Source organism: Streptomyces sp. DG2A-72 (assembly GCF_030499575.1).
In the GTDB taxonomy this organism is placed as follows: Bacteria; Actinomycetota; Actinomycetes; order Streptomycetales; family Streptomycetaceae; genus Streptomyces.
This window is the reverse complement of sequence record NZ_JASTLC010000003.1, coordinates 1-115343: the sequence shown is the minus strand read 5'-3', so window position 1 is coordinate 115343 and position 115343 is coordinate 1. Positions and strand designations below refer to the sequence as shown.

81 protein-coding genes and 8 pseudogenes (1 of these 89 running past the window's edge) are annotated in these 115343 nt (G+C 69.5%); 35 read left to right on the top strand and 54 right to left on the bottom strand.

Annotated elements, in window-relative coordinates; genetic code table 11:
* The 14 genes from QQY66_RS49700 to QQY66_RS49635 all read right to left on the bottom strand — a co-directional run.
* On the bottom strand, window positions 1–795 hold the 5' portion of the coding sequence (locus QQY66_RS49700) for an FAD-dependent oxidoreductase (RefSeq protein WP_301987944.1). The gene continues 459 nt to the left of window position 1, outside the view; 795 of the gene's 1254 nt are visible here — the first part of the coding sequence; its start codon is at window positions 793–795; the stop codon falls past the left edge of the window.
* Window positions 792–986 carry a ferredoxin gene (locus tag QQY66_RS49695; protein WP_301987943.1) on the bottom strand — a complete coding sequence of 65 codons (195 nt, stop codon included), beginning with the start codon at window positions 984–986 and terminating at the stop codon, window positions 792–794. The genes QQY66_RS49700 and QQY66_RS49695 overlap by 4 nt, the downstream gene beginning before the upstream one ends.
* 53 nt (window positions 987–1039) lie before the next feature.
* A complete protein-coding gene (locus tag QQY66_RS49690; RefSeq protein ID WP_301987942.1) occupies window positions 1040–2257 on the bottom strand; it encodes a cytochrome P450 in 1218 nt (405 codons plus the stop codon).
* Window positions 2258–2338: 81 nt separating this feature from the next.
* Window positions 2339–3553, bottom strand: a complete 1215-nt coding sequence (locus QQY66_RS49685; protein ID WP_301987941.1) for an acyltransferase — start codon at window positions 3551–3553, stop codon at window positions 2339–2341.
* Window positions 3554–3600: 47 nt separating this feature from the next.
* Window positions 3601–4491: a fumarylacetoacetate (FAA) hydrolase gene (locus QQY66_RS49680; RefSeq protein ID WP_301987940.1), complete on the bottom strand. Its 891-nt coding sequence runs from the start codon at window positions 4489–4491 to the stop codon at window positions 3601–3603.
* A 113-nt stretch (window positions 4492–4604) separates the two neighbouring features.
* Window positions 4605–5900, bottom strand: coding sequence for a pyridoxal phosphate-dependent aminotransferase (locus tag QQY66_RS49675; protein ID WP_301988021.1), 1296 nt, complete (start codon window positions 5898–5900; stop codon window positions 4605–4607).
* A 29-nt stretch (window positions 5901–5929) separates the two neighbouring features.
* Window positions 5930–7702, bottom strand: a complete 1773-nt coding sequence (locus QQY66_RS49670; RefSeq protein WP_301987939.1) for an AMP-binding protein — start codon at window positions 7700–7702, stop codon at window positions 5930–5932.
* Complete coding sequence (locus QQY66_RS49665; protein WP_301987938.1) at window positions 7699–8856, bottom strand: Glu/Leu/Phe/Val dehydrogenase dimerization domain-containing protein; 1158 nt, start codon at window positions 8854–8856, stop codon at window positions 7699–7701. Before QQY66_RS49665 ends, QQY66_RS49670 begins: the two co-directional genes overlap by 4 nt.
* A 109-nt stretch (window positions 8857–8965) precedes the next feature.
* Window positions 8966–9529 (bottom strand): type 1 glutamine amidotransferase, encoded by a 564-nt coding sequence (locus tag QQY66_RS49660; RefSeq protein ID WP_301987937.1) that lies wholly within the window; start codon window positions 9527–9529, stop codon window positions 8966–8968.
* A gap of 28 nt (window positions 9530–9557) precedes the next feature.
* A complete protein-coding gene (locus QQY66_RS49655) occupies window positions 9558–10388 on the bottom strand; it encodes an acetylglutamate kinase (RefSeq protein WP_301988020.1) in 831 nt (276 codons plus the stop codon).
* A 77-nt stretch (window positions 10389–10465) separates the two neighbouring features.
* Window positions 10466–11521 carry an N-acetyl-gamma-glutamyl-phosphate reductase gene (argC, locus tag QQY66_RS49650; protein ID WP_301987936.1) on the bottom strand — a complete coding sequence of 352 codons (1056 nt, stop codon included), beginning with the start codon at window positions 11519–11521 and terminating at the stop codon, window positions 10466–10468.
* Complete coding sequence (locus QQY66_RS49645) at window positions 11518–12369, bottom strand: RimK family alpha-L-glutamate ligase (RefSeq protein WP_301987935.1); 852 nt, start codon at window positions 12367–12369, stop codon at window positions 11518–11520. The genes argC and QQY66_RS49645 overlap by 4 nt, the downstream gene beginning before the upstream one ends.
* A gap of 27 nt (window positions 12370–12396) precedes the next feature.
* A complete protein-coding gene (locus tag QQY66_RS49640; protein ID WP_301987934.1) occupies window positions 12397–12585 on the bottom strand; it encodes a lysine biosynthesis protein LysW in 189 nt (62 codons plus the stop codon).
* An 86-nt stretch (window positions 12586–12671) separates the two neighbouring features.
* On the bottom strand, window positions 12672–13829 hold the full coding sequence (locus QQY66_RS49635; protein ID WP_301987933.1) for a LeuA family protein: 1158 nt from the start codon (window positions 13827–13829) through the stop codon (window positions 12672–12674).
* Window positions 13830–14242: 413 nt separating this feature from the next.
* Here QQY66_RS49635 and QQY66_RS50780 point away from each other — a divergent pair, with 413 nt between their 5' ends.
* Complete coding sequence (locus QQY66_RS50780; protein WP_367667109.1) at window positions 14243–15358, top strand: nuclear transport factor 2 family protein; 1116 nt, start codon at window positions 14243–14245, stop codon at window positions 15356–15358.
* Between the two features lie 148 nt (window positions 15359–15506).
* On the opposite strand, the gene QQY66_RS49620 is transcribed toward QQY66_RS50780, so the two are convergent.
* Window positions 15507–16109 (bottom strand): TetR/AcrR family transcriptional regulator, encoded by a 603-nt coding sequence (locus tag QQY66_RS49620; protein WP_301987932.1) that lies wholly within the window; start codon window positions 16107–16109, stop codon window positions 15507–15509.
* A 518-nt stretch (window positions 16110–16627) separates the two neighbouring features.
* Between QQY66_RS49620 and QQY66_RS49615 the strand changes: the two genes are divergently transcribed.
* From QQY66_RS49615 to QQY66_RS49580, 8 genes are all read left to right on the top strand, one after another.
* Window positions 16628–17812 carry a transposase gene (locus QQY66_RS49615; RefSeq protein ID WP_301987931.1) on the top strand — a complete coding sequence of 395 codons (1185 nt, stop codon included), beginning with the start codon at window positions 16628–16630 and terminating at the stop codon, window positions 17810–17812.
* 52 nt (window positions 17813–17864) lie between these two features.
* Window positions 17865–18632 carry a response regulator transcription factor gene (locus tag QQY66_RS49610; RefSeq protein WP_301987930.1) on the top strand — a complete coding sequence of 256 codons (768 nt, stop codon included), beginning with the start codon at window positions 17865–17867 and terminating at the stop codon, window positions 18630–18632.
* A gap of 210 nt (window positions 18633–18842) precedes the next feature.
* On the top strand, window positions 18843–19448 hold the full coding sequence (locus QQY66_RS49605; RefSeq protein ID WP_301987929.1) for a sigma-70 family RNA polymerase sigma factor: 606 nt from the start codon (window positions 18843–18845) through the stop codon (window positions 19446–19448).
* Window positions 19449–19461: 13 nt separating this feature from the next.
* On the top strand, window positions 19462–20673 hold the full coding sequence (locus QQY66_RS49600; RefSeq protein ID WP_301987928.1) for an MFS transporter: 1212 nt from the start codon (window positions 19462–19464) through the stop codon (window positions 20671–20673).
* Window positions 20674–20705: 32 nt separating this feature from the next.
* Window positions 20706–22598: a 2-oxoacid:acceptor oxidoreductase subunit alpha gene (locus QQY66_RS49595; protein ID WP_301987927.1), complete on the top strand. Its 1893-nt coding sequence runs from the start codon at window positions 20706–20708 to the stop codon at window positions 22596–22598.
* Window positions 22588–23640 carry a 2-oxoacid:ferredoxin oxidoreductase subunit beta gene (locus QQY66_RS49590; RefSeq protein WP_301987926.1) on the top strand — a complete coding sequence of 351 codons (1053 nt, stop codon included), beginning with the start codon at window positions 22588–22590 and terminating at the stop codon, window positions 23638–23640. The genes QQY66_RS49595 and QQY66_RS49590 overlap by 11 nt, the downstream gene beginning before the upstream one ends.
* Before the next feature lie 37 nt (window positions 23641–23677).
* Window positions 23678–24004, top strand: a complete 327-nt coding sequence (fdxA, locus tag QQY66_RS49585; protein WP_301987925.1) for a ferredoxin — start codon at window positions 23678–23680, stop codon at window positions 24002–24004.
* A gap of 655 nt (window positions 24005–24659) precedes the next feature.
* Window positions 24660–26990, top strand: coding sequence for a BTAD domain-containing putative transcriptional regulator (locus QQY66_RS49580; protein ID WP_301987924.1), 2331 nt, complete (start codon window positions 24660–24662; stop codon window positions 26988–26990).
* Window positions 26991–27032: 42 nt separating this feature from the next.
* Here the strand turns inward: QQY66_RS49580 and QQY66_RS49575 are convergent, their stop codons facing one another.
* Window positions 27033–27791: a thioesterase II family protein gene (locus tag QQY66_RS49575; protein ID WP_367667108.1), complete on the bottom strand. Its 759-nt coding sequence runs from the start codon at window positions 27789–27791 to the stop codon at window positions 27033–27035.
* A gap of 408 nt (window positions 27792–28199) precedes the next feature.
* Between QQY66_RS49575 and QQY66_RS49570 the strand changes: the two genes are divergently transcribed.
* The 3 genes from QQY66_RS49570 to QQY66_RS49560 are packed head-to-tail and all read left to right on the top strand — an operon-like array spanning window position 28200 to window position 31601.
* Entirely contained in the window at window positions 28200–29786 is a 1587-nt protein-coding gene (locus QQY66_RS49570; RefSeq protein ID WP_301987923.1) for an aspartate aminotransferase family protein, read from the top strand.
* Window positions 29787–29801: 15 nt separating this feature from the next.
* Window positions 29802–31388, top strand: coding sequence for an acyl-CoA carboxylase subunit beta (locus tag QQY66_RS49565; protein WP_301987922.1), 1587 nt, complete (start codon window positions 29802–29804; stop codon window positions 31386–31388).
* 12 nt (window positions 31389–31400) lie between these two features.
* Complete coding sequence (locus QQY66_RS49560) at window positions 31401–31601, top strand: acyl-CoA carboxylase subunit epsilon (protein WP_301987921.1); 201 nt, start codon at window positions 31401–31403, stop codon at window positions 31599–31601.
* Window positions 31602–32175: 574 nt separating this feature from the next.
* Here QQY66_RS49560 and QQY66_RS49555 read toward each other — a convergent pair.
* The 5 genes from QQY66_RS49555 to QQY66_RS49535 form a co-directional block, all read right to left on the bottom strand.
* Entirely contained in the window at window positions 32176–32730 is a 555-nt protein-coding gene (locus QQY66_RS49555) for an SDR family oxidoreductase (protein ID WP_301987920.1), read from the bottom strand.
* A gap of 107 nt (window positions 32731–32837) precedes the next feature.
* Window positions 32838–39293 carry a type I polyketide synthase gene (locus QQY66_RS49550; protein WP_301987919.1) on the bottom strand — a complete coding sequence of 2152 codons (6456 nt, stop codon included), beginning with the start codon at window positions 39291–39293 and terminating at the stop codon, window positions 32838–32840.
* A 38-nt stretch (window positions 39294–39331) separates the two neighbouring features.
* A complete protein-coding gene (locus tag QQY66_RS49545) occupies window positions 39332–44737 on the bottom strand; it encodes a type I polyketide synthase (RefSeq protein ID WP_301987918.1) in 5406 nt (1801 codons plus the stop codon).
* Window positions 44738–44926: 189 nt separating this feature from the next.
* Window positions 44927–58624, bottom strand: coding sequence for a type I polyketide synthase (locus QQY66_RS49540; RefSeq protein WP_301988017.1), 13698 nt, complete (start codon window positions 58622–58624; stop codon window positions 44927–44929).
* A 150-nt stretch (window positions 58625–58774) separates the two neighbouring features.
* The gene (locus tag QQY66_RS49535; protein ID WP_301987917.1) at window positions 58775–59317 is read right to left on the bottom strand and encodes a flavin reductase family protein; all 543 of its coding nucleotides are present in this window, start codon (window positions 59315–59317) and stop codon (window positions 58775–58777) included.
* Between the two features lie 331 nt (window positions 59318–59648).
* Here QQY66_RS49535 and QQY66_RS49530 point away from each other — a divergent pair, with 331 nt between their 5' ends.
* The 4 genes from QQY66_RS49530 to QQY66_RS49515 all read left to right on the top strand — a co-directional run bounded on the left by QQY66_RS49530 (window position 59649) and on the right by QQY66_RS49515 (window position 64456).
* Entirely contained in the window at window positions 59649–61409 is a 1761-nt protein-coding gene (locus QQY66_RS49530) for a biotin carboxylase N-terminal domain-containing protein (protein WP_301987916.1), read from the top strand.
* Complete coding sequence (locus QQY66_RS49525; protein WP_301987915.1) at window positions 61406–62296, top strand: metallophosphoesterase; 891 nt, start codon at window positions 61406–61408, stop codon at window positions 62294–62296. The genes QQY66_RS49530 and QQY66_RS49525 overlap by 4 nt, the downstream gene beginning before the upstream one ends.
* Window positions 62293–63000, top strand: coding sequence for a 4'-phosphopantetheinyl transferase (locus tag QQY66_RS49520; RefSeq protein ID WP_301987914.1), 708 nt, complete (start codon window positions 62293–62295; stop codon window positions 62998–63000). Before QQY66_RS49525 ends, QQY66_RS49520 begins: the two co-directional genes overlap by 4 nt.
* A gap of 364 nt (window positions 63001–63364) precedes the next feature.
* Window positions 63365–64456 (top strand): acyltransferase, encoded by a 1092-nt coding sequence (locus QQY66_RS49515; protein WP_301987913.1) that lies wholly within the window; start codon window positions 63365–63367, stop codon window positions 64454–64456.
* 73 nt (window positions 64457–64529) lie between these two features.
* On the opposite strand, the gene QQY66_RS49510 is transcribed toward QQY66_RS49515, so the two are convergent.
* Window positions 64530–65795: a cytochrome P450 gene (locus tag QQY66_RS49510; protein WP_301987912.1), complete on the bottom strand. Its 1266-nt coding sequence runs from the start codon at window positions 65793–65795 to the stop codon at window positions 64530–64532.
* Between the two features lie 450 nt (window positions 65796–66245).
* Here QQY66_RS49510 and QQY66_RS49505 point away from each other — a divergent pair, with 450 nt between their 5' ends.
* Both QQY66_RS49505 and QQY66_RS49500 read left to right on the top strand, forming a co-directional pair.
* Window positions 66246–66638, top strand: coding sequence for a nuclear transport factor 2 family protein (locus QQY66_RS49505; protein ID WP_301987911.1), 393 nt, complete (start codon window positions 66246–66248; stop codon window positions 66636–66638).
* Window positions 66639–66737: 99 nt separating this feature from the next.
* Window positions 66738–68240 carry an MFS transporter gene (locus QQY66_RS49500; RefSeq protein ID WP_301988016.1) on the top strand — a complete coding sequence of 501 codons (1503 nt, stop codon included), beginning with the start codon at window positions 66738–66740 and terminating at the stop codon, window positions 68238–68240.
* A 107-nt stretch (window positions 68241–68347) separates the two neighbouring features.
* Here QQY66_RS49500 and QQY66_RS49495 read toward each other — a convergent pair whose 3' ends face one another.
* From QQY66_RS49495 to QQY66_RS49445, 11 genes are all read right to left on the bottom strand, one after another.
* Window positions 68348–69307 (bottom strand): Gfo/Idh/MocA family protein, encoded by a 960-nt coding sequence (locus QQY66_RS49495; RefSeq protein WP_301987910.1) that lies wholly within the window; start codon window positions 69305–69307, stop codon window positions 68348–68350.
* Complete coding sequence (locus QQY66_RS49490) at window positions 69304–70686, bottom strand: NDP-hexose 2,3-dehydratase family protein (protein ID WP_301987909.1); 1383 nt, start codon at window positions 70684–70686, stop codon at window positions 69304–69306. Before QQY66_RS49490 ends, QQY66_RS49495 begins: the two co-directional genes overlap by 4 nt.
* On the bottom strand, window positions 70683–71999 hold the full coding sequence (gene rfbH, locus QQY66_RS49485; protein ID WP_301987908.1) for a lipopolysaccharide biosynthesis protein RfbH: 1317 nt from the start codon (window positions 71997–71999) through the stop codon (window positions 70683–70685). The genes QQY66_RS49490 and rfbH overlap by 4 nt, the downstream gene beginning before the upstream one ends.
* Window positions 71996–72991: a dTDP-glucose 4,6-dehydratase gene (gene rfbB, locus QQY66_RS49480; RefSeq protein ID WP_301987907.1), complete on the bottom strand. Its 996-nt coding sequence runs from the start codon at window positions 72989–72991 to the stop codon at window positions 71996–71998. The genes rfbH and rfbB overlap by 4 nt, the downstream gene beginning before the upstream one ends.
* Window positions 72988–74055 (bottom strand): glucose-1-phosphate thymidylyltransferase, encoded by a 1068-nt coding sequence (locus QQY66_RS49475; protein WP_301987906.1) that lies wholly within the window; start codon window positions 74053–74055, stop codon window positions 72988–72990. Before QQY66_RS49475 ends, rfbB begins: the two co-directional genes overlap by 4 nt.
* An 11-nt stretch (window positions 74056–74066) precedes the next feature.
* Entirely contained in the window at window positions 74067–74663 is a 597-nt protein-coding gene (locus QQY66_RS49470) for a dTDP-4-dehydrorhamnose 3,5-epimerase family protein (protein WP_301987905.1), read from the bottom strand.
* Between the two features lie 27 nt (window positions 74664–74690).
* On the bottom strand, window positions 74691–75842 hold the full coding sequence (locus QQY66_RS49465; protein ID WP_301987904.1) for a DegT/DnrJ/EryC1/StrS aminotransferase family protein: 1152 nt from the start codon (window positions 75840–75842) through the stop codon (window positions 74691–74693).
* Between the two features lie 88 nt (window positions 75843–75930).
* Complete coding sequence (locus tag QQY66_RS49460) at window positions 75931–77268, bottom strand: nucleotide disphospho-sugar-binding domain-containing protein (protein WP_301987903.1); 1338 nt, start codon at window positions 77266–77268, stop codon at window positions 75931–75933.
* A 371-nt stretch (window positions 77269–77639) separates the two neighbouring features.
* Window positions 77640–79091 carry an NAD(P)/FAD-dependent oxidoreductase gene (locus QQY66_RS49455; RefSeq protein WP_301987902.1) on the bottom strand — a complete coding sequence of 484 codons (1452 nt, stop codon included), beginning with the start codon at window positions 79089–79091 and terminating at the stop codon, window positions 77640–77642.
* A 125-nt stretch (window positions 79092–79216) separates the two neighbouring features.
* On the bottom strand, window positions 79217–80101 hold the full coding sequence (locus tag QQY66_RS49450; protein WP_301987901.1) for an NAD(P)-dependent oxidoreductase: 885 nt from the start codon (window positions 80099–80101) through the stop codon (window positions 79217–79219).
* Complete coding sequence (locus tag QQY66_RS49445; RefSeq protein ID WP_301987900.1) at window positions 80101–80532, bottom strand: nuclear transport factor 2 family protein; 432 nt, start codon at window positions 80530–80532, stop codon at window positions 80101–80103. Before QQY66_RS49445 ends, QQY66_RS49450 begins: the two co-directional genes overlap by 1 nt.
* A gap of 229 nt (window positions 80533–80761) precedes the next feature.
* On the opposite strand from QQY66_RS49445, the gene QQY66_RS49440 reads away from it, so the two are divergent.
* The 3 genes from QQY66_RS49440 to QQY66_RS49430 all read left to right on the top strand — a co-directional run bounded on the left by QQY66_RS49440 (window position 80762) and on the right by QQY66_RS49430 (window position 83465).
* The gene (locus QQY66_RS49440) at window positions 80762–81940 is read left to right on the top strand and encodes an acyl-CoA dehydrogenase family protein (RefSeq protein WP_301987899.1); all 1179 of its coding nucleotides are present in this window, start codon (window positions 80762–80764) and stop codon (window positions 81938–81940) included.
* Window positions 81941–82021: 81 nt separating this feature from the next.
* Window positions 82022–83251 (top strand): cytochrome P450, encoded by a 1230-nt coding sequence (locus QQY66_RS49435; protein WP_301987898.1) that lies wholly within the window; start codon window positions 82022–82024, stop codon window positions 83249–83251.
* Between the two features lie 7 nt (window positions 83252–83258).
* Window positions 83259–83465 (top strand): ferredoxin, encoded by a 207-nt coding sequence (locus QQY66_RS49430; protein WP_301987897.1) that lies wholly within the window; start codon window positions 83259–83261, stop codon window positions 83463–83465.
* A 287-nt stretch (window positions 83466–83752) separates the two neighbouring features.
* On the opposite strand, the gene QQY66_RS49425 is transcribed toward QQY66_RS49430, so the two are convergent.
* On the bottom strand, window positions 83753–84322 hold the full coding sequence (locus QQY66_RS49425; RefSeq protein WP_301987896.1) for a maleylpyruvate isomerase N-terminal domain-containing protein: 570 nt from the start codon (window positions 84320–84322) through the stop codon (window positions 83753–83755).
* Window positions 84323–84376: 54 nt separating this feature from the next.
* A pseudogene (locus QQY66_RS49420) lies at window positions 84377–85498 on the bottom strand (IS630 family transposase).
* 268 nt (window positions 85499–85766) lie between these two features.
* Between QQY66_RS49420 and QQY66_RS49415 the strand changes: the two are divergent.
* Both QQY66_RS49415 and QQY66_RS49410 read left to right on the top strand, forming a co-directional pair.
* A complete protein-coding gene (locus QQY66_RS49415) occupies window positions 85767–86834 on the top strand; it encodes a serine/threonine-protein kinase (protein ID WP_301987895.1) in 1068 nt (355 codons plus the stop codon).
* Window positions 86835–87046: 212 nt separating this feature from the next.
* Entirely contained in the window at window positions 87047–87259 is a 213-nt protein-coding gene (locus tag QQY66_RS49410; protein WP_301987894.1) for a hypothetical protein, read from the top strand.
* Between the two features lie 70 nt (window positions 87260–87329).
* On the opposite strand, the gene QQY66_RS49405 is transcribed toward QQY66_RS49410, so the two are convergent.
* On the bottom strand, window positions 87330–87611 hold the full coding sequence (locus tag QQY66_RS49405) for a hypothetical protein (RefSeq protein ID WP_301988023.1): 282 nt from the start codon (window positions 87609–87611) through the stop codon (window positions 87330–87332).
* Window positions 87612–87752: 141 nt separating this feature from the next.
* Here QQY66_RS49405 and QQY66_RS49400 point away from each other — a divergent pair.
* Together QQY66_RS49400 and QQY66_RS49395 are read left to right on the top strand one after the other, a co-directional pair.
* A pseudogene (locus QQY66_RS49400) lies at window positions 87753–87914 on the top strand (dihydrofolate reductase); the annotation flags it as partial.
* A 274-nt stretch (window positions 87915–88188) separates the two neighbouring features.
* Window positions 88189–88776 (top strand): hypothetical protein, encoded by a 588-nt coding sequence (locus QQY66_RS49395; protein WP_301987893.1) that lies wholly within the window; start codon window positions 88189–88191, stop codon window positions 88774–88776.
* Here QQY66_RS49395 and QQY66_RS49390 read toward each other — a convergent pair.
* Window positions 88731–89000 (bottom strand): hypothetical protein, encoded by a 270-nt coding sequence (locus QQY66_RS49390; protein ID WP_301987892.1) that lies wholly within the window; start codon window positions 88998–89000, stop codon window positions 88731–88733. The two genes, QQY66_RS49395 and QQY66_RS49390, sit on opposite strands and share 46 nt — an antisense overlap.
* A gap of 159 nt (window positions 89001–89159) precedes the next feature.
* On the opposite strand from QQY66_RS49390, the pseudogene QQY66_RS49385 reads away from it, so the two are divergent.
* Window positions 89160–90346 (top strand): annotated as a pseudogene (locus QQY66_RS49385) (IS3 family transposase).
* Window positions 90347–90387: 41 nt separating this feature from the next.
* Window positions 90388–90711: pseudogene (locus QQY66_RS49380) on the top strand (transposase); the annotation flags it as partial.
* An 85-nt stretch (window positions 90712–90796) separates the two neighbouring features.
* Here the strand turns inward: QQY66_RS49380 and QQY66_RS49375 are convergent.
* Window positions 90797–91216, bottom strand: coding sequence for a VOC family protein (locus QQY66_RS49375; RefSeq protein WP_301987891.1), 420 nt, complete (start codon window positions 91214–91216; stop codon window positions 90797–90799).
* Between the two features lie 372 nt (window positions 91217–91588).
* Between QQY66_RS49375 and QQY66_RS49370 the strand changes: the two genes are divergently transcribed.
* Window positions 91589–92815, top strand: coding sequence for a hypothetical protein (locus QQY66_RS49370; RefSeq protein ID WP_301987890.1), 1227 nt, complete (start codon window positions 91589–91591; stop codon window positions 92813–92815).
* A 55-nt stretch (window positions 92816–92870) separates the two neighbouring features.
* Here the strand turns inward: QQY66_RS49370 and QQY66_RS49365 are convergent, their stop codons facing one another.
* Window positions 92871–93827, bottom strand: a complete 957-nt coding sequence (locus QQY66_RS49365) for a glycosyltransferase family 2 protein (RefSeq protein WP_301987889.1) — start codon at window positions 93825–93827, stop codon at window positions 92871–92873.
* A gap of 1028 nt (window positions 93828–94855) precedes the next feature.
* Here QQY66_RS49365 and QQY66_RS49360 point away from each other — a divergent pair.
* Both QQY66_RS49360 and QQY66_RS49355 read left to right on the top strand, forming a co-directional pair.
* Window positions 94856–95696: pseudogene (locus QQY66_RS49360) on the top strand (IS5 family transposase).
* A 34-nt stretch (window positions 95697–95730) separates the two neighbouring features.
* Window positions 95731–95826, top strand: a pseudogene (locus tag QQY66_RS49355) (IS5/IS1182 family transposase); the annotation flags it as partial.
* Window positions 95827–95861: 35 nt separating this feature from the next.
* Here the strand turns inward: QQY66_RS49355 and QQY66_RS49350 are convergent.
* Window positions 95862–96020, bottom strand: coding sequence for a hypothetical protein (locus QQY66_RS49350; RefSeq protein WP_301988015.1), 159 nt, complete (start codon window positions 96018–96020; stop codon window positions 95862–95864).
* A 781-nt stretch (window positions 96021–96801) separates the two neighbouring features.
* On the opposite strand from QQY66_RS49350, the gene QQY66_RS49345 reads away from it, so the two are divergent.
* The 3 genes from QQY66_RS49345 (at window position 96802) to QQY66_RS49335 (ending at window position 98853) form a co-directional block, all read left to right on the top strand.
* Complete coding sequence (locus QQY66_RS49345; RefSeq protein WP_301987888.1) at window positions 96802–97551, top strand: hypothetical protein; 750 nt, start codon at window positions 96802–96804, stop codon at window positions 97549–97551.
* A 133-nt stretch (window positions 97552–97684) separates the two neighbouring features.
* Window positions 97685–98479, top strand: coding sequence for a GtrA family protein (locus QQY66_RS49340; protein ID WP_301987887.1), 795 nt, complete (start codon window positions 97685–97687; stop codon window positions 98477–98479).
* Window positions 98476–98853 (top strand): transposase, encoded by a 378-nt coding sequence (locus tag QQY66_RS49335; RefSeq protein ID WP_301987886.1) that lies wholly within the window; start codon window positions 98476–98478, stop codon window positions 98851–98853. The genes QQY66_RS49340 and QQY66_RS49335 overlap by 4 nt, the downstream gene beginning before the upstream one ends.
* Window positions 98854–99054: 201 nt before the next feature.
* Here the strand turns inward: QQY66_RS49335 and QQY66_RS49330 are convergent, their stop codons facing one another.
* Complete coding sequence (locus QQY66_RS49330) at window positions 99055–99864, bottom strand: alpha/beta fold hydrolase (protein WP_301987885.1); 810 nt, start codon at window positions 99862–99864, stop codon at window positions 99055–99057.
* A 181-nt stretch (window positions 99865–100045) separates the two neighbouring features.
* Between QQY66_RS49330 and QQY66_RS49325 the strand changes: the two genes are divergently transcribed.
* Complete coding sequence (locus QQY66_RS49325) at window positions 100046–101533, top strand: FAD-binding oxidoreductase (RefSeq protein WP_301987884.1); 1488 nt, start codon at window positions 100046–100048, stop codon at window positions 101531–101533.
* Here the strand turns inward: QQY66_RS49325 and QQY66_RS49320 are convergent.
* Both QQY66_RS49320 and QQY66_RS49315 read right to left on the bottom strand, forming a co-directional pair.
* Complete coding sequence (locus QQY66_RS49320; protein WP_301987883.1) at window positions 101527–102087, bottom strand: transposase; 561 nt, start codon at window positions 102085–102087, stop codon at window positions 101527–101529. The genes QQY66_RS49325 and QQY66_RS49320 overlap by 7 nt on opposite strands.
* Entirely contained in the window at window positions 102084–102623 is a 540-nt protein-coding gene (locus tag QQY66_RS49315) for a winged helix-turn-helix domain-containing protein (RefSeq protein ID WP_301987882.1), read from the bottom strand. Before QQY66_RS49315 ends, QQY66_RS49320 begins: the two co-directional genes overlap by 4 nt.
* Before the next feature lie 96 nt (window positions 102624–102719).
* Between QQY66_RS49315 and QQY66_RS49310 the strand changes: the two genes are divergently transcribed.
* Window positions 102720–103310 carry a hypothetical protein gene (locus QQY66_RS49310; protein ID WP_301987881.1) on the top strand — a complete coding sequence of 197 codons (591 nt, stop codon included), beginning with the start codon at window positions 102720–102722 and terminating at the stop codon, window positions 103308–103310.
* Window positions 103311–103691: 381 nt separating this feature from the next.
* Here QQY66_RS49310 and QQY66_RS49305 read toward each other — a convergent pair whose 3' ends face one another.
* The 11 genes and pseudogenes from QQY66_RS49305 to QQY66_RS49255 all read right to left on the bottom strand — a co-directional run bounded on the left by QQY66_RS49305 (window position 103692) and on the right by QQY66_RS49255 (window position 114728).
* On the bottom strand, window positions 103692–103835 hold the full coding sequence (locus QQY66_RS49305) for a hypothetical protein (RefSeq protein WP_301987880.1): 144 nt from the start codon (window positions 103833–103835) through the stop codon (window positions 103692–103694).
* Window positions 103836–104413: 578 nt separating this feature from the next.
* Window positions 104414–105064 (bottom strand): hypothetical protein, encoded by a 651-nt coding sequence (locus QQY66_RS49300; RefSeq protein WP_301987879.1) that lies wholly within the window; start codon window positions 105062–105064, stop codon window positions 104414–104416.
* Between the two features lie 324 nt (window positions 105065–105388).
* Complete coding sequence (locus QQY66_RS49295; RefSeq protein WP_301987878.1) at window positions 105389–105547, bottom strand: hypothetical protein; 159 nt, start codon at window positions 105545–105547, stop codon at window positions 105389–105391.
* Window positions 105544–105798 (bottom strand): hypothetical protein, encoded by a 255-nt coding sequence (locus QQY66_RS49290; protein WP_301987877.1) that lies wholly within the window; start codon window positions 105796–105798, stop codon window positions 105544–105546. Before QQY66_RS49290 ends, QQY66_RS49295 begins: the two co-directional genes overlap by 4 nt.
* 154 nt (window positions 105799–105952) lie before the next feature.
* Window positions 105953–106343: pseudogene (locus QQY66_RS49285) on the bottom strand (VOC family protein).
* 577 nt (window positions 106344–106920) lie between these two features.
* A pseudogene (gene lexA, locus QQY66_RS49280) lies at window positions 106921–107236 on the bottom strand (transcriptional repressor LexA); the annotation flags it as partial.
* Window positions 107237–107294: 58 nt separating this feature from the next.
* The gene (locus tag QQY66_RS49275; protein WP_301987876.1) at window positions 107295–107678 is read right to left on the bottom strand and encodes a hypothetical protein; all 384 of its coding nucleotides are present in this window, start codon (window positions 107676–107678) and stop codon (window positions 107295–107297) included.
* 214 nt (window positions 107679–107892) lie between these two features.
* On the bottom strand, window positions 107893–108450 hold the full coding sequence (locus QQY66_RS49270; protein ID WP_301987875.1) for an XRE family transcriptional regulator: 558 nt from the start codon (window positions 108448–108450) through the stop codon (window positions 107893–107895).
* Window positions 108451–108541: 91 nt separating this feature from the next.
* Entirely contained in the window at window positions 108542–110641 is a 2100-nt protein-coding gene (locus QQY66_RS49265) for a DNA-binding transcriptional regulator (RefSeq protein WP_301987874.1), read from the bottom strand.
* A gap of 1319 nt (window positions 110642–111960) precedes the next feature.
* Window positions 111961–114342 (bottom strand): DEAD/DEAH box helicase, encoded by a 2382-nt coding sequence (locus QQY66_RS49260; protein ID WP_301987873.1) that lies wholly within the window; start codon window positions 114340–114342, stop codon window positions 111961–111963.
* Window positions 114339–114728, bottom strand: a complete 390-nt coding sequence (locus QQY66_RS49255) for an ankyrin repeat domain-containing protein (protein ID WP_301987872.1) — start codon at window positions 114726–114728, stop codon at window positions 114339–114341. The genes QQY66_RS49260 and QQY66_RS49255 overlap by 4 nt, the downstream gene beginning before the upstream one ends.
* Window positions 114729–115343 lie beyond the last annotated feature (615 nt).

The following is a 115343-nucleotide window of genomic DNA, read 5'->3' as shown; positions in this document are numbered from 1 at the left end:
TCCCTGCCCGGTGGCGTCCATCCGGTGCTCGATGCGCACCCCACGCTCGTAGGCCGGGTGGCGCCGGCGAGCCACGTCGGCCGCGTACAGGCCGGGCGCCGCCGCGCAGTACGCCTCGCAACCCAGGCCGTCCGTGAGGTCCAGGCCCTCGGTGCCCGCGAGCCACGCCGCCGCGGGTGTCGACCCGGCCGCCGTCAAGGCGAGGTCCGCGGGCAGCTCGGTGCCATCGCCGAGGTGCACCGAGCGCACGGTGTCGTCCACACCCGTGGTCGTGTGGACCGGGGCGGGCAGCGCGCCGGGACATGGCCCGAGCGTGCCCTCCACCGGCGTCCGAGCGGGTCCGGCGAGTGCCGCCTTGTGCCCCAACTCGCCGACGACCGCAGCAGGTTCACTGCCGAGGACGCCATTGCCGACCACGACCACCCGCTGCTGCAGCATGCGAAGCAGCTCCCGCAGCGCCATGGCGTCATCCATGCGGCGCAGGCTCCGTACGCCTGCCACGCACTCGGCGCCCGGGAACGCGCGGGCCGGCAGACCGGTCGCGGCGAGAACGCCCACGCCGAGCCGTACATCGAGGCCGAGGGCGTACAGCTGCTCGCGGGTGCGCAGCCGGGCGCGCTCGGGACTTGACGCGCCGGACAACAGCTGCTTCGACAACGGCGGCCGGTCGTGCGGCAGATGAGGCTCGGCCCCGATCCGGCTCAGCCCGCCCTGCCACCCGTGGCGGCGCAGCGCCTTTGCCGCCGCGAGTCCCGCGGCCGAGGCACCGACGACGGCGATACGGTCCCCACTCATCCCTCGACCTGTATCGCCGCCGCCGGGCAGATCGCCGCGGTCTCACGCACCGTGTCGTGCTGCGCCGCGGCAGGTTCGGCATCGAGGACGCCGGCGAGGCCGTCCTCGTCGCGCTGGTCGGACACATCGGGCGCCGGCATGACGTACTGGTCTGCGCCGACGCACCTGTCGTGATCCACGGTGACCTTCATGGGCAAGCTCCTGGGCGGAAGACGGGGCGGGGCGTGGCCGGCTCGTGCCCCGCTCAGCCGAACCGCAGCGGCAGCTCGTTGGGTCCTGTGATGCCGACGGCGGGGCGCCAGCTGACCTCTCCCGCGAGCAAGGGCGGCCCCAGCTTCGCGGCCAGGGCGGGCAGCGCCTCCGCCAGTTCCATCCGGGCCAGCGGAGCGCCCAGGCAGTAGTGCGGACCGCCGCCGAACTGCAGCACCCCGGCCTGCCGGGGCACCGTGATGTCGAAGGTCTCGCCGCCCGGGTAGGCCCGCGGATCGCGCTGGGTGGCCTGCACGCCGATCAGGAACATGGTGCCCGCGGGGAAGGTCTCGCCGCGGAACTCGAACTCCTCGACGGCGTTGCGGAAGACGGCGTTGGAGGACGGGCGCCAGCGCATGACCTCCTCGACCGCCTGCACGGCGAGATCGGGCCGCTCGCCGAGGATCCGCCACTGGTCCGGGTACTCGACGAAGGTCGCCATCGCGTTGGCCAGCTGCAGCCGGGTCGTGTCGTGGGCGGCGAACACCATGGTGACGACCAGGTTGCGCAGCTCCTCGGGGGTCACATCGCCCTCGGTGTTGCGCACCGCGACCAGGGCGGAGATCAGGTCGTCGCCCGGGTGCGCGGCCTTCTGTGCCATCAGTTCGTCGACGTAGCCGTACAGACCGGTCACGGCCGCCTCGACGCGCGCCGGGATGTCACCGCCGGCCGCCAGGCTGAAGACCAGACCGATGTCCGAGCTCCAGGTGCCGAACCTCGGGAAGTCCTTGGCCGGCACGCCGAGCAGCTCGGTCATCACCGTCAGCGGCAGCCGGTCGGCGAAGTCCGCGTAGAAGTCGCACGGTCCGGCGGCGGCGAGTTCATCGGCCAGGCGGTCGGCGCTCTCGCGGATGACGGGGCGCAGATCGTTCACCATGCGCGGCGTGAACGCCTTGTTCACCAGGGACTTGAGCCGGCGGTGGTGAGAGCCGTCCTGGTTGACGAGGGCCCCCACGAACCAGTCGTAGACCGGGCCTTCGGTGATGCCGTTGCTCTTCATGAAGCCCGGGCCGTCATGGGTGAGGCGGCTGTCCCGCACGAGGTCGTTGGCCTCCGCGTGCCGCAGCACGAGCTGCCCGAGCGCGGTGTTCGCGTACCAGTGCCGCTCCTGCGCCTCGGTCACCTCGGGGTTCTCGAAGCGGAACGCGGGATCGACGACGTCGAGGTACGGGACGTCGGTGGAGACCGGTGCGGAGTCGACAGCCGCTGACATCTTCGACCTTCCGTTCGGGGTGGTGAACAGCTCCAACTGGCGGGCGGGAAGGGTTCGGTCCCCGAATCGGAGTGATCTGGGTCACATAACGCGCGGGCGGTGGGCGGCCTTTCGGGGCCGCGACCATCGGCGGGTCACGGGGCGCTCCACCCACGCGTACATCGCCCAGGCGAGCAGAAGGGACACCGCGGCCTCCGCGATCAGCACCGCGATCCCCACAGGTGTGCTGAGCATCCGTTCGCCGAGCAACTCCCGTACGAGGGTCAGGACGGTGTAGTGCACCAGGTAGAACGCGAACGAGACCTCACCGAGCCAGGTGGCCACGCGCCGGCTGAACACGGTGCGCCGCCCTTGCGTGTCGGCGAGCGCCCCGGCTGCGATGAGCATCGCCGCCGGCACCACGCACATCACGCGCAGGCCGTAGAGCAGCGGTGTGAAGGAGGCCACGGCGTAGGAAACGGCGAGCAGCACCCCGGACCAGACCATGCCGATGTCGCGCCAGCGGCCGGTCATCACCGCACGCGCCACGAAGATGCCGAGCACGAAGTCGAGCAGCCGCGCGGGCGGGAAGATGTACGCGAACCAGAAGTAATTGGCCGAGTCCCCCGGCTCGTTGGGTACCACTTCGGTGCCGATCGGGATCAGCGTGTACGTCAGGAGCGGGGTGAGCGCGATGGCGGCGGTGGTCCCGGCGATCCAGAACTTCAGGCGCCGAGCCGGGATTCGCTTCGCCACGACGTACAGCGCCGGGAAGCACAGATAGAAGAACGCCTCCGTGGACAGCGACCAACCCGGGTTGTTCACGGCGAAATTGGTCGTGACGTCCGGGATCCACGACTGCACCATGAACAGCGTTGCCGCGCCCTGCCACACCTCGGTGGCCGACAGGTCGACAAGAAGCAGCGCGAGGAACCACGACACCAGATAGGCCGGCACGATCTTGGCGTAGCGCCGGCGCCAGAAGGCCCGCGCCAGATCACCCTCGCGGGCCGACCAGGTCAGGATGAACCCGCTGAGGATGAAGAAGAAGGTGACGCCCAGGCCGCCGGACTGCGCGGCCAGGACGTAGAACCGTCCCGCCAAACCGTCGTCGGCGAATACCCGCGTGTCGGAAAGCGGCAGCGCGGCGTGGAAGAGGAACACCAGCAGGGCCGCGGGGAAGCGCAGCCCGGTCAGCGTCGGAAGCCTGCCACCGCCCAGGGTGACGCCCTGGGCGGTTCCTGCCGCAGTTCCGGCCGTGGCACTGGCGCGTGGGGCGACGGCTTCGGAAGGCCTGGTCAAGTCCTCGGTGCTCATGGAACGTCACCCCTGCGGTAGTGCCCCCTGGAGCGGGGCTCCTTGAGTTACTGCGTGCCGGGCACGCCGCCGAAGCGGACCGGGTTCGACAGGGTCACGTCGTGGCTCTTCACATCGATGGTGATCCGGTCGCCGTCGGCGATCCGGAAGCCGTCGTGGAAGCTGGCCTCGTCGGCGCCGAGGAGGATGTAGTTGACGAGCCCCGGGCGGCGCACGGCCGGGTACTCCAAGAGGTTGTCCGCCATGTCACGGACCGTGAAGTACAGGGCGTCGGCACCACAGTCGAAGGGCCCCTCCCAGGCCGTGACGCCGGCGCGCTCGATGACGGTCGTGCCGGTCACCGTCTGCGGCGGCTCGCCCAGGAAGAGCCAGGGGGTGAGGGAGGTGTCGCACAGCTTGCAGTACGGGTTCCAGCCCGGGTTCTGCCGGTGCAGGCCGATGTCGCACAGGTCGTTGCCGAAGGTGTAGCCGGCGTAGTGCGGGGTGCCCTCGTCGTCGTTGACGTAGACGAGCGCGACCTCCGGCTCCTCGATCAGGGCGACGGCCTTCGCGGGCACCGTCAGTGTCTCGCCCGGCATGCGCAGCCAGTCGCCGAAGCCCTTGAAGAACCAGTTGGGCGCCACGAACTCGGTCTCGTTGGTGGGCTCGTCCTCGTACTTGGACTTGTGGGTCCGCATAAAGCCGCTCACCAGGGCGTTGTTGCTGCCGGTGGGCAGCAGCGGCGGGAGCAGGCGCAGCGGGGCCGCGCCGTCGACCGTGATCGCCTCGGTGTCACGGACCAGGGCCTCGACGGCTGCCTCGGCGCCGCCCGCGGCGATGATCGCCGCCTGCACCTGGCCGTCGGCCACCTTGTGCAGGGTCAGCTCCTGGCCGGGCACCGGCCGGGCGAAGCCCGCGTACCGCTCGCCCTCGTACTCGCACTCGAAGAGGATTGACATGGTGTACGGCCCTCCAACGGCCGTGTGCAGCAAGGTCTGTAAGGACAGCGGGAAGGGAACCGCATGCCGGGGACCGGGGGAAGGAACCCCGGCATGCGGTGGCTGACGGCCGGTCAGGCGGCGTTGGGGGTCCCCCCAGCCGTGGCTGGGGGAGCGACGAACGCCGGACCGGCCAGATCGGCGAGCACCTCCTCCACCCGGTCGAGCGAGGACCGGATCCACGGCAGGGCGGTGGGGTCGGCAGCCGCGAGGGCGGCGGTGCGCTCCTCGTCGGTGTCGCCGTAAAGGCGGCTGGTCGCCGCCCGCACCCGCAGCGCCGCCACGCTCTCGCCGAACGCGCTCGCCGCGATCACGCCCACGCCGTGCCGCTCGACCAGGAACCGGGCCAACTCGGGCCCTGTGTACACCCCGTGGGTCCGCACCAGCTGGGTGCGCAGCGGCCCGAAGTCGGGGTACAGATAGCAGGTCGCGCGCACGGGGGTGAGGACCGCGCCCGCCGCGGTGAACCGCTCGGCCATCGCCCGGGCGATGGCGCCGTGCAGCCGCCGGCTCGCCGCCACCCGCTCGACGATCTCCTCCGGCTCCCCGAAGGCGTACGCCGCCGCCTCTTGCACCGGCGCCACCGGGCTCGACCAGATCTGGCTGGCGATCTTGACGAGCCGGGAGTGCAGATCGCGCCCGAGGGCGCCGTCGGGCAGCCGGGCGACACCGAGCCGCCAGCCGCCGACGGCCAGGTTCTTGGTCAACCCGGTGGTCACGACGGTGCGTTCGGGAGCGATGCGCGCGGGCGAGAGGGCCTCGGTCGACGGGTCGAAGACCAGGTCGCAGTAGATCTCGTCGGAGATGATGACGAGATCCAGGTCCCTGGCCGCCTCGCCGAGACGTCGTACCGTCTCGGGCGAGGCGACCGTGCCGGTGGGGTTGTCCGGCAGGGTGACCACCACGGACCGTGGATCGTGTCCGGCGGCCCGCGCGGCGGTGACGGCCTCGCGCAGGAGCTCGGGGTCGGGCACGCCGCCCTCGCCCGGCACGATCGGCACCGACAGCGGCCGCACCCCGGCGAGCCGGGCGTGCGCCGCGTAACTGACCCAGCTGGGCGTCGGGATGACCACATCGCCGCCGACCGCCAGGACGAGCGCGAACAGAAGCGGCTTGCTGCCCGGACCGCACACCACAAGGTCCGGATCCGTGTCCAGGCCGCGGCGCCGCCAGTAGCCGGCGGCGGCCGTGCGCAGCGCGAGACTGCCGGCCACCGGGCCGTAGGAGGCCCCGTCAGCGGCCTGGGCGAGCCGGTCCCGCAGTGCGGGGTGGACGGGCAGGCCGATCTCGCCGCTCGTCATGGCGATCACCTGCCGGCCCTCGCGACGCCGGCGCGCGACGGCCTCGTCGGCGGCGAGCGTCGCGGACATGCTGACCGGTGCGGACGTGGACACCGCGCTCACCTCTCGCCGTACATCTGCCGCAGGGTGGCCTTGCGGACCTTGCCGGTCAGGGTCTTCGGCATCACGTCGATCACCTCGAGGCGCTCCGGCAGAAACCGCTCGTCCTGGTTGGCCTCGCGCAGGTGATCACGGATCTCGTCGAGGGTGGGGTGGACGTCGCCACTGGCCACGACCACCGCGATGATCGGGTCCTCAACCCGGCCCGAGGGCCCGACCAGGGTGGCCTCGGAGACCTTCGGGTGCCGGTTGATGATCGACTCGATCTCGGCAAGGGGCACGACCATGCCGTCCCGCTTGATGGCGTCGCCGGCGCGGCACAGGATGCGGATACCGCCGCGGCCGTCGTCGCGGGCCACGTCACCGGTGTCGAACCACGAGTCGTCGAGGAGCTTCTCGCGGTACTCCGCCTCCCGCCGGAAGTAGCCGAGCGCCTGCGACGCCCCGCGCACCCGAAGCCGGCCGACGGGGGCCCGCTCCGTGGGGTTGAGACACTTGTCGATCCGGATCTCCATCGCGTCGATCGGCCGGCCGTTGCTGTGCGCCGCCCAGTCCTGGTTGTAGTCGAGCTTGGTGATGGTCACCGGGCCGTTCTCCGACATGCCCCACAGCGAGTACGTCCGCGCGCCGAGAGTCGCCCGCAGGTCGTCCACCAGCGGCTGCAGGACCTGCGCCGAACCGGTCACCACATGGCGCAGCGTGGACACGTCGCGCGGCTCGGTGCGCTGCGACTGCGCGATGTCGGTGAGGGTCGGAGGCGGCCCGTACAGGAGCGTGGCGCCGTACTTCTGCACCAGGTCGAGCAGCGCCTCGTTCTTGCGGCGGTCCTGGAAGGCGATGGTGCCGCCCAGCATGACGCTGGCCAGGATGCCCTGCCCGAAGCCCGAGTAGTGCACCAGCGGGGTGGTCACGGCGGCCACCAGGTGCTCGTCGAGCAGGAAGGTGTCGACGTACCCGCGGATCGCCGAGTGGATGGTGTTCTGGCTGTGCAGCACGCCCTTGGACTCACCGGTGGTGCCGGAGGTGAACAGGACCGCGAACGGGTCGTCGGGCTTCAGCTCAAGACCGTCGAGGTCGTCGTTGTGCACGTCCTCCCAGAGCTGGTCGACGAAGTGGTCGCGGAAGCCGATGGCGCCCTCGGGCGTGTGGCCGTCGATGACCGCCACGTGCTCCAGGGAGTCAAGCTCCTCGCGCAGCGTGACGGCGCTCCTGGCGGGCGAGGTGCCCTCCCACTCCGAGATCGTGATCAGCACCCGGGCCTCGGTGAGGGAGAGCTGGTGGCGCAGGGCGTCCTCGGGAGTGGTCGGGCCGATCGGGCAGATCACCGCGCCGACGCGGATGCAGGCGTAGAGCAGCGGCACCATCTCCCAGCGGTTGGGCAGCTGCACGGCCACGAAGTCGCCGGGTTTGACGCCCAGTTCGACCAGGGCACCCGCGAACCGGTCGGTCAGCTGGCGCAGTTCGATGTAGTCGAGGGTGTCGGTACGGGCCTCCTTGAGGCGCCGCGCCGCCACCGCCAGCTTGTGCGGGCGGGTGCGGGCCTGGCGCCGCAGGTCGTCGAGGAAGGTCTCCGTGCGCCACCAGCCGCGCTGGTAGTACAGCGCCTCGCGGGCCGTGCGGTCGTCGGGCAGCGGCTTGGTGATCGGGATGGTCGGCATGTTCTGCCGGGTCATCATCACCCCGTCGACCACGGGCACGTCCTTGATCGGGCGGGCCTCGGTCACCACGGGGGACTTGGCGTAGATCTCTGCCTCGGCGGCGGTCGCAGTCATCGGCGGTCCTTCCTGCGGTCGGTGAGCAGGGACGGCAGCGGGTCCTGGCCCGTGGCCGTGGCGATCTCCAGGAGATCCTTGGTGTTCCGGCGCACCCGGGTGCCGACCCAGTCGAAGACCCAGTGCTTGCGCTGCTCCGAGGGCAGTTCGAAGGGCACGATCCGGGCCAGGGCGAGCCCCGCCGCCGCCGCGCCGCCGACATTGGCGACCACGTCGGGCACGAGGGTCGCGCCGGACACGGCCAGCTTCAGCCGGGCCTCGGGGCTGACGGTGATGTTGCCGCCCTCGACGATCAGGCCGGCCCGGAGCCGGTGCACATTCGCCGAGTTGAGGGCGTTGTGGTTGGCGGCGAGGATCAGCACGTCGGCCTCGACGTCCAGCCAGGCGTCCGGCGCGCTGGAGGCGGTCACATGGTCCGGAAGGCGGGACCGGTCGATCCGCCCGAACCCGTCGGTCAGGGCGAGCAGTTCGGCCACCGGAAGCCGCTCGGCGCTGATCGTGCCCTGCACATCGGCCACACCCACGATCGTGTGGCCGCGGTCCTCGAGGAACTGCGCGACCGAACGGCCCACGGTGCCGAAGCCCTGGATGACGACCCGGCGCGAGCCGCCCCGGCGGTGCAGCTCCTCAAGCGCGGTGACCGTGGCCACGCCCACGCCGTGCCCGGTGCAGTCCACCAGCGGCTCGTAGTAGGCGCGCCAGTCGTAGGGCATGTCCACGGCCCGGTTCTTGCGGCGCGGGTCGTAGCCGGCCTCGCCGAAGAACACGGCGCGGTCGGCCGGGGTCACCCCGAGGTCGCAGCCCAGGTGCAGACCGCCGTGCAGCAGCGGGGCGACGGTGCGCCCGAACGTGCGCAGCGTCTCCTCGCGGTCGCCGCCGTCGGAGACGATGCCCGCCTTCGCGCCGCCGATGGGCAGACCCACGAGCGTGAGTTTGTGCGTCATACCGCGGGCCAGGCCGCGCACCTCCTCCTCGGTGACGTCCGCGGTCATCCGGGTGCCGCCCATGGCGAGGGAGTCGACGAGGGTGTCGACCACCACCCAGCCCGTGAGAGGTCCGCCGCTGCCGTTCAACGACACCGTGAACGCGGGCTCGCCGGACGCGTCGGCACGGGGAGTGCACACCTCAGCGGGGTTTTCAGTCAGAACGCTCATCGCCAGGGGACCTCTTGATCCATCTCGATACGTGTTGATCCGTCGGTCGTGCACCGCTCGATCCGGCGGCCGTGCTCTGCGGCGGCTCCGCTCACCGGTCCGGCTCCGCTCACCGGTAGAGCTCCGCGAAGCCGCGCAGGATCTCCGCGCCGTCCGGGCGGAACTCCAGATGGGCCTGCGCGCCGTAGATCCGGCCGTCGTCCGAGCGCAGGAACTCCACCGGAGCGAGCTCGGACCGGCCGATCGTGCGAAAGCCCTCCGGGGCCTCCTGCAGATAGAGGGTGTGCCGCTGGAAGACCGTCACGGTCGGCTTCACATAGGCGAACAGCGGGTCCTCCGTGTCGACCTGCGCCTCGTGGCCGCCGACCCGCTGGGGCCCCTCCTCGAGCCGGCCGCCGTGCGCGACGGCGATGATCTGCATACCGCCGCAGATGCCGAGGACCGGCACACCCGCCGTCGTCACGAGGTCGACGAGCGGCTTGTAGAACCCGCTGTCGTACGCACGTACCTTCGTGCCGCTCAGCACGATCGCCTGGTAGCGGGAGCCGACGCTCGCCGGTACCGAGGCCGCGTCGACGGTGTCGGTCTCGGAGCCCAGGTCCTCGAAGCGCTTGCACAGCTGCCTGAGGGACAGCGTCCCGTTGTTGACCACTAGAACCCTGGACGTCGCCACGAGTTCCGCTCCTCTCGCTGTACTTGGTTCACGTCCGGGCAGTGACGGTGTCGGTGCGTTCGCGGGTGATGACGGTGCCGGTGCGCGCGGCGAGCATGTGGGACACCGGGGCGCTGCCGATGTGCACCCGGCCGACTCCCCGGTCCAGGGCCTCGCCGGCCGCCCGCAGCTTCTTGCGCATCCCGCCGGTGGCACCGCGGTCGCGGAACTTGGCGGCCTCCGCCGCGCAGATCTGCCGCACCGGGGCTCCGTCGATCAGCAGATGCGGCACATCGGTGACCAGGGTCAGCGCGGTGGCCGCGGTGGCCGCAGCGAGCGCGGCGGCGGCCCGGTCGGCGTCGGTGTTCACCTCCTGGCCCGCGGTGTTGCGGGCCAGCGGGGTGACGATGCAGCAGTGCCCGGGCCTGAGGTTCGCCAACTGAGCGGCGTCCACACCGGTGATGGGGCCGACGAGGTTGTCAAGCTCCACCAACTCCTTGCCGCGCCACCACCAGCGCTCACCCTCGCCGGCCTGCACCAGGCCCTCGCTGCCGATGACGCGCTCCGCCGTCAGGCCGCGCCGCTCAAGGCGCCCGATGACGTCGTCGCCGAGCTTGGCGCTGACCGTTTTGATGTCGGCGATCACCTCGGGCGTCGTCCAGCGGCTCTGGTTGCCGTACCGGTCCCGCAGGATCGCCGAGGGCTCCGCGTAGCGGGTGTCCAGCCGCTTGAGCGGCTTGGACCAGCCGTGCACCAGGACGAGCGGACGCTCCTGGCCGTGCGCGACCAGGTCGTCCCACCAGGCGTCGGCCAAGTCGTCGAGGCAGCTGCCGCCCAGCTTGACCACCGTCGGTGTGTGGGTCTCCACGGCCGTCCCCATGTCCGTGCCCGGCGCTTCCACGAGCGACTCCGGGCAGGCGTACGCGAGCGAGTCCGTGAGCTTCTCCATGAAGGTCGTCATGCCGGCATCACCGGCTGCATCCCGATACCCGTCTCCTGCGGCAACCCGAAGCGCAGATTGAGCGCCTGGACGGCCTGGCCCGCCGAGCCCTTCACGAGGTTGTCGAGGGCGGCGAGCACGACGATGCGGTCCCCTTCGGCGTCGGGAAGCACCGTCACATCGCAGAAGTTGGAGCCGAGCACCGCCTGCGGGTCCGGCACCGGGATCAGCGTCTCGGTGTGCCGGCGCACCCGCACGAACCGATGCTGCTTGTAGAACCGCAGGTAGGCGCGCTGCAGTTCACGGGCGTCCACCGCGTCATCGGTGAACACATAGGTGCTGGCGAGCAGTCCGCGTACATGCGAGACGCCGTACGCCGACATCGTCATCGACCCGATCCGCCCCGGCTTGGAGCGCTCCAGGAAGTCGGAGACCTCGGCCGCGTGCCGGTGCCCGCTCGGGGCGTACGGCGCGATGGCGCCGTTGCGCAGCGGATGCAGATCGGCGGTGCGCAGCCGTAGCCCGCCGCCGCTCGATCCGCTCTTGCCGTCCACGAGCACGGTCTTGAGGTTCAGGCCGAGCGACAGGACCAGCGGTGCGAGCCCCAGGGTGATGGCGGTCGCGTAGCAGCCGGGCAGCGAGATCAGCGCCGCGTCGGCCAGCTGGTCCCCGATCAGCTCCGGTACGCCGTACACGAAGCGGTCGGCGAGCTCGGTCGAGCGCGCCACCTTCGGGTACCAGCGCTCGTGGACCTCGGGGGTACGGATACGGAAGGCGCCGCTCAGGTCGATGACACAGCCGACCCGGTCGGCGAGCAGGGCGGACAACTCGGCGGAGACCGGGGCGGGCGTGGCGAGGAACACCACATCGCACCGGTCGGCCACGTCCTCGGTGACGGGCTCGACGGCCAGGCCCAGGTCGAGCCGGAGTCCCGGGTGCAGTTGGGCCGGGCGCCGTCCGATGTTCGACGACCCGCCCAGGAAGGTCAGTTCCAGGTCGGGGTGCTGGGTGACGAGCCGGATCAGTTCGCCGCCGGCGAGCCCCGACGCGCCGGCTATTCCCACACGGATCATGCGAGGATCTCCTGCACATAGCGGGCGATGGAGGCCGGGACGTCCGCGCCGGTCGCCGAGGCGAGCGCCTTGAACGCCGGCGCGTGGTTGACCTCGTTGACGACCGGGCCCCGCGGGGTGCGGAACAGATCGATGCCGTAGATGCCCTCGCCGAGCTGGTCCACCACACCGTCGACGACCTTCACGACCTCCGGGTCGTGGGTGAGCGCCCGGCTCTGGTTGCCGAGGGCGGCGTTGCTGCGCCAGTCGCGGCCGTCGCTCTCGAACTCGGCGGCGGCCACCAGCTCACGGCCGACGACGAAGCAGCGCACCGAGGTGCCGCCGTCGAGATACGGCTCCACCAGGCAGGCCTGCTCGAAGCCGTGCCCGAGGTCCTCGACGTAGTCGTACACGGACTGTGCGACATCGGCGTCGCGGATCAGCGTGACCCGCTTGCCCATGCCGCCGAAGACCGGCTTGAGCACGAGCGGCACCGGCAGTTCGGCGAGCGCCCGCTCGAAGTCCCGGCGCGAGAGCACCAGACGGAAGTCCGCGACCGGGACGCCCGCATCCCGAAGGAGCGTGCGCAGTGCGAGCTTGTTCTCGCAGGCGTGGATGGCCCGGGCCGAGTTCAGGGTCTCGATGTTCGCCGACTCGGCCAGGGTGGCGAGCAGGCCGCCGCGGGTGTAGCTGCGGCTGCGGATCAGGACCGCGTCGTACACGCTGATCGATGGAGCGTCCTCGTGCCCGAGGCACAGGGATTCGTCGTTGGCCCACTCGACCTCCAGGCCGAACTCCGGCGCGGACTTGATCAGCCGTTGTTCCTCCCAGCCGAGCCGGTCCGCGACGATGGCAACTTTGCCGCCCATGAAGTGGTCCCTCCTACGCGTCCGTGGTCACTGGCCCCAGTCGCGTAGCTGCACTTCGACCATCTGCAGCGACAGGGTGCCCTCGGCCACGCCCTCGACGCGGAGGGTGAGCATGCACTCCGGACAGGACAGGGTCTCGCCGTTGACCATCGGCGGGGTGGTGAGGTCGGTCTCGCACTCCGGGCAGACGCCGGTGAGCGTGGCAGCGGTGATCATGTCTCTTCTCCGTTGGTGTGGTGGGGACTCGGTGGGGCGCCTGGACGGGGCGTACCGATGGGGCAACCCGGTGGGGCGGGGGCGTCTCAGTGGGACGGGAAGCCGACGGCGAGCTTGCGGATGGCGCTCCGGTCGAGCAGCGGCCACCCCTGCTCTTCCTGGTGCGGGGCGAGCCACTCGGTGAAGGCGTCCACGTCGATGTCGAGACCCGGGTCGTCGGCGAGCGCCCAGTTGACCAGGGCCGGGGTGAGGCGCGAACGCACGTGCAGCTTCCGGGAGTTGCCCACGACCTCCGGCGGCAGCGTCTCGTAGGCGTCCGGGTGGGTGAGCTGGCCCGGCAACTCGTAGGCGAAGGCGTGCTCGGTGGTGGGCCCGGACTGGAAGGCCTGGCCGAGCCCGGATCCCTTGAGAGCCGCCCGCGAGAGCTCGGTGAGGTGGGACAGGTCGAACCGGTTGTCGCCGTGGATCACGCGCAGCGACGTGAGCAGCTCCGCCAGCGGAGCGTTACCGCCGCGCTCACCGATGCCCGCCACGGTACAAGAGATCCATTCCGCGCCCGCCCGGTAGGCGGCCAGCGAGTTGGCCACGGCCATGCCCAGCATGTTGTGCGAGTGGATCTCGATCTGGGCGCCGTCGATAGCCGTCAGGTGCCCGATCTGCTCCTCCATCTGCCACGGCGACAGATAGGCGACGGTCTCGGCGACCCGGAACCGGTCGGCGCCGGCCGCAAACCCGGCCTCCACATACGGCACCAAGCGCTCCTTGGGCGTGCGGGCGCCGTCCTCGCCGCTGAACGTGACATGCAGGCCACGGTCCTTGGCCATCCCGATCGCGGCGCGCGCCACGGCCGTCAGGTACTTGGCGCTCGGCGAGCCCAGCTTCAGCAGTGCGTGCGCCTCGGAGGTCGGAATGGAGAACATCACCGACCTGACACCCAGGCGGACGGCCTCCTCCAGGGCCTTCTCGACCTGCTGGCGGTGCCTCACCACAACCAGGCTCATGCTGTGCTCAGGCCCCACCGACTGGTGCACGGCTTCGATCAGACCTGAGTCCTTGCACGAAGGCCCGGAGATCATGCCGACCTCGACCAGCTCGACGCCCGACTTCACCAGGAGGTCGGAAATGACCGCGGCGTCCCGCGCGCCGAACTCGACTCCGGCCATGTGCGCGGAGTCCCGCAGGGTCGCATCGGATATATGGGGCAGCGGCCGTGCAGGCCGGCCGTCGTTCTCTGATACCGCCATTACGTAAATCTCCTTCTGCCGGATCCTCAGTACCAGTTCTGTTTCCGACCCCGAAGAAATGGGTGCACAGTCGGTGGATCGTGCGGCGGAGCTGCGAACTCTCTTTTCTAGGCTCATCTTTCCGGCAAGAAGCGTCAAGGCGTTACTGTTCGTTCTGCGTCAAGTTTTGTGAAGTCGAAGTGAAGTAAGAGAGGGCGATGAAAGACAGGTCAGAACGGGTGCTTTTCGGGTGAACAGCCTTCCCGAGCAGGGGAGTTCTGGCTTACGGTTCCGAGTGGTCGGGAAGTTGCAGGTGGATGGAACAGGCAGGGGGCTTTGCCGTGGATCTGATCGAAGTGCCGAGGCTAGGAGTGATAGTTCCTCCGGAAAACCCTACGGTTGAACCGGAGTTCCATCGGCTTGTCGGGTCCCGTATGAACGTCTACGCATCCCGATTCCCGGGCGTTCAGGGAAAGGGCCTCAGGGAAACCCTGGAGGCCTGGAACGACGCGCTGCCCGACGCCCTGGCGGCCTTCTGCGGAATGCGCCTCGAGGCGGCGGTGGTCGCCTGCAGCGCCTCCCACTACCTCCTCGAACCGGAGGGTGACAGAAAGTTCTGCGAGGAGCTCAGCGGCCGCGTGGGCTATCCGGTGACCTCCTCGACCCAGGCCATCCTGGCCGCCTGCGAGACGCTCGGCCTCAGCCGCCTCACGCTCGTCTCCCCCTACGAGCCCTGGCTGACCGAGACCTCCCGCGCCTTCTGGGAGGCGGCCGGGCTCGAGGTCGACGAGGCGGTGATCGTGCCGGCCGGTGACGACCTGTTCGACCCCTACCGGGTGACGACCGACGCCATCCTCGGCCAGGTGCGCAGCCGTGAATTCCCCGATGACACCGCCCTGTTGTTCACCGGCACCGGTATGGCCACCCTCGCGGCCCTGGACAAACTGGTCCGCGACACCGACCGGGTGCTGCTCACCTCCAACCTGGCCGGCGCCTGGTGGGCGCTGCGCCAGGTGGGAGTGCGCTGCGACGGCTTCGAGGCGCACCCGCTGCTCCGCCGCCTGGAGCGAGCGGCCGCCGAGGCCGAGGCGGCCCGCGGTGAGGCCGCCACCCAGCCTCGCCAGGAGCTCACCGAGGCTGCGGTGCACCAGCTGGTCGAGTCCTGGTACGCGGCGCTCGACCGGCACGACCCGCTGGATGAGATGCAATCCATGCTTGCCTCCGATGGTTTGACGTTGCATCAGTACGAAGCCGCCTATGTCGGGCTCGACGGCTTCCGCGACTGGTACGAGCGGGCCACCCATCGTTTCTTCGACGAGCGGCGCGTTCTGACCGCGGTGGACGTCCGCCTGGCCGACGGCCCGAGTGCCGAGGTCGGTGTCCGGCTGAACTGGCAGGCCACGGAGTGGAATCCGCCGGCTCCCGCGAGCCGGCGGATCGGCTACGACGTGGCCCAGACGTTGACTGTGGCCGTCGAGGACGGGGTGCCGCTCCTTCGCACCCTCGCAGTCGACTCGCTTGCCCCGATGCCAGGTTCGGTATCGCTCTGAGACCGGCCGTCCCCCTCACCCACCCGGGGGGCGGCCGCCCATGGCCGCGACGCTGCGGGAGGCGTCGCGGCCATGGGCATACCCGGAGCCCGGCCGGTCCCTCTCTCCGCGGCAGCCAAGGAGCGGGGACCGGCCGGGCTCAACGGACTCAGATGACCGGGCAGGGCCCCTGGGAGATGCCGGGCAGAACCACCTGCCACACCCGGTACAGCTGGTCCTGTGCGCTTTCCCGTTGCTCCGGCGCGGAGGCGCAGCGGCGGATGTAGTTCTCCGTGCCGGTGATGAGGTGGGCGGTGAGGGTGAGGATCGTCTGGGGGTCGGCGCCCGGGCGCAGTTCGTCCTGCGAGGCCCGGTCGAGCAGGTCCCCGACGGCGGGCAGCCAGACGGAGGTCCAGGAAGGAGCGGCGTTCGGGCACTCCCGGGTGAGTCGGGCGGCCGCGCGCACGGACACGTCCTCGTCGAGCAGTCGTGCCACTTCGAGGGTCAGCTCGATCGCGGACCGCAAAGGCCGGTCCTGTTCGGTGGTGATCTTCTCCACCGCGGTGCGAGTGACGCAGGCGCCGCGCGCCTGGACCGCCGCCGCGAGCTGTTCCTTGGTAGGGAAGTGGAAGGTCAGCGCCCCCATGGAGATGCCGGCCGACTTACTCACCTGAGCGAGGGACGCTGCCTCGTAGCCGACGCAGTCGAACGCGGCGGCCGCCGCCTGAACGAGGGCTTCCCGTGTCCGAGCCGCTCGTTGTTGTTTCACCATGTGCTTCTCCGGGTGTACACCCGCTCAGGGGCGGGGTTAGGCCGATGAGGGCCATGTGGCACAGCGCCGGGCGCACAGCGCGCGAGCGGAACCGGACAGGTGTCACACGGCTTCGGATGACCTTCCCGCCCGCGCAGTCCGTTCCTGACCACCATTGTGCCGTGTGATGGGCCCTGTCCATTGCTGGAGCGAATTCTCGCCAGGGGTTGCGGAAGTGCGCGGTCGGATCCGACGGTTGGCCGCCGGGCGTCGTCTGTCCCCTGGCGTCGTCGCTGGACTGCAGAGTGCTCAAGGGGTGCCCCCTCACGCAAGGGCAACCTGCGATAGTGCGCCCGCCGTTCGCCGATCATGGTGGCACCGGGTCATCACATACCACGATTCACACCTAGCAAACCGCAACGTGGCGGCGGGACTTGGACAAGTTGAAGTCCTCCCATGAAAACAAAGCGATCGTTCGTTATTATCGTGGGAGTCATCGCGCCAGAAGCGGCAGCAGTTGCGTCGAGGGGGAGGCAGGAATGGCAGATCAAAGCAGGCCAGGGACGCTGGAGGCGGCCCGCTCCGTGCCGGTGTCCTCCTTTGCGCAGGCGATCTTCGGCCACATGGGGCGCGTGGATCAGCGCCGGTGGGCTCAGGCCTATCTGCAGGGGCTGTTGACCACGCCCGGGCGGAAGTCGGTGCGACGGCTCGCCGCGGCGGTCTCCGCGTCGCCGACGGCCGCCATGTCTCTTCAGCAGTTCGTCAACGCCAGCCCCTGGGACTGGGGTCCTGCCCGCCGTGAACTGACGCGCTTGGCCGAAAGACATACGAAGCCGCGCGCGTGGACCGTCGGCAACGCCATCCTGCCCAAGCGGGGCGACTACTCCTGCGGAGTGCACCGCCGCTTCGTGCCCGCCGTCGGCCGGACCATCAACTGCCAGGTCGGTATCGGGGTGTTCGTCGCTTCCGACGAGGAGAACATCCCTGTCGACTGGCGGCTGCTGCTGCCGCAGCAGTGGACCGACGACGACGGGATGCGAGCCCGGGCCCGTATACCCGAGTCCCTGGGCTGTCGCCCCATGTGGGCGCAGGTCCTCAATCTGGTGGACACGATGGCCTTGCGCACGTCCCGACCGCGCGTGCCGGTGGTCGCCGACATGAGTGAGTGCGCCGACGTCGAACCGCTCCTGCACGGCCTGAGCCGGCGGGGGCACGAGTTCCTCGTCGCCGCCCCCGCCAGTCTTCAGGTGGTCGGCGGCAGTGGCAGCCGCCCCGCCGTGGTGGGCGGAGCCGCCGCCGATGCAGCCCACCATGCGCGCGCCGCCCAGGACTTCGTACGTCACAACGGCGCGTACCAGCGTCTTGCCGGCGTGGAGCGGCCACGGCGACAGATGCAGTTCCTGTCCCAGCCGGTGCGCCTGCCGGGCATGGGCCACACCTACCGCCTCTTCACCGAGTGGCGACCGGGCGCCGCCTCGCCCCGGGTGTGGGCCACCAACCTCGTGGGTCACACCATCGACCACCTGGTGAGCCTGACCCGGCTGCACTCCGGCATGACCGCCGCGATCGACTCGCTCGAACGGGACTTCGGACTCCTCGACTTCGAGGGCCGCTCGTTCCCTGGATGGCACCACCACGTGACGCTGGCCTCCGCCGCCTACGCGTACACCCGTCTGAGCCGCTGTGCGGCCGGCGACAGCGGATGGCTCGACCTGAGCGCCTGATCACCCGGGCGCACCGGCTGTGCGACTTTCCTAGCCACCACGCGAGGAAGCGATGATGAAGGTACTTGTGGTAGAAGCCTCCGCTGCGCGCGCCGAGTCCACGGCCCGCGACCTGCGCAGGCAGGGGTACGACGCGCACAGCGTGGACTCCGGGGCGGAAGCCCTGCGGCTGCACGAGGACGCCCAGCTGGTTCTGCTCGACCTGGACCTGCCCGATGTCGACGGCCTGCAGGTGTGCCAGGCGATCAGGGCCGTCAGCGGCATCCCGATCATCACCTTCACCGAACGGGACACCGAGCTCGATCGCGTCCTCGCGCTGCAGGCGGGCGCGGACGACTGCGTGGTCAAGTCCTGCGGATCCCGCGAGGTCCTCGCCCGCATAGAGGCCCTCGTACGCCGCGCCTATCCGTGGCAGGAGGGGCCCTGCTCCATCTCGTTGCATCCGCTGTACATCGACGGCAGATCCCGCGAGATCCGCCTGGACGGTCGCCTGATAGACGCCACGGCCAAGGAGTTCGACCTGCTCTACACGCTGGCCACACACCCCGAGAAGGTCGTCTCCCGCAAGGAGCTGATGGTGAAGATCTGGGAGCGCAACGCCACGGAGTCGAGCCGCACCATAGACACCCACGTCAGCAGTCTGCGCGGGAAGCTCGGTGCCAGTGAGTGGATCGTCACGGTTCGGGGCGTCGGCTACCGCATCGGATACGGGCGCGAACTCGCACGTCCGCCTGAGCGGCGCAGGGAGCGCACAGCCGAGGCCATTCCTGGTCGAGCCGGCGAACGCGCCCCGCTCGGTCTGGTCACGCGCGCCCCCTGAACTACGGCCGCATTCCTGGAACTTGCCAATGTCGTCGCGGGCGGGCCGCCCGGACCATAAAACCGAACGGTTGCTATGTACCCTCGGTGCTGCGACTCATTCCATGCGTTCGGTCGCAAACACCTTCCCGAACGGGCCGATACGGCGAGGTTCCGAGCTCAGCTCCACTCCCCAACTCCCGCGACCGGCCCGACCACCGGAGCCGAACCGATGACGGACATGACCACAGCCCTCGCGACCGAGACGGAAGAGCAGCGCTCGGCCCGCTTCGTGCGGGACGCTCTCGTCCACCACTCTCAACTCCACGCACAGGCCCTGCGGCTGACACGTCACCCCGCGGATGCGGAGGATCTCGTCCAGGAGGCCTACATACGCGCGTTCCGCAGCTTCCAGCAGTTCAGCCCCGGCTCCAACCTGAAGGCCTGGCTGGCGCGGATCGTGCTCAACACCTACCTGACGTCGTACCGCAAGAAGCAGCTGGAGCCGCGCTGCGCACCCACCTCCGAGATCGCCGACTGGCAGCTGGTGAACGCCGCCTCGCACACCTCGGGTGGACTGCCCTCGGCCGAGGCCCAGGTCATGAAGTGGATCCCCGACCCGGCCGTGTGCCAGGCGATGCGCTCCATCCCCGACGACTTCCGCACCGTGGTCTACCTCGCCGACATCGAGGGCCTGCCCTACGAGGAGATCGCCAACCTGGTCGGAATCCCGCACGGCACGGTCAACTCCCGTCTGCACCGGGGCCGTCGGCGACTGCGCAGCCTCCTTGAGGGACACAACGGGCGACGCACCGCGGCCCACACACACGAAGGTTGAGTGAAACCCGGTCATGACCACAGACACCACCGAACTCGCCGGACAACGCGACCGGTCCGCGCTCGGGCGGCTACCCGTCTCGGCGCTGCTCGCGCTGGCCACGGCCGTGTTCATCACCAGCCTGACGGAGACCCTGCCTGCCGGGGTGCTGCCCGCCATGAGCGCCGATCTCGGTGTCAGCCAGTCCGCCACCGGACAGACGGTCACCGTCTACGCCCTCGGCACCGCCTTCACCGCAATCCCGCTGACCGCCGCCACTGCGGCCTGGCGCCGCAAGAAGCTGCTGCTCACTTCCATGGCAGGGTTCGCCGTCGCCAACACAGTCACGGCGGTGTCCACCAACTACCCGCTGACGATGGCGGCGCGCTTTCTTGCCGGCGTCGCGGCCGGCGTCGCCTGGGCGCTGCTCGCCGGTTACGCCCGCCGGATGGCACCCCCGCACCTGCAGGGCAAGGCCATCGCCATCGCCATGGCCGGCATCCCCGTGGCCCTCTCTGTGGGCGTGCCCGTCGGCACCTTCATCGGTAAGGCCTTCAGCTGGCAGATCGCCTTCTGGACCATGACGGCGCTCACCGTCGTACTCCTGGTGTGGATCCTCGCCGTCGTGCCCGATTACCCGGGCCGGCGCACCGAGGCCAAGACGCGGATGCTCTCCGCCCTGTCCGTACCAGGTGTCCGGCCCGTCCTGTTCGTCACCCTCGTCTTCGTCCTCGCCCACACCATCCTCTACACCTACGTCGCCACCTTCCTGGAACACGTCGGCATGGGCCGCTCGATCGACTTGGTCCTCCTGGTCTTCGGCGGTGCGTCGCTCATCAGCATCTGGGTCGTCGGTGCTCTCATCAACCGTCGCCTGCGCGGCCTGACCGTCGCCAGTACCCTCCTCGTCGGCGTCGCCGCCGCACTCCTCGCGCTCTGGGCCAACAGCCCGCCCCTGGTGTACGCGGCCGTGACGCTCTGGGGCCTCGGTTGGGGTGGAGTGCCGACGCTGCTGCAGACCGCCGCCGCAGACGCAGGCGGGGAAAGCGCGGCCGACACCGCCCAGGCCATGCTCGTCACCCTGTGGAACCTGGCGATGGCCGTCGGCGGCGTCGTCGGAGGCATCCTCCTCGGGGCCCTGGGCACGACCTCCTTCCCCTGGAGCGTGCTCCTCCTGATGGTCCCGGTGCTGCTCGTGGTGCTCGCGGCCCGCGTCCACGGCTTCCCCGCCGAGCGGCCCACCTGACCACCGCATACGCCCAAGACGATCGGAGAGCCATGGCTACCGCCCAAGCACCAGAAACTGCCCCCGACACACCGGTGCGCCGCCTGGACCGGGTGATCATCCGGTTCGCCGGTGACTCCGGTGACGGGATGCAGCTCACGGGAGACCGTTTCACTTCGGAGACGGCGTCGTTCGGCAACGACCTCTCCACGCTGCCGAACTTCCCCGCCGAGATCCGTGCTCCTGCCGGAACCCTGCCGGGTGTTTCGTCTTTCCAGCTGCACTTCGCGGACCACGACATCCTCACGCCGGGCGATGCGCCGGACGTGCTGGTGGCGATGAACCCGGCGGCACTGAAGGCGAATATCGGGGATGTGCCGCGCGGCGCGGAGATCATCGTCAACACGGATGAGTTCACCAAGCGCGCCATGGAGAAGGTCGGTTACGAGGCCTCGCCGCTGGAGGACCGGTCCCTTGACGGCTATCGGCTGCACGCGGTGCCGTTGACCACGCTGACGGTGGAGGCGCTGAAGGACTTCGAGCTGTCGCGCAAGGACGCGGGGCGCAGCAAGAACATGTTCGCCCTCGGATTGTTGTCGTGGATGTATCACCGGCCGACCGAGGGCACGGAAGCCTTCTTGAAGGCGAAGTTCGCGAAGAAGCCGGATATCGCGGCGGCGAACATCGCGGCGTTCCGTGCGGGCTGGAACTTCGGTGAGACCACCGAGGACTTCGCGGTCTCCTACGAGGTGAAGCCCGCGGCGCAGGCCTTCACGCCGGGGACGTACCGGAACATCTCCGGGAACCTGACGCTTTCCTACGGTCTGGTCGCCGCCTCGCGGCAGGCGGATCTGCCGCTGTTCCTGGGCTCGTACCCGATCACCCCGGCCTCGGACATCCTGCACGAGCTGTCCAAGCACAAGAACTTCGGTGTGCGCACCTTCCAGGCCGAGGACGAGATTTCCGCCATCGGCGCTGCGCTGGGCGCGGCCTTCGGCGGTTCGCTCGCGGTGACGACGACCTCGGGGCCCGGGGTCGCGCTCAAGTCCGAGACGATCGGGCTCGCGGTGTCGTTGGAGCTGCCGCTGCTGGTGCTCGACATTCAGCGGGGCGGTCCGTCGACGGGTCTGCCGACCAAGACCGAGCAGGCGGATCTGCTGCAGGCCATGTACGGGCGCAATGGTGAGGCGCCGGTGCCGATCGTGGCCCCCAAGACGCCGGCGGACTGTTTCGATGCGGCGCTGGAGGCGGCACGGATCGCGCTCACCTACCGCACGCCGGTGTTCCTGCTGAGTGACGGGTATCTGGCGAACGGCTCGGAGCCGTGGCGGATTCCGCAGATCGATGAACTCCCCGATCTGCGGGTGCAGTTCGCGCAAGGGCCGAACCACACGACCGGGGACGGCACGGAGGTCTTCTGGCCGTACAAGCGTGATCCGCACACCCTGGCCCGGCCGTGGGCGGTGCCGGGTACGCCGGGGCTGGAGCACCGGATCGGCGGGATCGAGAAGCAGGACGGTACGGGCAATATCTCCTACGACCCGGCCAACCACGACCTCATGGTCCGTACCCGACAGGCCAAGGTCGACGGGATCGAGGTGCCCGATGTGGAGGTCGACGACCCCATCGGCGAGGCCGAGTTGCTGGTCCTGGGCTGGGGCTCCACCTACGGGCCGATCACCGCGGCCATCCGCCGGGTCAGACGCGAGGGCGTCGCCGTGGCCCAGGCCCATCTGCGTCACCTCAACCCTCTCCCGCGGAATCTGGGCGAGGTCCTGCGCCGCTACGAGCACGTCCTGATACCGGAGATGAACCTCGGCCAGCTCGCCACGCTCGTCCGCGCCAAGTACCTGGTGGACGCCTGCAGTTACGACCAGGTCACCGGTATGCCGTTCAAAGCGGGCCAGCTCGCCACCGCGATCCGGGAGGTCCTCAATGTCATATGAAGCCCTGACCCACGTGCCGAAGTCCGAGGCCAAGCAGTCCATGAAGGACTTCAGGTCCGATCAGGAAGTGCGCTGGTGCCCCGGCTGCGGTGACTACGCGATCCTGGCGGCCGTGCAGGGCTTCATGCCGGAGCTGGGCCTGGCCAAGGAGAACATCGTCTTCGTCTCCGGCATCGGCTGCAGCTCCCGCTTCCCGTACTACATGAACACCTACGGCATGCACTCCATCCACGGCCGCGCCCCCGCCATCGCGACCGGCCTGGCATCCTCCCGCCGCGACCTGTCCGTGTGGGTCGTCACCGGCGACGGCGACGCGCTGTCCATCGGCGGCAACCACCTCATCCACGCCCTGCGCCGCAATGTGAACCTCAAGATCCTGCTCTTCAACAACCGGATCTACGGCCTCACCAAGGGCCAGTACTCCCCGACGTCGGAAGTCGGCAAGATCACCAAGTCGACGCCGATGGGCTCCCTCGACGCACCCTTCAACCCGGTCTCGCTGGCCATCGGCGCCGAGGCGTCCTTCGTGGCCCGGACGGTGGACTCCGACCGCAAGCACCTCACCGAAGTGCTGCGCCAGGCCGCCGCCCACCCGGGCACCGCCCTCGTCGAGATCTACCAGAACTGCAACATCTTCAACGACGGCGCCTTCGACGCGATCAAGGACAAGCAGCAGGCCGAAGAGGCCGTGATCCGCCTGGAACACGGGCAGCCGATCCGCTTCGGCGCCGACCAGAGCAAGGGCGTCGTACGCGATGCTGCCACCGGCGACCTGAAAGTCGTCACAGTCACCGAGGCCAACCAGAGCGACATCGTGATCCACGACGCCTGCACGACATCACCGACCACCGCCTTCGCCCTCTCCCGCCTCGCCGACCCCGACACCCTCCACCACACCCCCATCGGCGTCTTCCGCAACATCGACCGGCCCGTCTACGACACCCAGATGTCCGACCAACTCGACGCCGCCATCGAGCAGAACGGCAAGGGCGACCTCGCCGCCCTCCTCACCGGCAACGACACCTGGACCGTCGCCCGCTGAGGCCCGGGTCCACCGCATCCGATCATGAGGAGTCCCCATGACCTACGTAATCGCGCAGCCCTGCATAGACGTCAAGGACAAGGCGTGCATCGACGAGTGTCCCGTGGACTGCATCTACGAGGGCCCGCGCATGCTCTACATCCACCCCGACGAATGCGTGGACTGCGGCGCCTGCGAGCCCGTCTGCCCGGCCGAGTCGATCTTCTACGAGGAGGATCTCCCGGCGGAGTGGAGCGCGTTCGGGCGCGCAGGCGCCGAGGTCTTCCAAGAGCTCGGCTCGCCGGGCGGCGCAAGGGCGGTGGGCCGGCTGGAGCGCGACCACGCAGTGGTCGACGGTGCGGCAGCCGTTGCGGGGCAGGCCTGAGACGGAGCCCACTCACCGCGATCCCCGCGACCGCGATGTGCTGGTCCGCTTCTGCCCGACTTCCCAGAACCCCGTTCGGCCGGTGCCACACGTTTCCCCGCGCCGGCACCGGCCGAACGGACCCCTCACGATCCAGTTCCCAGGTGGTCCTTGTGGTCATCAGTCGGTCATCGGCTTTCCGGAAGCACCGATTGACGTGTCCAGATACCTTGCTGTTGCGACTTATTGAGGTTCCGATGGCCTGCCGCGCCGAGGTGCCCGCAGTATTGAAGCGTGAGAAGTCAAGGACCGGCCGAAGAGCGCAAGCGGGGCGGCCAGGACTCTCCCTGTATGTGTCGCCGTCCGGTCTGACACTCGTTGCGGCACCGCACTTTCCACTCTGCTTGAACTGGTGTGCGATTGCCGCCGTTTGGCCGCCTCTCTCCCGTGAAATCCGCGGCGAAGCCGAGACGGGACGCCGGACAGAACCGAGCCACAGGGCAGGCCGAGCAGATGAGCAAGCCGGCTCCCCACCTTTGACGCCCGCACCCTCCGACAGCAGTTCCGCCACCTGCATGCCACGGCGGAGCGGCCGACCAACCTGCAGTTCACAGTGATGGGCGCGGTGACGCGCCCACGTCAGCCCCGTCTCTCCTGGGAGGAGCGAGGAACCACGATGAAGTTCCATGTTCTTGGGCCGCTGGAACTCACCGACAACGGTGAGAGCATCCCGATACAGGGCATAAAGCAGCGCGCCGTGCTGGGTTTTCTCCTGCTCAACGCCAACCGGGTGGTCTCCACCAGCGCGCTGATGGATGCCCTTTGGCCGATCGACGAAGTGCCCAACTCCGCACGCAAGATCCTGCACAACGCCATCTGGGGCCTGCGCGGTGCCCTCAACTCCGGCCAAGCCGACCAGGACAGGCCGTCGCTGCTCACCCGCCCGCCCGGATATGTGCTGCAACTGGACCCCGAGGACGTGGATGTGTTCGAGTTCCAGCGGCTCGCCAAGGAAGGACAGGCACAGCTCTCGGGCGGCTCTGCGCTGAGCGCCGCGCAGACCCTGCAGCAGGCCGTGGGCCTGTGGCGCGGTGCCGTCCTCGCCGATCTCGTCGAGGCAGGCTTCACCTGGCCGGAGCTGGTGGGCCTGGAGAGCACCCGGGTCGACGTTCTGGAGGACTACTTCGAGGCGGAGCTCGCCCTCGGCCGCCACCACGCCGTACTGCGCGAGATCGAGACGGCCATGGAAGCGGGGACACTGCGGGAGCGGCTGTGCGGCCAGCTGATGCTTGCGCTCTACCGGTGCGGACGGCACACCGACGCGCTCAGCGCGTACAACCGCATGCGCAAGCAGCTGGTGGAGCAGCTCGGTCTGGAGCCCGGCCGAGGACTGCAGTGGCTGCAGCAGGCCATACTGCGCCACGACGACTCTCTGCTGGCACCGGGCCGAATCCGGGAGCACGCTGAGGAACACACCCGATCGGTGCCCACCTCACCCCCGCCTGCCATGCCGGAACACCCCGTACCCGCCGAACCGTCATCGGTCGCACCGGATCCGGAGCTTGCTCTCACCGCCCTCAAGACGTCTGTGCAGGCGGGGGTTGCACAGACGTCCTGCAGTGTGGTGATGGTGCAGGTCGCCGTCGACGGCCACGCCCCCCACAACGACCGGAGCGTGGAGCGCGGGCTGACTGCGGTCGCGGATGCTCTGCGGCACACGACGGACTACTTCGGTGGCACCGCCGCGGCGCCGGCGGGTCCCGCGTTGCTTGCCGTGTTCACCGGAGATGAGGCACCGAAGCGGGCGGTCTCCACGGCCCTTGCCATGCTGGAGCCGCGCACGCACGGAATGGTACCGGTGAACGTCCGGGCAACCGTGGTGACCGGCGAAGCGCAGCTGCACAACCTGGTCGAGGCCGCGGACCGGTATGCGCCGCCGATGGTCACCGGCCCCGTACTGGACACCTGCCGCACCCTCATGGCCTACACGGCCGCGGGAACGGCACGGGCCTGTGAACGGACACGGACGCATACCGCCGGGACCGCCGGTGTCAGCTACACCGACTCCGGAGGGCCGGCGGCAGGCTGGCGGGCGCGCTCCGTCCAGTGGCGTTCCCTCGCCCACCCCTCGATCCCGGTGGTCGACCGCGACCACGAACTCGACGTGCTGTGCGGCCTGCTCGGCCGGACACGTCACCGGTCCGTCTCACAACTCGTCACCGTCCTCGGCGAAGGAGGTGTGGGCAAGACGCGGCTGGTACTCGAATTCGAGCGCCGCGCCATGGCCCGCTGGGACGACGCCCAGTTCCTGGTGAGCGGCCCCGAAGGCGCCCGCCGGCCCCTCGGGCTGCTCCGGAACCTCCTGGTCGCGCTGTGCGACGCCGCACCCGCTGCCGACGCCGCTGCCTGCGCCGATCTGGTGCGACAGGTCGCTTACGCCTGCATCGTGGACCAGGCTGAGGCCACCGAAGTAGGTGCCTGTGTCGCCGAGTTGATCACAGCAGGCGACGGCGGGCCAAAGCCGCACCGGCGGGAGGCACTGCTGGCGGCCGGCGTCAGGCTCCTGCACGCCGTGGCTCTCGACCATCCGCTCGTGGTCTTCGTCGACGACGGGCACGAACTGGACGCCACGAGCCTGGACTTCCTGGAGCAGTTCGTCGGCGCCGCCGGCCCGTCGCCCCTCATGGTCATCCTGGCGGCTCGCCCGAACCTGCTGCGCAGCAGGCCTACATGGGGCTGCGGACAAGCCCAGGGGTCCACGCTGACGCTGCCGCATCTGACAGACGCCACCGTGGACCGGCTGTCCGACATCCTGCTCTCGAGGGTGCGCCAGGGACAGCTCGCCCTGCCCACGCCTTGGATACACGAAGCGCTCGGTGACGAGGCACCGCACGGCCGGCGACGACACCTGCTGCGCACGCTGATGCGTCTGGACACCTCCCCCCTGCCGCAGCTCAACCTCGGCGCCGTACGGGTGGAGCGGGTGCCGGTGCGCAGCCGCGACTGACGCGTGCCGCACCACTGCGGCTCCCGCAGTGGTGCGGCAACGTCACGGTGCGACCGCGGTCGCGTCGGTCAGCAGACCGTTCGTGATCGCCGTGGCGACGCCGGTCAGCTGATCGTCCAGGTAGAAGTGGCCCCCGGGAAACACCTCCAAGGAGAAGGCGCCGCGCGTGTGCTCCCGCCACTCCACCGCCTCTTGGACCGTCACTACCGGGTCGCTGTTCCCGATCAGCGCGGTCACCGGCACGGTCAGTGCAGGGCCGTCCATCCAGGTGTACGAGCCGAGCGCCCGGTAGTCGGCGCGCAGCACGGGCAGCACCAGTTCCAGCAGCTCCGGGTCGTCGAGCACGGTCTGCTCGGTGCCACCGAGTCTGCGGACGGCGGCCAGCACATCGGCGTCCGTAGCGAGCCGGTCGTGCACATTCGGCCGCGGACCCGGCGCGCCACGCCCGGACACAAAGAGCCTTTGCGGGCCGGGCAGTCGACGCTCGGCGAGCAGCCGGGCCGTCTCGTAGGCGACGACCGCGCCCATGCTGTGACCGAAGAACGCGTACGGCCGATCGGCGAAGGGGGCCAGTTCGCCCGCAACGGCCTTGGCGAGAGCGGTGAGGCTGGTGAACGGCCGCTCCTGGCGCCGGTCCTGTCGCCCCGGATACTGCACGGACAGGACGTCCAGGCCCTCGGGAAGAGTCCGGGACAGGCGCAGATACGCGGTCGCAGAGGCACCCGCGTGCGGGAAGCACACAAGCCTGAGCCCGCCGTCCGAAGCCCCTCCGAATCGCCTGAACCACTTGCTGTTCACCACTGGTGTCACCCTTTCGTTCCGGTCCGACTCTTCCGCGGGTTTCTCCCCTCTCCCGTTCGCAGGTCGATCAGGAAGGACGTCGCGCGATCCATGGAGCGCCAAGTTATCGCCCCGCGATGACGCAGCGTCAATTTGCCGCTCATTCCGCTCCCTTGAGGGCCACGAGGTGCTGGTTACCGGAATGAGAATCACAAGTGACCTGGAATTTCACCAAAGAGCTACGGTGAATTAGCCCCGGCGGCAGCCGAATCGGCGGCCAGTGCGGCCTTGGAGAGCGAGCAGGAGGCCGGCCTCTCAAGGAATTCCTGCACGGCCTGCTGTGCGTATCTGTCCATGCCTCTCGGCCCGGGACCGGGGACCGTTCGATCGCGGGCCGGCCACTGACGACTACGGAGGCTTCACCGGACCATGGACGACATAGACCTCGCCGAATCCCATCTGCTCGGCTGGCTGTCCACCGTTGGCCTCGACGCCCACTATGTGCGCGCCGAGGGCGACTACCTCTACCGGCTCGACGAGCAGGGGCGTGAGATCCCCGTGGTCGACTTCGCCGGTGGCTACGGCTCGCTGATGCTCGGCCACAACCACCCCGAAATCGTGGCCCTGGCCCAGGAGATGCTGGCCGCGGGCGCGCCCGTGCACGCCCAGTTCTCCCGGCACCCCTACGCGACCGAGCTCGCCGCCCGGCTCAGCGCCATCGTGAGCCGGGAGACCGGCGAGGACGAGACGTACAACGCCGTCTTCGCCAACAGCGGCGCCGAGGCTGTCGAGATCGCCGTGAAACACGCGGAACTCGACCGTGCTCTGAAGGCCGCCGAGCTCCAGGCCGAGATCGCGGAGCACATCGAGACGGCCCGCGCCGCCGTGGCGGCGGGCACCGCGGCCATCCCGGTGGAGGCCGCCTGCGCGGCGGGCCCGGACGCCGCCGCCCTCGCGGCCGACGGCATCGACGCCCTCGCCGCCCGCATCACCGAGGTGAACGCGGCCCGCGCGGCCTGCGAACCGCTGCTCTTCGCCCTGGAGGGCGGATTCCACGGCAAGTTGATGGGCAGCGTCCAGCTCACCCACAACGCCGCCTACCGCATCCCGTTCGCGGCCCTCGGCACACCGGCCCGCTTCGTTGCCCGCGAAGAGCTGCCGACACTGCCGAAGATCTTCGAGGAGGAGCGTGTCGACCTCCTCGACCTGGACGTCACCGGCAACGAGATCAGCGTCGTGACCCGACGGCTGCCGCTGCTCTGTGCCTTCGTCCTCGAACCCGTCCAGGGCGAGGGCGGCATCCAGCTCCTGGACGCCGAGAGCGCCGCGCAGATCCAGTCGGCCTGCGCCGCGGCCGGCGTTCCCGTCATCGTGGACGAGGTGCAGAGCGGCATGGGCCGCACCGGCACCTTCCTCGCCGGCACCGGCATCGGTCTGCGCGGCGACTACTACGCCCTGGCCAAGAGCCTGGGCGGCGGACTCGCCAAGGCCGCCGTGATGCTCGCCCGCTCCTCGCGCTACCGCCCGCAGTTCGAGCTGGTGCACAGCTCGACCTTCGCCAAGGACTACTTCTCCACCACCATCGGGCTCAAGGTCCTCGACCTTCTGGAGGCCGACGACGGCGCGGCCTACCGCAAGGCCGCCGAACGCGGGGAGCACCTCCTCGCCATGCTCCGGTCGGTGCAGCGGGACTTCCCCGACGTCGTCGGTGACGTGCGCGGCCGGGGACTGATGCTGGGCCTGGAGTTCCAGGACCAGTCAGGGTCCGAGATCGAGGAACTGCGCCAGCACGCGGAGGGCGCCACGCTCGGCTATGCCCTCGCGGGCAAGCTGCTCCGCACCCACCGGGTGCGCACCTTCCCGACCGCCAGCTCCCCGAACACCCTGCGCTTCGAGCCTTCGATCCACATCGGGGACGACGAGATCGCCCAGCTCGAGTCGGGCCTGCGCGATGTGTGCGCCCTCCTGCGGGTGCAGGACGGTGCGGGCCTCCTGGAGATCACCCCAGCGGCGTGAGAGGACGAATATTCCATGGCAACTCCACTACGGCGGCAGCCACGTGAGGAACAGCATGCGACCGGACCAGTCGCCGAACTCCGCGCCATTCGGGAGCAAGCGCGGCAGGGCCCCAGCGAGAGGGCGACCGAGGCGCAGCACGCGAAGGGCAAGCTGACGGCACGTGAGCGCATCGGACTGCTTCTGGATCCAGGGTCGTTCAAGGAGGTCGAGCAGCTGCGCCGGCACCGGGCGACCGGGTTCGGCCTGGAGGGCAAGAAGCCCTACACCGACGGTGTCATCACCGGCTGGGGCACGGTCGAGGGCCGCACGGTCTTCGTCTACGCGCATGACTTCCGGATCTTCGGCGGCGCGCTCGGTGAAGCGCATGCTACGAAGATCCACAAGGTCATGGACATGGCCATCGCGGCCGGTGCGCCGCTCGTGTCGCTCAACGACGGTGCGGGTGCCCGCATTCAGGAGGGTGTGAGCGCGCTCGCGGGCTACGGCGGCATCTTCCAGCGCAATACGCGCGCGTCCGGTGTCATCCCGCAGATCAGCGTGATGCTGGGCCCGTGCGCGGGCGGCGCGGCGTACAGCCCCGCCCTCACCGACTTCGTGTTCATGGTCCGCGACACCTCGCAGATGTTCATCACCGGGCCTGACGTCGTGAAGGCCGTCACCGGCGAGGAGATCACCCAGAACGGCCTCGGCGGCGCCGATGTGCACGCTGAGACCTCGGGCGTCGCGCACTTCGCGTACGACGACGAGGAGACCTGCATCGCCGAGGTCCGCTACCTCCTGGCGATGCTGCCCTCCAACAACCGCGAGAACCCCCCGGCCGAGGTCTGCGGCAACCCCGCGGACCGGTGCGGGGAGCGACTGCTCGAGCTGGTGCCCGTCGACGGCAACCGCCCCTACGACATGCATCAGGTCATCGAGGAGATCGTCGACGACGGCGACTACCTGGAGGTGCACGAGCGCTGGGCCCGCAACATCGTCTGCGCCCTGGCCCGGATGGACGGCCGGGTGGTCGGGATCGTGGCCAACCAGCCGCAGACTCTGGCAGGCGTGCTGGACATCGAGGCGTCGGAGAAGGCGGCGCGCTTTGTGCAGATGTGCGATGCCTTCAACATCCCGATCATCACGTTCCTCGACGTGCCCGGGTTTCTGCCGGGTGTCGACCAGGAGCACGGTGGCATCATTCGCCACGGCGCGAAGCTGCTCTACGCGTACTGCAACGCCACCGTGCCGCGGATCTCCCTGGTCCTCAGGAAGGCCTATGGCGGCGCGTACATCGTCATGGACTCCCAGTCCATCGGCGCCGACCTCACCTATGCCTGGCCGACCAACGAGATCGCCGTCATGGGCGCGGAAGGCGCCGCGAATGTGATCTTTCGGCGTCAGATCGCCGAGGCCGAGAACCCCGAGGCGATGCGGGTGCGGATGGTCAAGGAGTACAAGTCCGAGCTGATGCACCCCTATTACGCGGCCGAGCGCGGCCTCGTCGACGATGTGATCGACCCCCGCGAGACCCGGGAGGTCCTCATCAACTCCCTGGCGATGCTGCGCAACAAGCACGCCGGCCTGCCGTCCCGCAAACACGGCAACCCGCCCCAGTAGAAAGGAGCCGGTATGGAGGAGTCCCTTGTCAGGGTCGAGCGGGGTGAGGCGGGGCCGGAGGAGCTCGCGGCCGTCACCGCGGTGCTGATGGCCCGCGCGGTGGCGCGGGCGCAGCAGACCCCGTCCGCCGCCGGTGACGACCGCTCCAAGGCTGTTTGGCGCCGCCTCGAGCGCAGCCCTGGGTTCCGCGCCGCGCACAGCTGGCAGGACTGACCTGCTACACGAAGAGGCCTCACCCTCCCTTCGGGGAGGTGAGGCCTCTTCGTCGTGCCCCCGTGCCTTCGTCGTGGCGGCTGCAGCCCGACCCCGGCCCCGGGTCGGTGCCGGGACCACGACACCACCTTCTGTGCCGGTGTCGTCCCGCACCTGCCGCTCCCGTGCCGGGCCCGTCGGCTCGACCCGCCCGAGGAGCAGGAAGGCCAGGGCGCCCATCGCCGCGGCGAGTACCGCGCTGATGCCGGCAGCCGCATGGAAGCCCGAGGTGAACGCGGCACGGACCGTGTCACCCATCGCGGTGCCGAGTCCACCGGGAACGCTGCCACGGCAGTGTGTCCCGTGCGTACTCCGCGAAGTCCCGCGGTGGGCGGCCGAGAACGCGCTGGACTCCGTCGGAGACAGGCGCCGCCGTTGTCGGCGACGGTACCGAGGAGACCGGCGGCGAACTCGGCACAGTCCTTGTCGAAGCCCCGGCCGAGGAGATGTGTGACGTACTGCGGCGTGGAGACCGGGACGTACTCGACGTCGCGGCCCGACGCGTCCGCGATCTCGCGCACGGCGGCGCCGAAGGTCATCGGGCGTGGCCGGGACAGGGCGTAGACCTCGCCTTCGTGGCCGTGGTGTCGATGAACGGCTCCAAACCCTCGCCGGTGGGCGGTTCGACCCGGCCCGCGGCGACGGCGTCGCGCAGGGGCGAATCCTCGCTGAAGTTCTGCGCGAACCAGGTGGGGCGCAGCACCGTCCACGCGGCGGCCGACCCGGCGCCCGACTTCTGTACCGCGCGCTCCACCGCGAAGCCCGACGTGTCGTCCGCCTGCTCCCAGGCGCGGACCGAGAGAAGTACGAGACGGCCCACGCCCGCACGCACCGCCGCGTCGGTGAACTCGGCCATCAGCTCGGCGGTGTCGTCCGTCTGCGCGTCCACCAGACAGACCGCCCGCGCGGACACCGCGGGCCGCCAGGAGGCCTTGTCCCGCCAGCCGAAGCGGCGCTGTCCCGAGCGCGATGCTGTGACGGGTGTGGCGCCGCGTGCGACCAACTGCTCGGCCACGCGCCGTCCCGTCTTGCCGCTGCCGCCGATGACGCAAGAGTCCCCCTTGCGTGCTTCCGCTACTGCGACGGCCAACCTCTGTGCTCGTCGTACGGGTACCTGGTACCGCGTCTTGCAGGCCCGGCGGGGCGGCCCCCCACAGGCCGCCCCGCCGACGTCTCATCCGCTGGCGGCCACCCGCCTCAGGCCGCCTGCTGCAGCGCACCTTCCCGCGGCTGGGGGAAGTGACCCACCTCCACGAAGAACTCCGCGTACCGCGTGAACAATTCCGCGGTCAGCGGCGGGCAGTTCACATCGGTGTCCGTGAGCGCCACCTCTGTCTCGGACGTGTCGATCGGCGGGTAGAAGGCGTCCGTGTCGGACGTCATCATCTCGAAGGCGTGCAGCAGGGGCTGCAGCGCGTTGTCGCGGTCCGCCTGGACCCGGTCTCGCCACTGCGACCAGTCCAACTCCCGCAGGTCATAGCCGAGTCGGCGCAGATTCTCGACGCACTGGGCGAGGCTCAGGGAGCTGTGGTTGAACAGATGGAAGGTGCGGCCCGCGGACTCGGCCTGCTGCGACACCGTGAGGATGGTGCCGCTGACGTAGTCGACGGGCAGCAGGTGGAAGCGGCCGTCGACACCGGCCGGCGCGGCCCCGGACTGCAGGATGCCCTTCAGGCTCAGCCAGACGAAGTCCCGGGTCTGGCAGGCGCCGTTCACCGTGTCGCCGGAGATCACGTCGACCCGGTACACGGAGACCGGCAGACCCCGGTCACGGGCGAGTTCGATGATCTGCTCCGCCACCCACTTGCTCTGCAGATAGCCGCTGGGCAGCAGCTCCGCGGGGCCGGTCGGGTCGGTCGCCTTCAGCGGCTCGCCGTCCTCGCGCGGGCCGTCGAAGACGCCCACGGTCGAGACGTAGTGCACGGGAACCGTGCGGTGCCGGGCCGCGAGCCGGAGCACTTCCTGGGTGCCGCCGACGTTCGCGGCGCGCAGGGTGGTGTACGGGTGCAGCCAATGCACGTGCGCTCCGTTGTGGTACACGACGTCGACCGTGCGGGACAGGGTGTCGAATTCGTCGTCGGACAGGCCAAGACGTGGCTCCGCCAGATCGCCGACGTGGATCTTGAGGCGCTCCTCGTCCACCGCGTCCCACAAGCGGTACCACTCCATGTTGGCCCGCAGGCGTCCCAGCGCGTCCTCACGGTTCATGCCGCGCACCAGGCAGTGCACCGTGGCATCCGTCGTACGCATCATGTCCCGCAGCAGGAAAGCGCCCAGGAAACCGGTGGCGCCGGTCAGGAGGATCTCCCTCGGGTCGTCGGCCACGGTGACCGTCTGGACGGCGGGCCTGATGTCGTCGTCCAGACGGATCTCCGCCGCGAAGTCGACGGTGGATTCCGCGGACTCCTGCGGTGATCCGCCGCCCAGGAGCAGACCCTTGATGTGCGCGGCGAGCGCGGCCGGCGTCGGGTGGTCGAAGACCAACGTCGCGGGCAGTTTGCTGCCCGTCAACTCGCCCAGGCGATTGCGTAGTTCGACCGAGGTCAGCGAGTCGAAGCCGAGCGAGGTCAGCGGCTGCTCCACGTCGAGGGCGGAGGTGTCGCAATGGCCGAGCACCTCCGCGATGCGGTCGAGCACCGGCTCCAGGACGGCCTGCTCCTGCTCCGTCTCGTCCAGGCCGGAGAGGATCTCGGCGAGGGATACAAAAAGCCGTGGACCGGCCGCGGCGATGCGCCGTCCCGGTGTCCGGGAGAGCGCCGAGAGGATCGCCGGGACCGGTCCGCGCTGCTCCCGCAGAGCCGCCAGGTCCACCGGAGTCGCCACGACCGCGGCCCGCTCCAGGCCGACGGCCACGTCGAACAGCGCGGGACCCTGCTCCTCGGGCACGGGCTTGAACCCGGTGCGGGCGATGCGCCTCAGGTCGGTCTCCGTGAGATTGCCGCTCATGCCGCCGCTCTGCTGCCACAGGCCCCAGGCGATCGAGGAGGCCGGCAGCCCCTGGGCGCGGCGGTGCTGGGCCAGGGCGTCCAGGTAGTGGTTGGCCGCGGCGTACGGGGACTGGCCGGGGCCGCCGACGACGGAGGCGACCGAGGAGAACAGCACGAACGCCGACAGGTTGGCGTCGCGGGTCAGTTCGTGCAGATGCCAGGCCGCGTCGACCTTGGGGCGGAGGACCGCGTGCAGCCGATCCGGGGTCTGCGAGGTGATCAGGCCGTCGTCAAGCACGCCGGCCGTGTGTACGACGCCGGTCAGCGGGTGCTCGGCGGGTATGGCGGCCAGGACGGCGGCGAGCGCGTCCCGGTCGGCGGCATCGCATGCGGCAATCGTGACCCGTGCGCCGAGTCCGGTCAGCTCCTGCTCCAACTCCCTTGCCCCTGCGGCTTGTGCGCCCCGGCGACTGGTCAGCAGCAGGTGGCGCACCCCGTGCTCGATGACGAGGTGACGGGCGAAGAGCGCGCCCAGACTGCCGGTGCCGCCGGTGATCAGGACTGTTCCTTCGGAGCTCCAGACCACGGGGCTGGTACGGGTCTGCGGTGAGGTCCTGCTCAGGCGCGGTACGTATACGCGGCCCGCGCGGATCGCGGCCTGGGGTTCACCGGAGGTCACGAGGGCGGTCACGGTGTCCGTGGCGGCGCCGGGCTCGTCCGTGTCGATCAGGACGATTCGGCCCGGGTGCTCCGACTGTGCCGAGCGCAGCAGGCCCCAGACCGCGGAGCCCGGCAACTCGGTGATGTCGTCCTGAGCGGCCGTCGCGATCGCGCCCGAGACCTGAACCACCAGGGGAGTCTCCTCCAGGTGCTCGTAGGACAGCCACTCCTGCACCAATTCCAGGACGTATTGCGTCACTTGATGGGCAGCGTGCGGCGCTGAGTCCGCAGGAGCCAGCGGCCGCAGGAGGACGAACCGCGGCGCCCGCCCCCGCGCGACGGCCTCGCTCACCTCAGCCGGGCTCGCGAAGCCGACGGCTCCGGCCTCGTGCGTGCCCAGGACACCCCAAGCGGCATCCGGAGCGTCGCCCAGGGCCGGTGGCAGCGCCAGCGGCGTCCAGTCGATCTGGAACAGGGCGTCCTCATGACGGCCGAAGGATGCGGACAACTCGGCCCCGGTGACGGTCCGTACGGCCACCGAACCGACCTCGGCGACCGGCTGCCCGGCCCCGTCGGCGAGTCGCACCTGTGCCTCTCCGGCCGGGGAGGAGCTTATCTCGACCCGCAGGACCGACGCCCCGGACGCGTACACCCGCACACCGCGCCACTTCACGGCGAGCGGCGGCCCAGCGCCCGCCGTCGCCCTCAACGCCACCGGTCGCACCGCCGCGTCCAGTACCGCCGGGTGAAGCACGAAGTCCCCGGCTGACGCCCCTTCAGGCAGGCGCAGTTCGGCGAAGAGCGCGTCCTCGCGGCTCCACAGACCGGTCAGCGAGCGGAACGCCTCGCCGTACACCAGACCCGCGCCCTCGAAGTCCGCGTACACCTGGTCGAGCGCGATCTCCTCGGCGTCATCCGGCGGCCATACGGCAAGGTCGAAGGGCGCGCCGGCCGCGGTGGCGCCGAGCGTGCCGTGGGCGTGCGCGGTCCAGGGGGCGTCGGCGTCGTCGGGGCGGCTGTGCACGGTCACCGCGCGCCGCCCCTCCTCGTCCGGGGTGCCCACGCCGACCTGCAGCTGCAGGGCGCCGCTCTCCGGCAGCACCAGCGGCCTGTGCACGGTGAGTTCGTCGAGCGAGGTGGCCCCGAACTCGTCGCCCGCGCGCACCGCGAGCTCCACCAGGGCGGCCGGGGGCAGCACCGGACGGCCGAGCGCCCGGTGGTCGGCCAGCCACGGGTGGGTGCGCAGCGACACCCGACTGGTGAACACCGCCTGGTCGGCGCCCGCGACGGGCGCGGCCGGGCCGAGCAGCGGATGCCCGGTGGCGCGCAGGCCGAGCCCGGTGCTCTGCTCCGCCGCGGCCGTCACGTCGTGCCAGTAGCGCTGGTGCTGGAAGGCGTACGTGGGCAGGTCGACGCGCTGGGCGCCGGTCGGCTCGTAGAACGCCCGCCAGTCGATGGGCGTGCCGTGGGTGTGCAGCGTGGCCAGGGCGTTGGTGACGGCGGCCGGTTCGGGCCGGTCGCGGCGGAGCATCGCCACCGCGCCGGCCATGCTCGCCGAGGCGAGCGCGGTGAGCACCGGGTCGGGGCCGAGTTCGAGAGTGGTGGTGACATCCTCGGCGGCCAGGGTGTCCAGGGCGTCGGCGAAGCGGACCGTGCCGCGCAGCTGGCGCACCCAGTAGTCGGGCGAGGTCAGGTCGTCGCCGGTGGCGAGGCGCCCGGTGAGCGTCGAGACGACCGGGATCCGCGGCTGCTGGTACGTCAACTCCGCCGCGACCTGCCGGAATTCATCCAGGACGCCGTCCATGTGCGGCGAGTGGAAGGCATGGCTGACGGTGAGCCGGAACGTCTTGGCGCCGCGCTCCCGCCACAGCTGCGCGACCGTGTCGGCGGCGTCCTCGTCGCCCGTGATCACCACGGCGGTCGGGCCGTTCACCGCCGCGACGGTCAGGCGGCCGGTGTACGGGTCGAGACTCGCGGCGACCTCGTCCTCCGGGGCCTGGATCGCGATCATCGCGCCGCCGGGGCGGGCGGCCTGCATCAGCCGGCCACGCGCGGCGACCAGGGCCGAGGCGTCCTCGAGGGAGAGCACTCCGGCGACATGGGCGGCGGCGAGCTCCCCGATGGAGTGGCCCGCGAGGTAGTCGGGGGTGATGCCCCAGGACTCCACGAGCCGGAACAGCGCCACCTCGATGGCGAACAGGGCGGGCTGTGTGTAGGCCGTGGAGTCCAGGCCCGCGCCGGTCGCGGTGACCTCGCAGATCGGCCGGTCCAGATGCTTCGACAGCTGCGCGCACACCTCGTCGTAGGCCTGCGCGAAGACCGGGAAGGCGGTGTACAACTCGCCGCCCATGCCCTGGCGTTGGGCGCCCTGGCCGGTGAAGAGGAACGCGGTGCGCCCGCTTGCGCGGGTGCCCCGGATCAGGCCCGGGTGCGTGCCGTCGTCGGCGAGCGTCCGCAGGCCCGCGAGGAGTTCGTCGCGGCCCGCGCCGGTGATCGCGGCGCGGTGGTCGAGGGCGGCCCGTCCGGTGGCCAGGGAGTGGCCCACATCGAGCGGGCAGAACTCGCGCTGCGCCAGGTGCGTGTGAAGGCGCTCGGCCTGCTCGCGAAGCGCCGCGGGGGTGCGCCCGGAGAGCAGCCACGGGGCGGTGCCGGCCGGCGGCGGCGCGGGACGCTCCTGCGGCTCGTCGGCGGGCGCCTGCTCCAGGATGAGATGCGCGTTGGTGCCGCTCACGCCGAACGCGGAGACCGCGGCGCGGCGCGGCCGGTCCACCGTGGGCCAGGGCCTGGTCTCGGTGAGCAGCTCGACCGCGCCCGCCTCCCAGTCGACCATCGGCGTGGGCTCGTCCACATGCAGCGTCTTGGGCAGCACACCGTGCTGCATGGCCTTGATCATCTTGATGACGCCGCCGACGCCCGCCGCGGCCACGGTGTGGCCGATGTTGGACTTCAGGGAGCCCAGGTAGAGGGGCCGCCCGCCGGGCCGGTTCTGGCCGTACGTCTCAAGGATGGCCTGCGCCTCGATGGGGTCGCCGAGGCGGGTGCCGGTGCCGTGCGCCTCGACGGCGTCGATGTCGGCGGGGGCGAGCCCGGCGTCCGCGAGGGCCTGGCGGATCACCCGCTCCTGGGACGGCCCGTTGGGGGCGGTGAGGCCGTTGGACGCGCCGTCCTGGTTGACGGCCGAGCCGCGGATCACCGCGAGGACCTTGTGTCCGCTCCTGCGGGCGTCCGACAGCTTCTCCACGAGCAGCAGGCCGACGCCCTCCGACCAGGACGTGCCGTCGGCCGCGTCGGCGAACGACTTGATCCGCCCGTCGGGCGCGAGCCCGCCCTGCCGGGAGAAGTCCACGAAGCCGCCCGGCGTCGCCGTCACCGTGGCACCGCCCGCGAGTGCCAGTTCGCACTCGCCGCGGCGCAGCGCCGTGGCCGCCAGGTGCAGCGCCACGAGCGACGACGAGCAGGCGGTGTCCACCGACACGGCCGGGCCCTCGAGGCCGAACGTGTAGGAGATCCGGCCCGAGGCGACGCTGCTGAGCTTGCTGGTCAGCAGATAGCCCTCGAACTCGTGCGGCCCCTCCAGATCCAGATAGCTCTGCTCGATGACGCCCGCGAACACGCCGGTACGGCTGCCGCGCAGCGAGGTCGGGTCGATCCCGGCCTGCTCGAAGGTCTCCCACGCGGTCTCCAGGAGGACGCGCTGCTGCGGGTCCATCGCCGCGGCCTCGCGCGGCGAGATCCCGAAGAAGCCCGCGTCGAACTGGGCCGCGCCGTCCAGGAATCCGGCCTCGCGGGCATAGGACGTGCCGGGCTTGGCCGGGTCCGGGTCGTAGAGCCGTTGAAGGTCCCAGCCGCGGTCGGAGGGAAAGGGGGAGATGGCGTCGGTGCCGCGCTCGACCAGCCTCCACAGCCCGTCGGGCGAGGCCACACCGCCCGGGAAGCGGCAGGCCATGCCGACCACGGCGATGGGATCGGCCTCCGCCGCCTCCAGTTCGGCGATGCGGCGGTTCGCCCGTTGCAGATCGACCGTGACCCGCTTGAGGTAGTCGACCAGTTTCTCTTCGTTGGACATCGCGTTCCTGACTCTCCTTGGACGAGGAAGGGGGCGGATCAGTGGCCGAAGGAGCCGAGTTCGTTGTCGATGAAGCTGAAGATCTCGTCCACCGACGCCGAGGCGAGCGCCTCGGCCGCGTCGGCGCCGTCCTCGGCGCCCGCTGCGCCCGCCGCGGCCAACTCCACGCGCCCGATCAGGGCGCGCAGCCGCGAGGAGACAGCGGTGGACCAGGCCTCGGCGTCGCCGTCGAGGGCCGGTACGAGGCCCTCGAGCTGGTCGAGCGCGGTGAGGAAGACCTCCTGGGAATCGGGCTCCTGTGGGGTGAGCCGCTCCCGCAGATAGCTGGTGAGGGACGCGGGGTTGGGGTGGTCGAAGACCAGCGTTGTCGGCAGCCGCAGGCCGGTCACGGTGCCGAGCCGGTTGCGCAGCTCGACGGCGGTCAGCGAGTCGAAGCCCAGCTCCTGGAAGGCGCGTTCGGGCTCGATGCCGTCGGGGTCGGTGCGCCCGAGCACGGCCGCCACGTCCGTGCGGACCAGCGAGAAGAGCAGCTGCTCCTGCTCCCGCTCGGTCAACTCGGCGAGCCGCTCCGGCAGTTGGGCGGCGGCGGGGGTGTGGGGAGCGGCGGACTTGGCGATCCGGCGGCCGCCCGCACCGGCCAGGTCGCTCAGCGGCGCCGGGATCCGGGCCTGGGACCGCACCGCGGCCAGGTCCACCGGCATGGCGACCAGAGCGGCCCGGTCGTCGGCCGTGGCCCGGTCGAACAGGGCCCGGCCCTCGGCCCGGGTGAGCGGTGTGAAGCCGCCCAGGGCAAGCCGGTTGAGGTCCTTCTCGTCGAGGCGCGCGTTGATCCCGCCCTGCTCCCACACGCCCCAGGCGAGCGAGGAGGCGGGCAGGCCGAGGGTGCGGCGGTGCGCGGCGAGCGCGTCGAGGAACGCGTTGGCGGCCGCGTAGTTGGCCTGCCCCGGCGCGCCGAGCACGCCCACCGCGGAGGAGAACAGCACGAACGCCGACAGGTTCTCCTCGCGGGTCAGCTCGTGCAGATGCCAGGCCGCGTCGGCCTTGGGCCGCAGGACGGCGTCGAACTGCTCCTCGCGCAGTCCCCGGGCCAGGCCGTTGTCGAGGACGCCTGCCGTGTGCACGACGGCGGTCAGGGGGTGCTCGGCGGGGATGGCGGCCAGGACGGCGGCGAGCGCATCCCGGTCGCCCGCGTCACAGGCCGCGAACACCGCCTCGGCGCCGAGGCCGCGCAGCTCCGCCGCCAAGTCGGCCGCGCCGTCGGCCTGTTCACCGCGGCGGGAGAGCAGCAGCAGCCGCCTGGCGCCGTGCTCGGCGGCCAGATGGCGGGCGAACTCGGCGCCCAGCGCGCCCGTGCCGCCGGTGATCAGTATGGTGCCGTCGCCGCCCCAGGCCGGCACCGGGCCGTCCTCGGTGGCCGAGACCCGCTTCAGGCGCGGCACGAGCACGGCGTCGCCGCGCACCGCGGCCTGCGGCTCGCCGCCGGTGACCACGGACGCCAACGACCGCATGGCGGCCACGGCGTCGGTGTCGGCGTCGGCGATGACAAACCGGTCAGGGGCCTCGGACTGCACCGAGCGCAGCAGACCCCACACGGCGGCACCGGCCAGATCCGTGACATCCTCCTGCGGGCCCGCGGCGACCGCGCCCGAGGTCACCACGACCAGCGGCGTCCCTTCAAGCCGGTCGTCGCCGAGCCATTCGCGTACGACGTCGAGAGCGCGCCCGGTCGCGGCGCGCACGGCCGTGTCCGGGGCGCCGGGTGTGGCGGGCCAGGGCAGCAGGACGGCGTCGACGGGCCGCCCGGAGGCGAGCGCCTCGGCGACGGCGCCGATGTCCTCGTAGCGGTCCTCGCCCGTCTCGCCGGGAGCGATCACCGCCCACGCGGGCTGCTCGCACCGCTCCGGCAGCGACGCCGGCACCCAGGCCAGCTCGAACAGCGCGTCCCGGCCCGCGCACTGCGCGGCGGCGAACCTCTCGGCGGGGAACTCGCGGTATGTCACGGAGTCCACGGTGGCGATCAACCCGCCGGACACATCGGCCAGTTGGAGTGCCACGGTGTCCTTGCCGAGCGGGGTGGTGCGGGCCTCGACGGCCGTGGCGCCGGTGGCGTGCAGCCGGATGCCCCTCCAGCGGGCGGGCACCTTCACTCCGTCCGCGCCCGGTCCGGCGGTGAAGCCCGGCAGGGCCGCGTCGAGGAGCACCGGGTGCAGGCCGTAGGTGCCGGCCTCCGCCTGCAGCTCTGCGGGCAGCCGGGCCTCGGTGCGCTCGCCGCCCTCGCCGCCCGCCTGCGCGGCGGCCGGGGGTGCGGGCGTACCGCCGAGGTAGCTGCCCTCGGCGTGCAGCGTCCACTCCGCCTCCGGGTCGTCGGGCCTGGCCGACACCGAAAGCCGGCGGCTGCCGTCGTCGGCGGGCGCGTCGGCCCTCAACTGGACCTGTACGGCGCCCTCTTCGGGCAGCACCAGCGGGGTCAGCAGATCGAGCTCCGCGACCGTGGACCGGCCGATCAGATCCCCGGCCCGCACCGCCAGCTCCACCAGCGCGGCCGGCGCAAGGACCGCACGGCCCAGCACCTGGTGGTCGGCGAGCTGCGGGTGGGTGCGCAGCGACACCCGGCTGGTGAACACGGTCTGTCCGGTGCCGGCCACCGTGATGGGGAAGCCGAGCAGCGGATGCCCCTCCGCACCCCACTCCAGGGCACCGGACTTGGCGGGCAGCTGGTCCAGCCAGTAGCGCTGGTGCTGGAAGGCGTACGTGGGCAGCGGCACCCGGCGCGCCCCGGTGGCGCCGTAGTAGGCCTGCCAGTCGACGGGCGTGCCGTGGGTGTGCAGCGCGGCCACGGCCGCGGTGGCCGTGGATGGCTCGGGCCGGTCCCGGCGAAGCAGCGGCACCGCACACGTCATGGTGGCCGTGGCCAGGGCGGTGAGCACCGGGTCGGGGCCGAGCTCGAGGGTGGTGGTGACGCCCTCGGCCTCCAGGGTGCGCAGGGCGTCGGCGAAGCGGACCGTGCCGCGCAGCTGGCGCACCCAGTAGTCGGCGGTGGTCAGATCGTCGCCCGTGGCGGCCCGGCCGGTGAGCGTGGAGACCACCGGGATACGCGGCGCGTGATACGTCAACGCGGCCGCCGCCTTGCGGAACGTGGCCAGCATCGGCTCCATGTGCGGCGAGTGGAAGGCATGGCTGACCGTGAGGCGCTTCGTCTTGCGGCCCTGTTCCTGGAGCTTGGCCGCGATGTCGTGCACGGCATGCTGGTCGCCGGAGACCACCAGGGACTGCGGCGCGTTGACCGCGGCCAGGGCCACCTCCCTCTCGCGCCCGGCGAGCAGCGGCGCCACCTCCTCCTCGGCGGCCTGCACGGCGACCATCGCGCCGCCCGGCGGCAGCGCCTGCATCAGCCGCGCCCTGGCCGTGACGAGCTTCGCCGCGTCCCCCAGGGACAGCACCCCCGCGACATGCGCCGCGGCGATCTCACCGATGGAGTGCCCGGCCAGATAGTCCGGCTTCACGCCCCAGGACTCCACGAGCCGGAACAGTGCCACCTCGACGGCGAACAGTGCCGGCTGCGTGAACCCGGTGGCGTCCAGGTCGGTGCCGCTCGCGATCACCTCGAGGACCGGGCGCTCCAGATGCGGGTCGAGCGCCGCCGCCACGGTGTCGAGTGCCTGCGCGAACACCGGGAACGCCTCGGCCAACTCCCGCCCCATACCGATGCGTTGGGCGCCCTGCCCGGTGAACAGAAACGCCGTGCGGCCACTGCCGCGGGTGCCGCGCAGCAGCGTCGGATGCGTGGTGTCCTGCGACAGGGCGCGCAGGCCCGCGAGCAGTTCGTCGCGGCTCGCGGCCGTGATCGCGGCCCGGTGGTCGAGGGCGGCCCGGCCGGTCGCGAGGGTGAACCCCACGTTGGGGCAGGCGAGTTCCTGGGACGCGTTGACATACCTGTACAGCCGCCTGGCCTGGTCGCGCAGCGCGCCCGCCGTCTTGCCCGACACCAGCCACGGCACCGCGCCCGGCAGCACGGCCGCCGGCTGCGCCTCGGGCCGCTCCGCCTCCGGGGCAGGCGCCTGGTCCTCCTCGACGACGACATGCGCGTTAGTGCCGCCGAAGCCGAAGGAGGAGACCGCGGCCCGCCGGGGGCGGCCGTCCTCGGTGGTCCACGAGCGGGCGTCGGTGAGCAGCTCGACGTCGCCCGCCTCCCAGTCGACGATCGGCGTGGGCTCGTCGACATGCAGGGTCTTGGGCAGCACGCCGTGGCGCATCGACTGGATCATCTTGATGATGCCGCCGACGCCCGCCGCGGCCTGCGCGTGCGCGATGTTGGACTTCAGGGAGCCCAGATACAGCGGCCGGCCCTCGGGTCGGCTCTTCCCGTACGTGGCGAGCAGCGCCTGTGCCTCGATCGGGTCACCGAGGCGGGTGCCGGTGCCGTGGGCCTCGACGGCGTCGATGTCCGCCGGGGTGAGTCCGGCGTCGGCCAGGGCCTGACGGATGACGCGCTCCTGCGCGGGGCCGTTGGGCGCGGTCAGGCCGTTACTCGCACCGTCCTGGTTGACGGCCGAGCCGCGGATCACCGCGAGCACGTCGTGCCCGTTCCTGCGCGCGTCCGAGAGCCGCTCCACAAGCAGCAGGCCCACGCCCTCGGCCCAGCCGGTGCCGTCCGCGGCCGCGGCGAAGGACTTGCTGCGCCCGTCGGCGGCGAGCCCGCGCAGACGGGAGAACTCGATGAACGCTATCGGCGTCGACATCACCGTCGCGCCCCCGGCCAGGGCCAGGTCGCACTCGCCGCGGCGCAGTGCGTTCGCCGCCATGTGCAGCGCCACCAGGGACGACGAGCAGGCGGTGTCCACCGACACGGCGGGCCCTTCGAGGCCGTACGTGTAGGAGAGCCGCCCGGACGCGATGGAGCCCGCGCTGCCGCTGAACAGATAGCCCTCGAAGCCCTCCGGCGGCAGATGCGGCCGCGAGCCGTAGTCGTTGTACATGACGCCCGTGAACACACCTGTGCGGCTGCTCTTGAGCGACTGCGGATCGAGGCCCGCCCGCTCGAAGGTCTCCCACGCGGTCTCCAGGAGGAGGCGCTGCTGCGGGTCCGCGGCGAGCGCCTCGCGCGGCGACATGCCGAACAGCTCCGGGTCGAACTGGTCCGCGTCGTGCAGGAACCCGCCCTCGCGGGTGTACGACGTGCCGGCCTTCTCCGGGTCGCTGTCATGGAGCCGCTCCAGGTCCCAGCCACGGTTCGCGGGGAACCCGGACACGGCGTCCGTCCCCTTGGCGACCAGGTCCCACAGCTCCTCGGGTGAGGTGACACCGCCCGGATAGCGGCAGGCCATGGACACGACGGCGATCGGCTCGCGCGCCTTGTCCTCGACCTCGCGCAGGCGGCGCTTGGCGTCGCGCGCGTCGGCGATGGCCTTCTTGAGGTAGTCGCGCAGTTGCGCCTCATCAGCCACGGTTCACTCAGCTCCCGGGAATTGGTGTGTGCGGTGTACGGGGGCGGTGTCTCGCGGACTGTGACGCGCACCGTCGTCCGTGGCACCGGCAGATCGCCCTGCGGGCTCGTCCTCAACCGCCGGACGGGCTTGATTCACGAATGGTTCGGCCACGAGACTTACGAATGGTTCGGCCACGAGTCGTTCACCTCACTCCGCCTCGTCGAGGAGCGCGAAGAGTTCCTCGTCGCTCGCCGCGTCCAGGTCCGAGTCGTCCGCGGCCTCTTGCGCGCCGCCGGTGCCCGTCGACTGGGCCGCTTCAAGCAGCTCCCGCAGCCGCGCCGTGATGCGGTCCCGCGCCTCCTGGTCGGGGGCGGCCGAACCGATCGCGGTCTCCAGGCCGTCGAGGCAGGCCAGGACGGGATCGGCCGTCGAGGTCTCCTCGATGGCCAGTTCGCCCAGCACATAGCCGGCCAGGGCCTGCGGTGAGGGGTGGTCGAAGACGAGTGTGGTGGGCAGCCGCAGACCGGTCGCACGGTTCAGCTGGTTGCGCAGCTCCACCGCGGTCAGCGAGTCGAACCCGAGCTCCTGGAATGCCCGGTCGGGCGCGATGCCGCCCGGGTCGCCGTGCCCGAGCACGGCCGCCACCTGGGCGCGTACGAGATCCGTCAGGAACCGCTCCCGGTCGCTGCCTGCGAGAGCGGCGAGCCGCTGCGCCAAGGGCTCCTCGCCCGCCGCGGCGCCCGCGGCCGCGCTGCTCGCCGTGGCCCTGCCGCGCCGCGCCACGGGCGCCAACGCCCGCAGAACGGGCGGCAGCCGGTCGCCGCGGGCGCGCAGCGCCGCCGTGTCCAGACGGCTGACCGCGAGCACGGCCTCGCCGGTGGCGGGCGCCGTGTCGAACAGGGCCATCGCGTCCCCGGTGGCGAGCGGCAGCAGCCCCAGCTGGGCCAGGCGCCGCAGATCCGTCTCGTCGAGCCCGCCGGAGATGGCGCTGGTCTCGCCCCACAGGCCCCAGGCCAGGGAGGTGCCGGGCAAGCCCTGGGCGCGACGGTGGGCGGCGAGCGCATCCAGGAAGGTGTTGCCCGCCGCATAGTTGGCCTGCCCCGCGGTGCCGACCAGGCCGGCCACCGACGAGTACAGGACGAACGCGGTCAGATCCTGGCCCTTGGTGAGCTCGTGCAGATGCCAGGCCGCGTCCACCTTGGGCCGCAGGACCTGCGCCAGCTGCTCGGTGGTGAGCTGTCCGACCGTGGTGTCGTGCAGGACGCCCGCGGTGTGCACCACCGCGCTCAGCGGATGCTCGTCGCCGATGCCCGCCAGGGCTCCGGCGAGCGACTCACGGTCCGTCACATCGCAGGCGACGACGTCGGCATGGGCGCCGAGGCCGGTCAGCTCCGTGCGCAGCTCGGCCGCGCCGGGCGCGTCCGGGCCGCGCCGGCTGAGCAAGAGCAGCCTGCGCGCGCCGTGTTCGGTGACCAGGTGGCGGGCGAGCACGGCGCCGAGGGTGCCGGTGGCGCCAGTGACCAGGACCGTGCCCGTGTCCCAGCGCGGCCCGTCCGCCCCCGTCTCCGTCCTTGTGCGGGCCAGGCGCGGCACGGACAGGGCGGTGCCGCGCACCGCGACCTGCGCCTCGCCGCTCGCGACCGCGGCGGCAAGGGCCTTGGCGGGCGCCGATGCGGTGCCGTCCGGGTCGAGGTCGACCAGGACGAGCCGGTCCGGGTTCTCCGTCTGCGCGGACCTGACCAGGCCCCACACGCCGGCGTGCACCAGGTCGGGCACGTCCTCGGCGCCGACGGCCACCGCGCCCCGGGTGACGACCACGAGCCGGGAGCCGGCTACGCGCTCGTCGTTCAGCCAGGCCTGCACCGACTCCAAGGTCCGCTGCACGGCGCGCCGGGCCCGCTCGGGCACCGGTGTGCCGTCGTCGTCGCCGTCGTACGCGGGAAGCAGCACCACCGGCGGGGCCGCGCGGCCCGCGTCCAGTGCGGCGCCGAGCGCGCCCGGGCCGGCGAACACGGTGTCGAGGCCGAGCCCCGCGGGGCCGTCGCCGAGCACCGCCCAGTCGGCCGTGTCGCCGGACCCGGCCGCCGTGCCCTGCAGCTGGGTCCAGCCGATCCGCAGCAGCCCGTCACGTGTGGCGGCCGCACCGGCCTCGCGCAGCGCCTCTTTCGACAGCGGGCGAAGCAGCAGCGACTCGGCGGCCGCGACCGGCGCGCCGGTGCCGTCGGCGACGGTGAGTTCGGCCTGCAGGGAGCCGTCCCCGGGACTTGTCAGTGCCAGGCGCACCCGCAGGGACGTGGCCCCGGTGGCGTACAGGCTCACCCCGGACCAGGCGAACGGCAGCCACGAGGTGCCGCCCTCCTCGGTGACGCCCGGGAGCAGCGGGTGCAGGGCGGCGTCCAACAGCGCCGGATGCAGGCCGAACTGCCCGGCGGACGCGCGCAGTTCATCGCCGAGGGCGACCTCGGCGAACAGCTCCCCGTCGCCCTTCCATACCCGCCGCAGGTTGCGGAACGCCGGACCGTAGCCGTAGCCGAGAGCGTCGAGCCGCTCGTAGGCGCCGTCGAGGTCCACCTCGGCGGCGCCCGGCGGCGGCCAGGCGGTGAGCCCGGTGCCCGGCGCCGCGTCGTCGACGAGCAGGCCTTCGGCGTGCGCCGTCCACGGCTCGTCCGCGCCGTCCCGCTCGGGCCTGGCGTAGACCGTGACCGGCCGCCCGCCGGCGGCGTCGGACTCGCCGACGACCACCTGCAGCTGCACCCCGCCCTCCTCGGGCAGGACGAGCGGCGCGGACAGCGTGAGGTCCACGACGTGGTCGCAGCCGACCTGTTCACCGGCCGCCAGGGCCAGCTCGAGCAGCCCGGTGGCGGGCACGAGCACCATGTCGTGCACGGCGTGGTCGACGGTCCAGGCGGGGCTGCGCCGTGAGATCCGGCCGGTCAGCAGATACGCGTCCCGGTCCGCGGTCCGCACCGCCGCGCCGAGCAGCGGATGCCCGGCCGAGACCAGGCCGAAGCCCTCGGCGTCACCCGCCGTGGCCGGACCCTCCAGCCAGTAACGCCCGTGCTGGAACGCGTAGGTGGGCAGCTCGACACGCCGGGCGCCCGGGAACAGCGCCGCGAAGTCCGCGTCCGCGCCGCGCAGGAGTGCCTGCGCCACGGCCGCCGCGAACGACCCGGGCTCGGACCGCCCGGAGCGCAGCACCGGCACGAGCAGCCCCGCCTCTTCGGTGAGGCAGTCCCGCGCCATCGCGGTCAGCACCCCGCCGGGGCCCAGTTCGATGAACTCGGTGACGTCCTGCGCCTCCAGGCAGCGGATGCCGTCGTGAAAGCGCACGGCCTCCCGGATGTGCGTCGCCCAGTAGCCGGGCGAGGCCAGCTGCTCGGCGGTGGCGAGCTCACCCGTCACGTTCGACACGACGGGGATCCGCGGCTCGTGGTACGTGAGGGCCGCGGCCACCGACCTGAACTCCTCCAGGACCTCCTCCATGTGCGGGGAGTGGAAGGCGTGGCTGACCGGCAGGCGCTTCGTCTTGCGGCCCTGCTCGCGCCAGTGCGCGGCGACCGCCTCGACCAGGCCGGCGTCGCCCGAAACCACCGTCGCCCTGGGCCCGTTGACCCCGGCGACCGCGACGGACCGCGGGTCGTACTGCGCGAGCTGCGCCCGCACCTCCTCCTCACCGGCCTGCAGCGCCACCATCGCGCCGCCCTCACGGGCCGCCTGCATCAGCCGGCCGCGCTCGGCGACAAGCATGCACGCGTCGGCCAGGTCGAGCACCCCCGCGGCGTGCGCGGCGGTGACCTCGCCGATGGAGTGGCCGAGCAGGAAGTCCGGGGTCAGACCGTGGTGCCGGGCGAGCCGGAACAGCGCGGTCTCCACCGCGAAGAGCGCGGCCTGGGTGAACACGGTCTGGTCGATCAGGGCCGCGGTTGCCGAGTCGGCTCGCGCGAACAGCACGTCCTTGAGCGGGTACGGCAGCTCACGATCCAGATGCGCGCACACCTCGTCCAGGGCCGCAGCGAATACTGACTCTGTCTCGTACAACTCCCGGCCCATGCCCAGGCGTTGGCTGCCCTGGCCGGTGAACAGGAACGCCGTGCGGCCGCGCCGGCCTGCGCCCGCCCGCACCACACCCGCGGCCTGACCGCCCTCGGCGAGGGTCCGCAGCCCATCGAGCAGCTCCGCGCGCCCCGAGCCGACGACGGCGGCGCGCTCCTCCAGGCGGGCCCGCGTGGTGGCGAGGGAGAACCCGGCGTCCACCGGCCGCAGTTCGGGCCGCTCCGTCAGGTATGCGTGCAGCCGCCGGGCCTGGGCCCGTAGCGCACCCTCGTCCTTGGCGGAGAGCAGCAGCGGCAGTACGCCGCCGTCCTCGCCCGCCGGCTCGGCTTCCGGGGCCGCGGGTTCGGCCGGCGGCTGCTCCAGTACGACATGCGCGTTGGTGCCGCTGATGCCGAACGACGACACACCCGCGCGGGCCGGCCGCCCGGTCTCGGGCCACGGCCGCTGCTCGATGAGCAGCTCCACCGCGCCCGTGTCCCAGTCGATGTGGGGCGAGGGGTTCTCGGCGTGCAGGGTCCGCGGCAGCACCCGGTGCCGCATGGCCTCAATCATCTTGATGATGCCGCCGACGCCCGCCGCGGCCTGCGCGTGCCCGATGTTGGACTTCAGGGAGCCCAGATACAGCGGCCGGTCCTCAGGCCGGTCCTGCCCATAGGTCTCCAGGAGGGCGCCCGCCTCGATGGGGTCACCGAGGCTGGTGCCGGTGCCGTGCCCCTCGGCGGCGTCCACCTCGTCGGGGCGGAGTCCGGCGGCGGCCAGGGCCTGGCGGATCACCCGCTCCTGCGCGGGGCCGTTGGGCGCGGTCAGACCGTTGCTCGCGCCGTCCTGGTTGACGGCCGTGCCACGGACGACGGCCAGGACACGGTGCCCGTTGCGGCGCGCGTCGGACAGCTTCTCCACCAGGAGCAGGCCCACGCCCTCCGCCCAGCCGGTGCCCTGGGCCTCGGCGGAGAACGAACGGCAGCGGCCGTCGGTGGACAGGCCGCGCTGCCGCGAGAACTCCACGAAGGTGTTCGGCCCCGACATCACGGTGACACCACCGGCCAGGGCGAGTTCGCACTCCCCCTGCCGCAGCGCGTTCGCCGCCAGGTGCAGCGCCACGAGCGACGACGAGCAGGCCGTGTCCACCGTCATCGAGGGGCCCTCGAGGCCGTACGTGTACGACAGGCGCCCCGACACCACGCTCGACAGGTTGCCCGCGAGCAGGAAGCCCTCGAACTCCTCGGGGCTCTTCGCGAGCCGCGACGCGTAGTCGTCGTACATGGCGCCCGCGAACACCCCGGTACGCGAGCCGCGCACCGTGGCCGGGTCGATGCCCGCGCTCTCGAAGGTCTCCCATGCCGTCTCGAGCAGCAGGCGCTGCTGCGGGTCGGTGGCCGTCGCCTCGCGCGGCGACATCCCGAAGAACGCCGGGTCGAACTGGTCGGCCTCGTGCAGGAATCCGCCGTGCCGGGTGTAGGACGTGCCGGTCTTCTCCGGGTCCGGGTCGTACAGGGAGTCCAGGTCCCAGCCACGGTTGGCCGGGAACTCGCTGATCGCGTCGGTGCCTTCGGCGACCAGGCGCCACAGGTCCTCGGGCGAGCGCACCCCGCCGGGGAACCGGCAGGCCATGCCGACGATCGCGATCGGCTCGTCCACCGCCCCTGGCCGCACCGGCGCGGGCGCCGCGGCGGGCTTCGTACCGTCCACCGCCTTGCCGTGCAGATACGTGGCGAGGGCGACGGGCGAGGGATGGTCGAACACCAGCGTCGCGGGCAGCCGCAGACCGGTCGCGGCGGTCAGCCGGTTGCGCAGCTCCACCCCGGCGAGCGAGTCGAAGCCGATGTCCTTGAAGGCCCGCTCCGGCTCGATCCGGTCCGCGCCCGCGTGCCCGAGCACCCCGGCGACGACGCCGCGCACCAACTCCAGGACGGCGCCCTGCTGTTCGTCCTCCGGCAAGGCGGCGATCCGTCCGGCCCACGCGCCGCCGTCACCGGCCGCTCCCGCGGTCCGGGCGGCGCTGCGGCGGCTGCGCACCAGGCCGCGCAGCGGCGCGGCCGGCAGCTCACCGGCCGCCCGAAGGCGGGCCAGGTCCAGCTTGGCGGGCACGGCCAGGGCCTGCTCGCCCGCCAACGCCGCGTCGAACAGGGCGAGTCCGGTGTCCGGGGCGAGCGGAGCGACACCGGCCCGGGTCCAGCGCGCCAGATGGGCCTCGCCGAGCCCGGCGCCCATGCCGTGGGTGCCGTCCCACAGGCCCCAGGCCAGGGATGTGGCGGCCAGGCCACGGGCGCGGCGGTGCGCGGCAAGGGCGTCCAAGTAGGTGTTGGCGGCCGCGTAGTTGGCCTGCCCCGCGGTGCCGTTGATGCCCGACACCGACGAGAACAGCACAAACGCCTTCAGCGGCTGCCCCTCGGTCAGTTCGTGCAGATGCCGGGCCGCGTCCGCCTTGGGCCGCATGACGGCCGTCAGCTGCTCGGCGGTCAGCGAATGCACAGTCGCGTCGTCGAGGATGCCCGCGGTGTGCACCACGCCGGTGAGTGTCAGCCCCGTAAGGACCTCGGACAGCGACTGACGGTCACTCACATCACAGGCGGTCACGGTCACATCTGTGGCCCCGAGCCCGGTGAGCTCGGCCGTCAGCGCGGCCGCACCCGGCGCCTGTGGCCCGCGGCGGCTGGTCAGGAGCAGCCGCCGGACGCCGTACTCGCGCACCAGGTGCCGGGCGAACAGCGCGCCCAGACCACCGGTGCCGCCGGTCACCAGGACCGTGCCCTCCGGGTCGAACTCGGGCGCGCCCACCGGCGCTCCGGTGGCCTCCCGGGTCAGCCGCGGCACCCGCAACTCACCGCCGCGCACCGCGATCTGCGGCTCACCGGTGGCCACGGCCGCGGCGATCAGACCCTCCGCTTCGGGGCCGCCGTCGACGTCGACGAGGACCACGCGGTCCGGGTGCTCGGACTGCACCGACCGCACCAGGCCCCACACCGGAGCCCCGGCGAGCCCCGGCACCTCGTCGCTGGACAGCACACCCACGGCACCGCTGGTGACGAACACAAGCCGGGAGCCCTCGAACCGCTCGTCGGCGAGCCACTCCTGGGTCACCGCGAGCGCCCGCTGAGCCGTGCGGTGGGTGGCGTCGAGTGTGTCACCGCCTTCGATACCGCCTTCGATCCGTACGAGCAGCGCGTCGGCGCCGTCCGGCTCGGGCAGCGCGTCCGCGCCGGCGTCGCCGAGCTCGGCGATCCGCAGCCCCGCTCCGTCCGCGGCGGCCACCACGGGCCAGTCCACGTGGAACAGCGCGTCGCCTGGACCCTGCGCCTGCGGCGCGATGCGGTCCTTGGCGACCGGGCGCAGCGTCAGCGACTCCACGACGGCGACGGGCGCACCCGCGGTGTCGAACAGGTCGAGCCGCACCGTGTCGGGGCCCGCCTCGGTGACGACGACGCGCAGCGCGCTTGCCCCGGAGGCGAGCAGCATGCCGCCGCTCCACGCGAACGGCAGCCGGATCTCCTCGGGCCGCCCGCCGTCGGCCGCCGCCAGGACGACGGGGTGCAGGACCGCGTCGAGCAGCGCCGGGTGCAGGCCGAACCGGCCTGCCTCCTCGTGCAGTTCGGCCGGAAGCGCCACTTCGGCGTACGTCCGCCCCTCGGCCCGCCAGACACCGCGCAGGCCCTGGAACGCGGGCCCGTACTCGTACCCCAGGCCCGCGAGCCGCTCGTACACCCCCTCCAGCGGGGCCGCGACCGCCTCCGCCGACGGCCACTGGCCCGGCAGCTCCGCCACGGCCGCGGACGCGGGCCCCGAGTCCAGGGCGCCGGAGGCGTGCCGCGTCCACGGCTTCGGCTCGTCGTCCCCGGTGTCGGGCCGCGCGTGCACGCTGAACGGCCGCAGGCCCGAGGCGTCCGGCGCGGTCACCACGACCTGTACACGCACGGCCCGCCCTTCGGGAATCACCAGCGGCGCCTCAAGGGTCAGATCGGCGAGCCGCCCGGCACCGGCCTGGTCCCCGGCGGCGACGGCGAGTTCGAGGAACGCCGTCGCCGGTACGAGCACCGTGCCGCTGATGCTGTGATCGGCCAGCCACGGGTGAGTGCTCAGGGAAAGCCGGCCGGTGAACACCAGCTCCTCGCGGTCCGCGAGCTCCACCGAGGTGGCGAGCAGCGGGTGCCCGGCCGGGTCGACACCGAGACTGCGGGCGTCGGTACGGTCCTCGGCCACCAGCCAGTAGTGCTCACGCTGGAAGGCATACGTCGGCAACTCGACGCGCTGCGCACCGGTCCCGTCGTAGAACCCCGCCCAGTCCACGGCCACGCCCTGCACCACGGCCCGGGCGAACCCGGCGACGGCCTCGGGCACCTCGTCGCGGCCACGGCGAAGCAGCGGCACGAAGACAGCGTCCTCGGCGGTCTGCTGCCCCAGCGCGGTCAGGACGGCGTCGGGTCCGAGTTCGAGGTAGGTGGTGACGCCTTGGGACGCCAAGTACCCGATGCCGTCGGCGAAGCGGACGGCGTCGCGGACGTGGTTCACCCAGTAGCCGGGGTCGGTGAGGCGGTCGGCGAGCTGTCCGGTGACATTCGAGACGACCGGGATCTGCGGCTCGTTGTACGTGAGCGATGCGGCCACCTCGCGGAACTCGTCGAGCATCGGTTCCATGAGCGGGGAGTGGAAGGCGTGCGAGACCTTGAGGCGGGTGGTCTTGCGGCCTTCGGCCTCGAAGTGGGCCTTGATGGTGAGGGCTTGGGTCTCGTCGCCGGAGACGACGACCGCGTTCGGCCCGTTGACGGCGGCGATCGTGACCTGGTCTGTGAGGTGGGGTGTGACTTCGTCCTCGGTGGCCTGCAGAGCCACCATCGCGCCGCCCTCGGGCAGGGACTGCATCAACCTGCCGCGTGCGGCGACCAGTTGGGCGGCGTCCGTCAGGGACAGCACTCCGGCGACGTGGGCGGCGGCTATCTCTCCGATGGAGTGTCCGGCGAGGTAGTCGGGCTTGATGCCCCATGACTCGACCAGGCGGTACAGCGCGACCTCGAGGGCGAAGAGCGCGGGCTGGGTGAACTCCGTACGGTTCAGCCTCTTCGCGTCCTCGCCCCAGATCACCTCCCGCAGGTCGCCGTCGATCTCCTCCAGTACGGCGTCGAAGGCCTCGGCGAAGACGGGATACGCGTCGTACAACTCCCGTCCCATACCGGGCCGTTGGGCCCCCTGTCCGGTGAACAGAAACGCCGTGCGGCCCGGGACCCCGACGGTTTTGGTGACCACGCCCGGCGCGGTCTCGCCCCGGCCGAGTGCCGCGAGTCCGGCGAGCAGTTCCTCGCTGCCGGACCCGGTGACCACCGCGCACTCCTCCCAGGCGGCGCGGGTGGTGGCGAGGGAGAGGCCGATGTCGGCGGGGCTCAGATCCGGCTCGGCACACACGTGGGCGTGCAGGCGCGCGGCCTGGGCGCGGAGCCCGGACGCGTCGCGGGCGGACAGGGTCCACGCGTCGCGGGCCGGGGCGCTCCGGGTACCGGCGCCGGGCTCGGCCCTGGTCCCGGCGGGCGCGTTGGGCTCGGCCTGCTCGATGACTATGTGCGCGTTGGTGCCGCTGATGCCGAAGGAGGAGACGGCCGCGCGGCGCGGGCGGCCATCGGCGGTGGGCCAGGGACGGGCCTCGGTGAGCAGCCGCACCGTGCCCGACTCCCAGTCGACGTGCCCGGTCGGCTCACTGACGTGCAGGGTCTGCGGCAGGACGCCGTTGCGCAGTGCCTGCACCATCTTGATGACGCCGCCGACACCGGCCGCCGCCTGGGCGTGCCCGATGTTCGACTTGAGGGAGCCGAGGAAGAGCGGCTGCTGCGCGTCGCGGGCGCTGCCGTACGTGGCGAGGATCGCCTCGGCCTCGATGGGGTCGCCGAGCTTTGTGCCGGTGCCGTGCGCCTCGACCGCGTCCACGTCGGCCGTGGTGAGCCGGCTGTCGGCGAGTGCCTGGCGGATGACGCGCTGCTGCGAGGGGCCGTTGGGTGCGGTGAGGCCGTTGCTCGCGCCGTCCTGGTTGACGGCCGAGCCGCGGATCACGGCGAGCACCTGGTGCCCGTTGCGGCGCGCGTCGGAGAGCTTCTCCACCAGGAGCAGGCCGACGCCCTCGGCCCAGGACGTGCCGTCCGCGTCGGCGGAGAACGGCTTGCTGCGTCCGTCGGCGGCGAGCCCGCGCTGGCGCGAGAACTCCACGAACATGCCGGGCTGCGACATCACGGTGACACCGCCCGCGAGGGCCAGGGTCGTCTCGCCCTGGCGCAGCGAACGTATCGCCATGTGCAGGGCCACGAGCGACGACGAACAGGCCGTGTCCACCGTCACCGCGGGTCCGAGGAGGCCCAGTTGGTAGGCGATCCGGCCGGACATGACGCTGTTGGTGGAGCCGGTGAGCAGATGGCCCTCGACGCTCGGCGGGCCCTCGTGCAGGCGCGGCCCATAGTCCAGGGCGGTGGCACCGACGAACACACCGGTGCGGCTGCCGTTCAGGCCGCGCGGATCGAGACCGCCCTGCTCGACGGCCTCCCATGCCGTCTCCAGGAGGAGGCGCTGCTGCGGGTCCATGGCCAGGGCCTCGCGCGGGGAGATCCCGAAGAAGCCCGCGTCGAAGAGGCCGGCGTCGTGCAGGAAGCCGCCCTCGCGCACCGAGCTCTTGCCGGAGCGCTCCGGGTCCCGGTCGTACAGGTCCTCGTCCCAGCCGCGGTCCCCGGGGAACCCGGAGATCGCGTCCCGCCCCTCGGCGACGAGGCGCCACAGGTCGTCGGGCGAGGCGACGCCGCCCGGGTAGCGGCAGGCCATGCCGACGATGGCGATCGGCTCGGCGGCGCCGTCCGTGGCACCGGCCGTGAACTCATCGGCGTCGTCCGGGCCCGCGCCGAGCAGCTCCGCGCTGATGCAGGCGACGAGCGCGGCGGGCGTCGGATGGTCGAAGAGCAGGCCGCTGGGCAGGTCGAGGCCGGTGACGGTGCCGAGCTGGTTGCGCAGCTCCACCGACATCAGCGAGTCGAAGCCCAGGTCTTTGAACGGCAGCCGGGGGTCGACGCGTTGGCCCGGCGCGTACTCCAGGACCGCCGCGATCTGCTCGGTCACCAGGTCGGTGACGGCCCGGTCGCGCTCGCTCTCGGAAAGGCCGGCGAGCCGTGCGCCCATCTCACCGCGCGGCGCGGCGACGGGAGCCGACGGCCCGCTCTCCGCCGTCGCGGGCAGCTCGGCGCGCTCGGCGCGGCTGCCGCCGATCCAGTAGTGGCTGCGCTGGAAGGCATACGTGGGCAGGGCGACGCGCTGCGCACCGGTCCCGTCGTAGAACGCCCCCCAGCCCACGTCAGTGCCCCGGACGTGCACGGAGGCGAGTGCGGTCAGCACGGCCCGCACTTCCCCGCGTCCCTTGCGCAACGCCGCCACGGCGGCGGGGCCTGGGCCCTGCACCGTGTTCCCGACCAGCGCGGTCAGGACGGCGTCGGGTCCGAGTTCGAGGTAGGTGGTGACGCCTTGGGACGCCAGGTACCCGATGCCGTCGGCGAATCGGACGGTCTTGCGGACATGGCTCACCCAGTACTCGGGGTCGGTCAGGTCGGTGGCGAGCTGTCCGGTGACATGGGAGATGACCGGGATGGTCGGCTCGCTGTAGGTGAGTGATGCGGCCACCTCGCGGAACTCGTCGAGCATGGGATCCATGAGGGGCGAGTGGAAGGCGTGGGAGACCTTCAGGCGGGTGGTTTTGCGGCCTTCGGCCTCGAAGTGGGTCTTGATGGTGAGGGCTTGGTTCTCGTCGCCGGATATGACGAGGGCGTCTGGGCCGTTGATGGCGGCGATGGTGACGGCGTCGGTGAGGTGGGGGAGGACTTCGTCCTCGGTGGCCTGCAGGGCCACCATCGCTCCGCCCTGCGGGAGGGCTTGCATCAGCTTGCCGCGTGCGGTGACTAGTCGGGCCGCATTGGGCAGGGACAGTACCCCGGCGACATGTGCGGCGGTGATTTCGCCGATGGAGTGTCCGGCGAGGTAGTCGGGCTTGATGCCCCATGACTCGACCAGGCGGTACAGCGCGACCTCGAGGGCGAAGAGCGCGGGCTGGGTGAACTCCGTACGGTTCAGCCTCTCCGCGTCCTCGCCCCAGATCACCTCCCGCAGCTCGCCTCCGATCTCGTTGAGCACGGCGTCGAAGGCCTCGGCGAAGACGGGAAAGGCGTCGTACAACTCCCGTCCCATACCGGGCCGTTGGGCCCCCTGCCCGGTGAACAGAAACGCCGTGCGGCCCTCCTGCGCGGAGCCGGTGACGACTTCCTGCGAGGGGCGGCCGGCGGCGAGGGCTTCGAGGCCGGCGAGGAGGGTCTCGCGATCACCGCCGAGGACCACAGCGCGGTCGGAGAAGGCGGTACGGGTGGTCGAAAGGGCGTGCCCAACGGCGGCCGGATCGATGGTGCCGGCGGCTACGAAGTCCCGCAGCTTGGCGGCCTGCGCGCGCAGCGCGTCGGGGCCGCGGCCGGAGACCGGCCACGGCAGTACGCCTGCGGTGGGCCGGACCTCCTCGGCAGCTGCCAGGGTCTGCGGTGCCGGAGCCTGAGTGAGCACCAGATGACAGTTCGTGCCGCCGATGCCGAACGAGCTGACGCCCGCGACGAGTTCACGGTCCGGGTGTGGCCAGCTGGTGAGCTCTTCGACGACGGACAGGCCGAGCGCGTCCAGGTCGATGGCCGGGTTCGGCGAGGTGTAGTTCAGACTCGCGGGAATCTCGCGGTGGCTCAGGCTCAGCAGGGCCTTGATCAGGCCTGTGATGCCCGCGGCGCCCTCCAGGTGGCCGACGTTCGTCTTCGCCGAGCCCACCAGGAGCCGGTCGCCGTCCTCGCGGGCCGAGCCGAGGACACCGCCGAGCGCGCCCGCCTCGATGGGGTCGCCCACCGGGGTGCCGGTGCCGTGCAGTTCGACGTACTGGACCTGGCGCGGGTCGATGCCCGCCTTGTCGTACGCCTCGCGAAGGACCTGCTGCTGAGCGTCGCCGCTGGGCACGGTCAGGCCGGGGGTGGCGCCGTCGTTGTTGACGGCGCCGGCGCGGATCACACCGTAGACGCGGTCGCCGTCCGCGACGGCCTGCGCGAGGGGCTTGAGGATGACGGCGCCGCCGCCCTCGCCGCGTACGAACCCATTGGCGTCGGCGTCGAAGGTGCGCGCCACGCCGTCGGGGGAGAGGCCGCCGAAACGCTCCTCGGTGAGGGCGGTCTCGCCCAGGATGTTGAGGTTGACGCCGGCGGCGATGGCCACGGACGACTCGCCGCTGCGCAGCGACTCGCAGGCCAGGTGCACGGCGACCAGGGAGGACGACTGGGCGGTGTCGACGGTGAGGCTCGGGCCGCGCAGCCCCAGGTGGTAGGAGACGCGGTTGGCGATGATGCCCCGGTTGACGCCCGTCATGGTGTGCTGCGTGATGGCCGCGGCGCCGTACTGGCCGATGAGGCTCTCGTAGTCGGAGCGGATCGTGCCGACGAACACCGAACCGCGGGTCTCACGCAGTGCGGCCGGCACGATCCCGGCGTCCTCCAGAGCTTCCCAGGCCAGTTCGAGAACGAGCCGCTGCTGCGGGTCCATGGCGGCCGCCTCGCGCGGCGAGATACCGAAGAACCCGGCGTCGAAGTCGCCGATGCCGTCGAGGAACCCGCCCCTGCGGACCCCGGCCTGCGCGGGCGGCTCCACGGTCTCCCAGCGCTCGGAGGGTACGTCGGTGACGGCGTCCGCCCCCCTGCGCAGGAGGTTCCAGAAAGCTCCTGGGTCGGGTGCCATCGGAAGCCGGCAGGACATTCCGATGACAGCGACGGCCTTTTCCTCCGCACGCGGACCCTGGTTCTCCGCGGAACTGCCCTTACTCGTCATCACGCTCGGCTGTCCTTTCCTTGCCGAATTCTCAACAACCTGAAACGACACGGGTTCTGAACATCGATTGACCGGCCCTTGACACCCCTTGACATTCGAGGGCAGGCGGACCGTGTCGTGTGCAATATCGGAAGGCCGGTGCGGTCGGTGTCACGCGGCGCGGGCGACGGCTCGCTGGAATGCGCCGTCAAAGAAGAGCAGCCCGTCCTGGCCGCTGCCGCGGCGCGCTTCGACGACCCGGCCGACGAATATGGAGTGGTCGCCGAAGCTGTGCGCGGCGGACAGGTCGCACTCCAGCCAGGCGAGCGCCCCGGACAGCAGTGGCGCGCCGGTGTGTGGCCCCGGCGCCCAGTCGATGCGGGCGAACTGCTCGGGCCCGAGGGGCCGTTTCTTGTCTGCGAAGAACCGCACCACGTCCTCCTGAGTGGCCTCCATGATGGAGACACCGAAGTGACCCGCGGCGGTGATGGCCTCGTGCATCACCGCACTGTGGTCGATGCAGCACAGGACGGATGGCGGGTCGAGGGAGACCGAGGTGAACGCGTTCGCGGTCATGCCGTGGAGGTGGTCGCCACCAGTGGACAGCACGGTGACCCCCGTGGCGAACCGGGCCATGACGTCCCGCAGCGCAGCCGGTTCGGCTTCCGCGGCCGTTGCTCGGTCCCCTCCGATTTCTGTGGTTACAGAGTTCATGTCACGCCCTTCCTGTAAGCCATTAACGAGGGAACATACGGGAGTCGGACGAATCGTCTGGCATCGTCGAGTAACTGGACGCTCAGAACCGCTGACATGCTGCGCAGTCATGTCAGCGGCTGCTTCCGCGCCATGAGATGGCGTGCACGGCCTGGTAACTGACCGGTCTTGAAGGAGGACCGGGATAATTTCCGGAGGATTATCCACCGATCGCGCGCCTCGTATAACTTCCCGGCATGGTCAGTTCACGCGAGCACTCCATGAATTCTCGGACGTCAGGATCACGGGACCGGTGCGTCACCGAACCAGCTGACCTGACCAGGAGGTAGTCGTGCGCAAGGTGCTCATCGCCAACCGTGGCGAAATCGCTGTCCGCGTGGCCCGGGCGTGCCAGGACGCGGGGATCGCGAGTGTGGCCGTCTACGCCGAACCGGACCGGGATGCCCTGCATGTCCGAGCGGCCGACGAGGCGTTCGCCCTGGGCGGTGACACCCCGGCCACCAGCTATCTGGACATGGCCAAGGTGCTGGCCGCAGCCAAGGACTCGGGGGCGGACGCGGTCCACCCCGGCTATGGCTTCCTGTCGGAGAACGCCGAGTTCGCCCAGGCGGTCCTGGACATGGGCCTGATCTGGATCGGACCGCCCCCGCAGGCGATCCGGGACCTGGGTGACAAGGTCGCCGCCCGGCATATCGCCCAGCACGCCGGCGCACCCCTGGTCGCCGGTACTCCCGACCCGGTCTCGGGAGCCGACGAGGTCGTGGCCTTCGCCGAGGAGCATGGCCTGCCGATCGCGATCAAGGCCGCCTTCGGCGGTGGCGGGCGCGGCCTGAAGGTCGCCCGCACCCTCGAAGAGGTCCCGGAGCTCTACGACTCCGCGGTGCGCGAGGCAGTGGCCGCCTTCGGCCGGGGCGAGTGCTTCGTGGAGCGCTACCTCGACAAGCCCCGCCACGTCGAGACCCAGTGCCTGGCCGACACCCACGGCAACGTGGTCGTCGTCTCCACCCGTGACTGCTCACTGCAGCGCCGGCACCAGAAGCTGGTCGAGGAGGCCCCGGCGCCGTTCCTCTCCGAGGAGCAGAACGCCGAGCTGTACCGCGCCTCCAAGGCCATCCTCAAGGAAGCCGGATATGTCGGCGCGGGCACCGTGGAGTTCCTCGTCGGCACGGACGGCACCATCTCCTTCCTCGAGGTCAACACCCGGCTGCAGGTCGAGCACCCGGTCACCGAAGAGGTCACCGGCATCGACCTGGTCCGGGAGATGTTCCGTATCGCCGACGGCGAGGCCCTGGGCCACGGCGACCCCGAAGCCCGCGGCCACAGCTTCGAGTTCCGCATCAACGGCGAGGACCCCGGGCGCGGCTTCCTGCCCGTCCCCGGCACCGTCACCCTCTTCGACCCGCCGTCGGGCCCCGGTGTCCGCCTGGACGCGGGCGTGGAATCCGGCAGCGTGATCGGCCCCGCCTGGGACTCCCTCCTGGCCAAGCTGATCGTCACCGGCGCCACCCGCCAGCAGGCCCTGCAGCGCGCCGCCCGCGCGCTCGCGGAGTTCAAGGTCGAGGGCATGGCCACCGCCATCCCCTTCCACCAGGCCGTCGTCGTCGACGAGGCGTTCACCGCCGACCCGTTCACGGTCCACACCCGCTGGATCGAGACCGAGTTCGTCAACGACATCAAGCCCTTCGCGGCCACCCCCTCCGGGACGGACGAGGACGAGGCGGGCCGCGAGACGGTCGTCGTCGAGGTCGGCGGCAAGCGCCTCGAGGTCTCCCTGCCGTCCTCACTCGGCATGTCCCTGGCGCGCACCGGTCTGGCGGCCGGTGCCAAGCCCAAGCGCCGGGCCGCGAAGAAGTCGGGTCCTGCCGCCTCCGGCGACACCCTCGCCTCCCCGATGCAGGGCACCATCGTCAAGGTCGCCGTCGAAGAGCGCCAGGAAGTCGCCGAAGGCGACCTGGTCGTCGTCCTTGAGGCGATGAAGATGGAGCAGCCGCTGAACGCCCACAAGGCCGGCACCGTCAAGGGCCTCACCGCCGAAGTCGGCGCCTCCCTCACCGCCGGCGCTGCGATCTGCGACATCAAGGACCCGTCGTGAGCGCGGGCGGCGGCAGTCTCCTCGCCATCAGCGATCTGCATGTCGTCCATGCCGAGAACAAGAAGATCGCCAACTGCCTGCGGCCGACCTCCGACGGCGACTGGCTGATCGTCGCCGGTGACGTCGGTGAGCTGTCCACGGACATCGAGTGGGCCCTTACCGCTCTCAGCAACCGCTTCGCCAAAGTCATCTGGGCACCGGGCAACCACGAGCTGTGGACCCCGCGCGAAGATCCCCTGCAACTGCGCGGCCAGGCCCGCTACGACCGCCTCGTGGAGCTCTGCCGAAGCCTCGGCGTGCTCACCCCTGAAGACCCCTACGCGATCTGGGACGGCCCCGGAGGGCCGGTGACCGTGGCGCCGCTGTTCCTGCTGTACGACTACACATTCCACGCCCCCGGCACGACGACCAAACGGGAGTCCTTGGCCGTCGCGTACGACAAGGGCATCGTCTGCAGCGACGAGTTCCTGCTCCACCCCGACCCGTACCCCACCCGGGACGCCTGGTGCCGGGCCCGGGTCGCGGAGACCGAACAGCGCCTTAAGACCTGCGACCCGGAGCTGCCCACCGTCCTCGTCAATCACTTCCCGCTGATCCGGCAGAACACCAGCCTGCTGTATCACCAGGAGTTCGCCCAGTGGTGCGGCACAGTCCGCACAGCCGACTGGCACCGCCGCTTCCGCGCACAGAGCGTCGTCTACGGGCACCTGCACATCCCACGCACCACCTGGCACGACGGCGTGCGCTTCGAAGAGGTCTCCGTCGGCTACCCGCGCGAATGGCGCAGGCCGAACCACCCGCGCACCGGACTGCGCCGGATCCTTCCGTACACACCGTCTGACGCCACCGCGTCACCAGGCCGCCCCGCAGAGGCCGAGCGAGGATGATCGAAGAACTGCTCCCGCCCGGTGTCGTCGCCGTGGAAGCGTTCCACGACCTGCCGGACTTCCCGCTGTACCCCGAGGAACGCGACGTCATCAAGAAGGCGAAGGTCGTCCGGCGACGTGAATTCGCCACCGTGCGCTGGTGTGCGCGCCGCGCCCTCGCCCGCCTCGGCGAAGCGCCCGCGCCCGTGCTCCCTGATCCGCACGGTGCACCGCAGTGGCCCGACGGCATCATCGGCAGCCTCACCCACTGCGCCGGCTACCGGGCCGCGGCCCTCGCCCGCGGCGATGACATCACCATGATCGGCATCGATGCGGAGCCCAATGAGCCGCTTCCGGCCGGGGTGCTGGAGACCATCGCCCTGCCCGTGGAGCAGCGCCTCATCGGGGAGCTGGCCGTCAGCGCCCCCGGAATCCACTGGGGCCGGCTGCTCTTCTCCATGAAGGAGACGGTTTACAAGAGCTGGTACCCCTGCACCGGGCAGCGCCTCGACTTCGAGGATGCCACTGTCACCTTCAGCGCGCAGAGCCCTCTCTACACTGCCCGTGTCCGCATCCCGGACCCCGCTCCGCACACCCCCGCGGTACACATCTGGCAGGGGCGCTGGCTCTGCCGGGGCGGCTTGCTGATCAGCGCGCTCACGGTTTCGCGCCGGGAGCCGGCTCGTCTCGGTGCACGGGCGGCGGCCGTGGCCATCGGGGTCTGAGCCTCTCGCCGTTCCGCGATAGAGCCTCAAGCAGTACCGCGCCGTCCGCACAGGCGGCGTGGACCGGTACCTGCTTCGGTGAGTAATCCGGGAAAACGGAAGCGGAGTTAGTCGTCGGTTACCGGAGACTGGCCAAAGGATTCAGGCCACCGGATACCGTCAATTTCTACCCGGCTCTCCCATTCCCAAGAGGGCGCCCTGACCTGTCCCGCGATGGAGCCCCTCCCGACTCGTACCAGAAGCAGGTGTCATGACTGCACCCTCAACACCATTCGAGCCAGACACGAATTCCGGTAGGCCGGATCCGTCCCAGGTCACGGCGGAAGCCACGGCGCAGGGCACCCGGCTCACCTCGATCACGGGCATGCGATTCCTTGCGGCTCTCTCCGTGTTCTTCTTCCACGTGGCCGTGTTCCGAATATTCGAGGACACGCAGGTATCGGAAGGGATCGCCTATATTTTCAGCAGAGCGGGCTGGATCGGTGTTTCGTTCTTCTTTGTGCTCAGCGGGTTCATTCTCACCTGGGCGGCGAAACCGAACGACTCGATGACCGCTTTCTGGCGCCGGCGCTTCTTCAAGGTCTTCCCGAATCACGTGGTGACCTACGCACTGGCCATGGTGCTGTTCGCCGGGGCCACCGTGGGCGGCGGCACCGCCGTCCTGAATCTGCTGCTGCTCCAGTCCTGGGTGCCTTCGGAGGACGTGTACTTCAGCGTCAACCTGCCCAGCTGGTCGCTCGGCTGCGAGATGCTGTTCTATCTGCTCTTTCCGCTGCTGCACCGCTGGATCGGCCGTATCAGGCCGCAAGCCCTGTGGGGCGTGGCCATCGGCCTTCTCCTCGTGATCGCCGTACTGCCGCTGATCGCCGGCGCCTTCCTGCCCGCGCGGCCCACCGTGGTGCTGCCGCCGGGGGAGGACGTGTCGGAGGCCGCCTACTGGTTCCTCTACATCTTCCCGGCCACGCGCGTACTGGACTTCGTCCTTGGCATCGTGCTCGCTCGGGTCGTGCTGACGGGCCGCTGGATCGGGATAGGGCTGCTGCCGCTGACCGTGCTCTTCGTGTTCTGCTACGCCGCGGCCCTGGAGGCCCCGCAGCTCTACGGCCTGGTCGCCCTCACCGCGGTTCCGCTGGCACTGATGATCCCGGAAACTGCGATGCTCGATGTGCGCAAGCGGGAGACCTGGCTGCGCACCCGCCCCATGCAGTGGCTCGGTGAAGTGTCCTTCGCCTTCTACCTGGTTCAGTGGCCGGTCCTGCTGTACGGCCAGGAACTCCTCGGAGTGGAGAGGAAGTTCTCCCTGCTCACAGGCACCGGAGTGCTGCTGGCCTGCTTCGGAATCACCCTGCTCATCGCCTGGCTGTTGTATATCGGGGTGGAGCGGCCGGCGATGCGGCGCTGGTCCAAGCCCCGAGACGGCCGCAAGGCGCCTGAGAAGTCGCGTACTGCCGCGTGAGCGCCTGCCGCCTGTAGGCGCGACAGGGCCGGCCGTCGGATCGACGGCCGGCCCTGTCGCGTTCCGGGCCGGTTCAGCCGGTGGCCGAGGGGGCGCCGAGAAGCACCGGCAGCGCTTCGTGCCCGTTGTTCACGAAGGACTCGCCCCGCTTCACCTCACCCGCGTCCGTGGCAAGGGCCAGCTGCGGGAACCGGTTGAAGAGCGCGGGCAGGGTGATCTCCGCCTCCAGGCGGGCGAGCGGGGCCCCGAGGCAGTGATGTGCCCCGAAGCCGAAGGCGATGTGCTCCCGGTTGCTCGACCGGGTGACGTCGAAGCCGTCCGCGTCGTCCCCGTGGACCCCCGGGTCACGACCTGCGGCGCCGAAGGAGACCACGATGGGCTCCCCCTTGGAGATGGTCAGGTCCTCCAGTTCGATGTCCTCTACGGCGTACCGCAGCAGGACGTTCATCAGCGGTGCCTCGAGCCGAAGGGTCTCCTCGACCACGTCCTTCCAGGACGCCGATCCCTGCCGCACCAGTTGGAGCTGGTCGGGGCGCGTCAGCAGCGCGAAGACGGCATGGTCCAGGAGGTTGACCGTGGTCTCATACCCCGCCATGAAGATCAGGACGAGAGTGTCGGTCAGCTCCTGGAAGGTCAGCCCGCTGCCGTCGGAGTCGTCATGGGCGAGGACCAGGGCGCTGGTGAGGTCGTCTCCCGGGTTCGCCCTCTTCTCCTCGATCAACTCGCCTGTCCTGAGCATCAGATCCTTCTCGATCTGCTGCATCTCCTCCACTGAGTTGGTGGTGCGCAACAGGCCGTCGACCAGCGGGAGCAGCTTGGCGCGCGCCGCGGCGGGAATGCCGAGGAGTTCGGAGATGACCCGGGCGGGCAGCGGGTAGGCGAACTCCTGGCGCAGATCGACCGGTTGGCCGGCGGGCAGCGTGGTCAGCCTTTCGATGACCTCTGCCGCGATCTCCTCGATGCGTTCCTTCATCGCGGCCGTACGCCGGGCGGTGAAGGCACCGGCGACCAGCTTGCGCAGCCGCTTGTGCTCCTCTCCGTACGCCGTGAACAGATTACGGTCGGCCACGTAGGCGGCCAGCGGCCAGGTGCGGGCCAGCTCTCCCTCGCCGTTCTCCCAGGCGGGCCAGTGGCGGTAGGGGTCGCGGGAGACTCGAGGGTCGGTGAGCAACTGCTTGATCAGCGCATGGTCGGTGACCCACCAGGTTTCCACGCCGAGCAGTTCGGCCCGGGTGGCACGGCCGCGCTGACGCAGCTGTGCTGCCTCACCGTGGACGTCGGTGCCACTTGGATCGATGGTGAAGGCGCCGTGCGCGAACGGACAGGACTGGACGGTCATGTGGTACCTCCGCTGCGGGAAGGGACGGACTGCTCGGTTGTGGAGCGCTGTGGCCCGGACGGAAGAGTTCGCGTCGGAGGCGGTGAGCCCATGCGGGACCGGTCAGGCGCGCCACGTTCTTGGGAGCCACCGGAGGTTTCTCGCCAGGATGAGCGAGCAGGAACAACGGCAGCGGAAGCTTTGCAATGTCCGGTATCAGCCACCCGGCGGCTTGAAAATGCTCCTGTGTGGTTGGAACTGCTCCGACGGTTGATCGAGATGTTCGGAATTCGACCCTACGTTCCTTTGGGCAGCACGATTTCAGCCCCGAGTCACAGGCCGGTAATCAGCGATCTCGTATGCACGGCCATGGCTCAATGAGCGACCAGTTACCGAGCTGTGGAAGGGGCCTCGATACCGTCACACGGGAGCGATCAAAGTGACTTCGTCCCCGAAGAGCGGAGTATTCGCATGTCGAATGAGTCCGGAACCGTCAACAACGCAGTAGAAGACCGCTTTCACAAGCACACCGACGACTACGTCAGGGCCTTCAACTCCGGTGACGCCGACCAGGTGAACGCCTTTTACACGGACGAGGCAGTCGCCGTGTGGGAGCCGGGAAAGCCACTCACCGGCCAGGCCCGCAAGGAGTACACCAAGGAGTTCCTCTCCCGGCGCCCCGTCATGCGCGCCACGGTGCGGCAGTCGTTCGCGACCAAGGAGACCGCGCTGCTCATCGTCGACTGGCACATGGACGTCTCCGGTGAGGTCATGGAGGGCGTCGGCGTGGACGTGCTGCGCCTCGGGGACGACGGCACATGGCGCTACGCCATCGACGACCCCTTCGGCGAGGAGAAGAAGTAGAGGCCCCGCCCTCCCGCACGCGACCAACCGCACACGTAACAGACGGCACGCGCAACGGACGTGGCTCCGAGGCGGCGCCGATGCCGCGACAGAAGGATCATTCATGGACACCGACGCACAGGCCGGTACCCCCCGACCGCGGGTCGGCGGGAATGGCTGGGCCTGACCGTTCTGGCTCTGCCCACACTGCTGCTCTCCCTCGACATGAGCGTGCTGTACCTGGCGCTGCCTCATCTCAGCGCCGACCTGGACCCCAGTGCCACGCAGTCGTTGTGGATCATGGATATCTACGGATTCATGATCGCTGGATTCCTCGTCACCATGGGCACCTTGGGTGACCGGATCGGCCGCCGAAGGCTGCTGCTCATCGGAGCCGCGGCCTTCGGCGTCGCCTCCGTACTCGCCGCCTACGCACCCTCCGCCGAGACGCTGATCGCAGCACGTGCGCTCCTTGGCATCGCCGGCGCGACCCTGATGCCCTCCACACTCGCCCTGATCAGCAACATGTTCCTCGACCCCCGGCAGCGAGCCAGCGCGATCGGGCTCTGGATGACCTGCTTCATGGTGGGGTCGACCATCGGGCCACTGGTCGGCGGCACGCTGCTCGAACTGTTCTGGTGGGGCTCCGTGTTCCTCCTCGGCGTCCCCATCATGCTGCTGCTCCTGGTGACCGCGCCGGTGCTGCTTCCCGAGTACCGCGACAAGAGCGCCGGCAAGGTGGATCTGGTCAGCGCCGTCATGTCGCTGGTGGCCGTGCTGTCGGTGATCTACGGCCTCAAGCACCTTGCCGAACACGGGATCTCCGTGACCGCGGCCGTGGCTGTCGTACTCGGTGTCGCGGTCGGTGTCGTCTTCGTCCGGCGCCAGCGGTCGATCGCCAGCCCTCTCATGGACATGCGGCTGTTCGGCAACCGCTCGTTCAGCGGCGCGTTGACGGTCATCCTGTTCGGCACCGTCGTCTCCGGCGGCATCTTCCTCTTCGCCTCGCAGTACTTCCAGACCGGCGAGGGACTCGGCCCCTTCCAGGCGGGTCTGTGGCTGGTGGCGCCGGCCCTCGCCACGGTGCTCAGCTCAATGCTCTCGCCGGCCATCGCCCGCACCGTCCGCCCGGCCTATCTGGTGGCCTCCGGTCTGGTACTCGCCGCGTCCGGCGCCGTGCTCCTGGCCATCGTGCCCGAGGACGGCAGCCTTGCGCTGGCGGTCAGCGGGGTCACCATCGCCTTCCTGGGCTTTGGTCCGATGATGGTGCTCGGCACCGACCTGATCGTGGGCTCGGCGCCGCCCGAGCGCGCGGGATCCGCGTCCGCCCTGTCGGAAACCGGGTCCGAGCTCGGCATCGCGCTGGGCGTGGCGCTCCTCGGCAGCCTGGGCGCCGCCGTGCAGCGCGGCCGTACGTCCGACGGCGCAACCACCGCCGAGGGGTTCATCGGCGGCATGAACGCCGTGGCCTGGGCATGCGTTGCCATCCTCGGGCTGCTGGCCGCCGTGTCCATGGCTCTGCTGCGGCACATCCGCCCCGGCAACGAGGAGCACGCCGAGACCGTCGCCGCCGGCGACCCGGACGACTCGGCGGCGAAGACCGCTCAGGTGCCGGGAGTCTGACCCCTGCACCACACCGCAGGGGCGGGGGAGAGAAGAAGAGAAGCACGTACCGCCTGCGGGTGAGAGCCGGAATCGGCTCTCACCCGCAGGCGTACGTGCTTCTCCGGCTAGCCGCCGGCCGCGGCCCTCAGTTCGTCCAGGAGCTCCGCCTGGCGGCGTACGACGGGTCCGTCCAAAACCTCGCCCGCGCGAACGGCGTCGGCGAAGGCCGACACTGTCCGGGCCACCTGATCGGCCGCGTCGAGCACCAACTCCTGGCTTCCCACGGCTTGTTCGAGACGGACCACCGGCTGATGGTCGGCCGGAGGAGTGAAGTAGCGGTCCACCGAGATGTGGCCCTTGCTGCCCCACAGCTCACAGCGGTTGCGGTACGCGTGGTCGAGCCCGAACGACAGCTGGGCGTGTACCCCACCGGGAGTGCGCAGCAACGCCGCTCCCGCGATGTCGACGCCGAGCTCCGGTTCCTGGGTCAATGTGGCGCCCACGGTGTGCAGTTCCGTGCCCAGGAAATGCAGGGCGGCCCGTACGGGGTAGACGCCGGTATCCCACAGCGCGCCACCGCCCAGCGCACGGTTGTATCGGATGTCGCCGGGCGGCAGACCTGGCACGGCGAACTCCGCGACCAGAGCGCGCAGTTCACCGATCTCTGCGAGCAGGTCCCGCAGTCGCGCGTGCTGCGGATGGTGAACGAACATCACGTTCTCCATCAGTGCGAGCCCCCGCGAGCGGGCCAGGTTGAGCAGCTCTGCCGTCCGCCCGGCGCTGAGCGACATCGGCTTCTCGGCCAGTACGTGCTTGCCCGCGAGCAGGGCGGCCTCCACCCAGGTGGCGTGCAGCGCGGCGGGCAGCGGGATGTAGACGGCGTCGACGGATGCGTCGGCAAGCAGGTCGCCGTAGCCCGTCACAGGGCGGCAGCCGTAGGTGCGCGCGACCTCTTCCGCCCGCGCCGCGCTCCGGGCGGCCACCGCGGTGACCTCGATGCCCGGAGCGGCGGCGAAGGAGGGCAGCATGCGGCGCCTGGCGATTGCCGCACAGCCCATGACGCCCATGCGGATCGGCCGGGTCATGGCCGCACCGCTCCCGTGTGGAAGAGCGAAAGCAGCGTGCGGGCCTGCACGTTGAGATAGTGCCCGTGCCGGACGAGGCTGCTCAGCTGGCCAAGGCTCGCCCAGCGGTATCCCGGCGGTGGCTCGTCGGGGACCTCCTTTGGGGCGTCGACGACCAGATAGCGGCTGCGCGCGTTGAGGAACCGGCCCCCTTCCTCGGAGTGCACCGCCTCGTACCGGATGTTCTCGGCGGGTGTGCCGAGCACCAGGTCGAGGAAGGGCGGCCGCTGCTCAGTGGGCAGTGCTGCGTAGTTCGCGGGGGTGTACTGGACGGTCGGGCCCGCTTCGACGGTGTCCACGAAACCGCCCTCCACCCTGGCGTGCATCAGTACATGCGGTACGCCGTCGAAGTGACGCAGCAGGAAGGCGGTGACGCCCAGGCCGACCGGCTCGAACAAGGGCTGGGTCCAACCGGTGACTTCCCTGTTGTCGGCCTGCACGGCGACGGCGACAACCGAGAAATAGCGGCCGTGCACATGCTCGATGCTCTGCTCGCCCCGCACCCAGTCGTCGATGGAGTTCAGCGGGACGGTGCGGGCCCGCACGTCGTGTCGTGACCGTTCCCCGGTGAACCAGGAGAGCAGTTCCGTGTCCGAGTCCAGTGCCCCGGTCCCGTCCGAGCCGGCCGGTACGCAGGACAGGACCGTGCGGGAGTCCATGTTGACGACGTCGTCCCGTTCGAGGAGCTCCCCGATCTGGCCGAGAGTCAGCCAGACGAAGTCCTCGTGCAGCTCCACTTCGCCCCGCGCTTCGACGATCATGTTCCGGTTGGACTTCCGGTAGAACCAGGAGCCGTGCTCGGACTGCAGCGCATCGGCGAGCACGCGGCCGCGGCCGGGCTCCCTGAAGTAGTCGATGTACCGGACGTCAGCGCCGTTGTGCACTTTGGTGTAGTTGCTCCGGGTGGCCTGGACCGTGGGCGAGAGCTGGAGCAGATTGGCGTTGCCGGGCTCCATCTTGGCCTGCATGAGAAAGTGCAGCACCCCGTCGAACTCCTTGACGAGGATGCCGAGGATGCCGACCTCCGGCTGTCTGATGATGGGCTGCTGCCACTGGGGGAAGGGCTGCTCATCGGTGGTGACATGGAGGCCCTCCACCGTGAAGAAGCGGCCACTGCGGTGCCCCAGATTGCCGCTGTCCGGCTGGAAGGACCAGCCGTCGAGCTCGGCGAACGCGATGCGCTCGACCCGGAAGCGGTGTGCCCTGCCGCGTTCGGCGAGCCAGCCGGCGAAGTCCTCGGTACGCAGTTGCGTTCCGACCCCGCGGACGGCCGCCGAGCGGGCGAAGCGCTCTGCGAGGCCGCTGTCCACACGGGGCCGCAGCAGTGTTGGCGCGGTCATTTGTGGGCCTCCACGAACTCCTTGACCGAGGCGATGACGTAGTCGAGCATCTCCTCGCTCAGCCCTGGATAGACACCCACCCAGAACGTCTGGTCGGTGATCAGGTCACTGTTGGCGAGGGATCGCACGACCCGGTGCTCACGGTCGGCATAGGCGGGCTGGCGGGTGAGGTTCCCGGAGAACAGCCGCCGGGTGCCGATCTTGCGGCCCTCCAGGAAGTCCACCAGGGCGGCTCGGGAGAAGGGGGCCTGCGGGTCAACGGTGATCACGAAGCCGAACCAGCTCGGTTCGCTGCCCGGGGTCGCTTCCGGCAGCACCAGGTGCGGCACGGCGTCGAGTCCGTCCCGCAGCCGCTGCCAGTTGCGCCGCCTGGCCTCGGTGAAGCCGTCGACCTTGGCCAGCTGGGTCAGACCGAGCGCCGCCTGCAGGTCGGTGGCCTTCAGGTTGTAACCGATGTGGGAGAAGATGTACTTGTGGTCGTAGCCCTTCGGCAGCCTGCCCATCTGGTGCTCGAACCGCTTGAGGCAGGTATTGCTCTTGCCCGGCTCGCACCAGCAGTCCCGGCCCCAGTCGCGCAGTGACTCGACCACCCTGGCGAGCTTGAGGTCGGAGGTCAGCACACAGCCGCCCTCGCCCATCGTGATGTGGTGAGCGGGGTAGAAACTGACCGTCGTCAGATCGCCGAAGGTGCCCGTTGGTTTGCCCTGGTAGAGCGAACCCACCGCGTCGCAGTTGTCCTCGACGAAGAACAGCCCGTGCTGCTTGGCGAGTTCGGCGACCTCGGCCACCTCGAAGGGGTTGCCGAGCGCGTGCGCGATCATGATGCCCCGGGTCTTGGGGCCGATGGCCTCGGCGACCCGGTCCGCGGTGGTGTTGTACGTACCGAGCTCCACATCGATGAAGACCGGGACGAGCCCGTTCTGCACGATGGGGTTCACGGTGGTCGGGAAGCCGGCGGCGACGGTGATCACCTCGTCGCCGGGCCGCAGCCGCCGGTCCTCGAGAACGTGCGAGGTGAGTGCGGTGAGCGCCAACAGGTTCGCCGAGGAACCGGAGTTGGTGAGATGGGCCTTGCGGCGCTGCAGTCTGCGGGCGAACTGCGACTCGAACTTCCGGGAGGCGGGGCCGGCGGCGATCCGCAGGTCGAGTGCCGCCTCGACCAGAGCGGCACGGTCGTCGGCGTCGAGTACGGCCCCGGAAGGCCAGATCTCCGTGACCCCGGGGACGAACGTCCCGTCGCCCTGGATGTCCTGGTGGTACTTGCGGGTCTCGTCCAGGACGAGCGCCCGGTGCGGATTGGTCTGCGCGCTCATCGCACGGCCACCTGTCCTTCATGCTCGGAGTACTTGGTCGACTTCCACCAGTCCGTGTTGTCGCGGTACCAGGCGACGGTGTCGGCGAGGCCCTGGGCGAAGGGGACTCGGGGGGCGTAGCCGAGCTCGTCGCGGATCTTCGACTCGTTGAGCGCGTACCGCAGATCGTGGCCCTTCCGGTCGGCGACGTGCCGGACCGCCGAGGAGTCGGCGCCGAACAAACGCAGCAGGTGGTCGGTGATTTGACGGTTGGTCAGTTCGTTGCCGCCGCCGATGTTGTAGATCTCGCCCGCCCTGCCCTTGGTGAGCACCAGTTGGATGGCGCGGCAGTGGTCGTCGACGTGCAGCCATTCCCGTACGTTGCGGCCGTCGCCGTACAGGGGGACCTGTTCACCTTCGAGGAGCTGGGTGATGAACAGCGGAATGAGCTTCTCCGGGTGTTGGTAGGGCCCGTAGTTGTTGGAGCAGCGGGTGATCGACAGGTCGATTCCGTGGGTACGCCAGTAGGACCGGGCCACCAGGTCGGAGGCGGCTTTGGAAGCGGCGTACGGGGAGTTGGGCAGCAGGGGGTAGTTCTCGGTCCAAGAGCCTTCGTCGATGGAGCCGTAGACCTCGTCGGTGGAGATGTGCACGACCCGCTGGACGCCCGCCGCGAGGCAGCAGTCGAGCAGGGTCTGGGTGCCTGCGACGTTCGTGCGGATGAATGCGTCGGCGGACTGCAGCGAGCGGTCCACGTGTGACTCCGCCGCGAAGTGCACCACCACGTCGTGGCCCGGCAGCACCTCGGCCAGCAGGGCCCGGCTGGTGATGTCGCCCCGGATGAACTCGAGGCGGTCATGGTAGGCGGGCAGGTTGTCGCGGTTGCCCGCGTAGGTGAGGGCGTCGTAGACCGTCACCTGCGCGTCCGCGTACTCCGGGTAGCCACCCGACAGGAGTGTGCGGACGTAGTGCGAACCGATGAAGCCCGCGCCTCCTGTGACGAGGATCCTCATGCTGCCACCTCGATTACCGTGTTGTCGCCGATGACCATGCGGTGCTGGGCGATTCCCCGGTCGCTGGGGCTGACGCTGGCGGAGCGGCCGATCAGCGAGCGGTGCAGCCCGGGGACGTTCGCGATGTTGGCGCCGGCGAGGACGATCGACTCTGTGATCCTGGTGGCCCGCAGCGTGCAGCCGGTGCCGATCGAGGTGCCCGGGCCGATGTGGCTGTCCTCCACGACCGAGTCCGCTCCGACGATGATCGGGCCGACCAGCTTGGATCGCACGACCCGGGCGCCCGCAGCGATGACCACGGTTCCGGAGAGTTCGCTGGTGTCGTCCACTTCACCGTCGATGCGGCTGGTGAGGGCGGCCAGCAGCCTTGCGTTGCACTCCAGGACGTCCTCGGCGCGGCCGGTGTCCTGCCAGTAGCCCTCGTAGAGGCTGGCCTTGATCTGCGCGCCTTGTTCGAGCATCAGCTGGATGGCGTCGGTGATCTCCAACTCGCCGCGGGCACTGGGCTTGATGGTGTCCACGGCCTGGTGGATGGCCTTCGTGAAGAAGTACACGCCGATCAGGGCGAGGTCGCTCTTTGGGTGCTGAGGCTTCTCCACCAGGCGCTGCACGGCGCCCGACTCGTCCACTTCGGCCACTCCGAAGGCCCGGGGGTCGGACACCCTGTGCAGGACGACCTGGGCTGCGGGGCGGCTCGCCGTGAACTCCTCGGCGACGTGGGTCACCCCGTCGGGCAGCATGTTGTCCCCGAGGTACATCACGAAGTCGTCGTCGCCGAGGAAGGGCCGGGCCAGCTGCACGCAGTGCGCCAGGCCCATGGGCTCATCCTGGGGGATGTAGGTGATGCGGGCGCCGAAGCGGGAGCCGTCGCCGATCACATCGGCGATCGTCGCTCCCCAGGAGCCGACGACGATGCCGATCTCGGTGACGCCCATGGCGCGGATGCTCTCCACGACGTGTTCCAGGACCGGTCGGTTGGCTATCGGTATGAGCTGTTTGGGCATGGAATAGCTGAACGGGCGCAGGCGAGTGCCGCTTCCGCCCGACAGCACGAGAGCCTTCATGGGGGTTCTCCTCACAGCGATGGTTGGATCCTTGGGTGCGTCTCCTGCCAGGAGGCGAGGAGCCCCTGGGCCGCGGCCTCGGCGACACTGCTGGCCCCGGCGTCCTTCTCGGACATGAGCGGCGGCGTCGCGAATCCCCAGGGAAGTGCCAGATCGGGATCGAGTGGGTCGATGTCGATCTGAGTGCCCGGCACATGCATGCTGGACAGCACGTAACAGATGCAGGTGTCGTCGGTCAGGGTGAGGAAGCCGTGGCCCACGCCCTCCGGTACGAAGACGGAGCGACCGGAGCCGGCGTCCAGCTCGTGGACCGCGTGCCGCCCGAACGTCGGCGAGCCCACCCGAAGGTCCACCACGATGTCGCGCAGCGCTCCCCGCACACAGGTGACGTATTTCGCCTGGCCAGGGGGCAGGGTCACGCTGTGGATGCCGCGCAGCGTATGACGGCGGGAGGTGGAGTAGTTGATCTGCTGGGGCACGAAGGGGCGTCCCAGGGCGCGCTCGAAGACATCGGCGCGCATGGCCTCATAGAAGTTCCCCCGCTGGTCGGTGAGTTGGTCGGGAGTAACGAGGTATGCCCCGGGAACCGAGGTCTGCGAGATACGCACGGACGCTGCCTCTCTCCGCTTGCGGTGTCAGCCGCCAAGCCGGCTGAGCCGGTTCTCGACGGACTTGCGCACTTCTTCGGCGACGGTGCGGACCTCCAGGTCGTCGAGGCCCTGGTGCAGCGGCAGCAGCAGCGTGGTACCGGATGCCTCCTCCGTGCCGGGCAGCTCGACGCCACCGCCCCGGTAGAGGGGCACTTTGTGCAGCGGCGGGTAGCGGAACGTGGTGTAGATGCCGTGGTCGAGGAGGTCGGCGGCCACCTGATCGCGGATCCGCCGGTCCAACTGCACCCAGTAGAAGTAGCCGGAGGTGGTGTGCCCGTCGGGCAGCGGCGGCGGCAGCACGATGCCCTCGGCGTCGGCGAGCAGTTCGCTGTACAGAGCGCAGATCGCGTTACGGCGAGCCACGAACTCGGGCAGCCTGCGCAGCTGGACCTGCCCGATCGCGGCGGTCACGTCGTTGCCGACGACACGACGGCCGAAACTGGCCAGGTTCAGTTCCCACCAGCGGTGCGACACCTTCGCCGCGGAGAAGCCGCTGGACTGCTCAAGGCCGTGGTAGGCGAAGCTGCGGGCCCGGCGTGCGACTTCGGGATCGCGGGCGTAGAACATTCCGCCGTCCCCGGTCACCAGCACCTTCATCGCGTCGAAGCTCCAGACGGCAAGGTCACCGAAGGTGCCGCACGCGGTGCCGTCGGCGCGGGAGGCGACCGCGCAGGCCGCATCCTCGATGAGAGTGACGCCGCGGTCGCGGCAGAGCTCGGCGATCGCGGCGACATCGCCCGGGTAACCGCCGTAGTGCAGCAGCAGCACGGCCTTGGTCCGCGGCGTGAGCGCGCTCTCCACCTGAGCGGCGGTCGGGTTGAGCGTGCGCGGGTCGACATCGCAGAAGACCATCCGGGCGCCGGTCGCCGACACGGCGTTGCCGGCGGCGACGAAGCTGACCGAAGGCATCACCACGTCGTCGTCGGGGCCGAGACCGAGCAGCTCGCCGGCGAGGAACAGGCCCGCGGTGGCCGAGTTGATGAAGATGACGTGCTCGGCGGGCACCCCCAGGTGCCCGGCGAAGGCGGCCTCGAACTTCTCGGTCCTCGGGCCGTGTCCCAGCCAGTTGGAGTCGAACACCTCCTTGACCGCGGAGAGTTCCTCGTCACCCAGCGTGGGCTGGAATACGTTGATCACTCTCTTCCTCCAGAGTCGGACTGCATGAACGCGGGGCTTATGGGACGCAGAGGCCGTGGTGTGCCCGGCCGGGCGCCTTACGGGCCGGTCAGGAGCGCGCCTTGGCCTCGGCGGTCATCCGCTCCAGGACGGGGACGAGCTCGCCTGGCGAGGGGGTGGCCAGCAGGTCGTCACGCAGCCGGTCCGCGCCGCGCTGGAAGGACGGGTCGCAGAGCACCCGCGCAATCTCCTTGCGCATGACGTCGACGGACTGCTCGGCGTGGTTCAGGGTCAGGCCCGCGCCCCGCTGGGCGATGAAGGCCGTGGTGGGCGGGATGTCCATGTGCTTGCGTACGAAGCTCGACTCGTTCCCCTCGTCGTCCCAGGAGTTGAACACGCTCTCCTCGTCCGTGATCAACTGCGGTACGGCGTGGTGCGCGGCGGCCGCGAAGGTGCCGGTACCGCCGTGGTGGATGATCGCGTCGCAGCTGGGCAGCAGCTGGCTCAGAGGTATGTAGTCGACCGCCCGCACGTTGTCCGGCAGTCGGTCGAGAGCGGACAGCTGCTCTTCGCTGAGCGTGGCGACGACGTCGACGTCCATGCCGCCGAGCGCCTTTAGGAGCGCCGCCGTACGGCTGTCGCCGTCCTTGAAGAACTTCCGTACCGACATCCCCAACGTCAGTGCGACACGAGGCCGTTGGGAGTGCTGGTCGAGCCATTCCGGCACAGCGCAGGCCCCGCTGAAGGGGATCCAGCGCACGGGGACGGTCAGCGTGTCCGACGCCAGCCGCATACCGGCGGGCATCGGGTCCAGGGTCCACTGGCCCAACAGCAGCTCGTCGTCGACCTCCACGCCGTGCCGCTGGGCCACCGGGCGTACCGACTCCACGAGGGGGTTCTCTCCGCCGGCGGGACCACGTGCCGCGAAGCGGTCCCGCACCCAGCCCCAGTAGTCAAGACCCCACAGAATGCGGGCATGCACTGCTCCCGAGGCCCTGGCCGCCACCGCGGCCGAGGGGAAGCAGGGGTCCCACAGCACCAGGTCGGGACGCCACGACCTGGCGAACCCGACGAGCTCGTCCACACCGGGCCGGTATACGTCGGGTGCGGCATTGGCGGGGTGGAAGTCCCACAGCACCGGCAGCATGAAGGTGCGGAAGACGTCCCAGGCGTACTCCTCGTCCTGACCGAGCCGCAGCGACTCACCGAGCCGGTCCAGTTTCGTCACCACGTCCGGCGGCGTCGTACGGCCCGCCGCCCGCGCTTTCGGCATGGTCTGCGGATCGCCGAGCGGCACCGCGGTCAGCCCCACGGATGTGATGACCGGGGCCATGTCGGGGTGAGAGGCGACACGCACCTCATGGCCGGCGTTCTGCAGCGCCCAGGCCAGCGAGACCATGGGGTACAGATGGGCGGGCGCGGCGTAGACGGTTATTAGGACACGCATGGACTTCTCCCCTTGAGGGATATCGGTTTGAGGGATATCGGCGACGCCGAAGAGACAGTCGTGGAACTAATCCCGCGACGCCCGGCAGGATACGTACGGGAAATCTCCCGAAACCCTCGAACGACCGTGCGGAGTGGTCGTATTCACCGTACCTGGCGGGTCCCATCAGGCGCTCATTGCCAGCTCATCAGTCGGCGTGCACATTGGAATGCGGAGCGGCTGCAGCACCGAAATCGATGATTGCGGAAGATTGAAGAGCAGATTCCGGAAAGCTGCCCGATCTCCAGTGCCGAAGTTTCGTCCAGCGAAATACAGCGGGCCGGCCCGGAGGAACCGGACCGGCCTCTGCTGTTTCCGGGACGGCGCCCGCTTCAGCGGCTCGCCAGGGGGATGAGCTGGCGGGCGGCGCGGAGCCCTTGGTGCATGGCCCCTTCGATCAGTCCGGTCCACTTGAGCTCGATGTCCGCGGTGGCGAAGGCCAGACGGCCATGACGCTCCTGCACCGCCCGCAACGGCCCGGTCAGCTGGCCGGGTTGCCGGTGTGTCCAGCCGCCGCGCGAGTACGGGTCGCTTCCCCACTCATGGCCGAGTACCTCGACGACCTCGGCTCCCGGTGCGATGCCGCGCACCGCGGCCCCGACCTGGGCGCGGTCGTCGGGGTCGAAAGCGGGGTCAGTGCTGTAGCCCACCATCAGCCAGCCGTCGTCCAGATCCTCCAGCGGCACGACCCAGCCGATCGGATACCCCTCGGGCCCAAGGGCGGTGAACCGCTTGCCGCCGCCGCGGACGTGCATCAGCACGTTACGGGCCCGGGGGACCGCGATGGTCTGCTCCGAGAGCCGGGCGAACTCGCTGGGTATGCCGGACTTGTAGGCGACGGATTTCCACACGTTGGTGGGCAGTGCGATCACCGCCACCTTGCCCTTGTACCGCCTGCCGCCGGCGACCGTGACGTGCACCTGGCTGCCCGTGTCGTCGACGGCGACGACCGGTGAATTCAGCTTCAGATCGGCGCCGGACTCCTTCAACAGGGCGTCGATGAGCCGGGACATGCCGCCCTCGGCCCGCAGGTTGTTGATGGCCATGTACCCGCCGAAGGTGTGGCCGCCGAGTGCGTACCAGTGCGCCAGCTGGGTGAGGGCGCCGCGGGTCGAGGGGCCGGCGGCCTTGGTGATGCCGGAGACCCAGTCCTGTTCCTCGGGGGTCAGACGCAGCTGGTCCATCCGCTCACGCAGCGACAGTCTGTCCGCTGCCACCATCTTCTCTCCGGCTGCGAACGGGTCCGCGGGGTCCGGGAAGTACTCCTTCGACCCGGTCATGAGCTTGTCGAAGACCTGCCCTTGCCGAGTGAAGGCTTCCTTGGGATCGAAGGACGTGAAGCCCTGGGGGGTGCGGAAAATGGAGCGTTCCGGCTCCACCCCCGCCAGCAGGCCGATACCGTGCCGCTTCAGCTCCCCGAGGACGAGCTTCTGCTGCTCGTCGACCCAGGTACCACCGATGTCAATGGTCCGGCCGGCGAAGGGCCTGGTCCACACGCGGCCACCGATGCGCTCGCGCGCCTCGAGCACGACGGTCCGCAGCCCCTTGGCCTCCAGCTCGCGTGCGGCCGTGACGCCGGCATAACCGGCGCCGACGACGATCGCGTCATACGTGGTCCCGTCGCCCGCCGGTGCGGTGTCGTGGCCGCCGGCTGCGGCGTTCGCGGCACCGGCAGTGGCCGCGCCGGCAGCTCCCAACAGGCCTGCCGCGCCTGCCGACTTCAGCACGGTGCGGCGCTTCGCCGGGTGGCCTGCCCCGGTGCCCCGCTGCTCGATTGAGGTCATGTTGCTCTCCATGGGTGAGGTAGGTGAGTGGTGGTGGCCCTGTGCGGCGTTCGGTGCGCCGTGGGGGAAAGACCCGCGGTCCTCCCGCCGGGGATACGGGAGGACGACGACACAGGGCCAGGGCGTCAGGAGGACGGCTTGCGGAAGATCTCGATCAGGCTCGCGTAGCTGTCCTTGGCGTGGCCTTCGGCCACCGCACGGTCCGCCAACTCCTTCACGAAGTACGGCAGATCGCTGTGCACGCCGAGGGTGCGGCTCTCGTGCAGGAGGTACCTCATCGTGGCCAGATGGGTGTCGACCGTCGCGTCGTGGGCGGGGTAGCGGCCCTCGTCGACCTGCTCCGCGTAGCTGGAGACAAAGCCGGTGACGGCCTGGATCCAGTTGGTGGCGAACGGCTCGAACTGTGTCGCGCTCACTCCGGCCGTCTCCAGGAGCGCGGCTCCCTGCAGGAAGCTGTTGAGGGTGCCCCACATGATGCCGAGCAGGGCCACGTCGTACAGGGCCGCAAGGCCGGCGTCCTCGCCGAGGTGGACCGTGCCGCCGCCGAGCACCTTGAGGGCCGACTCGTGGTCGCGATAGGCTTGCGTGGCACCGCTGTAGAGGAACGCGGCGTGCGGGGTGCCGATCACCGGCGGGGTGGCCATGACCGCCCCGTCGATGTACTGGATGCCGTGCTCGGCCGCCCACTCGGCGGTCGCCCTGGCCCGGTCGGATGTGCCCGAAGTGACGTTGACGAGCACGCGCCCGGCGAGGTCACCGGTCAGCCCCGAGAGCAGTTCGCCCACGGTGTCGTAGTCCGTGACGCACACCAGGATCAGCCGGCTCGCGGTGATCGCGGCGGCGGGAGTGTCGGCCTGCACGGCACCGCGCGCCACGAGCGCGTCGGCCTTGTGCGGGGTGCGATTCCACACGATGGTGGGGTAACCGTGGTCCAGGAACGTGGCAGCCAGCGCCTGGCCCATGAGGCCGAGCCCGATAACGGTGACCGGGCTCTGCTGCTCGTCCGCCATCAGTTGTCCCCGTCGGTTTCCGGCAGCAGGGAGCCGGCCACCGGACGGTCGATGGCCATCAGCCAGCGGCCGTCCTCCACCCTGCGCAGAACGTCCGTGCACGTGCCCTCGATGTGCAGCGGTTCACCATCCGCGTCCTTGCCGTCGATGGTGAACTCGACGCCGATCAGGGCGACATCACCGGCGACGTAGGCGTGGGTGACCCGAGCCTCGAGGTGGGGCTTGGGAGCGAGGAAGTCCTTGAAGAACTTCAGGCGCGCCGCTCCGGTGAGCGGCTCACCGGAGAAGTTGGACACGGAGTCCTCCAGGTAGAGCCGGTCGAAGAGCGCGCCGTCACCGGAGTTGAAGACCTGCAGAAATATCTCGTTCTGCGTGTCCGTGTCGTCCGTGAGGTCCGGCTTTTCGAGGTCCAAATCGACTGTGATTGTCATGGAGCACCGCCACTCTCGATAGACGCTGGGCGTTGGACGCCCTCGATACTCGCCCAACAGATCGATCCGGGAATCATCGACCGTTCACTCACCGGAAATTGCCCGCACATCGGGAGCCGTACGGCTCCGATTACCGTTCCATGAACCGGCATTGAGGGCACCGGGACCCATCGAACCTAATGTGGTCGGCGAAAAGACGAGCCATAGCCGTGATGCCCGAGGAGAAGAAATGGCCGCGATCAGCATCGAGGCAGAATCCATACTCGAAGACGTACGCGCAGCGGTGGAAACGCTGCGCAACAACGGAGTCGAGGCCGACGCGCGCGGCTGGATTCCGGACGAGAACACCGAGATCCTGGACAAGGCCGGGGCGTACAAGGTCGCCGTGCCGCGGCGGTTCGGTGGCTTCGATCTGCCGCTGGCCGACCAGGTGGCCATCGTCACCGAGATCGCCCGCGGCTGCGGCTCCACGGGGTGGGTGAACTGCGCCTGGATCTCCAGCGCCTGGATCGCCTCCCAGTACCCGGACAAGGCCCAGGAGGAGATCTTCGCGAACGGCTCCGTGCGTATCTCCGGCGCCTTCACCCCCACCGGCACGGCCGCCCGTACCGAGGGGGGATACATCTTCAACGGCAGCTGGCGGTTCAACACCGGCATCCGCGGCGCCGACTGGAACATCTACGCGGCCCTGGTGGAGCGCTCGGACGGGGAGCACGAGGAGGTCTTCGGCATCGTCCGGGCGTCGGACGTGACGATCCTAGACGACTGGGACGTCACCGCCGCCGCGGGCACCGGCAGCTCGACGACGACCGTCACGGATCTGTTCGTGCCCGAGCACCGGGTCGTGGACGGCATCGAGGTGCTCGAGGGCACGGTCGGTGAACGTTCCAACACCGGTGCCACCGGCCGCAATTACGGACTGACGTCCTACGTGATGGCGCTGTCCGCTCCGGTCTACGTCGGCCTGGCCAAGGCCGCCCTGGAGATCTTCCTCAAGTCGCTGCCGGGCAAGGCCATCCCCTACACCCACTGGGCGGACCAGCGCGAACACCCCCATACTCAGATCCAGGTGGGCCTCGCCGCCAACAAGATCACCGCAGCCGAGGCGCTCACAGCCGGCTGGGTGGAGCGGATGCAGAGGGCCGCCGACGCGGGCGAGCAGCTGCCACTCGCCGACAAGGCCGCCACTCGTGGCGAGATCGGATACGCCGTGCAGCTGGCGAAGGAGGCCGTGGAGACGCTGCATGCGATCAGCGGAGCCTCCATCATCAAGCGCACCGCCCCGTTCCAGCGGGTGCACCGGGACATCGAAGGTCTCTCGTTGCACGGACTGCTCACCCCGCTCGGCAGCCTCGAGGTGCACGGGCGTGTGCTGATCGGCCTCGAGCCCGACAACGACTTCCTCTGAGCACCGGGGGCATCGCCCCGGGCGCCTCACCACGCCCGCTTCAGCTGCACAAGGAGCACAAGGAGCACAAGGAGACCGTTCATGACCGCGCCGATCCTGTCGCCGCCGCCCCTCTTCACCGGCGAGTACTTCCAGAATCCCTATCCGGCGTTCACCTGGCTTCGGGAGAACTCGCCGGTGCACCCCTTGACCTTTCCCGTCGGCAACCTGCCGATGTGGCTCGTGACGCGGTACGAAGACGTCCGCGCCATCCTCGGTGACCACAACCGTTTCAGCAGCGACGCCCCCCGCTGGGCGACCGAGGACTTCAAGAAGGCGGGGATGGCCTTCGGTACCGGCACGGTCATCGAGCAGATCCTCTCCGTGCTCGACCCGCCGGATCACACCCGGGTACGGAAACTGGCGATGGGTGCGTTCACCCCGCGGCGCACCGCCACCTGGAAGGAGCCGACCGAGCAGATCGTGCAGTCCGCGCTTGACCGTATGCAGCGCATGGAACAGCCGGACGTCATGGAGTTCGCGAGCATCGTCCCGGCCGAGGTCATCGGTCGGGTCCTCGGCATCCCGCTGGACCGGTTCAAGGAGATCTTGCACGCGATCGAGCGGGCGCTGCACGTCGACCCGGAACACACCGACGAGTCCACCAAGGCCTACCAGGAGATCGTCGACTACGGCCGGGAGGTCATCACCGAAAAGCGCCGCAACCCGGGCGACGACCTGACAACCACGTTCATCGACGCCCGCGACGGCGACGACCGCCTGGACGAGGACGAACTGGTCGCCCTCGTCGCCCTGATGATCATGGTCGGTCTGGACACCACCAGGAACCTGATCGGCTCCGGTGTCCTCGCCCTGCTCGACCATCCCGACCAGCGCGACCTGCTCAGGGCCGAGCCGCAGCTCGCCGACACCGCGGTGGAGGAGTTCCTGCGCTACGACGGGGCCCTGACCGTCGCGCTGATCCGGTTCACCAAGGAGGACGTGGAGGTCGCCGGCACCCGGATCCCCGCGGGCTCGACCGTGATCGCCGCGCTCCAGTCCGCCAACCGGGATCCTGCGTATTTCGCTCACCCGGACCGCCTCGACATCACCCGCAACGGCGATGCGCGCCACCTGGGGCTCGGTCACGGATTGCACAACTGCCTGGGCGCCGCGCTCGCCCGCTTGGAGACCCGGATCGCGGTGCCCGCGGTCTTCGAGAGGTTCCCCGACCTCTCGCTCGCGGTGCCGCGCTCGGACCTCCGCTACGGCGAGAGCTGGCTACTGCGCAGCCTCGAGTCCCTGCCCGTGCACCTCAACAGCAAGGAGTGACGCATCCATGAAGGCAACCCTGCGGCTGGACCGAAAGGTCTGCGCCGGTGCGGGGCTGTGCGCGGCGATGGACCCTACGCACTTCCAGCTCGCCGCCGACGGCCGCGCCACCCTGCTCGTGGCCGAACTCGCCGACGCCGAGGCGGTCGAGGCCGCCCAGGACGTCATCGACTGCTGCCCCAGCGAAGCCATCTCGCTCGCCGAAACGGCGTGACCCGCTGGAGTGCTGCTGCGGTCAGGACAGCTCAGGCGAGGGCGTCGCCGGTGCGGAAGCCGGGCAGGGACATGAGCGCCGACACCCACGGGGTTTGCCTATCGGCACCGGCTCTGCCAGCACGAGGGCACCACCGTCATGTGAAGTGCCCTTTGAGTGCCAGTGACTACATGTCATTTCTGTGCCATCGGCAGATCTTGCCTGACAGGCCTCTGACTTGGTCAAACAGCCTTGGGTCTTCTGGTGTCTGGTGCTGTGACCGGGAACGTTCGCCGGGGTCAGCTCGATCAGCCTGGTCGTGCTGCTTCCCACCTCCATGAGGTTTGGCCAGGGAGGCCGTCGAGTTCTCCGCGGCCGGTGCACCAAAGGAGTACCTGAGTGGGGTCTCCGGGCGGGGCGGCGGGGAAAAGCCGGTTGAGTACTGCTGCGCTCAGCGGTGCTGGCGGCAGCCAGTCCACGGACAGTCCCTGCGTGATGTCGTAGGTGTGCAGCAGGGTTTCGGCGACGCCCATCGCCGCGAACCCTTCGGGGTCGCACGGGCCCCAGTGCCAGGCCCTCAGGGTCGGATTGGCTGTGGCCAGGGCGCTGCTGAGCAGTCCGCCGCAGGCGGTGACGGCCTGGAGTACTTCGGCCGGCGAGGCAGTGGGGCGAACGTTCAGGTCGATGGGAAGGTAGGCGTCGGCGGGCTGTGCTGCCAGCTGTCCTGCGTAGGCCAGCAGGTCATGGCCGATGTGGGCTGCTGTTTGCCAGCAGGTCCATTCGAGCGGCCCCGCCGGCACCGTCCAGTCCTCGGCGGTATGGGGGCCAAGCACCCGCAGCATTTCTGCCACGGCGGCGTCGACGTCCTGATGGTCCATGCAGAGCTCCTCGCGGTCCGTGTTGGGGAGTGGGCTGTGCCGGTTGCCGGTCCTTCACGCCGCCGGGCATCTGGCACGTCCGCCCCAGCGGATGCCTTTCTCGCTGCGGATGCGGGCATGCTCTCGGCGTTGTGCGGCGAGCACGTCGGGGTGGCGGGCGTTGGCGTTGCGCCGGCGCAGGCAGCGGTGCAGCGCCCGGGTCTGCCCGGGATGGCTGCGATGGTGGGAGCCGGCCAGGGTGAACTGCCGCAGCGGTCCGAAGTGGGCCTCGATCGGGTTGGCCCAGGAGGCGTAGGTCGGGGTGAAGCACAGCTCGACCTTGTTCTTCTTCGCCCAGCGGCGGATGTCCGCACCGGTGTGGGCGGAGAGGTTGTCCAAGATTATGTAGATCGGGGCGCCGTCGGGTCGGGCGGCGCGGATCGGCTTCAGCGCCGCCAGGGTGTCGGCGGTGCCTTTGCGGCGGCGGTTGACGCACTACAGACGGTCGTCGCCGACGGAGTAGCAGCCGTGGAAGTAGGTGACGCCGTGGGTGCGGCGGTAGGTCGCCGGCAGCCGGTCGGGCCTGCCCTGTTTCGCCCAGCAAGAGCCCGCGGTGGGCCGGATCCCCAGCGGCCCGAACTCGTCGTAGGCGAACACCCGGCCAGGGAAGCGCCCCAGCACCTGCTCGATCCGGTCGAGCTCGGCGTCACGCTCGGGATCTGGGGACTCCTTCCAGGTCTTGGTGCGCTGGAAGGTGATGCCGCGGCGCGACAGCAGGCATCGTAAGGCTTCCCGGCCGATGCGGATGACGCGTCCGTGCACGCGCCGCAGGCAGGCGGCGAGTTTACGGATCGACCAGCGGGTGAAGAGCTGGCCGAGCTTGTTGGGGCGGGTGGTGGCCGTCTGGACGACGAAGTCCTCGTCGTCAGGGGTGAGCAGGCGGGGACGGCCTCCTGCCCATCGAGCGTCCAGACAGGCGAGGCCGATCTCGTCGAACCGGTGGATCACATCCCGCACCGTGTCCTCATCGGCCTGCACCAGCTGCGCGATCACCGGGACGCAGTTCCCGCCGGCGGACGCCAGCAGCATCATCGCCCGCCGGTAGCGCACCGAGCTGGTACTTCCCCGGCGCACGATCTGCTGCAGCTTCTGCCCCTCCTGACCGGTCAGTCTGCGCACCCACACAAGCTCGGCCACCACACCTCCAGCGGTCGAAACGAACGTCACCACCCATCCAGCCGCCCCGACCATCAACCCGGCGAACCTTCCCGGTCACAGCACTAGGCGGCGGGACGGGGCAGGTGTTCCTGGGGCGCTCTCCCGGCGGACGCCCGGTCGCCGTCCAAGGTGGTGCGGCCCGAACTGGCCGACGATGCCGGGTTTCGGCGCCGGTTCGCCCAGGAAGCCGACGCCGCACGCCGGGTCGGCGGGTTCTACACCGCCCAGTCAGTCGACGCCGACCCTGATGTCGACCCGCCGTGGCTGGTCACCGCCTACATCCCTCTACATCCCTGGCCCGTCCCTGCACCAGGCCGTCGCGACGCACGGCCCGCTGCCCACGGAAACGATCACCGTACTGGGAGCGGGACTGGCCGAAGGGCTCGCCGCGATCCATGCCTGCGGCCTGGTGCACCGTGACCTCAAACCCTCGAACGTGATCCTCGCCGAAGACGGCCCTCGCGTCATCGACTTCGGCATCACCCGCGCGCTGGACGCCACCTCCCACACCCTCTCCCGCGCCGTGGTCGGCACCCCCTCGTTTATGTCCCCCGAACAGGCACGCGGCGACGAGATCGGCCAACCCAGCGACGTGTTCTCGCTCGGACTCGTCCTGGCGTTCGCCGCCACAGGCCGCAGCCCGTTCGGCAACGGCCAGGCCGAAGCGATCCTCTACCGCATCGTCCACGACGAACCCGACCTGACCGGCCTGCCCGCCCACCTGGCAGACCTGGTGAGACGCTGCCTGGCCAAAGACCCCGGCGACCGCCCCGTCGTGGCCCGCATCCTCCAGGGACTCACCAACTCCGCCCAGACAACCGCCCAATGGCTCCCGCCAGCCATCACGACCATGATCGCCGAACACCACGTGCAGATTCCGCGGCCGGGACACCAAGAAGCCGCCGACGCCGACCCCCTGCCTGCCCCGGACCCCCGCCCTGCCTCTGGCGACCGGCCGGCACGGACACAGGTCGCGACGTGGTTCGGCCTCCTGTGCTCACTCGCCATGTTCGTGGTCCCCCTGGCACCCCTCCTACGGTTCCTCTTCCCCCTGGTGGGCACCTGGGTGTTGACGGCAGCACACACCCCGCGCTCCGGAGGCCTGACACGCGGGACGGGGTACGCGAACATGTCGTTCGTCGCCGTACTCCTCGTGATTGCTGTGATCGAGCCCCCGCCAGTCCCCTTCAGCGTCCAGCTGCTCGCCTACGCGGCAGTTGTCCTGACCATCGCGGCGTACTGCTACCGCGACATCAAAACCCGGCGGGCACGGTCGGCCCACACGCCGGCGTTCCCCGCGTCTTCCTCCCACTGACCCCGATCTGGGTCGTGTGGAACGCGGTGCTGCTCGGGTAGCACCACGTGCGCGGCTGGGGAGAGATCCCTGACACGCAAGAGGGCCTCACCCCGAAACTGCGGGGTGAGGCTCTCTGTGCAGGTCGATCGGCTGGTGATCTCCGCGTGTTACAGCAGCCAGACCTTCGGGTTCCCTGCGCTGAAGGGTGAACCGCTGACGGGGACAGGTGTGTGGCGAAGAGGCAGCGAGGGGTGCGCATCCCGCGGGCCAAGGGCGCTCTGGGCGACCAGTACGACCGGTCCGAGACCGACCGTCAGCCGCACCCGCGCTGTGTGACTCCCCTGAAGTGCGGCGGGTGCGGCACCAGGGTGAGCGCCCGGCACGGCAACGCCGACGATCCCGACGGCCGGACTTCTCACTACTTCAGGCAACCCGCGCGGTGAACGCAGGCATGACGGCGCCCACAAACATCAAGGGTGCGCCGGGCGCAGGTCAGAGCTCCGCGCCATTCGCTCAGCCGAACAGCCTGCTGAGCAGGCCTCCGCCTGCATCTTGGTCAGGACTCTCTGCGGCCGGAATCTGGCGTTGGTCGGAAATGCCCCCGATTCGATTCACGCCGTGCTCAGGCAACGAGCTCGGCATTTCATGTCCGACATGCTCTGGCTGGTCACTCCCGGAAGCGGATTGAACGATGCTGCCGCTGTTCTCTTCGTCCTCGGCGGTGGCTGGGCCAATGCTGCCGAGGACTGCTGCGGCAGCCATGGCGGTTACGGTCAGGAGCTTGCGGATGCGCATGGGGGGCGTTCTCCGTTCGAGCGCGGAACATTGGACAGGCCTATATCATCATCAATTGTGAAATTGAAGCCCAATGCGTCCATCTGTGGGCGAGGCATTCCGGAAAGCGAGTGGACCGCGGCGGGGGAGTGCCGACTGCTGATGCACAGGGTGACCTATTCGATGAGCGTCTCACTCGACGGCTACATCGTCGGGCCGGACGGCGACTTCGGCTGGGCGGCGCCCGACGAGGTGGTCTTTCGATTCGCCACCGCCGAGGTACGAGAGGTCGGCGTCCACCTGTTGGGGCGACGGCTGTACGAGTGTGACGGAGCAGTGATCTTCCGGGGCTGGGCGGATCTGTTCTGGTGTCCTGTCTTTTGGTTGGGAGTTGGATTCGGGGGAGCGGTCGGGTCTGGGGGTGCTGGGCGCGGCCTGCTGACGTGTTCGGTTTGGTTGTTCGGGTGGTTGGCTTGCGGTCCTGCAGTTGCGTGGGAATGATCTTTGTTTTCCTGCGGGTGTAGTGATGCGTCCAATGGCAACTGCTCCATCTGGGCTACAGTCCCCCATGGGCATCACAGACACATCCGTTGCTGCCGTGTCAGCCGCATTCAGCGGACTCGCCGCTTTCGGCGCTTGGAAGGCCTCACGTCAGGCAAACGACACCGCGGCGTCCGTTGCTCAGATCGAACGGGACCGCTGGCACAACGCGCTGACTCCGCAGCTTCGCCTGAAACTAGAGCAGTCGGACGGGTTGCTCTACGTCCGCTTCGACGGTCCGGCTCAACTGGGCCGACTCAGCATACGACTCACAGTTCGGGACGACTTCGACCGTTCCCGGGTGCCCAGCCTCGGCGGCGGCCCGACGCCCGACGAGATCGCACAGATCATCTGGGGCCCTTACCGATTCCGGCCCGGAGTCGACGGCGCCGACCAACTCGGTCGGACTGTCACGCCGTTCCCGCTGGAAGCAGGTGACCGCACCCGGCTCGCCCTTGACCCTTCCGTAAAGCCGACCTGGTACGAAGGCGTCGATGGTGAGGAACGCTGGCGGGGGCAGTACCAGAACGCGACGATCAGGCTTTGGGCCGACTGCGAAGCTGAGGGGCACAAGCCGTGGCGGCTCAGCTTCGGAGCCACTCAGGACGGCCAGTGGGCGCAGACAGGCCGCACCGTCGGCAGCTGAGGCTGCGTGACGCGACGCTGGCCCGCCGCGGTCTGACCGGTGATGCTTCCGGTCAGTGGCGTGTGGGTGTGGAAGACGCGGAGTGGGTCGTGTGCGCTGGGGGATAGACGAGTGAGGCCGAGCCGGTGGGCGATGTGGGTGAGGACGTCGTCGGTGGTGCGATGTGGCCGGTGCGGCAGGGTGGCGAGTGCGCGGGCGAGGGCGACGGATTCCGGATAGATCACAACGTCGCGGGTCAGCAGGTCGGGGCAGGCGCTCCTCGCGGTGGGCAGGTGGGGGTTGGACGCGCAGAGCTGGTTGAGGCGGGTGTGTGAGCTGACCCCGGTTTCGTGGAGCCCCTGAAGCCAGGCTTATGATCCTGGCCCGAAGGAGAACCACGAGCTGTGCCAGCACCACGTAAGTACCCGGACGAGCTCCGCGAACGCGCCGTCCGCGAGGTCCGCACCACCGGCCGCCCGGTCGCGCATGTCGCCCGGGACCTCGGCATCCACAAAGAAGCCCTGCGGCAATGGGTCCGCCAGGCCGAGGCCGACACCGGGGAACGGGACGACCGGCTGACCACCGCCGAACGCGAGGAACTGAAGCAACTCCGCAAGGAAGTGGCGGAGTTGAAGCGGGCGAACGAGATTCTGAAAGCCGCCAGCGTGCCCAGGAGATCGACCGTCCCCGGACGAGGCCGAGCAAGTGATCGACCACTTGCGTGAACGAGGCCTCGGGGTCGATCCCGTCTGCCGGGTGCTGGAGCTGTCGCCGTCGACATACTTCGCCCGCAAGAAGCGGCCGAAGTCGGCCCGCCGACTGCGCGATGAGCAGCTCATGCCGCTGATCGAACAGGTCCATGCCGACTCCGGCGGCACCTATGGGGCCCGGCGGATCACCCGCGCGCTTCGGCGCAAGGGTGTGATGGTGGCGCGCTGCATCGTCGAGCGGCTGATGGCCGAGCTGGGCCTGGAGGGCGTCATCCGAGGCCAGCGGCGCCGCACGACCGTGCCCGAGCCCGCGGCGCCCCGCCCGCCAGACCTCGTCGACCGCGACTTCACCGCCAGCCGGCCCGACCAGCTATGGGTGGCGGACATGACCTATGTGCGGACCTGGTTGGGCTGGGCGTATGTGGCGTTCGTTCTGGACGTCTTCTCGCGGACGATCGTCGGCTGGCAGGTCGCGAATCACATGCGGCCGGAACTTCCGCTGGAGGCCCTGGAGATGGCGCTGTGGAGACGGAAAATTCAAGAAGGACTCCGGCCTCATCCACCACGGCGACCGCGGCTCGCAATACGTCTCCATTCGGTACACCGACCGGCTCGCCGACATCGGCGCCGCTGCCTCGGTCGGCTCCGTCGCGGACAGCTACGACAACGCGATGGCCGAGGCACTCAACGGCACCTTCAAGGCCGAGCTGATCGAGATGCAGGGCCCCTGGAAGGACTTCGACCAGGTCGAGCGGGCGATCTTCCAGTGGGTCACGTGGTACAACGAGGAACGTCTTCACTCCGCCCTCGACTACGTACCGCCCGCCGAGTACGAACGCGACTGGTGGCGACAACAGGAAGCCACCCCGCAGTCCGCCTGAAACAAGATCACCGGACTCTACGAAACTCGGAGCAGCTCACCGGCGACAACCCGGACCGGATGGGCACTGAAGCATCCTTCGCCGCGCTCTGCGGCGTCAGCCCGGTGGAGGCGTCCTCAGGCAAGACCCAGCGTCGCAGACTCAACCGCGGTGGCGACCGACAAGCCAACTCCGCTCTCTACACCATTGTCCTGGCCCGCCTGCGCTGGGACACCCGCACCCGCAACTACGTGGAGCGGCGCGTCAGCGAGGGGAAGACCCGTCGCGAAGCCATCCGCTGCCTCAAACGCTACGTCGCACGCGAGATCTACCAGATGATCGTCCCGCCCAGAAGCACAGTGGCCCCCCCACCAACTGCTGCTTGACATCCATAGGGGCATCAAGCTGGCCGTCCGCTACGAGGCGACGGTGCTGATCGCCGTCATCAACGAATGGCTGTGACCGTCAGCATCACACTGCCGGGTCGCGCACCTGCGCCACGATGATCACGTTCCCGTACAAGTCGGCCAGGTGCAGCGACCGGCTGTCGGCGTCTTCCCGTTCGTTCCATACCCGCACCCCGTGCCCGAGCAGGTGTTCGCGGACCGTATCCAGGTCGGCGGTGTACAGGACGAGCAGAGGCTGACCACCGCACTGCTTGCCGATCAGCTTGCGTTCCCGGTCGCTCGTGGCGGTCATGAGCCAGAGGCCGACCGCCTCCTGGCCGGGCACTCCGATATGCAAGTAGCGATAACCATCTGCCACCTGGTCGTGCAGGACACAGAAACCGAGAGCGCCGCGGTAGAAGGCCAGGGCTGCATCGGGGTCGTCAACAAGGACAACAACACGGCCGAGCCCCAAGAGCAGGCTCTTTTCAGCATGAGGAGTCATGATCGGCACCCTAGACCGGGCCACTGACAGCAAGCCGAACCACTCGGGACGGCTACACCCGGGAGAGGCAAGACCGACTTTCGTAACAGGCCCTAGATCGGGAACTCACAGCCCCTGCGGATGCAGTCCCGCGAGGCGTTCGTCAAACTGATCGCGAAGTACGGCCCCGTACCGGTGGTTTTGACAGGCCCGCAGCCAGTCGCGGCTCTGCCGCCGGCTGCGGCCAGGATGCGGGCTGCCAGGTTGCCCGTCTGACAAACGATCGCGGAGCTGGAGATGATCGAATTCCTCGTGTGCGTGCGCTCCCGTATCGACACGAGGCCGGGTCAGTGTGCGGCGCCGACGGTCAGCCGGTGATCGGGATGATGCCGGATGCCTGATTCCGCACTCCTGCAACTCACCCGGCCGACGCGCCGCGATTGGCGTCATGGCCTGCTGCCGCCCGTCGTCGCATGGCTGACCACGAACCTCATCGCCTGGCTGGTCGCGGAAGCATCGATCGCCGGCGATGGATCCAAAGTGGCTTATTGGTCCACGAACGGTCGCCGTCGCTGGGATTCTGAACACTACCTCTCCATAGCCAAGACCGGCTACGAGATGTTTCGGTGTCGGGAACGCTACGCGAACTTTCCCGACGTCATGTGCGGAAATGTGGCCTGGTTCCCCTGGTACCCCATTTCGGTCCGGGTGCTTTCCGCCACCGGACTTTCCCACGAGATATCCGCTGTTGTCGTCACTGAAATGTCTCTGCTCGGCATGTTCGCGGTGCTGTGGTGGTTGCTCGGCGCCCGGCTCACCTGGGCCACGGGCCTCACCCTCGCCATTGGTGCGGTATTCCCGGGCGGTATCTACTTCCACGCAATGTTCCCGATCGCCATCGGAACGTTGGCGCTGCTCGTCTGTATCGCCGGACTGAAGGGGGGCTCCTGGGGAATTGCTGCCGCTGGTGGTTTCGTGGCGGCCTCCTGTCATCTTGTCGGCGCTGTCGCTGCCGGTATGCTCCTGTTGAGCGCGCTCTTCGCATGGCAAAAGGACGCGTGGCCGGTACGGTTCGCGAAGGCCGGGATGTCGGCGGTTCTCGCCGGCTGTGGCGTGCTCTGGGCCAAATGGCTCATGTGGCAGGGCACCGGCCGCTGGGACGCGTACGAGACCATGCAGCAATACGGCTACGGGCAAGGCGATCTACGTCAACCCTTCGACGAGATGAGGCAGGCCTACAACGTTCCGTTCAGTGACGGGTACAGGCCGGAAGGGCACCCACCGTGGCTGGTGGAGCACAGTCTCGCCGCGCACAGGCCCCAGCTCTGGCTGAATATCGCTTTCATACTGCTCATATTGATGACGGCCGCAGTTCGACTTATTTGGAAGCGTCGGCTCGAGGTCGAGGAGTGGGCCGCCTTGATCCTGACGGTGGCGATCTTCATGCTGCCGTTCTTCGCCGGCGCGAAATTGTCCTGGTATCGCAATAATGCGCAGATGTTTGTCGGTCTCATACTGGTCAGGTGCATGCCCCGATGGATTCAGGTGTCATTGTTGGCTGTTTGCTCGATTCAGTACGCTTTTCTGGGGGCTATGTTCTTCGCCGGGGTGCTGGTGTAACCGGTCTTGCTGGCAATGGTTGCCCCGAACCGGCTCACCGCACAGGAAACGATCTCTACTGCTGTTCCTCGTCTGTGTCGCGAGCGACGAAATAGGCGGGCCGGGCTTGGACGGCAGTGTAGATACGGGCCACGTACTCGCCGAGCATTCCCAAGCAGAAGAGCTGAACAGCGCCGAAGAACAGCATGGTGGTGATCAAGGAGGTCCAGCCGGGCAGGGTGTTTCCCGTGGCGTAGACGATAAGGGTCAAGATAAGGAATGCGAGGCAGACGAAGAAACTGCAGGCGCCGAGCGCCGTGGCCAGGCGCAGCGGGGCCGCCGAGAAGCTGGTGATGCTGTCAAATGCCAACAGGAGCATTCTGTGCAAGGGGTATTTGGTGGTTCCAGCCACTCGCTCTTCGCGCTGGTACGTGATCTGGCCACCGGGGAAGCCGAGCCAGGGGATGAGCAGACGATAGGTCTGCTGCCGGTCGGGGAGGGTTTTGAGGGTTTCCACGACAGGGCGGGACAGAAGGCGGAAGTCCCCGGCCTGAGCGGGGACGAAGGAGCCTGCCAGGCGGCGCATGAGCCAGTAGTAGGCGGCGGCTGTTCGTCGTTTGAACCCGGTGTCGGCGGAGCGGTTGATACGGACGGCATAGACGACGTCCAGACGGTCAGCCCGGGCCGTGGCCAGCATTTCGGGAATGAGTTCCGGCGGGTCCTGGAGATCCGCGTCGATACTGATCACATAGGCGCCGCGGGCACGGTGCAATCCGGCGGTGAGAGCGGCTTGGTGGCCGCTGTTTCGCCGTAGGGTCACGATGCGCAGCTGGGGCCAGTCGGTGCGGAGATCTTCCAGCAGACGAGGAGTCCCGTCGGCCGAGCCGTCATCGACGGCGAGGACCTCGTATGGTAGGCCGCACCCGTCCAGTACCGGTCGGAGCCGCGCCGCCAGAACAGGCAGGGCCTCCTCTTCGTTGAAGATGGGCACCACGATCGACACAGCGACCGATTCCCTGTGCGTGTCATACACAACATCATGATGCGGGCAGCGTCTGCAGCCGGCACTTTCAGAGACCGGAGCCCCCTGTGCCTGGCACGGGGCGCGTCGAGCATCAGATTCCTCGGCACCCGGATGGCCGATGCCTCTTGGGTGAAGAGACCAGGGCCTCGGCGAAGTCGCCGTTTGTTCGTTCCGCCGCGACGGCCGAGCTTGCGCATGCCGGTGAAGACGCAGCTCAGGCAGACCGCGGACCGCGTTACCGAAAAGGGGTACAGCCAGCCTCGTCCAAATCCCGAAGCCAGGAGGCCCTGCGCCTGGCGCAGCTCGCACCACCGACCACCTGCGCGACACGGCCAACCATCACCAGTTCGCCAAAGGGCGGGCCCACTCCAACCTTCTGCCGCAAGCTCTTCGTTGACCTCCGCGACGAAATGACAGTGGCGACGCGGCAGGCCCGGCAGGCGGCACAGGAGTGTAGGCCAAGCCTGACGCAGGAGGAGCGAGGACGATCGTGGCGATCTGCCCGGGCGGCAGCTTCCGCCACCGCGAGCGGATCTTCTTCACATGGCCGCGCAGCAGGTCGCCGAGGAGGGCCAAAGTGGGGCGTGGACAGCTGCAGACTGGACTGGTACACAACCCTCTCAGCGCCCCCGGCAGGGCTGGTCTTCTTTGGCATGAACTACCAACTGCCGCCGGGAGTGCGGACGTTACGGCCTGCGCCGCAAGCCGTGGCCGTGAGCGGGACGCACCCTCACAGCGTGGTGGCCTGCGCCGATGGCTTTGCAAGCGGGGCATCCGTCATCGCATCGCCCGCAAAGACATCGCGTCCTCTCAGTGGGCATTTAGTTATGTCTTGCGGTGTTACGTCGCTCTTACGGCTTGGTCTCTTTGAAGTGGTTTGCGCCCTACATGCAGCTTCACGGCCTCCCAGGCTCCGACTTCTGCGCCCATTTGCTCCGTTTCTCGCACCCAGATTCCGTCTGGTCTATGGACGTCACAGAAACGCCCTACTGATCAAGTAACGCCGTCAGTGGGGCTGTTCGTGTAGGAGCCCTTTCGTGAGCCAGCGGAAGCCGTACCCCAGCGACCTGTCCGACGCCCGATGGGCGTTGATCGAACCGACCTTATCCGCCTGGAGGAAAGCCCGACTCGATCGCAGACCCACCGGCCAGCCGGCCCAGGTCGAACTGCGCGACGTCTTCGATGCACTCCTCTACGTCAACCGCACGGGAATCCCGTGGAAATACCTCCCGCACGACTTCCCGAACCACGGCACCGTCTACCGCCTGCTACGCCGCCTGGCGCGACGAAGGAATCCTCGCCCAGCTCAACTGCGACCTGACCAGCCTGGCCCGCGTGAAAGAAGGGCGCAGGCCCGAACCGACCGCATCCGTGATCGACACCCAGAGCGTGAAAACCTCCACCAACGTGCCCCTGACCGGCCAGGGAACGGACGCTGGCAAGAAGATCGTCGGACGCAAGAGAGGCATCATCACCGACACGCTCGGCCTGCTCCTCGCCGTGACCGTCACCGCCGCAAGCCTGTCGGAAAATGCCGTAGGTATACGACTACTCGACCAGGCCAAAACGACCTACCCCACCATTTCCAAGAGCTGGGTCGACACCGGCTTCAAGAACGCCGTCGTCGAGCACGGCGCCAACCTCGGAATCGACGTCGAAGTCGTCGACAGAAACCCCGACATCCGCGGCTTCCACGTCGTCAAAAGGCGCTGGGTCGTCGAGCGAAGTCTGGGATGGATCATGCTCCGCCGACGCCTGGTCCGCGACTACGAGACCCTCCCCGCCAGCTCCGAAGCCATGATCCACATCGCATCGATCGATAACCTCGCCAAGCGCATAACGGACGAGACCACACCCACCTGGCGAGGCACCTGCTAGGGCATACGAGGCGAACTACCCAAATCGAATGCCCTCTCAGCAACTTGGCCGCCACCGCTGGGTCGTGGACAGGACGGTGTCCTGGCTGGTCGGATGCCGACGCCTGCACCGCCGCTATGAACGCAAGGCCGAGCACTTCCTCGCCATTGCCGCAGCCCTCATCAGCTACCGCAGACTCAACCCGTCAGGCGCCCGAGCCGGTACGCACAAAGAGGCAGAACGGGTGGCCCCCGGGTCGCACAGGAAGTCCGCCACAGTCGCACGCAGAGCAACGGCACGCTCGACGGCTGATGACAGATCATTCACCTCGATGTCCAGATGCATCGTCATCTGCTGCTTGGACTGTGCGGAAGGCCACTGCGGACGTGTGAAGAGCGAGGACACAACCAACGATTCACGCCAGCCCCAGGACCGGCGACTTCAAGAGGGCGGGTCTTCAATGGTGTTCGAGTTGCCCGATGCAGCGAGGGGGCTGATAGTGAGTGGAGTGACACCTAAGCGCCGTTGAGCTATGGATCTCCGGTTGCCTTGGACCGCCTCAAGGGCTGAGTCCGCAGGGATAGCCCCCCATCACATCCCGCTTGGAGTCATCATGCCCAAATCCGCCCGGCGACGAATCTCCTGCATTATTGGGGCCTCCTGCTTGAGCTCCGCGCTCGCACTGCCGACAGGGCTGGCTACTGCTGTGGCGGCGCCTGATGCCCCCGCTCAAGCAAAGGCAGCACCTGCCCAACCCACACCCCCACCCCCGCCGCCGGCAGAGACGCAAGAGCCCCCGCCGCCGGCAGAGACGCAAGAGCCCCCGCCGCCGGCAGAGACGCAAGAGCCCCCGCCGCCGGCAGAGACGCAAGAGCCCCCGCCGCCGGCAGAGACGCAAGAGCCCCCGCCGCCGGCAGAGACGCAAGAGCCCCCGCCGCCGACACAGACGCAAGAACCGCCGCCGGGGACTGACGAACCGGCGGAGCCCGAAGCGCTGGGCCAGGCAGCAGCGGAGGGGATACGGGAAACGAACCTCCCGGAGAAGGAGAAGCAGCAGCTGGAGAAGATCCTGTCCAGGACGCTGGACGCAATCGAAGACCCGCAGACGAAGCCCGAGGACCGGGCCGTGTACACGAGCGCTCTGACGGGGGTCAACGACGCCCTGGAAATAAGCCAGGTTTCTGCGATACCGCAACCGGACCGGGCCGCGTACGAGAAGATAGCGGGCAATGTGCTTGAGGCTTTCAGCCCCGGTGAAAAACCGTTGCCGCAGCAATACATGAGCTTTCTAGACCCGTTTGGGGACTGGCTAGGCGGTATTGACGATATCGTGTGCATCGTTGTACCGAGTTTCTGCGATCCGCCTCCGACGACGCCACCTCCGCCTCCGACCACCACGCCACCTCCGCCTCCGACGACGCCACCTCCGCCTCCGACGACGCCACCTCCGCCGCCGACCACCACGACGCCTCCGCCGACTGGAAAGCGTCCCGAGTCTCCCCCGAAGATCGTGGAAAAGAACACCGAAGCGCTGGTGATACTCCGGGACTCGAAGGCGTCGCAGAAGGAGCGGACCGAGGCGACGAAAAGGCTGGACGAGCTAAACGGCTCGCTCAAGGATTCCCAATATCTGGAATTCATACGGGAAGTCAAGCGATACAATCCACCCGCGGCCTGTATCGATAAGATAGAGAGCGGAACGCGTGTGGCTGGTTGGCCCGAGGGGTCTCTCTCGGGGCTCGCTGATCCGTCGTGCAGCACGGCGGTAGCTGCGGGCGCCGTCAACAGCAGCAGCCGGTGGAGCGCACTGTTCGTATGTGTGCAACGCAATCCGCTCGCGACCTCTACGTGTGTGGTCCACATCCCCAAGGACTGACAGCGTGAGGCCAGCCTCGATCGTTCATGAGCCCTTGTCGGTTTTCCCGATGAGGGCTCGACGGCGTGCCGCACATCCGCCAGTGGCAGGCGTTGGCAAGCTCCAGGCGGCCCGAAGCCGCCTGGCAGGAGCTGTGAAGTGGACCCGCGGTTGCACCGCAACCGCACCCGATCGAGCGGGGCATTACGGGGAACACGACGCAGGCCACAAAGAGCCCGAACGGCCATTCGCCCAGGCGCTGCCGGCCGGTGTCGAGGACGAGGCGTGGTTCTTCGACACCGAGCTCCTGCTGCTCGCCGAGCGCAGCGGGTTGCGGGTCCATGAGGTGCCGGTGGACCGGGTGGACGACCCTGGCAGCCGGGTCGCCATCGTCCGGACCGCGGTGGACGACCTGCGGGGGATGGTCCGAGTACTGCGCCGGACGCTGTCCGGGTCGGCCGAGGTGCCGGTGCCGCCGCGGAAGCGGCCCCGTATCACCACCGGGGTGCGCGGGCAGTTGTCCCGCTTCGTGGTGATCGGCGTCTGCTCCACCGTCGCCTACCTGCTGCTGTACCTGCTGCTGAGGCAGTTGACGCCCGCGCTGGCCGCCAATGCACTGGCGCTGCTGGTCACCACTGTCGCGAACACGGCTGCCAACCGTCGCTGGACCTTCGGCCTGACCGGCCCGCGTGACGCGCTGCGCCACCAGCTCGAGGGCGGGCTCGCCTTCGTCATCGGACTGGTGCTCAGCACCGGAACCCTGGCCCTGGTGCGGCTGGCCGCTCCGCACGCCTCCCGATCGGCCGAACTCCTGGCATTGGTCGGCGTGAACGCACTGGCCAGCGCGGCGAGGTTCCTTCTGATGAGGGTGTGGGTGTTCAGCCCACGCCGCGCCAACCGGCAGTTGCACGGCACGTCGGTGCGGCCCGAGGAGTACCGGAATGAGTGACGGGTGAGACGAACTACATCCGCCTGCTGGACGGCGCCCACCAACTGCTGAGGGCCCCGCTGATCGTGGTGTGGGACCGGCTGAGCACGCACATCTCCAAGACGATGCAGGCGCTCGTGGCCGAGCGGGACTGGCTGACGGTGGTCCTGCTGCCCGGGTATGCGCCCGAGCTCAACCCGGTGGAGGGCCTGTGGGCGCATATCAAGCGGAGCTTGGCCAACCTGGCCGTCCGCACCCTCAGCGAGCTGGAGACCCTGCTCCGCCAGCGGCTCAAGGCGATGCAGTACCGGCACACCATCCTCGGCGGATTCCTCGCCGGGACGGGCCTCGCACTCGACAGACCGGACGGACCCTCAATACGCCGAAGTCAGTAATGCCCGTGACCGTCACGCTGCTGCTTGGCCGGCAGGTCAGCTGTTGGAGCGGCTGCGGGATGACGCGTACGGAGACGGGGGCGGTTCGGGCCTCCAGCCCGGAGACGATGACGAGGAAGAAGTCGGGGGCCAGGCCGATACGGATGCGGCTCCGGCAGTTGGACCGACCGGCAGGGTCGGCATCCGGCCGCCGGGCGTTCCTCAACCCCGGATCTGGACTTCCTGCCAGAAGGCGTCGACCCGTGCGTTGAAGGCGTCGGGGACCTCCTGGAATGGCTGGTGGGCCTCGCCGGGCAGCACCTCGAACCTGGCACCCGGGATCCTCTCGGCGACCGCGCGCCCGAGGCGCGGTGGCGCGGCGATGTCCAGTTCACCGGCCAGTACCAGTGTCGGCGCGGTGATCTCAGACAGGCGGTCGAGCGTGTCGTGCGTCCGGAACGGTGCGAGCTGGCGCTGGAAGGCTTCGACGGACTGCGGATGCGGGAAGGCCAGCGTCTCCTCGATGATCCGGTCGACCGTGCCGTCGTCGTGCGCCCGCCGCGTGTAGATCCACAGCAGGAACGCCTCCTGCATGGCGCGCTCGTTCGGTGCTCGCTCGGCCATCCAGTGCCAGAAGTCCGTCATCGAACGGAAGTAGGCGTCGGGACGGGCCCATGTGCTCATCAGGACGAGGCTGCGGACGAGCCGGGGATGGTTGAGTGCCAGCTCCTGCGCGATGCGGCTGCCTCCCGAGAAGCCCATGACATGGGCGGCCGGGATCTCCAGCGCGCGCAGCACCGCGGCGGCGTCCTCCGCCATCCCGGGCACCGACACAGGTCCCTCCGGCAGCGGCGTGCGCCCGGTGCCGCGGTTGTCGTAGGCGGTGAGACGGTAGCGGTCGGAGAGCCCGTCGAGCTGTGCCTGCCACGCCTCGGCGGGGTCGCTGAGCCCCGCGATGAGCAGGACGTCGGGCCCCTCGCCCCGGCGCTCGACCCAGATCCCGCCGGTGTCGGTTTCGATTGTTTCGCCCATGCCCGGCCTCCTGGAACGGTCTCCGTGGAGAGCCCACGCCCACACCCCCGTACTCACACCGTCCCACAGGTCTCGGACGGCTGCCTGTGCTGCGAGGGCCTGAGCAGCCCGGGCCCTCCTCTGTCCCCGATGGCGTCGCCTTCCGCCCGGCGTGATGCTGAAGAGACGGGAGGCAACCACCATGAACGAGACGTACCCCCGCGGCGCGGATCCGGCATCGAGCGGGCCGATCAGCGGAGAGCAGCACCGGAAGCCAGTCGATCCCGGTCTGCCGCGCCCGCTCCTGGACCACTTCGCCTCACGGCTGAACGGACGCCTCATCCTGCCCCAGGACCCGGACTACGAGCCGGCCCGAGCGCTGTGGAACGGCATGATCGACCGGCGGCCGGCGCTCGTGGCACGGTGCCGCGGTGACGACGACGTGGTCGCCTCGGTGAACTTTGCCCGTGACAACGGGCTGCCGCTCGCTGTGCGCGGCGGCGGGCACGGAGTGGCAGGACAGGCCGTCTGCGACGGCGGACTGGTCGTCGACCTCTCGGAGATGACGGACACCGACGTCGACCCCGAGGGTTCCACCGCCCGCGCCCAAGGCGGCTGCACCCTGGGAGACCTCGACCGCGCGACCCAGCGACACGGGCTTGCCGCACCCGTGGGGGTCGTCTCGGCAACCGGCATCGCCGGGCTCACCCTGTCGGGCGGCATGGGCTGGCTCCGACGCAAGTACGGGCTGAGCTGCGACAACCTCATCTCCGCCAGGGTGGTCACCGCCGACGGGAAGCTGCTCACCGCGAGCGGAAGCGAGAACCAGGACCTCTTCTGGGCGATCCGCGGGGGCGGCGGAAACTTCGGCGTCGTGACCGCTTTCGACTACCGCCTGCATCCCGTGGGGCCCGAAGTGTTCCTCTGCCACGTGTACTACCCCCTGGAACGCGCGGGAGAGGTGCTCAGGGCCTGCGAGCGCTACGTCGCGGAGGCGCCCGAGGAGGCGGCACCTCTCGCCGTCCTCGGCCGGATACCGAAGGCCGAGGCGTATCCGGCTGCGGTGCACGGACAACCCTTCGTAGCCATCCTCGCCGTGTCCACCGGTGCCGGTGAGGACGCGGCCGAAGTAGGGGGGCGCGCGTTGCGGCCGCTCCGAGAGGTCACCGAACCTCTCTGCGACCTCAGCGAGCACACCGCCTACACCGAAGCACAGAAGTTCCTGGACGACGACTACCCGGACGGCAGGCTCTACTACTGGAAGTCCGTGAACGCACCCGAGCTCAGCGACAAGCTGATCGAGCGCCTGACCCAGCACACCGCCGCGGCTCCCTCGCCCGACTCGACCATCGACGTCTGGTACCAGGGCGGCGCGATGGCACGGGTGGGCGAACAGGCGACCGCCTTCGCCAACCGCGGCGTGCCCTACCTCTTCGGAATAGAGGGCAACTGGGACCACCAGGCCGACTCCGAGCGGAACCTGACCTGGGTCCGCGACACCTTCGCCGACCTGCGCCACTTCTCCACCGGGGGCATCTACCTCAACTTCCCCGGCTTCCTGGAAGAGGGCGAGCAGCTCCTGCGGGAAGGCTATGGCGGGAACTACGAACGGCTGTCGGCGGTCAAGACGAAGTACGACCCGGGCAATCTGTTCCGCCTCAACGCGAACATCCAGCCGACGAGCTACTGACTTCGGCGTATTGAGGGTCCGTCCGGTCTGTCGAGTGCGAGGCCCGTCCCGGCGAGGAATCCGCCGAGGATGGTGTGCCGGTACTGCATCGCCTTGAGCCGCTGGCGGAGCAGGGTCTCCAGCTCGCTGAGGGTGCGGACGGCCAGGTTGGCCAAGCTCCGCTTGATATGCGCCCACAGGCCCTCCACCGGGTTGAGCTCGGGCGCATACCCGGGCAGCAGGACCACCGTCAGCCAGTCCCGCTCGGCCACGAGCGCCTGCATCGTCTTGGAGATGTGCGTGCTCAGCCGGTCCCACACCACGATCAGCGGGGCCCTCAGCAGTTGGTGGGCGCCGTCCAGCAGGCGGATGTAGTTCGTCTCACCCAGCGAGCGACGCTCGCCCTTGCGGCCGGTATGCCGACGCAGCCGGTAGCACAGACGGGCGGGAAGGCCCGGCCGGAAGCACAGCAGCCCGGCCACCGAGAGCCGCCCCCGACTGCGGCCAGACACCTTGACGCTCGGGGTGATGCCGCGCCGACCCCAGGTGCGGCCCTTGGACGGCCGGCCGGTCACGCCCGCTTCGTCCTCGAAACAGATGAACGCGCCGGTCGCCGCCCGCAGGGTTTTACCTCCTGCCAGGTCACCTCCCGCCACACGGTGATCGCGTCCTCGTCGCGCTCGGCGGCGGGCCGGGCGGGCATCTGCACGCTGTAGCCCATACGGTGCAGCAGCCGGGTCACCCCGAAGACGCTGTAGGAGAGATGGAACTTGCGTCCGATCAGCGTGCGGACCCGCGAGGCGGTCCACACCTGGTCCTCACTCCAGCCGTGCGCGGCCGGCCCCTCCTCCAGCCACATCGCGAGCTTGGCCTGCAGGTGGGGGCCCAGGCGGCAGTCGTAGCCGGAGGGGCCCTTCGAACGCAGCGCCCCGCATCCGCCCGCCTTCCAGGCGCGGCGCCACTGGTAGACCGATTTCTCGCTCACCCGTAACTCCCGGGCAACGCACGGGACTTTCACGTCCTCGTCGAAGAGGTCAACAGCCCGCATCCGTACCTCTTCCCGGCGCTTGCGCTGCTCGGCGGTCAGCCCGCCCCCGTCCGGATACCGCATGCATCCGGCGTACCAGCCCGGACGGACCACGTCACCGGTCCCGACACACATCCAGACCCCAAGACGCCGAAGTCAGTACCTTCTTCGTGGCCCGCAATGGGGCTCCCGGCCTCCGGAGCTGGCCTGCGCTGGCGCACCGCTGATGACGGCGGCCTGCTGCCCTCCTCCTTGGCGATCGTCTCTCCCTACGACATCACGGCACGCTACGTCCGGCACGGGCACATCATCCGCTGGAAGGGATTCGCCGCACATGTCACCGAGACGTGCGCCTCCGACGGCGTCAACGTGATCACGGATGTGGCCACCGCCTCGGCCGCCACCAACGACGCCCAGGCCCTGCCCGGTATTCACACGCGCCTGGCGCGTCGTGGACTGCTGCCCGCCGAGCACCTGGTCGACGGCGGCTACACGTCCCTGGTTCACCTCAAGCCGTCACGATGGTGCCCTCAACGGCGTCACGGCCGGCTCGGGAGTTCACGTTCAGCAACCTCAGCCGCTTGTGCGGGGTTGGCCGGCAGTATCCGTGCCAACCTCCTTGGCCAGGTGCGGCCTGACCAACAGGCCGCTCCCTTGCAGGATGTCAGCGTTCTGCCTCTCCGCATCGGCGTGGCGCTCGCCCAACTGCTCTCCCATCCGGGTCAGTGCGGCGCCGGGCCGACCCGAGCCACCGAGGCACTCGCAACATGATTCATCCTCTTCACCCGTCTCTCCCCACCGCGCCTCTGGCCCCGTCCCGACCGACCCACATGGGGCAGCTCCTCACCGCAGAACGGTGAGGAGCTGCGCAGGGTTGAGCGGCCTCAACGGCATCGGCTCAGTAGGAGCCGTTGGCCTGCCAGAACAGCCAGGCGTCGCAGGGACTGCCATAGCGGTCGTTCGTAGACGCGGCGGACGGCGTCCCGTCCGGAGACCCAGGCCATCAGCATGCCTCCGAAGGCGCGGTTGGCCTGGTGGGCATGTCAGCTCGGTCCCTGCGATGTGCGAGTCATTCCGAAGACAACGCCGCTGGCGGCGAGGAGGCAGCCGACCAGCTGAGCGACGCGAACCTGATGAATCCCACGGGCGGCGTCAGCCGAGCGGGATGGCCGAGATCGAGAACGGGAGCTCCGGCTGACCACCGGTCTGCCCGGTGTTGTACTGGCTGTTGACCACCAGCAGCCGGCCACGTACCACTCGCGCGGTGCTGGGATGCAGGAAGTCCGAGTTGATCACGGACTCCACCTCGGCCGGCCGACCAGTCCTCGGCCGGCCGCAGCACCGAGACCTGCGGCTGCGGGTTCTGCGGGGAGAGCCCGCCGCGGACCACGTAGAGCCGCCCGTCATGCCGGACGAGGCCGTCGCCGCCGTACAGGAAGGCGCCGCCGAGGTCCACCTGGTGGATCTCCAGGAGTTGTCAGCCACCTGGCACAGATGGCGAGGGCCACTAGCAAGCACTGTCATGGGCCAGCGCGCGTTTCGCGGTGTTCTTCGAGATGTCCAGGTGCCTCGCGATCGCCCTGATCGACATCTGCTCGCCTGGTGCGGCCTGCGGATCTCTGCACAGTCTTCCACGTGGGTTGCCCTTCTCTCCTGACCTTGATCAACAAGGTCAGGCTCAAGGCAAAGGGCGCAAGAGTGGGTCAGATTTGGTATGTCGTCAGAGAGCTTGTTCTGGGTCGTCGCCATGACGGTCGGGGCTCCGGTGAACACCCAACTCAGCAGAACGAATCCGGTGAGGTCGAAGCCGTGCCGCGCGGGTTAGGGCGGCAGCGGATGCCGACGATGGTGGTGTGCGGCTGTGCCCCGTGGCTTCAGCGGTCGGCGCCTTCGGGCTGCGCCTCGGCCGGAAGCGGAGCTGTCGGTTCCGGTGCCTCGGGGGAGGTGTAGAAGACCGAGTGGCCCTGCTTGGTGCGCTGAGCCTGGCTCTTGGCCACGAGCCCTTCGAGAGTGACGCGCACGACCTTGGTCTTGATTCCGCGCTCGGGATGGGCCTGGCTGAGCGCGGTGGAAATTTCCACCGCGGAGCGCGGTTCGCCCTGCTCGGTGAGATGGCGGCGGATAAGTTCCACCAGGGTGGGCTGTGCTGTCTTCGCGGCGGCCGCAGCCTTGACCGGGGGCTTCTTGGCGTCGGACTTCCTGGCCGTCGGGCTTGCCTGCGCGGCCGTGGTCTTCCTGGCTTGCCGCTTGCCGCTCGGCCCGGCGTCGGTCTTCTTCCGGGGGGAGGGCACTGCGGCGTTCTCGGGCGCGTCCGCGGGCTCGGCTGGTGCTTCCGGGATGCCGAGTGCCTGTTGCATGTTCACCAGCACGGTGTGGTCCTGCTGTAGGGCGGACAATTGCTCCTGCAGGGCGGTGATTTCCGCGCTGATGCGTTCCTGCTCCTTGAGGTTGCGCTCGAGGTCGCCGGTCACTTGGGCGATGTAGTGCGATGTCAGTTCAGTGGTGGTGGTCGTGCTCTCGGACATGGTGTCGACCTTTCCTCGGCTTGCCGTCGTGGTACAGGCTCTGCGGGGCGGCTCCGGGCGGGGCCGCATCCCTCTTGGGTTGTGCTGGCGACGCTGCAGTGGCGCCGTTATTGCCGCAAGGTGTCTGGCATTGAGATAGTACGGACAGACGGAGCCGGTTGTTCCACTCATGCGATGACCTCTGCCCGAGGCCAGCCTCAAAGCCGCGGGGCCTGGTACCTGCGGGTTGTACCGCAGGGCCGGTTCGTACACGGGGCTGGGGCAGTTGCCAGAAGGCCTCGTCGGTCTCCCGGTTGTGATGCCAGGCCTGCAGCGTGCGTGTGGTCACCAGCCGGTCGAGAAGTTCTCCGGTCTGCTGGGTGAGTGCCCGCACAGGCGGGCGAGGATGTCCATGTCGGTGCTGTGTTCGGCATCGGCGGACGTGTGTGCGGCCAGTACCAGGGTGGTCAGCCGCAGGGCGGGCGGTGCGGTCGGCAGGGTCAACGGTGCGGGGTGCAGGGCCCGGTGGGCGGCGCGGCAGCGGGCACGGCGACGGGTGCCTGGTCCAGGACCGCGGCATCGAGCAGCCGCACCTGCATGGGGACGGACCTGACGGCCAGCGGCTCCAGGTCGGCGTGGGTCAGTTCCTGCCACAGCTCCCTGTGCCCGCGCGGGCGCATGCCGCGCGGTAGCTCCGCCGGCAGTTGGACATGTCCGCGGGCATCGGCGCGCAGTGCGCACCGCAGGCCCAGCACCGGGCGCAGGGGAGGTGAACCGGGGCAGAACGACGCCGAGATAGGTGAGCATCTCCCGCACCCGCACCCGCTCGTTGGACTCGACCCATGTGAGCGATCAAGTTCGAGTTGGATTTTCGCCCGGCGCCGATGGTCGGCAAGCTCAACAGGCGCTTCAGCCGCCGAGGTAGCTCGCGTGCCCGTCATCGTCGACATCGAACGGCCCTGGCGGGATGATGCAGAATTCGTTCCCCTCGGGATCGGCCATGACCAGGAAGTCTCCAGCCGCATACTGGTCGAGCAGCCGACCACCCAACTCCTCCACTCGCACCTGCTCGGAAGCCGGGTCCTCCGAGGCAACATCGAAGTGGATGCGGTTCTTGCCGGTCTTTGCCTCAGCGACTCTGGAAGCCCACCCCCGGACCATCGCCACGCGCGAGCCAGACATACGGGCCCGTCCTCGTCGCGATCGGTCTACCCAGGAGCTCAGCCCAGAACGAGGCCAACCGTTCCGAATCAACGCAGTCGATGATGAGGTCCTTGATCTTCAGGTGAGTGCCTGTCATGGAGCGATCCTCGCAGGCTGCGGGCTCAGCCCGGAATCAGCAAGCCCCGGCTGCCATCGACCAGCAGGCACAGACGTTAAACCACAAGGTGACCCAGCCGCGAGCCGGTGCGAGCTCTACTGGCTGGCGGTCATGGGGGTAGTGGCGCTGAGGGCGTCGGTCGCGAAGATCGAAGGAGAGGTGTAGCGGGGCACACCCCAGGCATCCGTGATGACGCTCGGAGGGGGGCTTGTTGGTGTATGGGGCAGCGGTTGGCCTGGTGTGTTGTTGGTTCGTTGAGAGGCGGGGTGGACGGCTTCGGTGGGGAGGCCGGGGTGTGTGAGCTGGGGTTGTGTGTTGTGTGCTGAGCCTGGCTTGGGTTGTCGTAGGTAGCTCTAGCGTGAAAAGGACCGGCTGGTGTTTGTGCTGGTCAAGGCTGTTTGTGCTGGCGGGGTGGTGGGGTTAGCGGCCTCGTGTGCGGGGGCGGTGGTGGGTCTCGGCGAGGTGGTCGAGGCGGACGGCCATAACCCGGGCCCGGCTCAGCCCGCCCGGAACACTGGCCCGCCGCGGCTGTTAGACGCGCGCAGTACCGCCACCACGTCGCGTTGTCGCCGGGGATCGGCTCGTACGCCGAGTTGTGCGGGAGGAGCCAGACATGGCCCTCCTCACGCTTGAAGCGCTTGTCGGTGTCCTCGCCGTCGAGCGTGGCGGCCACGATGTCGCCGTTCTCGGCGACGGCTGGCGGCGGACGGTGACCCAGTCGCCGTCGCAGATCGCGGCCTCGCTCATCGAGTCACCGACGACCTTCAGCACAAACAGCTCACCGTCGCCGACGAGCTGGCGGGGGAGGGGAACACGTCCTCGACCGATTCCTCGGCGGCGATCCGGCCGACGAGCGGGACGTATGACGCGGCCGACGGGCTGCACGGAGGCGTCCTGGGCCTCTGTCGTGATGCTCATCCAGTCGGTCGGCTACGGAGCTTTCTTGCGGAAGAGAGACAGCAGGGTCCGGGCCGGCAGGGCGCCCGGGTCGAAGAACTGAGTGGCCAGAGCGGGCGGCACCGCGGTTCCCTGCATGCGGACCTCGTGGCAGGTGAAGCAGAACGCCGCCTCGAACAGCGCCAGATCGAGAGAGTCGTCGTATGCCCGGACGCTCCAGCCCGGCGAGAAGCCGCAACGGTGCTGTTCAATGCCTGGCAGGCTTTCGATCAAGGCCAGGGCGGCGTCGGCCTCGCTCCCGGCCCAGTGGGCAACCGCCGTGCAGGGGTACGGGACGTCCCGCCTGGCGGGAAGGGCGGAGATCCGCACGACCTCGATCAGCACGGTGGCGGTAACGGCTTCGGCGGGGAGCTGCATGAGCGCAGTCTGCCCGTCAGGTTCGGAGGCCGGGTAAGGGGCACAGACGCCTTCGGCAGGCGCAGGCCAGTGTCAGTTCGATCGGACCCGATGCCATCCACTGCGGAAGTCGCACCGAGGCAGCCACGGACGCGAAGTGACAACCCGCCTGCCTTGGTGACAAGCATCGTGCTTCGGCTCAGTCGAGGTGCTGGGCCCGCCGGCGGGTGTGAGGTTAGTAGTCGAGGTCGAGGTAGTCGATGTCGTTGAGGGTGACGTCGGAGAGCCCCATGGCGCGGGCTCCGCCGTCCTGGAAGTAGATCTCTTTGAAGCCTTCGGCGATGATCGCGCGCATCTGCTGGTCGTTGGCGCCTGTGTTGCGGGCGTCGAAGAGGCGTTGTGCGTAGGTGGGGGGGAGGTGGACGGTGAGGCGGCGGAAGCGTCCGTCGTCGGTGGCGCCGATGGGTGCGGTGTAGCCGAACCTGGCCCTCGTCTCCACCGTGATGCCCGTGGTGGTGGCGGCTTGCTTGCGGCGGCGTCTGCGGACCTGGGGCTGCCACCGCTGCCGTACGGCGTCCTCGATCCGTTCGGCGATGGCCTTTGGCGGGTGTTTGCGTTCGCCCTTGCGGTAGCGCTCCACCGACCGCTGGCTGACCCCGATCTCCTGGGCAACGGCTTTGGTCGTCTTGAGCTGCTTCATCAGGAAGTTGATGCGTGCCTGGAGTGTCTTGGGTGGCTGGCGGGTGAAGGCTTCCCGGTCGGCGCGTTCGATGGCGTCCTCGATCTCTGCCACGGCTCAGCCCTTCTCGACAGTGGGGTTCTGGCCGCCCGTGGCGACCAGCGGGGTCCAGGTCTTGTGCACCGGGCCGACGTTGGGCACTGGCCTACTCGCCTTCGTCGAGGACGGCGTCGCCGCCTTTGATGTGGCGGGCCGGGTTGTAGCCCTGTTCCATCAGGTCGACGGCCCAGAGCATCGACTGGACGCCCTCGAGCTTCGCCAGGCCCGGGGTGGGTCCGAGGCGGAATCCGCCGGGCTGGGGCTTGCCGGAGGCGGCGTAGGGCAGGAAGTCCAGCGGGCTCTCCCCCGGCGAGGGGTAGACGACGCAGTCGGAGAGTACGGCGAGCGGGTACAGGCCCGTCATCGTGGCCATGTTGCGCAGTTTGCGGTGCATGTTGATGCGGGCCTTGGAGATGACGGCGGCGCGGATGTCGGGGCGCCAGGTCGGCCGCTGAAGGGCAGGCCACCGCTCGCCCTCCTTGTACTTCTTGCCTTGCGGGCGCTCGCGCAGCTTGCCGATGCCGCCCTTGACGGTGGCCTTGATGGCGGCGAGGATGGCCGCCATCGCCGGGTCGACGTCCTTGTGCCGCTCCATCGCGGCGAGGAAGGCGCGGTTGGACAGGTCCTTGGTGACGCCGAGGTCGGTGAGGGTGTCGACGTAGGCGTTCTTGAGCCGGTCGTGCCACGGGTCCAGGTACGCGCCGGTCTCGCGGCGCAGGTACGCCTCGATGGGCTCCACGTTGTAGCCGAGCTCCTGGGCGTAGGCGACGGTGTGCGTCTGGTACCAGGCAGGTCCCGCTGGCCGGGTGCCGTCCGGGGTGAACGGCGAGGGCAGACGCGGGTCCACCTCGACGTGGGACACATCGACCAGCCAGCTCCCGGGGATCTTCGGGCTGAAGGCCGGGGCGTGGAAGTGGTCGGGCTCCGACAGCCCGACGACCAGGCGGGCCGCGGCGGCGAGGAACGCCGTGTTCAGATCCAGGCCGACCGCGAAGGGCAGCGTGCACTCCTCATCGCTCAGCAGGTCCACCGGCCGCGCCCACTGGTACGCCTCCTCGTTGAGAAAGCCGCCGCTCCAGCCGGAGTTCACGACGACGGGATGTTCAGGGGTGGCCTCCGGCGGCGCCGGGTCCATCGGGTCCGTGCCGAGCGAGCCGGGGTTGTGGCCGGGCACCCAGTTCCCGCTCGCTTCGTCGCGCACCGCGCGGGTGGGCGGGCGCAGCGCGGTCATCAGCTCCAGCCCTGAAACGGCGGCGGAGCCGCGCGGGGTGATGACCCGGGTGGCGTAGACACCGAGGACGCGGGCGACGTCGGCCGGCTCCATCTCCGTCACGCCGGGCCAGGACCGCTCATCGAGTGCGTCCCAGGACAGAACTGCGAGCTGCACGCACTGCCGCTCGCGGCCCTGCGCCTTGCGGTAGATCCTCGCCCATGGGCCGAACCCGCGCTGGGTGAGCCGCCACTTCGCCTTCACCACCTGCTTGACCACGGGATGATCCTCGGGCAGACGCAGGGAGCGGCGCTGCTCGTGGCCTTCCAGGCGCTCGGGCAGTCCGAGCTTCACGGCGGCTGTGGCGGTGAGGACGATCAGCGGGTCGCTGTCCTTGCCGTTGCGGTGCAGGCGCGGTGCACCGAGGCCGGACTCGCGCAGCGTCCACTCCACCAGTTCCACCACCGTGGTCGCGGGGCAGTCGAGCACGATGCCGCCCGTGCCGTACGCGCAGCCGTCGCCGTCCAGGACCGCGAGCGGGCCGTGCGGGAAGCCCGGATTGGCTGCGGGCTGAGCCGCTTTCTTCGCGGCCGGACGGCGCGATGCCGCGGCCGGCGGGGTGGCGGGACGGGCCGGCCCCGTGGCTGGAACGGCGAGAGCCTGCGGGGCGTCTGCCGTCTTCATCTCGGACGCGGCCGTTTCACTGGACGCCGCTGGCGCCGGCGCGGCTGCCGGGGCTGCACCGGGGGCGGGATACTTCGCCGCCCACCCGTTCAGCAGCCGCTGGTAGGCATCCAGCCGCGGCGACTTCGGCTCGCTGCGGCCGTTCTCCCAGTTCTTCACCGACTGGGTCGTCGTCTTCAACGCGGTGGCGAGCCGGGCCTGGGTGATGCCGGCAGCCTCACGCAGCCGGGCACGCTCCGCCGGAGGCGGGAGGTGCGGCTCCTCGTTCAACAGTGCGTCGACGGACGCGAACAGCTCTTCCTCAGATGCCATTACCTGCACCTTCACGTCAGGACCCGATACTGCTTAACCAAAAACTTACCCCACTCCTTAACCTTACTTGGCCCATTCCAATCCCAGCGCGGCGAGTTTGTCGGCGGTGAGCTTCGCGCGGCGTCCCTTCTGATTCATGATCCAGACTCCGAGCGTGGCGGGGCGGGTAGTTGCGCCAGTGCCAGCAGCACCTTCGCTTCCAGCCCGTAGCGGCTCGCGATGCGGCAGACCCAGCGACGATGTGGTCTCCGTGGCCAAGGGGGCGACGCGAAACCACTCCCCAGCGATGGCCGCCGCGCTGTGCTGGGACCGTTGCGTCCGGCGCGTGACGCCCCTGGGCGAGCATCGGCATGCCCACCGCGCGCACGAGGGTGCGGCCACCTTGCCATCACGGACCAGCCAGCCCCACGGCCAGTCGGGGCGCAGCCGTCCATGAGGGCTCTCAGGGAGCTGGCGGCGGAGGGGGACTCCCGGCGCCTCCGGAGGGGTGGGGTGGCAGGGAACCCGGCGGAGGGTCAGGTGGTGGCTGCGGTGGCGCTCCAGTGGCTTGTCGGTAATTGATAATCGCTTGGATCCTTTTCTCTGGATCAGTTATCTCGTCCAGTGCCGCCACGAATTTCTCGTCTACCGTGTTCCCTTTTCGATGCCGTACGTGTTCAAGGAGCATTCCTGTCATCGGAAGGACAAGATACGCACCCAAGAAGATCACCCCCACGGCCCACCACGGGGCGCCGCTCAGGGCTCCGGCGAAGGCTGCGGGCAGCCCGGCGAAGAGGCCGGTCAGGGAACCGAGAGCAGACGGAGTCACTGGGGACGCCCTTCTGGCACAGAGCGGCCCCGCCGCCTCGTGCCTGACAAGCCGGGCCTTGGCCGACGGCGAGTGGACAGGAGACGACGCACAGCGCCACAGCGTGCGGGCACGCCGACCACCGGCACCGCCATTGGGCGGGCCGGTGGGTCTTCAGAGCAGCTTTATTAAGGGCAGCCTGAGAAGTGCGATTGCAGCCTGGAGGGTTACTCGGCTGATCTGGTGAGGGAGGTCTTGAGCGGCTTTTTGGGCAGGCTGGGTTATTAGAACTCGTTAATGAAACGAGTGCTCAAAACCCATTTCTGCCGATTCACTCAGCCTCTACCTAACCCTTTCCCTTTTCCATTCTCCGGCGCCCTGTGTATCTGGGCATGCCGGACCTGCCGTCCAGTATGCCCAACGTGGCGGTTGGATGCGAGACCGACACGAAGCCCAACCGGGCCCGATGGGCAGGCGCCGGCATCGCGTAGCCCAGAACCCTTCTCAAGAAGGTTGGGACCCGCGCGGGCCTCTACGCCCTCGCCCATTCGAGTCCGAGGTCGGCGAGCTGCTGGAGTTTGTCGGCGGTGAGCTTCCCGCGGCGGCCTTTTTGGTTCATGATCCACACTCCAAGCCGGACCTGGGTTCCGTCCGGGAGCTCCTCTACGTGACCGCGTGGGACGGTCAGGGAGCCCTCGCGGGCCTTGTACTGCGCCAGGGCCGCCACGCCCTTCTGGAAGGCCCCTGCTGGCGTTGTGGACGGCTTCGCGGGCTCATCCGGCTCCGAGGCCAGCGGCACGATGCCGAGCTGCTCCAGGCGCTCGCGCTGCCCGTCCGTCAGGGCCTGCCAGAACTTTGGCGTCCGCTGCCGGGCCAGCCACTTCCCGATGTCCATGCCGTGGACGGTGACGCCGGGCAAGACGTCGGCCTGGCCCTCTTCGTCGGCCACCAGCTCGCGCAGTGCGGCGTAGTGCCGCTGCCACTCCGCCGGCCACGACGGGTTCCAGTCCTCGTCGACCTCCTCGAGCGCCGTCTTCCACTCGGGGTGGCCGTCGAGGGCGCCGGGGCGGCGGAGGTTGGACAGCCACTGCCCGACGGGCCGGTCGAGCATGGTCGCGGACCGGGGCGCGCACAGCGTCCAGTGCTGGTCGTAGTACGCCTTTGCGGCTTCCAGGTTCTCCTGGAACCGCTCATCGGCCAGCGACCAGACCATGCCGAGCTGCTCCAGTCGCCTCGCGCGCTGGCCGGTCATCTGTCCGGCTGCGTAGGCGCGTCGTTGTTCTGCGACCCATTGTCCAAGTGGTGTCGCGCCCTCGCGCTGTCCGTAGGGCACTCGGGCGTGCCGCTCGCGTTCGGTGAATTTCTTGAGTGCCGCCCAGCCGCGGGCCCAGTCCTGGCGTTCGGTGTCGATCACGTTGAAGCTGACCCACTCCGCGACCATCACCGGATCCCTGGGGGCGGCAAAACGGAGCAGCAACCGTGATTCTTCTTCGCCCTCTTCTGGCGCGACACCGATATGCACGGACGGCTGCGCCACGTCCTTTTGCGGCGCCTGTGGAATCGCGAGCAGTTCCACGGCCTCTTCATCATGGCCCCGCAGACCCTCCAAAACCTTCACCAGGGGTCGGTAGGACCCCGAGGTGAACATGTCCTCCGGCTTTTCTCCGGGCTGGAGAAATACCGGCACGATCAGAGAGGCGAGCTTGCCTTGTCCAGGCTTCTGTCGAAGCGCCCGGCCGATGGCCTGGACGATGTCGTGCGGCGCGCCCTTGGGGTCCAACAGGGCGACGCTATCGACGGCCCTGATGTCGACGCCCTCACCCAGGACACGACAGTTCGAAAGCACGGCCCGCTGCGCCGTGGTCCCGAACGAGCCGAGGACTTCCCGGCGGCGCTCGGGGATGTGCTCGCCGCACAGCCAGTCCGCCCAGATGCGCTTGGGATACGTCTCGGGCTGGTCGGCATGCAGCTTCGCCGCGACCCGCTCCAGGCCCTCCGCGTACGCCTGTGCCTCGATGGTCCGGTGGTGGAAGGTGATGCACGTCTGCAGATTGTGCTGCGCCATCGTGTGCAGCAGCGCGGCTTGCAAAGCCCCGAGCCGCTGCCCACGCACTTCCTCGCTGCGCCGCTCCTCACCCATCAGCCGCTCCGGGGTGACGACCAGATCCCTCAGCTCCAGCACGATGATCTGATACCGCGCCAACAAGCCCCGGGACACGGCAGATGCGAGCGAGAGCTTGTAGAGGACGGGTCCGAAGACCTTCTCGTCGTCCATGGAGGCCGCCATCTCCCGCGGCAGCGGGTCACGGACCTCCTCGGCGACCTCGCGGTTGAGCCGCTCCTCCCAGATCCGCGGCGTGGCCGTCAGGTACAGCCGCCGGTAGGCGGGGATGACGGTCTGGTCGTGGATGTCCGCCCACGCCTTACCCATCGAGCCCGAAGTCCTGTGAGCCTCATCAACCACCGCGAGGTCCACCGGGGCCAACTTCTGGCCGTAGACGCCCTCGAACGCCTCCGCCAGCACGCCCAGCGACGCGTAGGTGGCGTAGATGGTCACGGGCCCGGAACCGTGCCACAGCGCCAGCTGGATCGGGTTCGTGGTGGCGCGCACCTTCATGCTCCACAGCTCCGGGTCGTCCTGGAGCGAACAGACGGCAACGGCCGGCCCTTTGTGGCCCGCGTCGTGCCACGCCTTCACTGTCTGTGCCAGCAGATCCAGCGTCGGCACCAGGACCAGCACCCGCCCACGGGGCACCATCCGCTGCGCCGCGGCCGCGGCCATGAGGGTCTTCCCCGTTCCGCACGCCGCATGGACCTGTCCGCGCAGGCCCTGTGCGGGGATACCGCCCGAAGGCACGTCCAGGCCTCGCACGATGGCGTCAACGGCCTCGACCTGGTGATTCCTCAGCTTCACGACCGCTCCTCGCTTTCCCTGCCGGTCCCAGCCTCTTCACCACGCGCCAGCCAGCGCAGGAGGAGCCGTTCGGCCAGTTCATGGTCGTAGGAGCGCGCGACCTGCAAGGGCGTGTCGCCACCCGGGGCCGGCAACCGAGGATCAGCCCCGTAGGTCAGCAGGATCGCGGTAGCAGCCGTGTTCAACCGATGACCCGACTGAAGATGACTGTCTCCTTCGACCTCGATGGCATGGGTCAGCAGCGTGTGACCAAAACAGATCTCGTCAGGATCCGCTCCAGCATCTAACAGGACGGTGAGCGTCTCGTATTCGCTCATTTCCACGGCCTCATGTACAGGCGTCCATCTCTCGACAGCGGGAACCATCCAGTGGTTCTGATCAGGCATCTGAAATCTCCGCGCGTATGGATGATGCCCATCAGCAAATGGGCCGCAGGTGGTGCTAATGGTTCCCAGACTCTACACAGTGCATCACCGTGATGCATCGCTCTTGCGTCAACCTTCCGCCACAGGATGGTAGATGACTGTTTCTCACCCCATCGCGGCCGGTTGTCCTGTATGCTGACAAGGCACTCGTGAACGCGATCGGGCCGTTCCGGGAGTTGAGGAGGGGTTCGGGTGGAGCGCAGCGGAACCCGTCATTACATCGAGGCCGGCACCCGTCCGGCCGGATGGTCCGTCAACTCCGTTACCTGTGTGGTGGCTGGGAATTCCAGACACCACGCAGGCCCGCGCATGGTGCACCTCCCCTCGTAGCCAGCTCCAGGAATCCCGCAAGCGGGATTCCCTCAATTCGCGCTTGCGCGAATTGACGCGCATTCAGGATTCCGCTTGCGGAATTCAATTCCCGTGCTTGCGCGGGAATCTGGCGGAGCGTTAGCGGAGCCACGCCCGAAGCGAAGCGGAGGGCGTCACTATGCAGCGCGTCAGCGCTGCATATCCCGCTCCGCAGGAGGTGCTGCGAGGAGGTTCACTGGGTAGCATAGTTAACCTTTAGCAATA

Bases quoted from the DNA above. Each gene is read 5' to 3' on its own strand.
- QQY66_RS49255 (WP_301987872.1), bottom strand. From the start codon at position 114,728: ATGCCTGATCAGAACCACTGGATGGTTCCCGCTGTCGAGAGATGGACG.
- QQY66_RS49565 (WP_301987922.1), top strand. From the start codon at position 29,802: ATGGCAACTCCACTACGGCGGCAGCCACGTGAGGAACAGCATGCGACC.
- QQY66_RS49635 (WP_301987933.1), bottom strand. From the start codon at position 13,829: ATGGCGGTATCAGAGAACGACGGCCGGCCTGCACGGCCGCTGCCCCAT.
- QQY66_RS49605 (WP_301987929.1), top strand. From the start codon at position 18,843: ATGACGGACATGACCACAGCCCTCGCGACCGAGACGGAAGAGCAGCGC.
- QQY66_RS49680 (WP_301987940.1), bottom strand. From the start codon at position 4,491: ATGTCAATCCTCTTCGAGTGCGAGTACGAGGGCGAGCGGTACGCGGGC.
- QQY66_RS49445 (WP_301987900.1), bottom strand. From the start codon at position 80,532: ATGACAATCACAGTCGATTTGGACCTCGAAAAGCCGGACCTCACGGAC.
- QQY66_RS49645 (WP_301987935.1), bottom strand. From the start codon at position 12,369: ATGGGCGGCAAAGTTGCCATCGTCGCGGACCGGCTCGGCTGGGAGGAA.
- QQY66_RS49455 (WP_301987902.1), bottom strand. From the start codon at position 79,091: ATGACCTCAATCGAGCAGCGGGGCACCGGGGCAGGCCACCCGGCGAAG.
- argC (WP_301987936.1), bottom strand. From the start codon at position 11,521: ATGATCCGTGTGGGAATAGCCGGCGCGTCGGGGCTCGCCGGCGGCGAA.
- QQY66_RS50780 (WP_367667109.1), top strand. From the start codon at position 14,243: ATGAACGTCTACGCATCCCGATTCCCGGGCGTTCAGGGAAAGGGCCTC.
- QQY66_RS49560 (WP_301987921.1), top strand. From the start codon at position 31,401: ATGGAGGAGTCCCTTGTCAGGGTCGAGCGGGGTGAGGCGGGGCCGGAG.
- QQY66_RS49665 (WP_301987938.1), bottom strand. From the start codon at position 8,856: ATGAGCGTTCTGACTGAAAACCCCGCTGAGGTGTGCACTCCCCGTGCC.
- QQY66_RS49430 (WP_301987897.1), top strand. From the start codon at position 83,259: ATGAAGGCAACCCTGCGGCTGGACCGAAAGGTCTGCGCCGGTGCGGGG.
- QQY66_RS49310 (WP_301987881.1), top strand. From the start codon at position 102,720: ATGGGGCTCCCGGCCTCCGGAGCTGGCCTGCGCTGGCGCACCGCTGAT.
- QQY66_RS49595 (WP_301987927.1), top strand. From the start codon at position 20,706: ATGGCTACCGCCCAAGCACCAGAAACTGCCCCCGACACACCGGTGCGC.
- QQY66_RS49550 (WP_301987919.1), bottom strand. From the start codon at position 39,293: ATGTCCAACGAAGAGAAACTGGTCGACTACCTCAAGCGGGTCACGGTC.
- QQY66_RS49325 (WP_301987884.1), top strand. From the start codon at position 100,046: ATGAACGAGACGTACCCCCGCGGCGCGGATCCGGCATCGAGCGGGCCG.
- rfbH (WP_301987908.1), bottom strand. From the start codon at position 71,999: ATGAGCGCGCAGACCAATCCGCACCGGGCGCTCGTCCTGGACGAGACC.
- QQY66_RS49300 (WP_301987879.1), bottom strand. From the start codon at position 105,064: ATGTCCGAGAGCACGACCACCACCACTGAACTGACATCGCACTACATC.
- QQY66_RS49475 (WP_301987906.1), bottom strand. From the start codon at position 74,055: ATGAAGGCTCTCGTGCTGTCGGGCGGAAGCGGCACTCGCCTGCGCCCG.
- rfbB (WP_301987907.1), bottom strand. From the start codon at position 72,991: ATGAGGATCCTCGTCACAGGAGGCGCGGGCTTCATCGGTTCGCACTAC.
- QQY66_RS49375 (WP_301987891.1), bottom strand. From the start codon at position 91,216: ATGACTCCTCATGCTGAAAAGAGCCTGCTCTTGGGGCTCGGCCGTGTT.
- QQY66_RS49670 (WP_301987939.1), bottom strand. From the start codon at position 7,702: ATGACTGCGACCGCCGCCGAGGCAGAGATCTACGCCAAGTCCCCCGTG.
- QQY66_RS49505 (WP_301987911.1), top strand. From the start codon at position 66,246: ATGTCGAATGAGTCCGGAACCGTCAACAACGCAGTAGAAGACCGCTTT.
- QQY66_RS49695 (WP_301987943.1), bottom strand. From the start codon at position 986: ATGAAGGTCACCGTGGATCACGACAGGTGCGTCGGCGCAGACCAGTAC.
- QQY66_RS49690 (WP_301987942.1), bottom strand. From the start codon at position 2,257: ATGTCAGCGGCTGTCGACTCCGCACCGGTCTCCACCGACGTCCCGTAC.
- QQY66_RS49510 (WP_301987912.1), bottom strand. From the start codon at position 65,795: ATGACCGTCCAGTCCTGTCCGTTCGCGCACGGCGCCTTCACCATCGAT.
- QQY66_RS49460 (WP_301987903.1), bottom strand. From the start codon at position 77,268: ATGCGTGTCCTAATAACCGTCTACGCCGCGCCCGCCCATCTGTACCCC.
- QQY66_RS49495 (WP_301987910.1), bottom strand. From the start codon at position 69,307: ATGACCCGGCCGATCCGCATGGGCGTCATGGGCTGTGCGGCAATCGCC.
- QQY66_RS49435 (WP_301987898.1), top strand. From the start codon at position 82,022: ATGACCGCGCCGATCCTGTCGCCGCCGCCCCTCTTCACCGGCGAGTAC.
- QQY66_RS49540 (WP_301988017.1), bottom strand. From the start codon at position 58,624: ATGACGAGTAAGGGCAGTTCCGCGGAGAACCAGGGTCCGCGTGCGGAG.
- QQY66_RS49330 (WP_301987885.1), bottom strand. From the start codon at position 99,864: ATGGGCGAAACAATCGAAACCGACACCGGCGGGATCTGGGTCGAGCGC.
- QQY66_RS49370 (WP_301987890.1), top strand. From the start codon at position 91,589: ATGCCTGATTCCGCACTCCTGCAACTCACCCGGCCGACGCGCCGCGAT.
- QQY66_RS49655 (WP_301988020.1), bottom strand. From the start codon at position 10,388: ATGGGGACGGCCGTGGAGACCCACACACCGACGGTGGTCAAGCTGGGC.
- QQY66_RS49620 (WP_301987932.1), bottom strand. From the start codon at position 16,109: ATGGTGAAACAACAACGAGCGGCTCGGACACGGGAAGCCCTCGTTCAG.
- QQY66_RS49535 (WP_301987917.1), bottom strand. From the start codon at position 59,317: ATGAACTCTGTAACCACAGAAATCGGAGGGGACCGAGCAACGGCCGCG.
- QQY66_RS49685 (WP_301987941.1), bottom strand. From the start codon at position 3,553: ATGAGCACCGAGGACTTGACCAGGCCTTCCGAAGCCGTCGCCCCACGC.
- QQY66_RS49600 (WP_301987928.1), top strand. From the start codon at position 19,462: ATGACCACAGACACCACCGAACTCGCCGGACAACGCGACCGGTCCGCG.
- QQY66_RS49610 (WP_301987930.1), top strand. From the start codon at position 17,865: ATGATGAAGGTACTTGTGGTAGAAGCCTCCGCTGCGCGCGCCGAGTCC.
- QQY66_RS49425 (WP_301987896.1), bottom strand. From the start codon at position 84,322: ATGGACCATCAGGACGTCGACGCCGCCGTGGCAGAAATGCTGCGGGTG.
- QQY66_RS49640 (WP_301987934.1), bottom strand. From the start codon at position 12,585: ATGATCACCGCTGCCACGCTCACCGGCGTCTGCCCGGAGTGCGAGACC.
- QQY66_RS49520 (WP_301987914.1), top strand. From the start codon at position 62,293: ATGATCGAAGAACTGCTCCCGCCCGGTGTCGTCGCCGTGGAAGCGTTC.
- QQY66_RS49570 (WP_301987923.1), top strand. From the start codon at position 28,200: ATGGACGACATAGACCTCGCCGAATCCCATCTGCTCGGCTGGCTGTCC.
- QQY66_RS49415 (WP_301987895.1), top strand. From the start codon at position 85,767: ATGTCGACCCGCCGTGGCTGGTCACCGCCTACATCCCTCTACATCCCT.
- QQY66_RS49405 (WP_301988023.1), bottom strand. From the start codon at position 87,611: ATGCGCATCCGCAAGCTCCTGACCGTAACCGCCATGGCTGCCGCAGCA.
- QQY66_RS49265 (WP_301987874.1), bottom strand. From the start codon at position 110,641: ATGGCATCTGAGGAAGAGCTGTTCGCGTCCGTCGACGCACTGTTGAAC.
- QQY66_RS49615 (WP_301987931.1), top strand. From the start codon at position 16,628: ATGGCAGATCAAAGCAGGCCAGGGACGCTGGAGGCGGCCCGCTCCGTG.
- QQY66_RS49580 (WP_301987924.1), top strand. From the start codon at position 24,660: ATGAAGTTCCATGTTCTTGGGCCGCTGGAACTCACCGACAACGGTGAG.
- QQY66_RS49490 (WP_301987909.1), bottom strand. From the start codon at position 70,686: ATGACCGCGCCAACACTGCTGCGGCCCCGTGTGGACAGCGGCCTCGCA.
- fdxA (WP_301987925.1), top strand. From the start codon at position 23,678: ATGACCTACGTAATCGCGCAGCCCTGCATAGACGTCAAGGACAAGGCG.
- QQY66_RS49590 (WP_301987926.1), top strand. From the start codon at position 22,588: ATGTCATATGAAGCCCTGACCCACGTGCCGAAGTCCGAGGCCAAGCAG.
- QQY66_RS49515 (WP_301987913.1), top strand. From the start codon at position 63,365: ATGCGATTCCTTGCGGCTCTCTCCGTGTTCTTCTTCCACGTGGCCGTG.
- QQY66_RS49450 (WP_301987901.1), bottom strand. From the start codon at position 80,101: ATGGCGGACGAGCAGCAGAGCCCGGTCACCGTTATCGGGCTCGGCCTC.
- QQY66_RS49350 (WP_301988015.1), bottom strand. From the start codon at position 96,020: ATGCATCTGGACATCGAGGTGAATGATCTGTCATCAGCCGTCGAGCGT.
- QQY66_RS49440 (WP_301987899.1), top strand. From the start codon at position 80,762: ATGGCCGCGATCAGCATCGAGGCAGAATCCATACTCGAAGACGTACGC.
- QQY66_RS49275 (WP_301987876.1), bottom strand. From the start codon at position 107,678: ATGCAGCTCCCCGCCGAAGCCGTTACCGCCACCGTGCTGATCGAGGTC.
- QQY66_RS49675 (WP_301988021.1), bottom strand. From the start codon at position 5,900: ATGTCCGCGACGCTCGCCGCCGACGAGGCCGTCGCGCGCCGGCGTCGC.
- QQY66_RS49315 (WP_301987882.1), bottom strand. From the start codon at position 102,623: ATGCGGTATCCGGACGGGGGCGGGCTGACCGCCGAGCAGCGCAAGCGC.